The 90712-nt window shown below is 72.7% G+C and carries 84 protein-coding genes, 1 tRNA gene and 1 riboswitch; of the genes, 42 read left to right on the forward strand and 43 right to left on the reverse strand.

Features of this window, described 5'->3' with window-relative positions; all coding sequences use genetic code 11:
- Nucleotides 1–175: 175 nt before the first annotated feature.
- Nucleotides 176–1729, forward strand: coding sequence for a glycosyltransferase family 87 protein (locus tag ACFVU3_RS32460; RefSeq protein ID WP_390071911.1), 1554 nt, complete (start codon nt 176–178; stop codon nt 1727–1729).
- Between the two features lie 34 nt (nt 1730–1763).
- Here ACFVU3_RS32460 and ACFVU3_RS32465 read toward each other — a convergent pair whose 3' ends face one another.
- The 3 genes from ACFVU3_RS32465 to ACFVU3_RS32475 all read right to left on the reverse strand — a co-directional run bounded on the left by ACFVU3_RS32465 (nt 1764) and on the right by ACFVU3_RS32475 (nt 4441).
- On the reverse strand, nt 1764–2795 hold the full coding sequence (locus ACFVU3_RS32465; RefSeq protein ID WP_390071912.1) for an alanine racemase: 1032 nt from the start codon (nt 2793–2795) through the stop codon (nt 1764–1766).
- Between the two features lie 96 nt (nt 2796–2891).
- Entirely contained in the window at nt 2892–4010 is a 1119-nt protein-coding gene (locus ACFVU3_RS32470; RefSeq protein ID WP_390071914.1) for a lipid II:glycine glycyltransferase FemX, read from the reverse strand.
- A 122-nt stretch (nt 4011–4132) separates the two neighbouring features.
- The gene (locus tag ACFVU3_RS32475; protein WP_390071916.1) at nt 4133–4441 is read right to left on the reverse strand and encodes a hypothetical protein; all 309 of its coding nucleotides are present in this window, start codon (nt 4439–4441) and stop codon (nt 4133–4135) included.
- 297 nt (nt 4442–4738) lie between these two features.
- Here ACFVU3_RS32475 and rpsF point away from each other — a divergent pair, with 297 nt between their 5' ends.
- The 4 genes from rpsF to rplI all read left to right on the forward strand — a co-directional run bounded on the left by rpsF (nt 4739) and on the right by rplI (nt 6482).
- Nucleotides 4739–5029 (forward strand): 30S ribosomal protein S6, encoded by a 291-nt coding sequence (rpsF, locus tag ACFVU3_RS32480; RefSeq protein WP_004950685.1) that lies wholly within the window; start codon nt 4739–4741, stop codon nt 5027–5029.
- Between the two features lie 72 nt (nt 5030–5101).
- Complete coding sequence (locus ACFVU3_RS32485) at nt 5102–5701, forward strand: single-stranded DNA-binding protein (RefSeq protein ID WP_390071918.1); 600 nt, start codon at nt 5102–5104, stop codon at nt 5699–5701.
- Between the two features lie 79 nt (nt 5702–5780).
- On the forward strand, nt 5781–6017 hold the full coding sequence (gene rpsR / locus ACFVU3_RS32490; protein ID WP_005315025.1) for a 30S ribosomal protein S18: 237 nt from the start codon (nt 5781–5783) through the stop codon (nt 6015–6017).
- 18 nt (nt 6018–6035) lie between these two features.
- Complete coding sequence (gene rplI, locus ACFVU3_RS32495; RefSeq protein WP_030493790.1) at nt 6036–6482, forward strand: 50S ribosomal protein L9; 447 nt, start codon at nt 6036–6038, stop codon at nt 6480–6482.
- A gap of 199 nt (nt 6483–6681) precedes the next feature.
- On the opposite strand, the gene ACFVU3_RS32500 is transcribed toward rplI, so the two are convergent.
- Nucleotides 6682–8019 carry an MATE family efflux transporter gene (locus tag ACFVU3_RS32500; protein ID WP_390071920.1) on the reverse strand — a complete coding sequence of 446 codons (1338 nt, stop codon included), beginning with the start codon at nt 8017–8019 and terminating at the stop codon, nt 6682–6684.
- Nucleotides 8020–8460: 441 nt separating this feature from the next.
- On the opposite strand from ACFVU3_RS32500, the gene dnaB reads away from it, so the two are divergent.
- The gene (dnaB, locus tag ACFVU3_RS32505; RefSeq protein ID WP_383814552.1) at nt 8461–9960 is read left to right on the forward strand and encodes a replicative DNA helicase; all 1500 of its coding nucleotides are present in this window, start codon (nt 8461–8463) and stop codon (nt 9958–9960) included.
- Between the two features lie 36 nt (nt 9961–9996).
- Nucleotides 9997–11379, forward strand: a complete 1383-nt coding sequence (locus ACFVU3_RS32510; RefSeq protein ID WP_390071922.1) for a serine hydrolase domain-containing protein — start codon at nt 9997–9999, stop codon at nt 11377–11379.
- A gap of 125 nt (nt 11380–11504) precedes the next feature.
- Here the strand turns inward: ACFVU3_RS32510 and ACFVU3_RS32515 are convergent, their stop codons facing one another.
- From ACFVU3_RS32515 to ACFVU3_RS32525, 3 genes are all read right to left on the reverse strand, one after another.
- Entirely contained in the window at nt 11505–11957 is a 453-nt protein-coding gene (locus tag ACFVU3_RS32515) for a GNAT family N-acetyltransferase (RefSeq protein WP_390071924.1), read from the reverse strand.
- Between the two features lie 43 nt (nt 11958–12000).
- Nucleotides 12001–12459: a MarR family winged helix-turn-helix transcriptional regulator gene (locus ACFVU3_RS32520; protein WP_390071926.1), complete on the reverse strand. Its 459-nt coding sequence runs from the start codon at nt 12457–12459 to the stop codon at nt 12001–12003.
- A gap of 190 nt (nt 12460–12649) precedes the next feature.
- Nucleotides 12650–13513: a GNAT family N-acetyltransferase gene (locus ACFVU3_RS32525; RefSeq protein ID WP_390071929.1), complete on the reverse strand. Its 864-nt coding sequence runs from the start codon at nt 13511–13513 to the stop codon at nt 12650–12652.
- A 327-nt stretch (nt 13514–13840) separates the two neighbouring features.
- Between ACFVU3_RS32525 and ACFVU3_RS32530 the strand changes: the two genes are divergently transcribed.
- The gene (locus tag ACFVU3_RS32530) at nt 13841–15073 is read left to right on the forward strand and encodes a globin domain-containing protein (protein ID WP_390071931.1); all 1233 of its coding nucleotides are present in this window, start codon (nt 13841–13843) and stop codon (nt 15071–15073) included.
- On the opposite strand, the gene ACFVU3_RS32535 is transcribed toward ACFVU3_RS32530, so the two are convergent.
- The 5 genes from ACFVU3_RS32535 to ACFVU3_RS32555 all read right to left on the reverse strand — a co-directional run bounded on the left by ACFVU3_RS32535 (nt 15005) and on the right by ACFVU3_RS32555 (nt 18705).
- A complete protein-coding gene (locus tag ACFVU3_RS32535; RefSeq protein ID WP_390071932.1) occupies nt 15005–15484 on the reverse strand; it encodes an NUDIX domain-containing protein in 480 nt (159 codons plus the stop codon). The two genes, ACFVU3_RS32530 and ACFVU3_RS32535, sit on opposite strands and share 69 nt — an antisense overlap.
- Nucleotides 15485–15519: 35 nt before the next feature.
- Nucleotides 15520–16416, reverse strand: a complete 897-nt coding sequence (locus ACFVU3_RS32540; protein WP_390071934.1) for a LysR family transcriptional regulator — start codon at nt 16414–16416, stop codon at nt 15520–15522.
- 194 nt (nt 16417–16610) lie between these two features.
- On the reverse strand, nt 16611–17771 hold the full coding sequence (locus tag ACFVU3_RS32545; protein WP_390071936.1) for a cystathionine gamma-lyase: 1161 nt from the start codon (nt 17769–17771) through the stop codon (nt 16611–16613).
- Between the two features lie 4 nt (nt 17772–17775).
- Nucleotides 17776–18318 (reverse strand): low molecular weight protein-tyrosine-phosphatase, encoded by a 543-nt coding sequence (locus tag ACFVU3_RS32550; RefSeq protein ID WP_390071938.1) that lies wholly within the window; start codon nt 18316–18318, stop codon nt 17776–17778.
- Between the two features lie 9 nt (nt 18319–18327).
- Complete coding sequence (locus ACFVU3_RS32555; protein WP_390071940.1) at nt 18328–18705, reverse strand: phage holin family protein; 378 nt, start codon at nt 18703–18705, stop codon at nt 18328–18330.
- 50 nt (nt 18706–18755) lie between these two features.
- Between ACFVU3_RS32555 and ACFVU3_RS32560 the strand changes: the two genes are divergently transcribed.
- From ACFVU3_RS32560 to ACFVU3_RS32575, 4 genes are all read left to right on the forward strand, one after another.
- Nucleotides 18756–19073: a cupin domain-containing protein gene (locus ACFVU3_RS32560; RefSeq protein ID WP_031003164.1), complete on the forward strand. Its 318-nt coding sequence runs from the start codon at nt 18756–18758 to the stop codon at nt 19071–19073.
- Between the two features lie 305 nt (nt 19074–19378).
- Nucleotides 19379–19597, forward strand: a complete 219-nt coding sequence (locus ACFVU3_RS32565) for a DUF5326 family protein (protein ID WP_390071942.1) — start codon at nt 19379–19381, stop codon at nt 19595–19597.
- A gap of 287 nt (nt 19598–19884) precedes the next feature.
- On the forward strand, nt 19885–20649 hold the full coding sequence (locus ACFVU3_RS32570) for an IclR family transcriptional regulator (RefSeq protein ID WP_390071944.1): 765 nt from the start codon (nt 19885–19887) through the stop codon (nt 20647–20649).
- 138 nt (nt 20650–20787) lie between these two features.
- Entirely contained in the window at nt 20788–21228 is a 441-nt protein-coding gene (locus ACFVU3_RS32575) for an SsgA family sporulation/cell division regulator (RefSeq protein ID WP_030493805.1), read from the forward strand.
- A 100-nt stretch (nt 21229–21328) separates the two neighbouring features.
- Here ACFVU3_RS32575 and ACFVU3_RS32580 read toward each other — a convergent pair whose 3' ends face one another.
- Entirely contained in the window at nt 21329–22774 is a 1446-nt protein-coding gene (locus ACFVU3_RS32580; RefSeq protein ID WP_390071946.1) for a YibE/F family protein, read from the reverse strand.
- 38 nt (nt 22775–22812) lie between these two features.
- Nucleotides 22813–22951, forward strand: a riboswitch (TPP riboswitch).
- Between ACFVU3_RS32580 and thiC the strand changes: the two genes are divergently transcribed.
- Nucleotides 22946–24733 carry a phosphomethylpyrimidine synthase ThiC gene (gene thiC, locus ACFVU3_RS32585; RefSeq protein ID WP_390071947.1) on the forward strand — a complete coding sequence of 596 codons (1788 nt, stop codon included), beginning with the start codon at nt 22946–22948 and terminating at the stop codon, nt 24731–24733. It overlaps the preceding riboswitch by 6 nt.
- 63 nt (nt 24734–24796) lie before the next feature.
- Here thiC and ACFVU3_RS32590 read toward each other — a convergent pair whose 3' ends face one another.
- The 3 genes from ACFVU3_RS32590 to ACFVU3_RS32600 form a co-directional block, all read right to left on the reverse strand.
- On the reverse strand, nt 24797–25420 hold the full coding sequence (locus ACFVU3_RS32590; protein ID WP_390071949.1) for a hypothetical protein: 624 nt from the start codon (nt 25418–25420) through the stop codon (nt 24797–24799).
- A 161-nt stretch (nt 25421–25581) separates the two neighbouring features.
- Entirely contained in the window at nt 25582–27120 is a 1539-nt protein-coding gene (locus tag ACFVU3_RS32595) for a metallophosphoesterase (protein ID WP_390071951.1), read from the reverse strand.
- 317 nt (nt 27121–27437) lie between these two features.
- Nucleotides 27438–28544, reverse strand: a complete 1107-nt coding sequence (locus tag ACFVU3_RS32600) for a LacI family DNA-binding transcriptional regulator (protein ID WP_390071952.1) — start codon at nt 28542–28544, stop codon at nt 27438–27440.
- A gap of 392 nt (nt 28545–28936) precedes the next feature.
- Between ACFVU3_RS32600 and hisC the strand changes: the two genes are divergently transcribed.
- A complete protein-coding gene (gene hisC / locus ACFVU3_RS32605; protein ID WP_390071954.1) occupies nt 28937–30034 on the forward strand; it encodes a histidinol-phosphate transaminase in 1098 nt (365 codons plus the stop codon).
- A gap of 4 nt (nt 30035–30038) precedes the next feature.
- Here hisC and ACFVU3_RS32610 read toward each other — a convergent pair whose 3' ends face one another.
- Nucleotides 30039–30413, reverse strand: a complete 375-nt coding sequence (locus tag ACFVU3_RS32610; RefSeq protein ID WP_390071956.1) for a cyclophilin-like fold protein — start codon at nt 30411–30413, stop codon at nt 30039–30041.
- Nucleotides 30414–30616: 203 nt separating this feature from the next.
- On the opposite strand from ACFVU3_RS32610, the gene ACFVU3_RS32615 reads away from it, so the two are divergent.
- From ACFVU3_RS32615 to ACFVU3_RS32630, 4 genes are read left to right on the forward strand one after another with little or no spacing between them, the layout of a single operon-like run.
- A complete protein-coding gene (locus ACFVU3_RS32615; RefSeq protein WP_390071958.1) occupies nt 30617–32134 on the forward strand; it encodes a cytochrome ubiquinol oxidase subunit I in 1518 nt (505 codons plus the stop codon).
- 18 nt (nt 32135–32152) lie between these two features.
- Nucleotides 32153–33154, forward strand: a complete 1002-nt coding sequence (gene cydB, locus ACFVU3_RS32620; RefSeq protein WP_390071960.1) for a cytochrome d ubiquinol oxidase subunit II — start codon at nt 32153–32155, stop codon at nt 33152–33154.
- 57 nt (nt 33155–33211) lie between these two features.
- Complete coding sequence (gene cydD / locus ACFVU3_RS32625) at nt 33212–36769, forward strand: thiol reductant ABC exporter subunit CydD (protein ID WP_390071962.1); 3558 nt, start codon at nt 33212–33214, stop codon at nt 36767–36769.
- Nucleotides 36770–36783: 14 nt separating this feature from the next.
- Nucleotides 36784–38496, forward strand: a complete 1713-nt coding sequence (locus ACFVU3_RS32630; protein WP_390071964.1) for a GAF domain-containing sensor histidine kinase — start codon at nt 36784–36786, stop codon at nt 38494–38496.
- 132 nt (nt 38497–38628) lie between these two features.
- Here the strand turns inward: ACFVU3_RS32630 and ACFVU3_RS32635 are convergent, their stop codons facing one another.
- The 3 genes from ACFVU3_RS32635 to ACFVU3_RS32645 all read right to left on the reverse strand — a co-directional run bounded on the left by ACFVU3_RS32635 (nt 38629) and on the right by ACFVU3_RS32645 (nt 41331).
- Nucleotides 38629–39504, reverse strand: a complete 876-nt coding sequence (locus ACFVU3_RS32635) for a Cof-type HAD-IIB family hydrolase (protein WP_390071965.1) — start codon at nt 39502–39504, stop codon at nt 38629–38631.
- Between the two features lie 235 nt (nt 39505–39739).
- The gene (locus tag ACFVU3_RS32640) at nt 39740–40573 is read right to left on the reverse strand and encodes an SGNH/GDSL hydrolase family protein (protein ID WP_390071967.1); all 834 of its coding nucleotides are present in this window, start codon (nt 40571–40573) and stop codon (nt 39740–39742) included.
- Complete coding sequence (locus ACFVU3_RS32645) at nt 40570–41331, reverse strand: hypothetical protein (RefSeq protein WP_390071968.1); 762 nt, start codon at nt 41329–41331, stop codon at nt 40570–40572. The genes ACFVU3_RS32640 and ACFVU3_RS32645 overlap by 4 nt, the downstream gene beginning before the upstream one ends.
- Before the next feature lie 50 nt (nt 41332–41381).
- Between ACFVU3_RS32645 and ACFVU3_RS32650 the strand changes: the two genes are divergently transcribed.
- The 3 genes from ACFVU3_RS32650 to ACFVU3_RS32660 all read left to right on the forward strand — a co-directional run bounded on the left by ACFVU3_RS32650 (nt 41382) and on the right by ACFVU3_RS32660 (nt 44407).
- Nucleotides 41382–41969 (forward strand): MarR family winged helix-turn-helix transcriptional regulator, encoded by a 588-nt coding sequence (locus ACFVU3_RS32650; RefSeq protein WP_390071970.1) that lies wholly within the window; start codon nt 41382–41384, stop codon nt 41967–41969.
- Between the two features lie 49 nt (nt 41970–42018).
- On the forward strand, nt 42019–42921 hold the full coding sequence (locus tag ACFVU3_RS32655) for an LLM class flavin-dependent oxidoreductase (protein ID WP_390071972.1): 903 nt from the start codon (nt 42019–42021) through the stop codon (nt 42919–42921).
- Between the two features lie 136 nt (nt 42922–43057).
- Nucleotides 43058–44407 carry a hypothetical protein gene (locus ACFVU3_RS32660; RefSeq protein WP_390071974.1) on the forward strand — a complete coding sequence of 450 codons (1350 nt, stop codon included), beginning with the start codon at nt 43058–43060 and terminating at the stop codon, nt 44405–44407.
- 31 nt (nt 44408–44438) lie between these two features.
- Here the strand turns inward: ACFVU3_RS32660 and ACFVU3_RS32665 are convergent, their stop codons facing one another.
- The 5 genes from ACFVU3_RS32665 to ACFVU3_RS32685 all read right to left on the reverse strand — a co-directional run bounded on the left by ACFVU3_RS32665 (nt 44439) and on the right by ACFVU3_RS32685 (nt 49323).
- Nucleotides 44439–44891: a hypothetical protein gene (locus ACFVU3_RS32665; protein ID WP_390071976.1), complete on the reverse strand. Its 453-nt coding sequence runs from the start codon at nt 44889–44891 to the stop codon at nt 44439–44441.
- Nucleotides 44892–44941: 50 nt separating this feature from the next.
- Entirely contained in the window at nt 44942–45484 is a 543-nt protein-coding gene (locus ACFVU3_RS32670; RefSeq protein WP_390071977.1) for an RNA 2'-phosphotransferase, read from the reverse strand.
- Between the two features lie 96 nt (nt 45485–45580).
- Nucleotides 45581–46504: a MerR family transcriptional regulator gene (locus ACFVU3_RS32675; protein WP_390071979.1), complete on the reverse strand. Its 924-nt coding sequence runs from the start codon at nt 46502–46504 to the stop codon at nt 45581–45583.
- Nucleotides 46505–46678: 174 nt separating this feature from the next.
- Complete coding sequence (locus ACFVU3_RS32680) at nt 46679–48478, reverse strand: SDR family oxidoreductase (RefSeq protein WP_390071981.1); 1800 nt, start codon at nt 48476–48478, stop codon at nt 46679–46681.
- Nucleotides 48478–49323 (reverse strand): M24 family metallopeptidase, encoded by an 846-nt coding sequence (locus ACFVU3_RS32685; RefSeq protein ID WP_390071983.1) that lies wholly within the window; start codon nt 49321–49323, stop codon nt 48478–48480. Before ACFVU3_RS32685 ends, ACFVU3_RS32680 begins: the two co-directional genes overlap by 1 nt.
- A 250-nt stretch (nt 49324–49573) precedes the next feature.
- Between ACFVU3_RS32685 and ACFVU3_RS32690 the strand changes: the two genes are divergently transcribed.
- From ACFVU3_RS32690 to ACFVU3_RS32705, 4 genes are read left to right on the forward strand one after another with little or no spacing between them, the layout of a single operon-like run.
- Nucleotides 49574–50539, forward strand: coding sequence for an ABC transporter ATP-binding protein (locus tag ACFVU3_RS32690; RefSeq protein WP_390072045.1), 966 nt, complete (start codon nt 49574–49576; stop codon nt 50537–50539).
- Entirely contained in the window at nt 50536–51438 is a 903-nt protein-coding gene (locus ACFVU3_RS32695; RefSeq protein ID WP_390071985.1) for an ABC transporter permease, read from the forward strand. Before ACFVU3_RS32690 ends, ACFVU3_RS32695 begins: the two co-directional genes overlap by 4 nt.
- On the forward strand, nt 51435–52346 hold the full coding sequence (locus tag ACFVU3_RS32700) for an ABC transporter ATP-binding protein (RefSeq protein WP_390071986.1): 912 nt from the start codon (nt 51435–51437) through the stop codon (nt 52344–52346). Before ACFVU3_RS32695 ends, ACFVU3_RS32700 begins: the two co-directional genes overlap by 4 nt.
- 16 nt (nt 52347–52362) lie before the next feature.
- Nucleotides 52363–53082, forward strand: a complete 720-nt coding sequence (locus ACFVU3_RS32705; protein WP_390071988.1) for an ABC transporter permease — start codon at nt 52363–52365, stop codon at nt 53080–53082.
- A 19-nt stretch (nt 53083–53101) separates the two neighbouring features.
- On the opposite strand, the gene ACFVU3_RS32710 is transcribed toward ACFVU3_RS32705, so the two are convergent.
- A complete protein-coding gene (locus tag ACFVU3_RS32710; RefSeq protein WP_390071990.1) occupies nt 53102–54373 on the reverse strand; it encodes a CynX/NimT family MFS transporter in 1272 nt (423 codons plus the stop codon).
- The gene (locus tag ACFVU3_RS32715; RefSeq protein WP_390071991.1) at nt 54370–55113 is read right to left on the reverse strand and encodes a FadR/GntR family transcriptional regulator; all 744 of its coding nucleotides are present in this window, start codon (nt 55111–55113) and stop codon (nt 54370–54372) included. The genes ACFVU3_RS32710 and ACFVU3_RS32715 overlap by 4 nt, the downstream gene beginning before the upstream one ends.
- A 158-nt stretch (nt 55114–55271) precedes the next feature.
- On the opposite strand from ACFVU3_RS32715, the gene lpdA reads away from it, so the two are divergent.
- Together lpdA and ACFVU3_RS32725 are read left to right on the forward strand one after the other, a co-directional pair.
- The gene (lpdA, locus tag ACFVU3_RS32720; protein WP_390071993.1) at nt 55272–56675 is read left to right on the forward strand and encodes a dihydrolipoyl dehydrogenase; all 1404 of its coding nucleotides are present in this window, start codon (nt 55272–55274) and stop codon (nt 56673–56675) included.
- A 72-nt stretch (nt 56676–56747) separates the two neighbouring features.
- Nucleotides 56748–57419 (forward strand): rhomboid-like protein, encoded by a 672-nt coding sequence (locus ACFVU3_RS32725; protein ID WP_390071995.1) that lies wholly within the window; start codon nt 56748–56750, stop codon nt 57417–57419.
- A 133-nt stretch (nt 57420–57552) separates the two neighbouring features.
- Here ACFVU3_RS32725 and ACFVU3_RS32730 read toward each other — a convergent pair whose 3' ends face one another.
- The 9 genes from ACFVU3_RS32730 to ACFVU3_RS32770 all read right to left on the reverse strand — a co-directional run bounded on the left by ACFVU3_RS32730 (nt 57553) and on the right by ACFVU3_RS32770 (nt 67343).
- Nucleotides 57553–58359, reverse strand: a complete 807-nt coding sequence (locus ACFVU3_RS32730) for an HAD family hydrolase (protein ID WP_390071996.1) — start codon at nt 58357–58359, stop codon at nt 57553–57555.
- A complete protein-coding gene (gene serS / locus ACFVU3_RS32735; protein ID WP_390071998.1) occupies nt 58356–59645 on the reverse strand; it encodes a serine--tRNA ligase in 1290 nt (429 codons plus the stop codon). Before serS ends, ACFVU3_RS32730 begins: the two co-directional genes overlap by 4 nt.
- Before the next feature lie 466 nt (nt 59646–60111).
- Nucleotides 60112–61047, reverse strand: a complete 936-nt coding sequence (gene pheA / locus ACFVU3_RS32740; protein ID WP_376597886.1) for a prephenate dehydratase — start codon at nt 61045–61047, stop codon at nt 60112–60114.
- Nucleotides 61048–61137: 90 nt separating this feature from the next.
- Nucleotides 61138–62457 carry an iron uptake transporter deferrochelatase/peroxidase subunit gene (gene efeB, locus ACFVU3_RS32745; protein WP_390072000.1) on the reverse strand — a complete coding sequence of 440 codons (1320 nt, stop codon included), beginning with the start codon at nt 62455–62457 and terminating at the stop codon, nt 61138–61140.
- On the reverse strand, nt 62458–64413 hold the full coding sequence (locus ACFVU3_RS32750; RefSeq protein ID WP_390072002.1) for a copper resistance CopC/CopD family protein: 1956 nt from the start codon (nt 64411–64413) through the stop codon (nt 62458–62460). It lies immediately after the preceding gene.
- Nucleotides 64414–64434: 21 nt separating this feature from the next.
- Complete coding sequence (locus ACFVU3_RS32755; RefSeq protein WP_390072004.1) at nt 64435–64887, reverse strand: copper chaperone PCu(A)C; 453 nt, start codon at nt 64885–64887, stop codon at nt 64435–64437.
- Complete coding sequence (locus ACFVU3_RS32760; protein ID WP_390072006.1) at nt 64884–65615, reverse strand: SCO family protein; 732 nt, start codon at nt 65613–65615, stop codon at nt 64884–64886. The genes ACFVU3_RS32755 and ACFVU3_RS32760 overlap by 4 nt, the downstream gene beginning before the upstream one ends.
- A gap of 45 nt (nt 65616–65660) precedes the next feature.
- Complete coding sequence (locus ACFVU3_RS32765; RefSeq protein WP_390072008.1) at nt 65661–66416, reverse strand: YcnI family protein; 756 nt, start codon at nt 66414–66416, stop codon at nt 65661–65663.
- Nucleotides 66417–66563: 147 nt separating this feature from the next.
- Entirely contained in the window at nt 66564–67343 is a 780-nt protein-coding gene (locus ACFVU3_RS32770; protein ID WP_390072009.1) for a hypothetical protein, read from the reverse strand.
- A 204-nt stretch (nt 67344–67547) separates the two neighbouring features.
- Between ACFVU3_RS32770 and ACFVU3_RS32775 the strand changes: the two genes are divergently transcribed.
- A complete protein-coding gene (locus ACFVU3_RS32775) occupies nt 67548–67997 on the forward strand; it encodes an ATP-binding protein (RefSeq protein WP_390072010.1) in 450 nt (149 codons plus the stop codon).
- Nucleotides 67998–68055: 58 nt separating this feature from the next.
- On the opposite strand, the gene ACFVU3_RS32780 is transcribed toward ACFVU3_RS32775, so the two are convergent.
- The gene (locus ACFVU3_RS32780) at nt 68056–69513 is read right to left on the reverse strand and encodes an aminopeptidase P family protein (RefSeq protein WP_390072011.1); all 1458 of its coding nucleotides are present in this window, start codon (nt 69511–69513) and stop codon (nt 68056–68058) included.
- A gap of 104 nt (nt 69514–69617) precedes the next feature.
- Complete coding sequence (locus tag ACFVU3_RS32785) at nt 69618–71099, reverse strand: PP2C family protein-serine/threonine phosphatase (protein ID WP_390072012.1); 1482 nt, start codon at nt 71097–71099, stop codon at nt 69618–69620.
- A gap of 493 nt (nt 71100–71592) precedes the next feature.
- On the opposite strand from ACFVU3_RS32785, the gene ACFVU3_RS32790 reads away from it, so the two are divergent.
- The gene (locus tag ACFVU3_RS32790) at nt 71593–72387 is read left to right on the forward strand and encodes a bifunctional DNA primase/polymerase (RefSeq protein WP_390072014.1); all 795 of its coding nucleotides are present in this window, start codon (nt 71593–71595) and stop codon (nt 72385–72387) included.
- Between the two features lie 204 nt (nt 72388–72591).
- Nucleotides 72592–73326, forward strand: a complete 735-nt coding sequence (locus tag ACFVU3_RS32795; RefSeq protein ID WP_390072016.1) for a hypothetical protein — start codon at nt 72592–72594, stop codon at nt 73324–73326.
- 219 nt (nt 73327–73545) lie between these two features.
- Here ACFVU3_RS32795 and ACFVU3_RS32800 read toward each other — a convergent pair whose 3' ends face one another.
- The 3 genes from ACFVU3_RS32800 to ACFVU3_RS32810 form a co-directional block, all read right to left on the reverse strand.
- The gene (locus tag ACFVU3_RS32800; protein ID WP_390072017.1) at nt 73546–74523 is read right to left on the reverse strand and encodes a DUF5926 family protein; all 978 of its coding nucleotides are present in this window, start codon (nt 74521–74523) and stop codon (nt 73546–73548) included.
- Nucleotides 74524–74859: 336 nt separating this feature from the next.
- On the reverse strand, nt 74860–75465 hold the full coding sequence (locus ACFVU3_RS32805) for an ATP-binding protein (RefSeq protein WP_390072019.1): 606 nt from the start codon (nt 75463–75465) through the stop codon (nt 74860–74862).
- Nucleotides 75466–75542: 77 nt separating this feature from the next.
- Nucleotides 75543–76382, reverse strand: coding sequence for a glycerophosphodiester phosphodiesterase (locus tag ACFVU3_RS32810; RefSeq protein WP_390072021.1), 840 nt, complete (start codon nt 76380–76382; stop codon nt 75543–75545).
- A 192-nt stretch (nt 76383–76574) separates the two neighbouring features.
- Between ACFVU3_RS32810 and ACFVU3_RS32815 the strand changes: the two genes are divergently transcribed.
- Nucleotides 76575–78023: a S1C family serine protease gene (locus tag ACFVU3_RS32815; RefSeq protein ID WP_390072022.1), complete on the forward strand. Its 1449-nt coding sequence runs from the start codon at nt 76575–76577 to the stop codon at nt 78021–78023.
- A gap of 152 nt (nt 78024–78175) precedes the next feature.
- On the opposite strand, the gene ACFVU3_RS32820 is transcribed toward ACFVU3_RS32815, so the two are convergent.
- Nucleotides 78176–79024, reverse strand: coding sequence for an MHYT domain-containing protein (locus ACFVU3_RS32820; RefSeq protein ID WP_390072023.1), 849 nt, complete (start codon nt 79022–79024; stop codon nt 78176–78178).
- 207 nt (nt 79025–79231) lie between these two features.
- Between ACFVU3_RS32820 and ACFVU3_RS32825 the strand changes: the two genes are divergently transcribed.
- The 11 genes from ACFVU3_RS32825 (at nt 79232) to ACFVU3_RS32875 (ending at nt 88908) form a co-directional block, all read left to right on the forward strand.
- A tRNA-Ser gene (locus ACFVU3_RS32825) sits at nt 79232–79318 on the forward strand.
- A gap of 107 nt (nt 79319–79425) precedes the next feature.
- Entirely contained in the window at nt 79426–79824 is a 399-nt protein-coding gene (locus ACFVU3_RS32830) for a hypothetical protein (RefSeq protein WP_390072025.1), read from the forward strand.
- A 149-nt stretch (nt 79825–79973) separates the two neighbouring features.
- Nucleotides 79974–80507 carry an O-acetyl-ADP-ribose deacetylase gene (locus ACFVU3_RS32835; RefSeq protein ID WP_390072027.1) on the forward strand — a complete coding sequence of 178 codons (534 nt, stop codon included), beginning with the start codon at nt 79974–79976 and terminating at the stop codon, nt 80505–80507.
- Between the two features lie 387 nt (nt 80508–80894).
- The gene (locus tag ACFVU3_RS32840) at nt 80895–81200 is read left to right on the forward strand and encodes a hypothetical protein (protein ID WP_390072029.1); all 306 of its coding nucleotides are present in this window, start codon (nt 80895–80897) and stop codon (nt 81198–81200) included.
- 280 nt (nt 81201–81480) lie between these two features.
- Nucleotides 81481–82647 carry an acyl-CoA dehydrogenase family protein gene (locus tag ACFVU3_RS32845; RefSeq protein WP_390072031.1) on the forward strand — a complete coding sequence of 389 codons (1167 nt, stop codon included), beginning with the start codon at nt 81481–81483 and terminating at the stop codon, nt 82645–82647.
- Nucleotides 82644–83582, forward strand: coding sequence for a bifunctional MaoC family dehydratase N-terminal/OB-fold nucleic acid binding domain-containing protein (locus ACFVU3_RS32850; RefSeq protein ID WP_390072033.1), 939 nt, complete (start codon nt 82644–82646; stop codon nt 83580–83582). The genes ACFVU3_RS32845 and ACFVU3_RS32850 overlap by 4 nt, the downstream gene beginning before the upstream one ends.
- Before the next feature lies 1 nt (nt 83583).
- A complete protein-coding gene (locus tag ACFVU3_RS32855) occupies nt 83584–84618 on the forward strand; it encodes an acyl-CoA dehydrogenase family protein (protein WP_390072035.1) in 1035 nt (344 codons plus the stop codon).
- Between the two features lie 68 nt (nt 84619–84686).
- A complete protein-coding gene (locus ACFVU3_RS32860) occupies nt 84687–85085 on the forward strand; it encodes a MaoC/PaaZ C-terminal domain-containing protein (protein ID WP_390072047.1) in 399 nt (132 codons plus the stop codon).
- Nucleotides 85082–86248, forward strand: coding sequence for a lipid-transfer protein (locus ACFVU3_RS32865; protein ID WP_390072037.1), 1167 nt, complete (start codon nt 85082–85084; stop codon nt 86246–86248). Before ACFVU3_RS32860 ends, ACFVU3_RS32865 begins: the two co-directional genes overlap by 4 nt.
- Before the next feature lie 233 nt (nt 86249–86481).
- Complete coding sequence (locus tag ACFVU3_RS32870) at nt 86482–87093, forward strand: SigE family RNA polymerase sigma factor (RefSeq protein ID WP_390072039.1); 612 nt, start codon at nt 86482–86484, stop codon at nt 87091–87093.
- Nucleotides 87094–87255: 162 nt separating this feature from the next.
- Nucleotides 87256–88908 (forward strand): long-chain fatty acid--CoA ligase, encoded by a 1653-nt coding sequence (locus ACFVU3_RS32875; RefSeq protein ID WP_390072041.1) that lies wholly within the window; start codon nt 87256–87258, stop codon nt 88906–88908.
- A gap of 72 nt (nt 88909–88980) precedes the next feature.
- Here the strand turns inward: ACFVU3_RS32875 and ACFVU3_RS32880 are convergent.
- On the reverse strand, nt 88981–90712 hold a 1732-nt coding region (locus ACFVU3_RS32880), incomplete at its 5' end, for a response regulator transcription factor (protein WP_390072043.1).

The following is a 90712-nucleotide window of genomic DNA, read 5'->3' on the forward strand; positions in this document are numbered from 1 at the left end:
CGGACCTTTGGGGCGACGACCTTCTGGTCCCGGGGGGGGGGCGGGGGGCGCCCGGGGGCGCCGTCGGGGTTCCCCGCGGCGTCTTTGTTTTTTCCCCTACACCCCGCCCCCCCCGCCACCGGTTTCGGTCCCGGCCACGGCCGGATTCCCAGGGGCGTACGGCAGGATGTCCCCCATGCCGAGCCTGAAGAAGACGAGCGGACCCCTGGACGGGCCCGCGGCGCCGGACGGAGCGCGCGAGGACACGCCCCCGACCGTCGCCCCCACCCGGCGCGACGAGGTGGCCGCCGCGGGCAGCGAACTCATCGGCGGCCGCTACGGGCGCCGCGCCCTGCCGGGCAGCGGGCCCGCGGGCGGGCAGTTCACGCCGGTGCGCGTGATCGGCCTGGTGGCCATCGGCATGTTCGCCCTCGGCATGGTGCAGAAGCTGCCCTGCTACAACTGGGCCTGGTTCCGCGGCACCACCTCCCAGTACACCCACGCCTGCTACTCGGACATCCCGCACCTGTTCGCAGGACGCGGCTTCGCCGAGGGGCTCGTGCCCTACTTCGACCGGCTGCCCGGCGACATACCGTTCCTGGAGTACCCCGTCCTGACGGGGCTCTTCATGGAGGTCGCCGCCTGGCTGACCCCCGGCGGCGAGCTCCAGGCCCAGGAGAAGGCGTACTGGCTGGTCAACTCCGGCCTGCTGATGGCCTGCGCGGCCGTCCTCGCCGTCTGTGTGGCCCGGACGCACCGCCGGCGCCCCTGGGACGGCCTGCTGGTCGCCCTGGCGCCCTCCGTGGCGCTCACGGCCACGATCAACTGGGACCTGCTGGCGGTGGCCCTCACCGCCGCCTCGATCCTCATGTGGTCCCGCTCCCGGCCGCTCGCGGCCGGCGTCCTGCTCGGCCTCGCCGTCGCCGCCAAGTTCTACCCGCTGCTGCTCCTGTGGCCCCTGCTGCTGCTCTGCGTGCGGGCCGGACGGCTCCGGGCCTTCGGCACCGCGCTGCTCGGCGCGGCGGGCTCCTGGCTCGTGGTGAACCTGCCGGTGATGCTCCTCGCGCCCGAGGGGTGGAAGCAGTTCTACCTCTTCAGCCGCGACCGGAACGTCGACTTCGGCTCCGTCTGGCTGCTCGTCAGCCAGCGCGGCGGCACGGCCATCCCGCCCGAGCGGGCCAACCTGTACGCGCTGCTGCTCCTGGCGCTCGCCGCCGGCGGCCTCGCGTGGCTGGCCTGCGCCGCTCCCCGCCGGCCCCGGCTGGCCCAGCTGGCGTTCCTGATGGTCGCGGCGTTCGTGCTCACCAACAAGGTCTACTCGCCGCAGTACGTGCTGTGGCTGGTGCCGCTCGCCGCGCTCGCCCGGCCGCGCTGGCGCGACTTCCTCGTCTGGCAGTCCTGCGAGGTCCTGTACTTCCTCGGGGTCTGGATGTACCTCGCGTTCACCGGCAGCGGCAGCAAGCAGGGGCTGCCGCTCGACGGCTACCACTTCGCGGTCGTGCTGCACCTGCTGGGCACGCTGTACCTGTGCGCCATGGTCGTACGGGACATCCTGGCGCCCGAGAAGGACCCCGTCCGGCGCGACGGCTCCGACGACCCCTCGGGAGGTGTCCTGGACGGCGCCCCGGACGTCTTCGTCGTGGGCAGGGCCGCCCACCCGGCCCGGCACGCGGCCCCCGCGCCGGAGACGGGCGGACAGGAGCTCCTCGTGACATGGGGAACCCCCGGGGCCGAGGGCTCCCGGGGGTGACCGCAGGGCGCGACCGTACGGCCGGCCGGGGGGCTCAGCGCTCCACGAGCCGGTCGTACTGCGTCGTGGTGTGGCGCAGGTGCGCCACCAGCTCGTCGCCGACCTGAGGCTCCTGCGCGTCGGCCGGCACGAAGAGGATCGACACCTGCATGTGCGGCGGCTCGGCGAACCAGCGCTGCTTGCCCGCCCAGACGAACGGCGAAAGGTTCCGGTTCACCGTGGCCAGACCGGCCCGGGCCACGCCCTTGGCGCGCGGCATCACGCCGTGCATCGCCTTCGGGGCCTCCAGGCCGACGCCGTGCGAGGTGCCGCCGGCGACCACGACCAGCCAGCCGTCCGAGGCGGCCTTCTGCTGCCGGTAGCCGAAGCGGTCGCCCTTGGCGACCCGGGTGACGTCCAGGACCGAACCGCGGTACTCGGTGGCCTCGTGGTCGCCCAGCCAGAGCCGGGTGCCGATCCGGGCGCGGAAGCGGGTCTGCGGGAACTGCTGCTGGAGCCGGGCCTGCTCCTCGGCCCGCAGGTGGCTCACGAACATGGTGTGCAGCGGCAGCCGGGCGGCGCGCAGCCGGTCCATCCAGGCGATGACCTCCTCGACGGCGTCCGTGCCGTCCGGGCGGTCGAGCGGCAGGTGCAGGGCGAAGCCCTCCAGGCGCACGTCCTCGATCGCGGAGGCGAGCAGCGCGAGCTCCTCCTCACGGACGCCGTGCCGCTTCATCGAGCTCATGACCTCGATGACGACGCGGGCGCCGACCAGGGCGTGCACGCCGTCCACGGAGGAGACGGAGCGGATCACCCGGTCGGGCAGCGGCACGGGCTCCTCGCCGCGCCGGAACGGCGTGAGGACCAGCAGGTCGCCGCCGAACCAGTCCTTGATCTTCGCGGCCTCGTACGTGGTCCCCACCGCGAGCATGTCGGCGCCGAAACGGGCCGTCTCCTCGGCGAGCCGCTCGTGCCCGAAGCCGTAGCCGTTGCCCTTGCAGACCGGGATCAGACCGGGGAACTGGTCGATCACGGTCTTCTGGTGCGCCCGCCAGCGAGCGGTGTCGACGTAGAGGGAGAGCGCCATGGCCGGCCCGGAACCTTTCTGATGGCTGCGGTGGAGAGTCGGAGATGTGTACGAAACCCGCGGACTTACGAGGGTACGCAAGCCCCGCGGGGAGCGTCAGCGGCGCGACATGTAGATGTCGAGCGCCTTGTGCAGGAGCTTGTTCAGCGGGAAGTCCCATTCGCCGACGTACTCCACGGCCTCGCCGCCGGTGCCGACCTTGAACTGGATCAGGCCGAAGAGGTGGTCGGTCTCGTCGAGGGAGTCCGAGATGCCGCGCAGGTCGTAGACGGTCGCGCCCATGGCGTACGCGTCGCGAAGCATCCGCCACTGCATGGCGTTGGACGGGCGGACCTCGCGGCCGATGTTGTCGGAGGCGCCGTACGAGTACCAGACATGGCCGCCGACGACGAGCATCGTCGCCGCGGAGAGGTTCACGCCGTTGTGGCGGGCGAAGTAGAGGCGCATCCGGTTGGGGTCCTCGTTGTTGAGGACGTTCCACATGCGCTGGAAGTACGAGAGCGGGCGCGGCCGGAACTTGTCGCGCACCGCGGTGATCTCGTACAGGCGCTGCCACTCGGCGAGGTCCTCGTAACCGCCCTGGACGACCTCGACGCCGGCCTTCTCGGCCTTCTTGATGTTGCGGCGCCACAGCTGGTTGAAGCCCTTGAGGACGTCGTCGAGGGAACGGTTGGCCAGCGGGACCTGGAAGACGTAACGGGGCTGCACGTCGCCGAAGCCGGCGCCGCCGTCCTCGGCCTGCTGCCAGCCCATCCGGCGCAGCCGGTCGGCGACCTCGAAGGCGCGCGGCTCGACGTGCGTGGCCTGGACGTCCTTGAGGCGCTTGACGTCCGGGTCCTGGATGCCGGACTTGATCGCGGCCGCGTCCCAGCGGCGGATGACGACCGGCGGACCCATCTTCACGGAGAAGGCGCCCTGCTGCTTGAGGTGGGCCAGCATGGGCTGGAGCCACTCGTCGAGGTTGGGGGCGTGCCAGTTGATGACCGGGCCCTCGGGGAGGTAGGCCAGGTAGCGCTTGAGCTTGGGGAGCTGCCGGTAGAGCACCAGGCCGACGCCGACGAGCTCGCCGCCCTTGTCGAACCAGCCGAGGCTCTCCGAGCGCCACTCGGTCTTCACGTCCGCCCACGCCGGGACCTGGCAGTGGCTCGCGCCGGGCAGAGTCTGGATGTACGCCAGATGCTGCTCTCGGCTGATGGTCCTCAGGGTCAGGCTCATGCGGGGCGCTCCTCGGCAGGTGTGTCCCCATCGGTCAGGGGCTCCGGCTCTCGCGCCGAAGCCTACTGCGACCGGGGAGCGCCCCGGTGGGCCGCGTGGGCCCTGACGTGCCCGGCGTCGGCTCAGACGCCGCCGAAGAGCCCTCCGTGGGCCATGCCGAGGTAGAAGCCGACGGCGGCGGCGCCGAGGCCGATGATCAGGAAGAAGCGTTCGCGGGTGGTGACGGAGATGAACTGTCCGTAGGCCCCGGTCAGGATGCCGATCAGGCCCGACCATGAGCTGAGCAGGTGCAGGCTGTGGAACTGCGCCGTCACGAAGGACAGGATGCCGAGCACCAGGGTCACCGCGAGCAGCGTGTCCTGGAGCGGGTGCGGCTTGCCGTCCGTGGCGAAGAGGGAGTGGCCGGGGTCGGGTCGCATTGCCTGTGCCATGGGGCACCTCCTGGCGTGCCGAGCGGAGGGCGGCGCATCCTAGCGCCGCCGACGTCCGATGTGTACAGATTGCGTCCCCTCCCCGCCGGATTTCAACCGCAAGGCGATGTGCAGGTACTCTGTACGGTCTGCGCCGGTGTCTGCCCTGGTCCTGCCAGGACTGGTTCTCCAGGACCACCGACACACCCCGCTCGTCGGGGCACGTTGTCAGTGGCCGCCGATACCGTCGCTCACGCATCACGACCCTCCTGCCACGGAACGACCGTGGCCGCTGAGTCCAAAGGAGGTGGGTTCCACATGCGTCACTACGAGGTGATGGTCATCCTCGACCCCGATCTCGAGGAGCGCGCTGTCTCCCCGCTGATCGAGAACTTCCTCTCCGTCGTCCGTGAGGGCAACGGAAAGGTCGAGAAGGTCGACACCTGGGGCCGTCGTCGTCTCGCCTACGAGATCAAGAAGAAGCCCGAGGGCATCTACTCGGTCATCGACCTGCAGGCCGAGCCTGCGGTCGTCAAGGAGCTCGACCGCCAGATGAACCTGAACGAGTCGGTCCTCCGGACCAAGGTCCTCCGTCCCGAGACCCACTGAGCTTCCGCTCAGAGGTAATCGGGTCCGAGTAGCAGCAAGCAGCCAGAAGCAATCCCGCCGAGAGGTTCACCCATGGCAGGCGAGACCGTCATCACGGTCGTCGGCAATCTCGTCGACGACCCCGAGCTGCGCTTCACCCCGTCCGGTGCGGCGGTCGCGAAGTTCCGCGTCGCGTCCACTCCCCGCACCTTCGACCGTCAGACCAACGAGTGGAAGGACGGCGAGAGCCTGTTCCTGACCTGCTCGGTCTGGCGTCAGGCGGCGGAGAACGTCGCCGAGTCCCTTCAGCGCGGCATGCGCGTCGTCGTGCAGGGCCGGCTCAAGCAGCGGTCCTACGAGGACAACCAGGGCGTCAAGCGCACGGTCTTCGAGCTGGACGTCGAGGAAGTCGGTCCCAGCCTGCGCAACGCCACGGCCAAGGTCACCAAGACCACCGGCCGCGGTGGTCAGGGTGGCGGCGGCGGCTTCGGCGGCGGCGGTGGCCAGCAGGGTGGCGGCGGTGGCTGGGGTGGAAACTCCGGCGGCGGCGGCCAGCAGGGCGGCGGCGGTGCTCCCGCCGACGACCCGTGGGCCACTGGCGGCTCGTCCTCCGGCGGCGGCCAGCAGGCCGGCGGCGGTGGCGGCTGGGGTGGAAACTCCGGCGGCGGCTACTCGGACGAGCCCCCCTTCTAGGGAGTCCCTTCCGGTTTCCGGAAGAGACCCCTGGGGGCAGCTCGTACCCCACACTTCTTGATCACACAGGAGAAACACCATGGCGAAGCCGCCTGTGCGCAAGCCTAAGAAGAAGGTCTGCGCGTTCTGCAAGGACAAGACCGCGTACGTGGACTACAAGGACACGAACATGCTGCGGAAGTTCATTTCCGACCGCGGCAAGATCCGTGCCCGCCGCGTGACCGGCAACTGCACGCAGCACCAGCGTGACGTCGCCACGGCCGTCAAGAACAGCCGTGAGATGGCGCTGCTGCCCTACACGTCCACCGCGCGATAAGGGAAGGGTGACCGAAAAATGAAGATCATCCTCACCCAGGAAGTCTCCGGCCTCGGTGCGGCCGGCGACGTCGTCGAGGTCAAGGACGGCTACGCTCGCAACTACCTGGTCCCGCGTGGTTTCGCGATCCGCTGGACCAAGGGTGGCGAGAAGGACGTGGCGCAGATCCGCCGCGCCCGCAAGATCCACGAGATCGCGACCATCGAGCAGGCCAACGAGGTCAAGGCCAAGCTCGAGGGCACGAAGGTGCGCCTGGCCGTTCGCTCCGGCGACGCCGGCCGTCTCTTCGGCTCCGTGACCCCGGCCGACGTCGCCACGGCGATCAAGTCCGCCGGTGGCCCCGAGGTCGACAAGCGTCGCGTCGAGCTCGGTTCGCCGATCAAGACCCTGGGCTCGCACCAGGTGCTCGTGCGTCTGCACCCCGAGGTCGCCGCGAAGCTCGGCATCGAGGTCGTTGCCGCGTAACGCTGCGCTCAGCAGTTCTGCGCTTCGGTGCAGAAGGAAGGGCCGCACTCCTCACGGAGTGCGGCCCTTCCGCTGTTTCACGTGAAACATGCGCTTGTGGCTGTTTGCGCTGTTTGCGCTGTTTGCGCTGTTTGTGCTGTTCGGGCTGTTCGGGCTGTTCGGGCTGTTCAGGCTGTTTCACGTGAAACAGGCGTCCAGGTCAGCGGGTGGCGCCCGTGACGATCCAGCGGCCGGAGCGCATCCGGAACCAGAGCGTGCCCAACCGGACCACCATCATCAGCGTCATCGCCCACCAGAGCGCGGTCAGGCCGCCTCCGAACACCGGCACGAGCAGGGCGACGGGAGCGAAGGCCGCCAGCGTGAGCAGCATCGCCCAGGCGAGGTAGGGGCCGTCACCCGCGCCCATCAGGACGCCGTCGAGGACGAAGACCACTCCGGAGATCGGCTGGGAGAGCGCCACGACGAGCAGGGCCGGAAGCAGTGTGGACTGGACGGCGGGGTCATCGGTGAAGAGCGGGATGAAGAGCGGGCGGGCCACCACGAGCAGCAGTCCGAGGACCACGCCGGAGACCACGCCCCACAGGACCATCCGACGGCAGACCTGGCGGGCGCCGTCCGCGTCGTCGGCGCCGAGGTAGCGCCCGATGATGGCCTGGCCGGCGATGGCGATGGCGTCCAGGGCGAAGGCCATCAGGTTCCAGAGGGAGATGATGATCTGGTGGGCGGCGACCTCGGTGTCGCCCAGGCGGGCGGCTACGGCAGTGGCGATCATCAGGACGGCGCGCAGCGAGAGCGTACGGACCAGCAGTGGGACGCCCGCCTGGGCGGAGGCACGGATGCCGGCCGCGTCGGGCCGGAGCGAGGCGCCGTTGCGCCGCGCGCCCCGGACGACCACGACGAGGTACGCGACGGCCATGCCGACCTGGGCGATGACGGTGCCCCAGGCTGAGCCCGCGATGCCGAGTCCGGCGCCGTAGACCAGGCCGACATTGAGGGCGCCGTTGACCGCGAAGCCGCCGATGGCCACGTAGAGCGGGGTCCGGGTGTCCTGGAGTCCGCGCAGGACACCGGTGGCCGCCAGGACGATCAGCATCGCGGGGATGCCCAGAATCGAGATCCTCAGATACGTGGTCGCGTAAGGGGCGGCGGTGTCGGAGGCGCCGAAGACCTGGACCAGCCAGGGGGCCGTGGGGAGGGTGACCGCGACGACGGCGAGGCCGAGGAGGAGGGCCAGCCAGATGCCGTCGATGCCCTGTCGGAGGGCGGCGGGCAGATCGCCGGCGCCGACCCGCCGGGCGACGGCGGCCGTCGTGGCGTAGGCGAGGAAGACGAAGACGCTGACGGCGGTGGAGAGCAGGGCACCGGCGATGGCGAGGCCCGCGAGCTGGGGGGTGCCGAGGTGTCCCACGATGGCGCTGTCCACCATCAGGAAGAGCGGTTCGGCGACGAGGGCGCCGAAGGCCGGCAGGGCGAGCGAGAGGATCTCGCGGTCGTGTCGGCGCAGTGCGGCCTTGGAGCTCGTGGGGGCCTGGGTCATGGGGTCAATCTAATCGTCCACAGGTAAGTGATGCAATGCATCTGTGATCCTTACTTTTGAGGGGAGCGGGGCTTCGGGTGTGGGCTGTTTGTTCTGATCGTGGCCCTGGGGGAAAAGTTTTTCTCCCCCACAGCCCGTGGATGGAGAAGTCCCAGGTCAGGGCCATAGGAAGGTGGGAGCTATGAGTTTGTCCACATGGCTGTCCCCCGGTCCGTGCACAGGATCCGGCAGCTTATCCACAGCATCGGGGCCTTCACCCACAGAGCCTGTGGATAACCAGATTGGCTGATGCCCCTCGCGGGCCTACCGTGGACCGGCGCCCGACGCGCCAGAAGCGGACGCAAAGCCACTCTTTGATCAAGGCCGTGGCGTAAGAAGGAGTGGCACGGCGAGGTCCGCGGAGCGGACGGGAAGAGGTGGCGGGTGAGCGTTCCCGAGCCCATGGACGACCCCTGGGCGGACGGTGGACCGAGCGACCGGCTGCCCGTCCGCACGCGTGGTGAAGGGCGCGGCGAAGGTCGTGGTGAAGGCCGCGGCGAGGGCCGCGGGCGCGGCCGGGGTCGCGACGAGCAGCACGAGCGCGGCAGCGACGGTCCCTGGGACGGCGGACTCTCCGGCTTCGAGCGGGTCCCTCCGCAGGACCTCGACGCCGAACAGTCCGTGCTCGGCGGCATGCTGCTCTCCAAGGACGCCATCGCCGACGTCGTCGAGATCATCAAGGGCCACGACTTCTACAAGCCCGCGCACGAGACCGTCTTCGGCGCGATCCTCGACCTCTACGCCAAGGGCGAGCCCGCCGACCCCATCACGGTCGGCGCCGAACTCACCAAGCGCGGCGAGATCAACCGCGTCGGCGGCGCCTCCTACCTGCACACCCTCGTCCAGTCGGTCCCGACCGCGGCGAACGCCTCGTACTACGCGGAGATCGTCCACGAGCGGGCCGTGCTGCGCCGCCTCGTCGAGGCCGGCACCAAGATCACGCAGATGGGATACGCGGCCGACGGCGACGTCGACGAGATCGTGAACTCCGCCCAGGCGGAGATCTACAAGGTCACCGAGCAGCGGACCACCGAGGACTACCTGCCGCTCGGCGACATCATGGAGGGCGCGCTCGACGAGATCGAGGCGATCGGCTCCCGCAGCGGCGAGATGACCGGTGTGCCCACCGGCTTCAGCGACCTCGACTCGCTCACCAACGGACTCCACCCCGGCCAGATGATCATCATCGCGGCCCGTCCCGCCATGGGTAAGTCGACGCTCGCCCTGGACTTCGCCCGGGCCGCTTCGATCAAGCACAACCTGCCCAGCGTCATCTTCTCCCTCGAAATGGGCCGCAACGAGATCGCGATGCGACTGCTCTCGGCCGAGGCCAGGGTCGCCCTGCACCACATGCGTTCCGGCACCATGACCGACGAGGACTGGACCCGGCTGGCCCGCCGCATGCCGGACGTCTCCCAGGCCCCGCTCTACATCGACGACTCCCCGAACCTGTCGATGATGGAGATCCGCGCCAAGTGCCGTCGGCTCAAGCAGCGCAACGGCCTCAAGCTCGTCATCATCGACTACCTCCAGCTGATGCAGTCCGGCGGCTCCAAGCGGCAGGAGAGCCGCCAGCAGGAGGTCTCCGACATGTCGCGAAACCTCAAGCTCCTCGCCAAGGAGCTGGAACTCCCGGTGATCGCGCTCTCCCAGCTGAACCGTGGACCCGAGCAGCGCACCGACAAGAAGCCGATGGTCTCCGACCTCCGTGAGTCCGGCTCCATCGAGCAGGACGCCGACATGGTCATCCTGCTCCACCGCGAGGACGCCTACGAGAAGGAGTCCCCGCGGGCCGGCGAGGCCGACATCATCGTCGGCAAGCACCGTAACGGCCCGACGGCCACCATCACCGTCGCCTTCCAGGGCCACTACTCGCGCTTCGTGGACATGGCACAAACCTGATCGTGCCCGGGCGGGCCGGCGCGGCATGATCGCCCCATGACCTCTGCCTTCGAAGCCCTGCTGCCCACCACCGAACGTTCTCTGCTGCACCGCGTGGCCCGCGCCCAGAGCGAGGGCCGCGCGCCCTCGTTCGTGGGGGCCGTCGCACGTGGGGGAGCGATGGTCTGGAGCGGTTCCCGCAGCTGCGTCGACGGTCACGCCCCTGACGCCGACACGCAGTACCGGATCGGTTCGATCACCAAGGTGTTCACCGCCGTCCTCGTCCTGCGGCTGCGGGACGAGGGGCTGATCGGTCTCGACGACCCGCTGGAGAAGCACCTGCCCGGCACCGGGGTGGGCGAGGTGACCGTCGCCCAGCTGCTCGGCCACACCGCGGGACTTGCCGCGGAGACCCCCTCGCCCTGGTGGGAGCGGACGCCCGGGGCGTCTCGGCCCGAGCTCTCGGACGTACTGGGGGAGACGCCGGCGCTCCACCCGACGGGCCGCGGCTTCCACTACTCCAACCCGGGCTACACCCTGCTCGGCGCGCTGGTCGAGGCCGTGCGCGGGGTCTCCTGGGAGGAGGCGCTGCGGACCGAGATCCTGGAGCCCCTGGGCATGGACCGGACGACGGGGGAGCCGGTCGCCCCGCACGCCGGGGGCTGGGCGGTGCACCCCTGGGCGGACGTCATGCTGCCCGAGCCCTCCGAGGACCTCGGAGTGATGGCTCCCGCCGGGCAGCTGTGGTCGACGGCCGCCGACCTCTGCCGCTTCGGACTCTTCCTGGCGGAGGGCGACGACCGCGTGCTGAGCGCCTCCACCGTCGCCGAGATGCGCGTCCCTGCCGCTCCGCCGGCCCCCGGTGACGTGCAGATGGGGTACGGCCTCGGGGTCCAGCTCGCCCACGGGGAGAGCGGCACGCTCATCGGTCACGGCGGCTCGCTGCCGGGCTTCGTCGCCGGTCTGTGGGTGGACGTCGAGGAGGGCCTGGTCGGCGTGGCCCTCGCCAACGCGACGAGCGGGCCGCAGCCCGGGGTGGTCGCCGCGGAGCTCGTACGGATCGTGGCGGAGGCCGAGCCGCGCCTCCCCGAGCCGTGGCGGCCTCTGCCCGCGTCCGAGGTCGATCAGGAGCTTCTGGCCCTGACCGGTCCCTGGTTTTGGGGGACGTACTCCTACTGCCTGCGGCTCGGCGCGGAGCGCGGTGTCGTGCTGGAGCCGCTGCGGGGCGCCGGCCGCCGTGCCAGGTTCCGGGCGCTGCCCGAGGGCGGCTGGATCGGCCTGGACGGGTACTACGCGGGGGAGACGCTCCGGGTGGTGCGGCGCCCCGACGGCAGCGTCAGCCACCTCGACCTGGCCTCGTTCGTCTTCACCCGGGAGCCGTACGAGCCCGGGGACGCGGTCCCGGGCGGGGTGGACGAGAAGGGCTGGCGCGGGCTCTGATCCCGTCCCGACGGCGTGACGTCCCGACGGCGTGACGCGCCACCCGGCACGAACGCCCGTGTTTCACGTGAAACATGGGCGTTCCCCGTCGGACCGGTCAGCGATCAGGGGGCGGGAGTCAGTCGTCAGAGGGCCCGCTTGAATCCCACATGGCTCGCCTCGAAGCCGAGCCGCTCGTAGAACCGGTGGGCGTCGGTGCGGGTGACGTCCGAGGTCAGCTGGACCAGCACGCACTCCAGACGCCGGGACTCCTCGACGGCCCACTCGATGAGCAGCGTCCCCAGACCGCTGCCGCGTTCCTCGGAGTGGATCCGTACCCCCTCGATGATCGAGCGGGTGGCGCCGCGCCGGGAGAGTCCGGGGACGATCGTCAGCTGGAGGGTGCCGACGACCTTCCCGCCGCGGACGGCGACGACGAGGTGCTGGTTGGGGTCGTCCGCGAGCCGGGCGAAGGCGGTGAGGTACGGCGCCGGGTCGTCCGGGGACTCCCGCTGGGCGCCGAGGGGGTCGTCGGCGAGCATCGCGACGATCGCGGGCACGTCCTCCGCGGTGGCGGGACGGATCTCAAGATCGCTCATGCCCGCAGCGTACGACCCGCGGGCGCGCCCGCGGGCCCGCCCGTCATACGACCGCGGTCTCGCCTTCGAGGACCTGGACCAGCGGGGCCAGCTCCGGGTTCTTCGCCGCCTCGTCCAGGGCCTCGCGCAGGGCGCGGTCGTTGGTGGGGCGGGCTTCCGTGAGGAGCTTCTGGCCGGCCTCGGTGACGTCGGTGTAGATGCCCCGCCGGTCGGTCGCGCAGAGATAGCGGGTGAGCAGACCCCGGTCCTCCAGGCGCGTGACCAGCCGGGTGGTGGCGCTCTGGCTGAGGACCACCGCGTCGGCGACCTGCTTCATCTGGAGGTGTCCGCCGGGGCCGTCGTGCTGGCGGCTGAGGACGTCGAGGAGCGAGTACTCGCGGGCGCTCAGACCGTGCCCGGACTCCAGCGCGCGCTCGACGTGGGACTCGATGCGGCCGTGCAGCAGAGAGAGGGCGCACCAGCGCTGTGCCAGCCCGGTGAGAGCGGGGTCCGTCGCGGTCATGGTCTCTCCTCGTCCCTCTCCTCGCCGATGGCGTTGCTCCGGATCCAGGGTAGTGGATGGGCGCAATAGTGCGCGTGTGCAAGTATTGCGGCGTTTGTTGCGCCTGAGGCGTCGCGCTGCGGTGGGAAGTTCACCGGAATGCTCCGGGCTTCCGCCGCGGCGGTCCGCCCCCAGCGGGATCGGTCGGGTCTCAGCCGGCCGCGACGGTCAGTGGGGCGAAGCGGCGGTCGGCGTCGCCGGGGAGGCCGGGCGTGGAGCGGACCATCATGGCGTTGGTGATGACCGGGTCCAGGCCGTTCTCCTTGAGCCAGTCGAGCAGCTCGGTGTGCCGGAGGTCGACGTCCGTGCGCAGCGGCCGGTCCGTGGCGGCCGCCAGCGAGGCCACCAGCGCCTGGGCGGTGGCGGTGTCACGGGCGATCAGCGGGCCGACGACATGGGTGTCCATGTTGGGCCAGGCCGCGGCGAAGCCGATGATCGCGCCGTCCTCGACGGCGACCCGCAGGTGGTCGGCGAAGGCCGGGAGCCGGGTGATGAGCGGGGTGCGGTCGAGGCCGAAGATCTCCTCGTCGAGGCGGAGGATCTCCTGGAGGTCCTCGGCAGTGGCCGGGCGGACCGGGACGCGCGGGGCGGGCACGGCGGCGGAGAAGTGGCCCTTCAGCATCTCGGAGCGGCCGACCTCGGTGAAGCCGAGCCCCTCGTAGAGCGGCTGCCCGTTCGCGGTGGCGTAGAGCGTCAGCGGGGTCTCGCCCGCCTCCGCCAGCACGTACCGCATCAGCCGGCGCCCGACACCCCGGCGGGCGTAGCGCTCGGCGACGAGCACCATGCCGATGGCCGCGAGCTCGGGGCCGTACGAGGTGACCACACAGGCGGCGAGCAGCCCGTCACCGGCGGGGTCGTCGATGCCGTATCCGGTGCCCGCGGTGAGGAGTAGGCCCCACTTGTGCTCCTCGCGGAGCCAGCCGCGGTTCTCGGAGAGGTCGGCGCAGGCCAGGAGGTCGGCAGGACCGAGGCGCCGGACGGGAAGTTGTGCGAGGTCTGTGGGGGAGATCGGCATGACGGCCAGGCTCTCCGACGGGGTGATCTTCCGTCCAGAGGTTTTCAGGTGATGTTTCACGTGAAACGTGGCCCCCGCGGATCCCTCGCACGTTCCCCGCATGTCCCCTGCACGCCCTCTGCGGACTTCTTGCGCGGGAGGGGGCAGGTGCGCTGCGGGAGTGGTGGGCCACCGAGCCACCGGCGGCCGGCGGGTGCCGCGCGCCGAAAGAGTGGAGCCTAGTCCGCAACTCGGCCCTTTGGCCCGAGAACGACGCTTTCCGCCCGAAGCCCTTCCGGCGGCGGCCATGCTGCGAGCACGGAAGCCCGGCTGCGTGAGGCGAGGCACATGATGGATGGTCCGACCAGCACGACCGACGGGACGGGGGCCCGAATAGCGGAGCCCTCCCCCGATGCGGTGCTCGTCCGCCGCACCCTGGAGGAGATCGCCCCGGTCGCCGACAAGGTGACCTCGTACTTCTACGCGCTGCTCTTCGTGCGGAACCCGGCCCTACGCGACCTCTTCCCGGCCGCGATGGACGCCCAGCGGGACCGTCTGCTCAAGGCCCTGCTCACCGTCGCCGAGCGGATGGACGACAGTGCGTTCCTCGGCGAGTACCTGGGTCATCTCGGGCGCGGCCACCGCAAGTACGGCGTCGAGGCGGCCCACTACCCGGCGGTCGGCGAGGCCCTGATCGGCGCGCTGGTCCGGTACGCGGAGCGGAGCTGGGACGCGGAGACCGAGGCGGCCTGGGTCCGGGCGTACACGGCGATCTCGCAGATCATGATCGACGCGGCCTGCGAGGACGAGGCGCGGGCGCCCGCCTGGTGGCAGGCGGAGGTGGTCTCGCACGATCTGCGGACCCCCGACATCGCCGTGCTCACCCTGCGACCGGACGCGCCCTACCCGTTCCTCGCCGGGCAGTACACGACGCTGGAGACCCCCTGGTGGCCGCGGATCTGGCGGCACTACTCCTTCGCCTCGGCGCCCCGCCCGGACGGGTTGCTCACCCTGCACGTCAAGTCCGTCCCGGCCGGGTGGGTCTCCCAGGCGCTGGTCCACCGGGCGCGGCCCGGGGACGTGCTCCGGCTGGGCCCGCCGGCCGGCTCGATGACGGTCGACCACGCCACGGACACCGGGCTGCTCTGTCTGGGCGGCGGGACCGGCATCGCGCCGATCAAGGCGCTGGTGGAGGACGTCGCCGAGCACGGCGACCGGAGGCAGGTCGACGTGTTCTACGGCGCCCGCAGGGGCCACGACCTCTACGACATGGACACCCTGCTGCGGCTCCAGAAGACCTTTCCGTGGCTCGCGGTCCACCCCGTCACCGAGGCGCAGTGCCCGCTGACGGAGGCGGTCCGGGAGGCGGGCCCCTGGACGGAACGGGACGCCTACCTCTCGGGCCCGCTCGGCATGGTCCGGCAGGGCATCGACGTGCTGCGCGGCTCGGGGGTCCCCACCGAGCGGATCCGTCACGACTTCCCGACGGAGCTCGCCGCGGTGGGGGCCGGGTCAGCCGAGGTCGGGCGCGTGCATCGCGCGGACGCCCTCGATGTTCCCGTCGAGGTAGTGGCGCAGTGAGAGCGGCACCAGGTGGACGGCGGCGATCCCGACACGGCTGAAGGGCACCCGGACGATCTCGTACTCGCCGACGGGTTCGTCGATCTCGGGGCCGTGCCGCAGTCCGAGGTCCATCGACTCCAGGCGGCAGACGAAGAAGTGCTGGACCTTCACGCCGGAGACCCCGCCGTCGACGATGTGCTCGACGGTGTCGACGAAACAGGGGACCACATCGACGATCTTGGCGCCGAGTTCCTCGTGCACCTCGCGGTGGAGGGCCTCGACGACGGTGGAGTCGGAGGGCTCGACGCCGCCACCGGGCGTGAGCCAGTACGGATCCACCCCCGGTTTGGTGCGCTTGATGAGGATGAGGTCGTCTCCGTCGAGCAGGATGGCGCGTGCGGTGCGCTTGACCACGGGGCGTTCGGTCATGGGAAGAAAATGGCCCGTTCTCGCCGGGCTGAAACTCACCACTCCCCCGCGGCCCGCACCAGTTCCTCGTGGGCGCGCGCGATGTGGGTCAGGGCGAGGGTTCCCGTCCGGGCCACCAGGAAGTAGGTGCGCAGCGGTGGCACGGGGGGTTCGAGCAGCGCCACGAGCCGTCCCCGCTCCAGCGCCTCCTCGCAGAGGTAGCGGGGCAGCACGGCGAGTCCGGCTCCCGCGGCCGCGGCCTCCCGGACGGCCCGCAGGTCGGGGGCGATGACGGTGGCGGCCGCGGCCGGTTCGGTCTCGAAGACGGCGGCCCAGTAGCGGGTGGCGAAGGGCAGCGACTCGTGCACCTCGACCACGGGAAGCTGCTCCAGGACGACCGCGCCGGTGGAGAGCAGCACCTCGGGGGAGAGCCTCGCGGCCCAGCGCGGGGCGGCGACCAGGACGAGTTCCTCGTCGCAGAGCGCGGTGGCGGTGAGCAGCCCGCCGCGCGGCCGGGCGGTGGCGAGGGCCAGGTCGTGGTGGCCGGCGGCGAGCCCGTCGAGCAGTTCCTCCGTGTTGCCGACGAAGGAGGCGCGCAGGGCGAGGCCCTGGGCGGCGAGCGGGGCGAGCGCGGGCAGGACGCGCAGGGAGGTGAACTCCGGGGGGCCGGCGACGTGGAGGGTGCGGACCCCGCGCTCGGCGTCGAGCCCGGTCTCCGCGATCTCGACCAGGGCGTCCAGGTGCGGGGCGGCGCGGTGGGCGAGTTCGTCACCGATGCTGGTCGGGGTGACCCCGCGGGCCTGCCGCAGGAAGAGCGGCCGGCCGAGCTGCCGTTCCAGGGTGCGGATCTGGCTGGTGACGGCGGGCTGGGAGAGACCGAGGAGCGCGGCGGCGCGGGTGAAGGAACCGGCCCGGTGCACCGCGACGAACGTGCGCAGCAGGGCCAGATCCATGTACGCCCCTCCCCGGCCGGCCGTCCGTCATCGCAGGATCGTCCCACTATAAATATGTCGATAGGTCGCTGTCGCTACCGTGATTGGACACTGACGCACAGTCAACTAGCCTTGTCCGAGTGGGTTCCGCGTGAGGACCGGGGGCGTTCCGAGCCACGAGGGGGGAGGCTCGGAGCGCCCCGGTCCGAGCCCCGTCAGCCTGCCTTGCGCGCGGCGTCGAGCGCCCGCAGCACGTCGGCGATCAGGTCCTCCGGGTCCTCGGCGCCGACCGAGAAGCGGATGAAGCCCTCGGCGACGGCGTCCCCGCCCCAGCGTCCGCGCCGCTCGGCCGAGGAGCGCACCCCGCCGAAGCTGGTGGCGTCGTCGACCAGGCGCAGTTCGTCCAGGAAGCGTTCGGCGCGGGCGCGGTCGGCGAGCTCGAAGGAGATCACCGAGCCGAAGCGGCGCATCTGCCGGGCGGCGACCGCGTGCGAGGGGTCGTCCGGGAGTCCGGGGTGGCGCAGCCCGGTCACGTCGGGGTGGTCGGCCAGGACCCGGGCGAGCTCCAGGGCGGTGGCGCACTGGCGGTCGATCCGCAGCTGGAGCGTGGCCAGCGAACGGTGGGCGAGCCATGCCTCCATGGGGCCGGGGATGGCGCCGACGATCTTGCGCCAGCGCCGTACCTCCGCGGCCCGCCGCGGGTCGCGGCAGCTGACGTGGCCGAGCAGGATGTCGCCGTGGCCGGTCATGCCCTTGGTGTCGCTGGCGACCGAGAAGTCCGCGCCGAGTTCCAGCGGCCGCTGGCCGAGCGGGGTGGCGAGGGTGTTGTCGACGGCGACGAGCGCCCCGCCGGCGTGCGCCGCCTCCACCAGCCGGCGGATGTCGCAGACGTCGAGCCCCGGGTTGGACGGAGTCTCGATCCACAGCAGCCGGGCGCCGTCGAGGACGTCGAGCTGGGCGTCGCCGCCGGTGGGCGCGGTGCGCACCTCGATCCCGTACGCGCGCAGCTGTTCGTGGAGGAGCGGCAGGGCCTGGTAGCCGTCGGCCGGCAGGACGACGGCGTCGCCGGTGGAGAGCTGCGAGAGCAGCACGGCGGAGATGGCGGCCATGCCGGAGGCGAAGACCACGGTCTCGACGCCGGACGCGCCGGGCGCCTCCAGGGTGCCGATGGCCCGTTCCAGATGGGTCCAGGTCGGGTTCTCGTCACGGCCGTAGGTGTAGGGGCCGGTGGGCTCGCCCGGGAGGTGGAAGTGGGCGGCGAACACCGGTCCGGGCAGGGTCGGCTCGTGCTTGACGGGCTCGGGCAGTCCGGCCCGCACGGCGAGGGTCCCGTCGCCGGGGCCTTCGCCGTGGTGGTGCTGTTCCTGGGGGCTCACGGGTTCACGGGGTCCTTTCCTCGATCTCGTCCCCCCGATGTTCCTCCGGGAGCGGCTCCCGGGGGCCGCTCCGGAGTCCTTCCCGGACCGCGGCGAGGAGTCCCTCGCTCGCGGCCTCGGTCATCTCCAGGCATTCCTCGAAGCCCTCCGGCCCTCCGTAGTAAGGGTCGGGGACGTCGAGCGCGTCCCCGGCGGAGGGGTCGTACGAGCGGAGCAGCCGGATCTTCGACGCCTCGTCGGGGGTGCGGGCGAGGCGGCGGAGTTCCCGGACGTGGCCCTCGTCGAGCGCGACGACCAGATCGAGGGCCGGGAACCAGGAGGCGCGGAACTGCCGGGCGGTGTGGCCGGAGGTGTAGCCGTGCTCCTCCAGGACGGCCACGGTGCGCGGATCCGCCCCGTCGCCCTCGTGCCAGCCGCCGGTGCCCGCGCTGTCCACCTCGACCGCACCGCCGAGGCCGGCCTCCTCCACGCGCGCGCGGAAGACGTGCTCGGCCAACGGGGAGCGGCAGATGTTGCCGGTGCAGACGAAGCAGACGCGGTAGGCCATGGCGATCCCTCAGTCCCCGTCGGGGAGCACCACGTTGAGCGCCCACGAGACGACGGAGATGATCAGGCCGCCGAGGACGGCGGTCCAGAAGCCCTCCACGTGGAAGCTGAGGTCGAACTGGTCGGCCAGCCACGACGTGAGGAGCAGCATCAGGGCGTTGACCACCAGGGTGATCAGCCCGAGGGTCAGGATGAAGAGGGGCAGCGTCAGGAGCTTCACGATCGGCTTGACGAGGACGTTGACGAGGCCGAAGACGAGGGCGACGAGGAGCAGGGTGACGATCTTCTTGCCCGTGCTCTCACCGGTCAGGGTGATGTCCTGGAGGAGCCAGATGGCGACCGCCAGGGCGCCCGCGTTGGCGAGTGTCTTGACTACGAAATTCTTCATGTGTCTGATCGTGGCAGACACGATCGGGCCAAGGGCAGGGGCGAACGGCAGTGAAGGCATTCCGGCTGGACGATCTGGAGGCGGAGCGCCTCGCCAACCAGGGGGCGTACCTCCAGTTCCTGCGCGAACGGAACATGTCGGTGGGGCTGTACGCGCTCGACGCGGGCGAGTTGGACCCGCAGTCGCCGCACGGCCAGGACGAGGTGTACTTCGTGGTGTCCGGCCGGGCGGCCATCACCGTCGGGGACGAGACGACGCAGGTGGCCCGGGGCAGCGTGGTCTACGTGCCGGCCGGGGTGCCGCACCGCTTCCACCACATCAGCGAGGACCTGCGCGTCCTGGTGGTCTTCTCGCCGCCGGAGGCGTGAGCGGAGACGTGAGCGGAGACGTGACCGGGGGCGGGATCGAACGGGGCCGGGGATCGAGCCGGGCCGGGGAGTGAACAGGGCCGGGCGTGAACAGGACTGGGGAGTGAACAGGGCCGGGGGGTGAACGGAAGCGGGCCGGGCGGACGACGCCGGGTTCCTCGGGGCTGAACCCCTGGTTCCCCTAGGGGGTGGATCAGGGGAGAGCCCGGGCCCCGGAAGTCCCTGCGGCGCGGGTCCGCCGCCTAGCCTTGAGGTGTCCGGGACGGAGGGTTCCGGGCGGAGCTTCGAGAGCGAGGGAGAGAACCATGGCCGTACAGGAGATTCTCGCGGGACTGCCGTGGTGGGTGAAGTGGATCGCGATACCCGCCCTGGTCCTGCTTGTCTTCGGCGGATTCATCACCAGCGTCCTCACCTTCGTGATCAGTCTGCTGTTCAAGGTGCTGCTGTTCGTCGCACTCGTGGCCGGACTCATCTACGCCGTACGGAAGTTCGGCTCCCCGTCGAAGTCGGACCGCGACTGGTAGCACAAGCTACTCATCGGTATTCAGCGACTGCCGGGCGTTAGCCCGGCAGGGGGAACGCGCTGGTGGAAACAGGGTGGGGGGCGAGGACGAGCCACTACAGTGGCAGAACTCCGCCGAGTCGGGGACTACGGGCGTAGATCTCCGGCAGACCAGCGGTTTCCCGCTCGTCCCTGAGGGGTCCGGTCCATCGGACCCCATCGGTGTCCCAGGCCCGGCGGGTGCGCGGGGGCGGCCCCCGCGAACGGGTGCAGTGCATCCGTTGTCACGCCTGGGGGTGACCTTTGGCCATGGCTACGCAGACAGCTGCGCCGACCCTGATCGGCTCGGTGCAGCGGGCGCTGAGACTTCTGGAGGCCGTGGCCTCCCACGCGGACGGTGCCCCCGCCAAGCAGCTCGCCCGGGAGACGGGCCTTCCGCTGCCCACGACGTACCACCTTCTCCGCACCCTGACGCACGAGGGCTATCTGCTCCGCGACAAGGGTGCGTTCTATCTGGGCGAGGCGGCCGCCCGGTTGGCCGGCGGCGGGGCTGTGCAGAATCGTCGCACCAAGATCGAGGACTCCCTCGCCCACTGGCGGGACGAGATCGGCGTACCGGTCTACTTCGCGCTCTACCACGACGGCGAGATCGAACTCGTCTCCGTCGCGGACACCCCCAGCTCCCCCGCGGTCGAGGAATGGGCCGACTTCCGGGAGACAGGTCACGCGCACGCGATCGGGCAATGTCTGCTCAGCCAACTCGATCCGCAAACTCGTCAAGACCACCTCGATCGGCACCCGGTGGAAGCCATCACTCCGTACACGGTGCGTAATCGGCGGATACTTTTGGAGCGTTTGGGCGGTTTGGGGCGAATGGAGCCCCTGGTGGAGCGTCAGGAATATGCGCTCGGCACGGTTTGTGCGGCCATCCCCATCACCGCGGGCTCCGTGGCGGCCACTCTGGCCATTTCCCTCCCGCTTCACCAGGAAGAACGGTTGCTCCCAGCAGTCGAGCGGCTACGTACGGAGATCGGAAGCCTCTTCAGTTCGCTCGCCTTCTCTATCAGTATCTGAAAAATCACTCCTTGTGATCCGCTAGCGCGTACAGCACGATTGCGTCAAGAGGGCCACGGGGGATCATTCCTGGCCGTTTCGGTCACAGCTTTCAGCAGCTGTGTTTACACAACTGCTCCATCTACTGCGGGGTACATGATGCGAGAGTCGGTTCAGGCCGAGGTCCTGATGAGCTTCCTCGTCTCGGAGGAGCTCTCCTTCAAGATCCCTGTCGAACTGCGATACGAGACCCGGGATCCCTACGCGGTGCGGATGACCTTCCACCTTCCCGGAGACGCGCCTGTGACCTGGGCGTTCGGCAGGGAGCTGCTCCTCGACGGGATCAACCGCCCGAGCGGCGACGGCGATGTCCACATCGCCCCGACCGACCCCGAGGGCCTGTCGGACGTCTCCATCCGTCTCCAGGTGGGCGGTGACCGCGCCCTCTTCCGCGCCAGCGCCCCGCCGCTCGTCGCCTTCCTCGACCGCACGGACAAGCTCGTCCCGCTCGGTCAGGAACAGACACTGGGCGACTTCGAGGACAGCCTGGAGGCCGCGCTCGGCCGGATCCTCGCCGAGGAGAGCGCCGGCCCCGCCTGACCGGTGCCCTCCGTACGCCGGCCACCGGCGCCCCGCGCCGTACGACCGCCGACCGCCGACCGCCGACCGGCGTCCGACCCGTACGGCCGCCGCGCGCCCGTCACTTCGCGCGGCGCCGCCGTCCGCCGCGGCCCGGAGTCCGGCCGCCGGCCTCCGCCGACGGGCGGTCGGCCGACACCACCAGCGCCGCGAGCGCGGTCGTGACCGGCACCGAGGCGACCAGGCCGATCGACCCGACCAGGGTCCGGACGATCTCCTCCGCCACCAGCTCGCTGTTGGCCACCGTCCCCATGCTGCTCTGCGCGATGGTGAAGAGCAGGAGCAGCGGGAGCGCGGCACCGGCATAGGCCAGGACCAGCGTGTTGACCACCGAGGCGATGTGGTCGCGGCCGATGCGGATGCCGGCCCGGTAGAGCGCGCGCGGACCCATGGCCGGGTCGGCCTGGTGCAGTTCCCAGACCACGGAGGTCTGGGTGACGGTCACGTCGTCCAGGACACCGAGCGAACCGATGATCACACCGGCGAGCAGCAGGCCGGACATGTCGATCTCCGGGTAGAGGCCGTGGATGAGCCCGGTGTAGTCGTCGGTGTTGCCGCTGAGCGAGGCCCAGCCGATGAAGAAGGACCCGAGCAGACCGATCAGCAGCAGCGAGATCAGCGTGCCCAGGACGGCGACCGAGGTGCGGGCCGAGAGCCCGTGGCACATGTAGAGCGCGAGAAGCATGATCGCGCTCGATCCGACCACCGCCACGACCAGCGGGTTCGACCCCTCCAGGATCGCGGGCAGGATGAAGAGCGTCAGCACCAGGAAGCTCACCGCGAGCGCGATCAGTGCCATCACGCCCCGCATCCGCCCGACGAGCACCACCACGAGCGCGAAGATGCCGGCGAGCACCGCCATCGGCACCTTGCGGTTCACGTCCGTGACCGAATACTGCAGGTCCTTCGGGGCGTCGGGCGCGTAGGCGACCACCACGCCCTGGCCCTCGTCCAGTTGGCGCGGGGCGTCCGGCTGCACGATCTCGGTGAACTGCCGGCCCTTGTCGGGACCGCTCGTGACCTCGATCGTCGCCTTCTCGCACTGCCCCTGCTGCCCGTTGACCGCCTCGCGGCCCTGCGGGGTGGAGGTGTCTCCGGTCGGCGGCACCTGTGCCGCGTTCACGTCCTCGCAGTCCACCTGCTCGACCGCGACGACCTTGCCCTGCTCGGTCTGCCGGTCGAAGCCGACCCCGGTCCGCTCGTGCGCGGGCGTGCCGCCCGGCCAGAGCACCACGAGACCGACGACCACGGCGGTGGCGAAGGGGATGAGGACGGCCGCGATGACCCGGCGCAGATGGCGGGAGACGGGTGCGGCGGGCCCGTGACTGTGGCTGTGACCGTGCCCGTGGCCGGGGCCGTGCCCCGGATCGTGGCCGTGGCCGGAGCCGTGACCAGCGCCGTGGCCGGAGCCGTGCCCGTGCTCGTGGCCGTGCTCGTGGCCGTGCGGATCGGGGGTCTGCTGCGAGGAAGTCACCGACCGATCATCGCAAGAACGGCGGGGGCCCACTGTTCAGCACGCCCGGGAGGGCGCTAGCGTGGTGACACCTTTGCACACGCGGGAGCTCGGAGCACCGGGCTGAGAGGGCGCTGATCACCGTACGCGGACACGTACGGGAGGAGGCTGCGCCGACCGCCGAACCTGTTACCGGGTAATGCCGGCGTAGGGAGATTCGGTCTCATGACCATTCAGGATGCACGCACGCCTGCCTCCGACCAGAAGGACCCGAACGGCGAGCGCACGCCGGGCTGGCACAAGGGGTACGTCGAGGGCTCCCGCCCCGACATCCGGGTGCCGGTGCGTCAGGTGCACCTCACCAACGGCAAGGACGTCACGCTGTACGACACGTCCGGTCCGTACACCGACCCCGCCGTCGACACCGACGTCCGCCGGGGCCTCCTCCCGCTGCGCGAGAACTGGATCATCGCGCGCGGCGACACCGAGGAGTACGCGGGCCGCCCGGTCCGTCCCGAGGACGACGGCATCAAGCACACCTCGCCGCGCGGCGGCGGGCTCAAGAACCTCGACGCGGTCTTCCCCGGCCGCCCGCGGCTGCCCCGCCGGGGCCGCGACGGACAGGCCGTGACCCAGCTCGCGTACGCCCGCCGGGGCGAGATCACCCCGGAGATGGAGTACGTGGCGATCCGGGAGAACGTCTCCCCCGAGGTCGTCCGCGAGGAGATCGCGGCGGGCCGCGCCGTGCTGCCGGCCAACGTCAACCACCCGGAGATCGAGCCGATGATCATTGGCAAGCGGTTCCTGGTGAAGGTCAACGCCAACATCGGCAACTCCGCGGTGACCTCCTCCATCGAGGAGGAGGTGGAGAAGATGACCTGGGCGACCCGCTGGGGCGCCGACACGGTCATGGACCTGTCCACCGGCCGCAACATCCACACCACCCGCGAGTGGGTGCTGCGCAACTCCCCCGTGCCCATCGGCACCGTCCCGCTCTACCAGGCGCTGGAGAAGGTCGACGGCCGCGCCGAGGACCTGACCTGGGAGATCTACAAGGACACGGTCATCGAGCAGGCCGAGCAGGGCGTGGACTACATGACCGTGCACGCCGGCGTGCTCCTGCCGTACGTGCCGCTCACCGCGCGCCGCAAGACCGGCATCGTCTCGCGCGGCGGCTCGATCATGGCCGCCTGGTGTCTCGCGCACCACAAGGAGAACTTCCTCTACACGAACTTCGAGGAGCTCTGCGAGATCCTCGCCGCGTACGACGTCACGTACTCGCTCGGCGACGGCCTGCGCCCCGGCTCGATCGCGGACGCCAACGACGCGGCGCAGTTCGCGGAGCTGAAGACGCTCGGCGAGCTCAACACGATCGCCAAGCGCCACAACGTGCAGACGATGATCGAGGGCCCGGGCCACGTCCCGATGCACAAGATCAAGGAGAACATCGACCTCCAGCAGGAGATCTGCGAAGAGGCGCCGTTCTACACGCTCGGCCCGCTGACCACGGACGTCGCGCCCGCCTACGACCACATCACCTCCGGCATCGGCGCCGCGATGATCGCCTGGTGGGGCACGGCGATGCTCTGCTACGTGACGCCCAAGGAGCACCTCGGCCTGCCGAACCGCGACGACGTGAAGACCGGCGTCATCACGTACAAGATCGCGGCGCACGCGGCGGACCTGGCCAAGGGGCACCCGGGCGCCCAGGAGTGGGACGACGCCCTCTCCGACGCGCGCTTCGAGTTCCGCTGGGAGGACCAGTTCAACCTGGCCCTCGACCCGGACACCGCCCGCGAGTTCCACGACGAGACGCTTCCCGCGGAGCCCGCGAAGACCGCCCACTTCTGCTCGATGTGCGGCCCGAAGTTCTGCTCGATGAAGATCTCCCAGGACATCCGCCGCGAGCACGGTGGAGACCTGAAGAAGGAGGAGATCGAGGCCGGCATGGCCGAGAAGTCGGCGGAGTTCGCCGCCTCCGGCAACCGCGTCTACCTGCCGCTGGCCGAGTAGCGGTCGGCCGTACGAGACCCACCCCGGCCCGCGGTCCACGGGGGGATCGCGGGCCGGGGTGCGTCAGGGGTCCCGGGGCGGTGGGGCGGTGGCGGTGAGGGCGGCCTGGAGGAAGGGGACGACGCCGCGTTCCAGGAGGGCGTGGCGCCAGGCGGCGCGGGCACGGGTGAGTTCGTCGTCGGGGGCCTCGGTCTCGGCGGGGCTGTTGCGCAGGGCGGTGACGAGGAGTCCGGCGCCCGCGCAGAGGAGGCCGGCGGCGGCGAGGGCGCCGAAGACCAGACCCGCGGTGAGCAGGGTGGTGCCGAGCGCCGCGTCCGGGGCGAGCAGGTGGACCACGGCCCCGACCAGGAGGAAGATCGCGGCGGCGGTGCCGGCGAGGACCGGGACGAGGACGGTGAGGACCGCGACGGCGCCGGGCGACTCGTCGGGACCGGGGGTCCGCGGGCGGTTGGACGCGGCGCGGTGCTCTTCGCGCACCTTGACGAAGTGCTCGTACTCGCTCGCCGCCGCCGCGGTGATCAGCGCTGTCGCGTTCAGCGCCATCACCCGGAGCTGGGCGGCCGTCAGCCGGGCGCCCGTTCCGGCGAGTTCCGGCCGTTCCGGCGCGGTGCGCAGTGCGTCGTCGAGGATCCGCTCGTACTCGGCGCGGTCCTCGGTCAGCAGGTGCGGAGCCACGTTCATGTGCATCCCCCGATGCTCGGTGGGCCGGGACCGGCCGTGGAGAACGGCGGTCCGGGCGGAAGCGGAGGAGAGCCTGCCTACCTAGGGAGACCGATGGTAGGGCCGTGACCGGGCGCGCTGACAGGGGGTTTCCGGAAATCGCCTGCCCCGGATGCGCTGGGTGAGAGTCAGTCCCCCAGCGGGAGTCGGACCACCAGCAGCTTTCCGGCCATGGTGACGCCGCCGTCCATGGCGATGGCGAGCCCGTCGGCGTAGACGTGCGGGCCGTCGACGGCCGGACGGGAGTCCTCCTCGCCGTCCTCCGTGCCGACCTGGCCGAGGAGGTACGGGATCGGGCTGTGTCCGTGCACGACCCGCGAGCCGCCGTAGGTGCCGAGCAGCTCCTGGACGGCCTGCGGGCCCGCCTCGTCGCGGAAGGCGAAGCGCTTGGTGAACTTCCGGAAGAGGTCCCAGACCTCGTCGGCGTCGTTGCGCCGGATGGTCTCGTGGACGGTCTCGTTGACGTCCTCGATGGTCTGGCCGTAGTCGAGGTACGCGGTGGTGTCCGAGTGCAGCAGCAGGTGGTCGTCCTCGAGGACGACGGCGTCGAGCCGGGACATCCACTGGAGGTGGACGTCCTGGAGGCGGTCCATGTCGTGCTTCTGCCCGCCGTTGAGCAGCCAGGCCGCCTGGAAGGTGGCGGTGCCGGCCCCGGAGTTGACGGGGGTGTCGCCGAAGCGCTTGGCGCCGATGAGGAGCAGCTCGTGGTTGCCCATGAGGGCCTTGCAGTAGCCGCCGGCGGCGGCTGCCTCGGCGGAGAGCCGCATGACGAGGTCGATGACGCCGATGCCGTCGGGGCCCCGGTCGGTGAAGTCGCCGAGGAACCACAGCCGGGCGTTGCCCGCGGCCCAGCCGCCGTTCTCGTCGACGAGGCCCTGCGCGCGCAGGGCGGCGACGAGCTCGTCGAGATAGCCGTGGACGTCGCCGACGACGTAGAGCGGGCCCGGGCCGTCGCCGGTGGGGGCGGGCGCCGGTGCGGCGGCCGGGGCGACGGGGACCTGGAGGGTGTCGCCGCGCTGGATGACCGGGAGGTCGCGCTCGGTGGGGGTGTAGCCCTCCGGGAAGTCGCCGGGGTAGCCGCCGGGCATGCGGTCGGCGGGGGCGGTCGGGGCGGCGTGGTCGGCGTGGCCCGCGGGGGCGGGCTGGCCTGTGGGAGCGGTCTGGCCCGTGGGGCCGGTGAGACCGATGTGGGTCACGGTGACGCCGGAGAGCGGCGCGGCGGTGACGGCCGGCGGTGCCGCGGCCGGTTCCGGGTACGGGGTGGGCTCCGGGTACGCGGCGGGCTCGGGGCGCGGGGCCGGCTCGGGGTACGCGGCCTCCGGGCGCGGGGCCGCTTCGGGGCGCGAGGCCGTCGCTTCGGGACGAGGGAGCTGTTCCGGGTACGCGGCGGACGCGGGGTGCGGGGCCGCTTCGGGGCGCGCGGGCGCCTCCGGGCGCGCGGCGGTTTCCTGGCGCGGGGCCGGGGCCGGGGCCTGCGCGGGGGCGGGGAAGCCGACCGGTTCCGGGAACGCGGCCGGGCGGGTGCCCAGATGGAGCGTGGGATCGGCGGGCGCGGCGGGAGGCTCCGCCGCGTGGCCCTGTACGGGTACGCGGGCGTACGGCGGTACGCGGAAGTCACGCAATGTCGCCGTGCGCTCCACGGGATCCTGCCCGGCCCCCTGAGTCATCGACCCCTCCACCACCGTCGCGATGCCCTGCACATCGCGGACCGGCCTGGTCGGGGTGGTCCGCGGTGTCGTGCGCCCATCATAGGAATGAGGGTCCGCCTGTGTGACGCACCAGGGGTGGTGAATCCGGGTTCGCTCCGGGTTCACCGGTTGTTTCGCCCGAATTGAGAAGGTCCAGTCCAGGGTCGGGTCCGGCGGGGTGGCCGGTTTCGCCGTCTCCGCCCACGGGCAGAGGGCGGGACGGCGGTTCGTTCGCGGTCGTTCTGTTGTCGTGCGTCCGGCCGTTCCTTCGGCGCGGCCGGGGTCCGGCGGGCGGGTCAGTCCTTCGCGGGTGAGCGCGGCGGACTGACGGTCGTCCGCGGCGAGCGGCGCTGCGAGGAGGTGCGGACGATGAGTTCGGTCGGTATCACCTGCTCGACCGGACCGTCGCTCTCGATCCCCTCGATGGCGTCGATGAGGAGCTGGACGACGGCGGTGCCGATGCGGCGCGGTTTGAGCGAGAGCGTGGTGACGGGCGGTTCGGTGGTGGCGTAGACGGTGGACTCGCTGCAGCACACGATCAGCAGGTCGTCGGGGACGCGCAGACCGTAGCGGCGGGCGGCGGCGAGGAGATCGGTGCCGTTGGGGTCGAAGAGGCCGTAGACGGCGTCGGGACGGTCGGGGCGGGCGAGCAGCCGGTCGGCCGCGACGGCGCCCGCGCACGGGTCGTGCGCCGGGTATGCCTCGTAGACGGGGTCCTGTCCGACCCGCTCGCACCAGTTGAGGTACGCGGTGGTGGAGAGGCGGGTGTAGGTGTCGGTGGTCGTGCCGGTGAGGAGGCCGATGCGGCGGGCGCCGGCGTCGGCGAGGTGGTCGAGGAGGTCGAGGACGGCGGCCTCGTGGTCGTTGTCGACCCAGGCGGTCACCGGGAGCGTGCCGGCGGGGCGTCCGTCGGAGACGACGGGGAGGCCCTGGCGGACGAGCTCGGTGACGACCGGGTCGTGGTCGGAGGGGTCGATGACGACGGTGCCGTCGAGGGCGACGTTCGACCAGACGTCATGGCGTGAGGTCGCGGGGAGGATGACGAGGGCGTAGCCGCGGGCGAGCGCGGCCGATGTGGCGGCCCTGGCCATCTCCGCGAAGTAGGCGAACTCCGTGAAGGTGAAAGGTTCATCCCCGTACGTGGTCACGGTCAGGCCGATGAGTCCGGACTTGCCGGTGCGGAGCGTGCGCGCCGCCGCCGAGGGGCGGTAGCCCAGCCGGTCGGCGACCTCGCGGACGTGCCGGCGGGTGGCGTCCGGGAGTCGGCCCTTGCCGTTGAGCGCGTCGGAGACAGTCGTGATGGAGACCCCGGCGGCGGCGGCCACGTCCCGGATGCCTGCCCGGCCCTGTCGGCTTCCCCGGGTCTGTGCCCGGCTCACCTGGTGCTTCCCTGCTGCTGTCATGGCGAGCCGATAGTAGGGCGATGAGGGGTGGGTGGGACGGCCGCATATGCAGACGTTGACAGGCACGTTTCTGCATGATCGATTGGCGTCAAGAGCGTGGAAATCAAAGGTAGTTGAGGTGTTTTCCATGCGACTTGATGTCGTCGGGCGGGATGGGCCTGGCGTGGGGGCGAGGTCTCGAAGAGGTCTCAACTCACCTCTACGGGGGATGCGCGCCACGGCGCTCGCCACCGGCGCGCGCCACCCGGCCGCGCGCCCCCTCGGTCGGGGAGGGCCGCGGGGCGGGTTTTCCACAGCGTTGCAGGGCTGTTGTCCACAGCCCATTCGCAGCGGGCGGGAATCCTCATAAGGTGAGAAGCATTGGCGGTACGGACGGTCGAGGAGGCCACACTGTGAGCGAGACCAGCGGGACGAGCGCGTCCACCCCGAAGCTGCGCGCCGAGCTGGACGGCGTGCCCACCTACAAGCCGGGCAAGCCGGCCGCCGCGGGCGGCCCGGTGGCCTTCAAGCTGTCCTCCAACGAGAACCCGTACCCGCCGCTGCCGGGGGTCATGGAGAGCGCGCTGGCCGCCGCCGCGAACTTCAACCGGTACCCGGACATGGCCTGCACGGAGCTCTCGGCGGAGCTGGCCGACCGCTTCGGCGTCCCGGTCTCCCACATCGCCACCGGCACCGGCTCGGTGGGCGTCGCCCAGTCGCTGCTCCAGGCGACCTCGGGCCCGGGCGACGAGGTGATCTACGCCTGGCGCTCCTTCGAGGCGTACCCGATCATCACGCAGATCAGCGGCGCCACCTCGGTGCAGGTGCCGCTCACCGCCGACGAGACGCACGACCTCGACGCCATGGCCGAGGCGATCACCGAGCGGACCCGGCTGATCTTCGTCTGCAACCCCAACAACCCGACGGGCACCGCGGTGCGCCGCGCCGAGCTGGAGCGCTTCCTGGACCGGGTGCCCTCCGACGTCCTGGTGGTGATCGACGAGGCGTACAAGGAGTTCGTCCGCGACACCGACATCCCGGACGGCGTCGAGCTCTACCGCGACCGGCCGAACGTGGCGGTGCTGCGCACCTTCTCCAAGGCGTACGGCCTGGCGGGGCTGCGGGTCGGCTTCGCGATCGCCCACGAGCCGGTGGCGGCGGCGCTGCGCAAGACGGCGGTGCCGTTCGGCGTGAGCCAGGTGGCGCAGGACGCGGCGGTGGCCTCGCTGCGCGCCGAGGACGAGCTGCTCGGGCGGGTCGGCTCGCTGGTGGCGGAGCGCGCGCGGGTCCACGCGGGGCTCGTGGCCCAGGGCTGGACCGTGCCGGACGCCCAGGCGAACTTCGTCTGGCTGCGGCTCGGCGAGCGGACCGTGGACTTCGCGGCGGAGTGCGAGCGGCACGGCGTGGTGGTGCGGCCGTTCGCGGGGGAAGGCGTGCGCGTCACGATCGGCGAGACCGAGGCGAACGACCTGTTCCTGAAGGTGGCGGAGAGCTTCCGCCAGGGCGCCTGACGGTTCAGGCGAGTTCGACGCGGATCGGGTCGCCGTCGCGGACGGTGGCCAGGATCCGCGGGTTGTCGTCGAGCGAGCCCAGCAGGTTGCAGGGGCTCGCCAGGCGGCACTCCCCGCCCCGGGAGATCGGGGTGGGTCCGTAGGGGAGGGCGAGGGCGTCGCCGTCGGTCCAGAAGGCCACCGTGCCGGGGTCGACGACCTGGCGAGCCCCGTCCTCGCGCGGCACGGAGACCGGCGTGTCGAAGTAGACCTCCTCGCCCCAGGTGCGGGCGGTGGAGACGATCGGCAGAGCCCCCGCGAGCGCCGTGCTCGTGGGGGTCTCGTCGAGGGTGGCCGTGGTGTGTCCGGCCGGCCAGGTGAGGCGTATCCGTAGGGTCATGGCCCGGATTCAACAATATGTTGAAGGCCCTGGGAAGGTGTGACCTTCGGTACAGCCCCCCGCCCTCCAGTACGGATTTCGTATGAGTCATAATGCTTGTGAATGTGAACGCGTTCACAAGCGTGTCCCCGTTCATCCCGTAATAGGGGGGATCAAAGGGGCAAACTGCCGATGTGACCACGGCGATGTAAGGAGAAGCCGACGTGGACCTCGCTTTGGCGCCCGAGACTCTGGCGCGCTGGCAGTTCGGTATCACCACCGTCTACCACTTTCTCTTCGTTCCACTGACGATCTCCCTCGCGGCGCTCACCGCCGGTCTTCAGACCGCGTGGGTCCGGACCGAGAAGGAGAAGTACCTCAAGGCGACGAAGTTCTGGGGGAAGCTCTTCCTCATCAACATCGCGATGGGTGTGGTCACCGGCATCGTGCAGGAGTTCCAGTTCGGCATGAACTGGTCGGACTACTCCCGCTTCGTCGGCGACATCTTCGGCGCCCCGCTGGCCTTCGAGGCGCTGATCGCCTTCTTCTTCGAATCCACCTTCATCGGGCTGTGGATCTTCGGCTGGGACAAGCTGCCGAAGAAGATCCACCTCGCCTGCATCTGGATGGTCTCGATCGGCACCATCCTCTCCGCGTACTTCATCCTGGCCGCCAACTCCTGGATGCAGCACCCGGTCGGCTACCGCATCAACGAGGACCGCGGCCAGGGCGCCCGCGCCGAGCTCACCGACTTCTGGGCGGTGCTCACCCAGAACACCGCGGTGACCCAGTTCTTCCACACCATGACGGCCGCCTTCCTCGTCGGCGGCGCCTTCATGGTCGGCATCTCCGCCTTCCACCTGGCGCGCAAGCGGCACGTCCCGGTGATGCGGACCTCGCTGCGGCTCGGCCTGATCACCCTGATCATCGCCGGCCTCGGCACCGCCATCAGCGGGGACATGCTCGGCAAGGTCATGTTCAAGCAGCAGCCGATGAAGATGGCCGCCGCCGAGGCGCTGTGGGACGGCGAGGCGCCCGCACCCTTCTCGATCTTCGCGATCGGCGACGTGGACAAGGGCCACAACGAGGTCGCCATCGAGATCCCCGGAATACTGTCCTACCTCGCCAACGGCGACTTCCACTCGTACGTCCCCGGCATCAACGACGTCAACAAGGCCGAGCAGGAGAAGTTCGGGCCCGGCGACTACCGGCCCAACATCCCCGTCGCCTACTGGGGCTTCCGCTGGATGATCGGCTTCGGCATGGCGTCGCTTGCCATCGGCGTCCTCGGGCTCTGGCTGACCCGCAAGAAGTTCCTCATCGCCCCCGGACTGAGGACCGGTGAGGACGAGGTGCCGAACCTCGTCCTCTTCAAGAACAAGGCGCTCAGCCCGAAGCTCGGCAAGTGGTACTGGATCGTCGCCCTCTGGACCATGGCCTTCCCGCTGATCGCCAACTCCTGGGGCTGGATCTTCACCGAGATGGGCCGTCAGCCCTGGGTGGTCTACGGCGTGATGAAGACCAGCTCCGCGGTCTCCCCCGGCGTCTCGCAGGGCGAGGTGCTCACCTCGATGATCGTCTTCACCACGCTCTACGCGATCCTCGCCGTCGTCGAGGTCAAGCTCCTCGTGAAGTACGTGAAGGCCGGCCCGCCCGAACTCACCGAGAACGACCTCAACCCGCCCACCAGGATCGGCGGGGACACCCGTGACCCCGACCGGCCCATGGCCTTCTCGTACTGAGGCTCAGGAGATCGAGGCATGGAACTCCACGACGTCTGGTTCGTACTCATCGCCGTCCTCTGGACCGGCTACTTCTTCCTGGAGGGTTTCGACTTCGGGGTCGGCATCCTCACCAAGCTGCTCGCCCGGAACCGGCCCGAGAAGCGGGTCCTCATCAACACCATCGGACCCGTCTGGGACGGCAACGAGGTGTGGCTGCTGACCGCCGGCGGCGCGACCTTCGCCGCCTTCCCCGAGTGGTACGCGACGCTCTTCTCCGGTTTCTACCTGCCGCTGCTGATCATCCTGGTCTGCCTCATCGTCCGCGGTGTCGCCTTCGAGTACCGGGCGAAGCGGCCCGAGGAGAACTGGCAGCGCAACTGGGAGCAGGCGATCTTCTGGACCTCGCTCATCCCCGCCTTCCTGTGGGGCGTGGCCTTCGGCAACATCGTCCGGGGCGTGAAGATCGACCAGAACATGGAGTACGTCGGCACCTTCTGGGACCTGCTCAACCCGTACGCGCTCCTCGGCGGACTCGTCACGCTCACCCTCTTCACCTTCCACGGCACGGTCTTCGTGGCGCTGAAGACGGTCGGTGACATCCGGGTCCGGGCGCGGGCGCTCGCGGTCAGGCTGGGGCTCGTCACGGCGGTGCTCGCGCTCGCCTTCCTGATCTGGACCCAGGTCGACACGGGGGACAGCTGGAGCCTCGCGGCGCTGGTGATCGCGGCGGTCTCGCTGGTCGGCGCGGTCGGTGCCATCAAGGCGGGGCGCGAGGGCTGGTCGTTCGCGCTCTCGGGGGTGACGATCGCCGCCGCGGTCGCGATGCTGTTCCTGGCGCTCTTCCCGGACGTCATGCCGTCGTCGCTCGACCCCGCATGGAGCCTGACGGTGACCAACGCGTCGTCGAGCCCGTACACGCTCAAGATCATGACCTGGTGCGCGGCCATCGCCACGCCGCTGGTCCTGCTCTACCAGGGCTGGACCTACTGGGTGTTCCGCAAGCGGATCGGCACCCAGCACATCGCCGACGCCCACTAGGGCACGCCGCCCGGGTCCGCGAGGGCCCGGGCGCTCATTCAGAGGGGCATGTTTCACGTGAAACCGATCGACCCGCGTCTGCTCCGGTACGCCCGGGCGACCCGCTTCTTCCTCGTCGCGGTCGTCGTGCTCGGCCTGGTCGGGGCGGCGCTGGTCATCGCCCAGGCGATGCTCATCGCCGAGGTCGTGGTGGGGGCCTTCCAGAAGGGCCTCTCGGTTTCCGGTCTGACCACTCCCCTGCTGCTGCTCGCCGGGGTCGCGGTGGCGCGGGGGCTCGTCTCCTGGCTGACCGAACTCGCCGCCCACCGGGCGAGCGCGGCGGTCAAGTCCGAACTCCGCGGCCGGCTCCTCGAACGGGCCACCGCCCTCGGCCCCGGCTGGCTCGGCGGGCAGCGCACCGGCTCGCTCATCGCGCTCGCCACCCGGGGCGTGGACGCGCTCGACGACTACTTCGCCCGCTACCTGCCCCAGCTCGGCCTCGCCGTCGTCGTCCCCCTCGCGGTCCTCGCCCGGATCGTCACCGAGGACTGGGTCTCGGCCGCGATCATCGTCGTCACCCTGCCGCTCATCCCGGTCTTCATGATCCTGATCGGCTGGTACACCCAGGCCCGGATGGACCGGCAGTGGAAGCTGCTCTCCCGGCTCTCCGGCCACTTCCTCGACGTCGTCGCCGGACTGCCCACCCTCAAGGTCTTCGGCCGGGCCAAGGCCCAGGCCGCCTCGATCCGCGGCGTCACCGCCGACTACCGGCGGGCGACGATGCGCACCCTGCGCATCGCCTTCCTGTCCTCCTTCGCCCTGGAGCTGCTGTCCACGCTGTCGGTGGCGCTCGTCGCCGTCACCATCGGCATGCGACTCGTCCACGGCACCCTCGACCTCTACACCGGGCTCGTCATCCTCGTCCTCGCCCCCGAGGCGTACCTGCCGCTGCGCCAGGTCGGCGCGCAGTTCCACGCGGCGGCGGAGGGGCTCGCGGCGGCCGAGGAGATCTTCGAGGTCCTGGAGACCCCGGTGCGCGGCGGCGGTACGCGGGTGGTTCCGGCCGGGACGCGCCTGGAGCTGGACCGGGTGACGGTCCGCCATCCGGGGCGGGCCGAACCCTCGCTGGACGCGGCGAGCCTCACCGTCGAGCCGGGGGAGACGGTGGCCCTGGTCGGGCCGAGCGGGGTCGGCAAGTCCACCCTGCTCGACGTCGTCCTCGGCTTCACGGAGCCGGAGGAGGGCGGAACCGTACGGGTCGGGGGCGTGGACCTGGCGGAGCTGGACCTGGAGGCATGGCGGTCGCGGATCGCGTGGGTGCCGCAGCGCCCGTACCTCTTCGCCGGGACCGTCGCCGAGAACGTACGGCTCGCCCGGCCGGAGGCGAGCGACGAGGAGTTGCGGCGGGCGCTGCGGGACGCCGGGGCGGACTCCTTCGTGGACGGGCTGCCCGAGGGCGCCGGCACCGTGCTCGGCGAGGACGGGGCCGGGCTGTCGGCCGGTCAGCGGCAGCGGCTCGCGCTGGCGCGGGCCTTCCTCGCGGACCGGCCGCTGCTGCTGCTCGACGAGCCGACGGCGGCGCTGGACGGGGAGACCGAGGCCGGCATCGTCGACGCGGTGCGGCGGCTCGCCGTGGGGCGGACGGTGCTGCTGGTCGTGCACCGGCCGGCGCTGCTGGCCGTCGCCGACCGGGTCGTCGCGCTGGGCGGCCCCGCGCAGGCCGGGGACTCCGGCACCGCCGCGGCCGCGGACGCGGTCGTGGGCGGCGGGTCCCCCAGGACGGCGTCCCCGGCCGTCGCCCCGCGGGACGCGTACGCGCCGGCGGAGGCGCCCGCCGAGGCGTCCGGTGTCCTCGCCCGGGTGCGTGCGACGGCAGCGGAGCTGCGGGGCCGCATGGGGCTCGCGCTGCTGCTCGGGAGCCTGGCGCTCGGATCGGCCGTGGGCCTCATGGCCGTGTCCGGGTGGCTGATCTCGCGCGCCTCGGAACAGCCGCCCGTACTGCACCTGATGGTCGCGGTGACCGCCACCCGGGCCTTCGGCATCGGGCGGGCCGTCTTCCGGTACGCCGAGCGGCTCGTCTCGCACGACGCCGTGCTGCGGACGCTCGCCGAACTCCGGGTCTCCGTCTACGTCCGGCTGGAGCGGATCGCCCCCGCGGGGCTGCGCCGCACCCGGCGCGGCGACCTGCTCGCCCGGCTCGTCCACGACGTCGACGCCCTCCAGGACTACTGGCTGCGCTGGCTGCTCCCGGTCGGAGCCGCGCTCGTCGTGGGCCTCGGTTCGGTCGGCTTCACCGCCTGGCTGCTGCCCGAGGCGGGCGCCGTGCTCGCGGTGGGCCTCCTCGTGGCGGGCGTCCTCGTCCCGCCGCTGGGCGCGGCGCTGGCCCGGCGGGCCGAGCGGCGGCTCGCCCCGGCGCGCGGCGCGCTCGCGACGGCCGTGGCCGATCCGCTGCGCGGCTGCGCCGAACTGACGGTGGCCGGGGTGCTGCGGGACCGGCTCGGCCGGGCCCGGGCCGTCGACCGCACGCTCACCGGCATCGCCTCCCGGCAGTCGGCCGCGGCCGCGCTGGGCGCCGGGCTCTCCGCCGTGGTCTGCGGACTGACGGTGGTGGCCGCCGCCTTCGTCGGCGTGCAGGCCGTCCGCGACGGGCGGCTCGACGGGGTCGCCCTCGCGGTCGTCGTCCTCATCCCGCTCGCCGCCTTCGAGGCCGTGACCGGCCTGCCGTCGGCCGTCCAGTACCGGCAGCGGGTCAAGCACAGCGCCGAGCGGGTCTTCGAGGTGCTGGACGCGCCCGTCCCCGTCCACGAGCCGGCGGTGCCCGCCGCTCCCCCGGCCGGGCCGTTCCCGCTCGAACTGGCGGGGCTCTCGGCCCGGTACGCCGGGCAGGACCGGCCCGCTCTCGACGGCTTCGCGCTGACCCTGGACGCCGGGCGGCGGGTCGCCGTCGTCGGTGCGTCGGGCTCCGGCAAGACGACGCTCGCCCAGGTGCTGCTGCGGTTCCTGGACGGGGAGTCCGGCACGTACCGGATCGGCGGGGTGCCCGCCGGGGAGCTCGACGGCGACGACGTACGGCGCTTCGTCGGGCTGTGCGCGCAGGACGCGCACCTCTTCGACAGCTCCGTGCGGGAGAACCTGCGGCTCGCCCGGACGGACGCGAGCGACGAGGAGCTGCGGGAGGCGCTGCGCCGGGCCCGGCTCGCCGACTGGGTGGACGGCCTGCCCGACGGGCTCGACACCCTCGTGGGCGAGCACGGTTCGAAGCTCTCCGGCGGTCAGCGGCAGCGGCTCGCGCTGGCCCGCGCCCTCCTCGCCGACTTCCCCGTCCTCGTCCTCGACGAGCCGGCCGAGCACCTGGACCTGGCCACCGCCGACGCGCTCACCGACGACCTGCTGCGCGCCACCGAGGGCCGGACCACCGTCCTCATCACCCACCGGCTGCGCGGGCTCGACGCGGTCGACGAGGTGGTGGTCCTGGACGGCGGCCGGACCGTGCAGCGCGGACCGTACGCCGAGCTCGCCGCCGAGGACGGGCCGTTGCGGCGGATGCTGGAGCAGGAGCGGGCGGCCGACCTCCTTCTCGACGGCGTCGCGGCCGCGGGGACCGGCCGTCCGACTTTTCTCGCCAAATCGGACTAACTAGGCTCAGGGTCATGACCGCCGCCACGCCCGATTCCCCGGACCCCCTGGTCGCCGCCACCGAGGCCACCCGCAGCCTCCAGGGGCTGTCCACGGAGCTGACCGCCCGCGTGCCGCAGCTGCTCGAAGCGATGCGGTCGGTGGGCACCGGACTCGAACTCCACACCACCCTCGACCGGATCTGCGAGACGGCGGCGGAGCTGGCCGACGCCCGCTACGCGGCCATCGGCGTCGTCGACGAGGAGGGCAAGGGGCTCTCGGACTTCGTCACGTACGGCGTCGGCGACGACATCGCCCGGCGCATCGGGCACCGTCCCGACGGGCACGCCGGGCTGCTCGGCGCGCTCATCCGCGACCCGCGGACGATCCGGCTCGCCGACCTGTCCGCCGACCCGCGGTCGGCCGGCTTCCCGCCCGGCCACCCGGTCATGCGGACCTTCCTCGGCGTCCCCATCCGCGTCCAGGGCGAGATCTTCGGCAATCTGTACCTCGCGGAGAAGCGGGGCGGCGAGGAGTTCAACGACTACGACGAGCACATGGTCCGGGTCCTCGCCACCGAGGCCGGGATCGCCATCGGCAACGCCCGCCTCTACGAGGCCGCGCGCCAGCGCGAGCGGTGGATCGACGGCTCGGTCGCCGTGACCACCGCGCTGCTCTCCGGCGGCGACGCCGACGACGCCCTCGCCGTCGTCGCCGAACAGGCCCGGCGGCTCGCCGACGCGGACGCCGGGATCGTGCTGCTGCCGGCCGAGGAGGGCGGCCTGGAGATCGTCGCCGTCTCCTCGCCCCGCCCCACCAAGTCCCTCGGCATGGTGATCCCGCCGGAGAGCCAGGTCGTGGAGCTGCTCCTGGAGGGCGAGGCGGTCTTCGTCCAGGACGCCTCCAGCGACCCGCGCATGATCAGCCGGCTGACCTCGCCGTACGGTCCGAGCATGCTGCTGCCGCTGCAGAGCGGCGGCCGGGTGCTCGGCGCGCTCGCGATGCCCCGCGCCCGGGGCGCCCGCCCGTTTTCGGAGGCGGAGCGGACCCTCGCCACCCAGTTCGCCTCGCAGGCCGCGCTCGCGCTGATGATGGCCGAGGCGCAGCGCGACCGGGAGCGGCTCGCCGTCTTCGAGGACCGCGACCGGATCGCCCGCGACCTGCACGACCTCGTCATCCAGCGGCTCTTCGCCACCGGGATGATGCTGGAGAGCGCCCAGCGCAAGGCGGTCGTGCCGGCCGTCCAGGAGGGCGTCGGCAAGGCCGTGGACGAACTGGACGTGACCATCCAGGAGATCCGTACGGCGATCTTCGCGCTCCAGCAGGGTCCGGCGGAGGCGCCGTCGGGGCTGCGCACCCGGGTGCTGCGGGAGATCAACATGGCGGCGGTGCCGCTGGGCTTCAAGCCCGCGCACCGCTTCCTCGGCGCGATCGACGCCACCGTCGGCGAGCTGACGGGCAAGAACCTGATCGCCGCGCTCCGTGAGGCGCTCTCCAACGCCTTCCGGCACGCCGGGGCGCACCGGATCGAGGTCGTCGTCGACGCGACGGTGACCCTGCCGGACGGCTCGCCGGGGGTGCGGCTCACGGTCGCGGACGACGGCGTCGGCATGCCGGAGGGCGGCCGGCGCAGCGGTCTGCGCAACCTCGCCCGGCGCGCCGAGTCCCTGGGCGGCGCGAGCTGGTGCGGTCCGGGACTCGCCGAGGACGGCTCCGGCACGTCGGTGGTGTGGGAGGCGCCGCTCTAGGCCGCGTCTTCCGGACCGGGCCGGGTGGGGGAGCGGGGGTGCCGGGCGACGTGAGCCCGGCACGGTCCGGACGCGCCCGGCACGGTCTCGGAGAGGCGGCCCAGGTCCTCTCCGGAGCGTCCCGCGCGGTCTTCAGCGGGGCTCCTCCAGGGCCGGGCGGGCGGCGAGGGCTTCGGCGACGAGCTGTTCGACGACGACGGCGACGCCGTCCTCGTTGTTGCCGACGGTGCGGCCCGAGGCGGCGGCGATCACGTCCGGGTGGGCGTTGCCCATCGCGTACGAGCGGCCCGCCCAGCTCAGCATCTCGATGTCGTTCGGCATGTCGCCGAAGGCCGCCACCTCGTCCGCCGTGATGCCGCGCTGCGCGCAGCAGAGGGCGAGCGTCGACGCCTTGGAGACGCCGAGGCCGCTGATCTCGATGAGCGCGGTGGGGCTGGAGCGGGTGAACGAGGCCAGGTCGCCGGCGGCCTCCCGGGCCGTCGCGAGGAAGACGTCGGGGTCGAGCTCCGGGTGCTGGGCCAGCAGCTTCAGCACCGGGGCGGAGGCGCCCGGCGCCTCCTCGTAGAGCAGCTTCTCGGCGGTGGCGACGGTGGCGCCGGGGTCGAGGAAGAAGGGCGGGTACTGCGGCTCGTAGTGGATCCCGGTGGTCAGCTCGACGGCGAAGCTGGTGCCGGGGGCGGCCTCCCGCAGGGTCCGTACGACGTCGAGGGCGACGGGCCGGTCCAGCGGGCGGACCTCCAGGAAGGTGCCGCCGGCGTGCAGGTCCACGACGGCCGCGCCGTTGGCGCAGATGGCGAGGCCGTGGCCGTGGACGTGGTCGCTGACCACGTCCATCCAGCGGGCCGGGCGGCCGGTGACGAAGAAGACCTCGATCCCCGCCCGCTCGGCCGCGGCGAGGGCGGCGACGGTGCGCTCGGAGACGGACTTGTCGTCGCGCAGGAGGGTGCCGTCGAGGTCGGTGGCGATGAGCCGGACGGCGGGTCGGGAGGAGGGCCGGGGAGAGGTCACCTCCCCATGGTGCCGCACCGGACGCACGGGCGTGCGGGTCCCCGCACATTTGAGTGCGGTACGGGGTGAGGGGGCGGACGGGGGGTGCGGTGGGGCGCGTGGCGGGGTCGGGCGGGGCGTCCGGTGGGGGTGGCGGGGCATCCGGTGGGGCGCCCGGTGGGGCCGGCGGGGCGTCCGGTGGGGCCGGTGGGGCGTCCGGTGGGGACGGCGGGGCGGGCCCGGCGAGGTCCGCGGGTCACGTCGCGAGGGCGTGGACGAGCGTGACGAGGACGGCTCGCTGGCCGGCCGGGGAGAGGTGCACGCCGTCGTCCGTGTGCAGGTCGGGGCCGTCCGGGCGGGGGCGGGTGGCGCTCCGGGTGTCGACGGCGGTGCCGGGGAGGGTCAGGACGAGGTCGGCGACGGCGTCGACGTCCTCGCGCGACCAGCCGATGCCGGCCCGCCGGAAGTGCGGATACGCCTCGGCCCGCGCGTGGTCCATGGCGCTCGGCGTGAGCCAGGTCCACTGTTCCGGACCGGTGAGGCCGGAGGACTCCCGCAGGGCGCGCAGGTTCCGCTCGGTCTCCGCCCGGCCGACGAGGAGGACGCCGTCCGGGGTCAGCGGGGTACGGGCGAGCCGCTGGGCGTCGTTGGCGCCGAGCATGCACAGCACCCGGTCGGGGCGGAGGAAGCCGAGCCGCGGGAGGTGGGTGAGGGCCTGGGAGGTGGTGAGGCCGGAGACGGAGAGGTCGAGGAGGGCGACCGACGGGGGGAGGAGGTGGCGCAGGACCGCCCGCCAGGAGAGGCGGTCGGCGGTGGTGCTCTCGCCGAGGACGGCGATCCGCTCGCCGGGGCGGAACGGGAGCCGGGCGACGAGGGCGGCGAACTCCGGGTCGCCGAGGAGCTCGTCGGCGGTGCGCCGGGCCTCCTCGTCGAGGCCGTGGAGCAGAGCGCGGTAGGCGGCGGGGTCGAGGCCGAAGAGGCCGGCGAGGGTGGGTTCGGAGAGGTCGCCGAGGTAGCGGAGGTTCTTCTCCGGCTGCTGGAAGCGGACCAGCTTGGCGGTGAGCGCGGTGTCGTTCGCGGCGTGCGTCATGCGGAGGTCTCCTCGTGGCGCGCGGCGCGGGCGCGGACGCGCGGGTCGGAACGGTGGCGCGGCAGCAGGAATCCGGCCGCGATCAGCCACAGCAGGCCGCCGAAGCGCGCGATCGGGAGCAGGACGGCGGCGCCGTCGAACAGCAGGGCGAGGGTGGAGAGTTCGGCGACCGCCGCGAGGACGAGGCCGCCGAGGGCGAGCCCGCGGGGCAGCAGTCCGGCGAGGAGTCCGGGGACGGCGACGCCGGCGACGAGCAGACCGAGCGCCACCACGTGGCCGGGGCCGCCGGTCGCGAAGGCCAGCGACTGGAGGGCGCGGATCACGCCGGCCTGGTCGAGGACCTCGGGGCGGGAGAGGGTCCAGCTCAGCAGGGCGGACAGGCCGAGGAAGCCCGAGGCGAGCAGGCCGCCGGCGAGCGCGATGGTCGCGCCGGGGGCGCGGACGCCGAGCCGGTGGAGGCGGGCGGAGGCGGTGGCGGCGTAGATCGCGAGCGGTACGGAGGCCCCGAACTGGAGCGTCGCCGCGACGCGGACGGCGTCCGTGTGGTCGCGGAAGTACGCGGCGATCCCGTCGGTCGCGTCGGCGCCGCCGAAGGGCGAGGGGAAGGTGTTGCCGCCCGCGAGGAGGATGCCCGCGACGAGCGAGGCGACGAAGAGGGCGGTGAAGACGAGGGCGAGCGGTCCGAGCGGGGGCCCGCCCTGGGCCTCGTGGCGCTGAGCGGTCTGGTTCTGGACGGCCATGGTCGTTTCCGTTCCCATTAGAGAATGGTTCACATTGGAGAATCATTCTTTTCGAGTACGATAACTCCGTGAGCAGCCACGGGCAACAACCAGACGAAGAGCGCACGCCGGACGCGGGACACGGCCCGTCCGGCGGGGGGCCGCCGGTACCGCGCGGTGCCGCGTTCCTCCTCGCCCAGCTCGGGGCGCACGCGGCGGGACGGTTCGGCGAGCGCGTCGGCGGGCTCGGCCTCAACCCCCCGGACGTCGGCCTGCTGCGGATGATCGCGACCGAGCCCGGCCGCAGCCAGCGCTCGCTCGCCGCCGACCTGGGCGTGGTGCCCAGCCGGGTCGTCGCCCTCATCGACAACCTGGAGCGGAAGGGCCTGGTGGAGCGCCGACGCAGCACCGAGGACCGCCGCAACTACGAGCTGTACGTCTCCGAGGCCGGCCGTCATGCCCTCGCCGGGGTCCGCGAGGTGGCCGCCGCCCACGAGGACGACCTCCTGGCCGCGCTGGACGGGGCGGAACGGGGGCTGCTCGCGGAGCTCCTCGGCCGGGTCGCCGCCCAGCAGGGCCTCACCCCGGGCGTCCACCCCGGGTACCGCACCCTCGCGAAGCGGGCGGGGCGGCGGGAGGGGGAGAACGCGCAGGAGCAGGAGGCGGAGCAGGGGTAGGCCGGGCGTCCGGGAAGGCGTCCGGGCGGGGCCGACGTACGCTCGGGGCATGAGCCTGCGCCTGAGCACCGTGATCCTTCCTGTCGAACGCTGGCACGAGGGCGGCCGCGCCACGTGGCAGCGCGCCGAGGAACTCGGCTTCCACACCGCGTACACCTACGACCACCTGTCCTGGCGCACCTTCCGGGACGGCCCGTGGTTCGGCGCCCTGCCCACCCTGACCGCCGCCGCGACCGCCACGGACCGGCTCCGCCTGGGCACCCTCGTCACCTCGCCGAACTTCCGGCACCCGGTGACGCTCGCCAAGGAGCTGATCTCGCTCGACGACGTCTCCGGCGGCCGGGTCACCCTCGGCATCGGCGCCGGCGGCAACGGCTTCGACGCCACCGCGCTCGGTCAGGAGCCCTGGACGCCGAAGGAACGGGCCGACCGTTTCGCGGAGTTCGTCCCGCTCCTCGACCGGCTGCTCACCGAGGACGCGGTGACGGAGAGCGGCACGTTCTACTCGGCCGACGAGGCCCGCAACATCCCCGGCTGCGTGCAGCGCCCCCGGCTGCCCTTCGCGGTGGCGGCGACCGGCCCGCGCGGCATGCGCCTCGCCGCCCGGCACGGGCAGGCGTGGGTGACCACCGGCGACCCCAAGCTGTACGAGGAGGGCACGGCGGCCCAGTCCGTGGAGGCCCTGCGCGGCCAGATCGAGCGGCTCGGCAAGGCGTGCGCGGAGATCGGCCGGGATGTGGCCGAGCTGGACAAGGTCCTGCTCACCAGCTTCACCCCGGAGAAGAACACGGTGCTCGACTCCCTGGAGCGCTTCGTGGACTTCGCCGGGACCCACCGCGACCTCGGATTCACCGAGATCGTCATCCACTGGCCGATCCAGGACTCGGTCTTCGCCGCCGACCGGGCCGTCTTCGAGACCATCGCCACGGAGGCCCTCGGCCGCCTCGGCTGAGCCCGGGGAGGTCCACGGCCGCCCCGGCCGGCGGCGCGGAGGGCCTCGACCGTCTCCACCGATCGCGCGGTCCCGCCGCGGGCGATCGCGCGGTCCCGCCGCGGGCGCCCGGCGGGGCCTCGCGCATACTCCTGCCATGCCCGCGACCCCGGCCCCGACAACGAGCCCCCTGCCGCCGGGCCCGCCGGCCGACGGCGTGCCCGGCTGGGGGCGCGTCGGCGCGGCCGCCTGGTCGGCAGCGGGCCCCGGCCGGTGGGCGCGGCCGCTCTGGACCTTCCTGGCGCTCCTGGTGACGGTGGGCGCGGCGGTCGTCACGGAGCCGGTGCCGCTGTGCGCCGACGCGGCCCCGTGCGGCCCGGAGTGGATCGACGCGGCGCAGACGGGCCTGGCGATCGGCCTGTTGTGCTGGAACGCCCGGCTCCCCGAGCTCACCCTCCTCGTCGCACCGGTGCTCGCCGGCCTGGTGGCGGCCGAGCAGTTCCCCGCCCCCGGGGCCGCGTCCCGGGCGGCGAACCTGGCGGTGCTCGCCGCCCTCGGCCTGGGCTGGGCCGCCGCCCGCGAACGCGTGGCGGCCCGCCGCCGGCAGCGCCTCGTCTTCGAACGGGCCTCCGGCGCGGTCCTCCGCACCCTCGACACCACCGGATTCCCGCGGCGCGGGAAGTGGCCGCTGATCGCCGGGACGACCCTGTGCGCGGTGGCCCTCGGCGCGACCCTCATGGGCCAGCGCGGCGTGCACGCCGACGAGGACCGGGCCGCCCGGGCGACGCGCGTCGAGGCGGAGGTCACGAGCCGCGCGGACGACTCGGTACGGCTCCGCGCCCCGGACGGGCGCCGGCTCGTCGTCGCCTCCGCCTATCCCGAGGACCACCGTCTCGGCGCCACCGTCACGGTGCTGGAGGACGGCTCGTGGTGCCGGCTCGCCGCCGAACCGTACGACGCCTTCGGCCCGCAGCTGCTCGCCCTGGTCACCGGGGTCCCGGGCATCTTCCTGGCGGCCTGGGGACTTCGGACCCTCCGTCGTTCCGCGGCACTGCGACGGGCAGGGCTACCGGCTCTGCGCGTGCGGGCGGCGATGGACGGCCAGGGCATGCTCCGGATCCACGGCCCCGACGCCACCGGGACGAGGAAGCCGCTGTTCGTCATCGACCTGGCCTCGGCCGACCGGCCCGACGACGAGGAGCGCAGCGGTGCCGAGGACGACGCCCCCGTCGCCGGGGCTGTCGACAGGGACGACGGCAGAGACTCCGGCAGGGACGACGACGGGGCTGTCGACGGGGACGACGACAGGGACGACGACGGGGACGACGACGGTGGGGCGGGCTTCCGCCCCCGCGCCGTCATGAGCCTCCGTGACGCGGTCCTGATCGGTGCTCCCTACGAGGACGCGGAACTGGCCCTCGTACCGGCTCCCGACCAGGGGCATCCCCACCCGATCGTCCTCTTCGCCACCGCCCGCCTCGTCTGGGGCGAGGGACGGTCCGGCTGATGTCGCGGGGGCGGGCCTCCGGGGCGTCCCGTCAGCGGAAGCGGCTGCTCAGCCACGGGGTGAGCGCCATCATCGGGATGAGCTCCTTGTAGGTCTCGCCGCCGGGCACGGGGACGATCAGCCACTGCCCGGGCGGGAAGAACCGTCCCTTCACGTGCGCCAGGCCGGTGTGGACCGCCCGCACGAAGCCCGGGACGGCGTCCCTCGGCACATCGGCGAACTCGACGCCGTCCACCGTGATCCTGGCGTCGTCCTCGGGATAGAGCCGCAGGGAGAGGGAGGGGGAGCCGCCGAGCTCGATGTACGCCTCGTGCGGCAGCGAGCCGTCCTCGTCGAGCACGCCGAAGGCGCCGGAGGAGGTGCGACGGGAGGTCTGGTCCGCGCCGATGTCGTCGGTGACGGTGATCTCCAGGCGGAACTCCTCGGCGAGCGCGCGGACGGCGGTCACGGCTGCCTGGGTGCTGGGGAGGTGCGGGTGGGTCATGACCCGATCATGCCTCAGCCGTCCGGGGTGCTCGGGGCGGTCGTCCGTCCTCAACCGGGGAAGCGGATGTACTCGGCCGGCACGGCCCCGGTCAGCCAGACGCCGTTGGCGCTGACCCGGAACTCGTGCCCCGCCCGGTGCATCGCGCCTGCGTCCACGCTCAGCACCACCGGCCGGCCGCGTCTCGCCCCGACCCGGGTGGCCGTCTCGCGATCGGGGGAGAGGTGCACGTCGTGGCGGGCCATGGGCCGCAGCCCCTCCGTCCGGATCGCGGGAAGCCGGTCGGCGACCGTACCGTGGTAGAGGTACGCGGGCGGTTCGGCGGGCGGCAGGCCGAGGTCGACGCCGATCGTGTGGCCCTGGCTGGCCCGGATCCGGGTGCCCTCGACGGCGAACCGCTTCTTGTCGTTGGTCGCGACCACGTGGTCCAGCTCCGCGCGGCTGATCGGGAAGCCGTGGCCGGCCGCGGCGGTGAGCAGCGCGTCGATCTCGGTCCAGCCGTGCGCGTCGAGGACCAGCCCGATCCGCTCGGGCTGATGCCGGAGATGCTTCGACAGGTACTTCGAGACCTTCACCGTGCGACGTTCGTCCATCGTTCTTCCCCGTCCATGTTTGATCCACAACCAAAGTGGTTTATCCACAGGTCAGTTGACGATTCTGTGGACAACTCCCCTGAAGAATCAAATGGTTTATTGAACTGTGGGGGAATTGACGGCATTTACCGTCAATGAGTCCAATGTCCTCTTGTTCACCTCGCGTTCGGCAGCCGCCGTCACGAAGGCCGCGACGCTCTCCACGCCAACGAGCGCCTGGACGGCCCTGATCGTCCCGGCCGGTATCTGCACGGGACGCGGCTCGTCGTCCCGCAGGAGCGGGGCGTCGGGCGAGAGGTGGATCTGGAGATGACGGGTCGCCAGGATCCGCATGGCCCTGGCCAGTTCGGCGTCCACCGTCTGCTGGGCGAGCGGCCGCAGCCGCCGCACCATCGTCGCCGCCTCGGCCGCGTCGGAGTCCGTCGGCGGCCGGTGCTCCAGATAGCGCGCGAAGACGTGCTCCGTGGTGAACTCCAGGAAACGGCCCGCGATGTGCTCGACCTGCTCCCGAAGTTCCCTCAGGTGCCCGGTGATCGCCGACAGGGGAACCCCCGCCGCGTGCAACTCCACCGCCACCGCCAGCTCTTGGGGGCTCGGGACCAGGTACTCCTCGCCGTCGCGGCCGGGGATCCGTTCGAGGACACCGAGCTCGACCGCCTCCCGGACCGCCTCCTCGTCGGGGGTGCCGCCGAAGCGGGCGTCCAGCTCCGCGCGGGTGATCCGGGCCGCCTCCTCGTCCGTCCACGGCCCCTGGACCTCCGCGACCAGCCCGAGCACCCCGCCCAGCCCCCGGCCGGTGTCCCACGCGTCGAGCAGCTCCTTGATCGAGGCCAGCGTGTAGCCCCGGTCCAGCAGGTCCGCGATCTGGCGCAGCCGGGCCAGATGGCTGTCCCCGTACACGTTGGACCTTCCCCGCCGCTCCGGGCGGGGCAACAGGCCGCGGTCCTGGTAGGCGCGGATGGTCCGCACCGTGGCCCCGCTGTGATGGGCGAGATCCTCGATCCGGTACTCCGGTCGCACTGCTGACTGCTCGGACAAACCCGCTCCCACCGACCGATCGCTGCACCCCGCGCGGGGCCCGTTCTGCGAGGGATCGTACGACCGCCCGCCCGCCCCGTCCCCCGGGCGGACGGTCCGCCCCCGCGCCCGCCCCGCCCGGGAGGACGCCCCCGGTCCCCCTGGCCCCCGGCCCCGCTACGCCGGCGGCTGCCAGCGGGCGAGGGCGCGCAGGGCCCCCGGGGCCAGCCGGGAGAGGGCGTGGGCGCCCCGCGCCTCCGGGGTGACCGGCACGACCGCCCGGTCGTGCAGCACCGCCCCGAGGATCGCGTCCGCGACCTTCTCCGGCGGGTAGTTGCGCAGTCCGTACAGCCGGGACGCCTTCCGCTGCCGCCGCTTCTCCTCCGCCGCGTCCGTGACCCCGGCGAAGCGGGCGGTCGCCGTGATGTTGGTGTTCACGATGCCGGGGCAGATCGTGCTCACCCCGATGGACTGCCCGGCCAGTTCGGCCCGGAGGCACTCGCTCAGCATCAGCACCGCCGCCTTCGAGGTGCTGTACGCGGGCAGCGCCCGCGAGGGCTGGAAGGCCGCCGCCGAGGCGGTGTTGACGATGTGACCGCCCTGACCGCGGGCCGCCATCTGCGCCCCGAACACCCGGCAACCGTGGATCACGCCCCACAGGTTGACGTCCAGGACCCGCTTCCACTCCTCGCTGGTGGTCTCGAAGAAGGAGCCGGTCAGGCCGATGCCCGCGTTGTTGACGAGGACGTCGACGATCCCGTACTCGGCGGCGACCTTGGCCGCCAGCTTCTCCATCGCCTGCTCGTCGGCGACGTCCACCGTCTCGCCCCAGGCGTCCGGGGCGCCGATCAGGCGGGCCATCTCCGCGGTGCGGGCCGCGCCCTCGGCGTCCCGGTCCACCGCGACGACCCGGGCCCCGGCCTCCGCGAAGGCGAAGGCGGTGGCCCGCCCGATGCCGCTGGCCGCACCGGTGACCAGCACCAGCTGTCCGCCGAAGCGCTCCGCGTACTCCGGCCGCACCCCGCTCTTCGCCGTCGTCTCCGCCACCGGGCGGGGGGCCCGCGTCTCCGGCTCCTCGTGGGCGCGGACGAAGTCCGTGATCCACGCGGCCAGCTGGTCGGGGCGGGTGCGCGGCACCCAGTGCTTCGCCGGCAGGGTGCGCCGGGTCAGCTCCGGCACCCAGGTCCCCAGGTCGTCGTAGAGCCGCTCGGAGAGGAAGGCGTCCCCGGTCGGGGTGATCAGCTGCACGGGCGCGTGCGCGAAGGCGTCGGGGCGGGGCCGGGAGAGACGGGCCCGGACGTTGTCCCGGTAGAGCCAGGCGCCGTTGGCCGCGTCGCCGGGCAGCGACGGCGTCGGGTACTCGCCCGCCGGTATCTTCTCCACCCGCTCCAGCAGCTTCGGCCAGCGCTTGCCGAGCGGGCCGCGCCAGGCCAGCTCCGGCAGGACCGGGGTGTGCAGCATGTACACGTACCAGGACTTGGCGCCCTGGCCGAGGAGCTGTCCGACCCGCCGGGGGGTGGGGCGGGTCATCCGGCTCTTGATCCAGTGCCCGAAGTGGTCGAGCGACGGACCGGACATGGAGGTGAAGGAGGCGATCCGGCCCTCGGTGCGCGGCACGGTCACGAACTCCCACGACTGCACCGAACCCCAGTCGTGCCCGACGAGGTGGACCGGCCGGTCCGGGCTGACCGCGTCGGCGACGGCCAGGAAGTCGTCGGTCAGCTTCTCCAGGGTGAATCCGCCCCGCAGCGGTGCCGGCGCCGTCGAGCGGCCGTGGCCCCGCACGTCGTACAGCACGACGTGGAACTCCTCGGCGAGCCGCACCGCGACCTCGGACCAGACCTCCTTCGAGTCCGGGTAGCCGTGCACGAGCAGTACCGTCGGCCGGTCGGCGTCGCCGAGCTCGGCGACGCACAGCTCGATCCCGCCCGTCCGGACCCGGCGCTCCCGCGCCGCCTTGAGTCCCGCGCCCGCCATCAGACCGCTCCTTCGTTCCACCGCCGCACGTGCGGCAGGTCGTCGTCCAGCCAGAACGCGCTCTGCTCGGGGTCCCGGGAGTCGGTGACGACCAGGATCTCCTCGAACTTCGCGCCCGTCCCCCGGAATCCGAGGTGCGGCTCGACCGCCCAGAGCCCCGGAGTGGGCGGGTGGTCGGAGAACTTGTACGGGGACCAGAGCGGCGACCAGCCGTCCCGGTGTCCGTGCACGGCGTCGCTCACCAGGCCCTTGAGGGACTGGGCCCCGAAGCCGAACAGGGTGGGCGCGAACCGCCGCTCCTTCACCCGGTCGATCTTGTGGGCGATCACGCCGAAGGGATAGGCCCGGTGCCGGTTGGCGTACCCCTGGCGGACCATGAGCCGGTTCACGTCCTCGTATATCTCGCGCAGGCTGCGCCGCTCGCGCACCTCGCGCAGGATCAGCTCGCGGTGGTCGCGCAGATCGGCGAGCAGCCGGTCGTGCAGCGGGTTGAGCCCGAGGCAGCCGCTGTAGCCGATGTCCGCCGTGTACCCCTGGTACACGGGCGCCATGTCGAGGATGAAGGGCATCCCCGCCTCCAGGCGCCGGTCGGTGGGGAAGAACTGGAGCGGGATCTTGAAGTCGACGAAGGCGGTGCGGTCGCCGAACCAGGCGAAGGGCCGGTGGAACCAGTCCTTCACCCCGCGCTCGTACAGCCACTCGCGCTGCATCCGCGCCGCCTCGCGCTCGGTCACGCCCGGCTTGAGCTGGGCCGCGACCGCTTCCGCGCAGGCGTAGGAGAGCCGCTGTACTTCCCTGAACCCCCGCAGGTCCGCGGTCAGTTCGCTTGCCACTGCTGAGGTCATGCCACCCGCCCGTCCGGTGTGAGCGTCCGGTCGCCCTACGCGTCCGTAACTTGACACCGATGAATGTGACAATGCCCGGAGGCTACGTCAAGGGGTGTGCACGACCGCCTGTGGAAAACTCCCGCTCCGGAACCCCGGACGACTTTCGTCGCGACCTTCCCTCAGGGTTCGTACTCCCTAAGTCGGAGAGCGATCGATCCGTAGGGCTGACGACCCCTGTGGCATTCGCCACTACCTTCGAACCGTGACTGTGATCGCCACCGAAAGCCTCAGCAAGCGGTTCCCCCGGGTGACCGCTCTCGACCGGCTCTCCCTGGACATCGGGCCCGGTGTGACCGGACTGGTGGGTGCCAACGGAGCCGGCAAGTCCACGATGATCAAGATCCTCCTCGGACTCTCCCCCGCCACGGAGGGCCGCGCGGAGGTCCTGGGCCTCGACGTCTCGAAGCACGGCTCCGAGATCCGCGAGCGCGTCGGGTACATGCCCGAGCACGACTGCCTCCCGCCGGACGTCTCGGCCACCGAGTTCGTCGTCCACATGGCGCGGATGTCCGGCCTGCCGCCGACCGCCGCCCGCGAGCGGACCGCCGACACCCTGCGTCACGTCGGCCTGTACGAGGAGCGCTACCGCCCCATCGGCGGCTACTCGACCGGCATGAAGCAGCGGGTGAAGCTGGCCCAGGCCCTGGTCCACGACCCCAGGCTGGTCCTCCTCGACGAGCCGACCAACGGCCTCGACCCGGTCGGCCGGGACGAGATGCTCGGCCTCATCCGCCGCGTCTGGACCGACTTCGGCATCTCCGTGCTCGTCACCTCCCACCTCCTCGGCGAGCTGGAGCGGACCTGCGACCACGTCGTCGTCATCGACGGCGGCAAGCTGCTGCGGTCCAGCTCCACCAGCGACTTCACCCGCACCACCACGACCCTCGCGGTCGAGGTCACCGACTCGGACGCCCACCCGGACGGCACCGGCGCGCTCCGCGCCGCCCTCGCCGCCGCCGGCGTCACCCTCCACGAAGGCGTCGAGGAGGGCCTGCCCGGCGCCGGTCACATCCTGCTCCTGGAGGCCGCGGGCGAGGAGACGTACGACCTGGTGCGCGACACCGTCGCCGGCCTCGGCCTCGGCCTGGTCCGCATGGAGCAGCGCCGCCACCACATCGCCGAGGTCTTCCGCCCCGAGACCGCCGCGCAGCACGAGGAGGTCAAGGCCCGATGAGCACTCCCGCCCCCGAGGCCGCCCCCGACACCACCCGGATCCACAACATCGGATACCGGTCCTACGACGGCCCCCGGCTCGGCCGCTCCTACGCCCGCCGCTCGCTCTTCTCGCAGTCCCTGCGGGGGGCGTACGGTCTGGGCCGCAGCGCCAAGTCGAAGGTGCTGCCGATGCTGCTCTTCGCCGTGATGTGCGTGCCGGCGCTGATCATCGTCGCGATCGCGGTGTACACCAAGGCCGACAAGCTCTTCGTGGAGTACACCCAGTACGCGGTGCTCCTCCAGCTCGTCATCGCCGTCTACCTGGCCTCCCAGGCGCCCCAGTCGGTCTCCCGCGACCTGAGGTTCCGGACGGTGCCGCTGTACTTCTCCCGCCCCATCGAGCGGGTCGACTACGTGCTCGCCAAGTTCGGGGCGATGGCCTCGGCGCTCTTCGTCCTCACCGCCACCCCGCTGCTGATCCTGTGGATCGGCTCGATGCTGGCCAAGATGGACTTCGCCGAGCAGGCCAAGCTGTTCGGCCAGGGCCTCGTCTCCGTCGCGGTCCTCTCGGTGCTCTTCGGAGGCATCGGCCTGGTCATGGCCGCGCTCACCCCGCGCCGTGGCTTCGGCGTCGCCGCCGTGATCGCCGTCCTCACCATCTCCTACGGCGCGGTCTCCACCCTCCAGGGCATCTCCTACGCCACGGAGAACACCGACGCCATCGCCTGGCTCGGCCTCTTCTCCCCCCTCACCCTCGTCATCGGCCTGCAGAACGCCTTCCTCGGCGCCCCCGCCTCCTTCCCCGGCGAGGTGCCGGTCGGGGCCGGAACCGGCGTCGTCTACCTGCTGGTCGTCCTCGGCCTCATCGCGGGCTGCTACGGCATCCTGATGCGCCGCTACCGAAAGGTCGGACTGTGAGCACCTTGCACATCGACCACGTCTCGCGCTGGTTCGGCAACGTCGTCGCCGTCAACGACGTCACGATGTCGATCGGCCCCGGCGTGACCGGCCTCCTCGGCCCCAACGGCGCCGGCAAGTCCACCCTCATCAACATGATGGGCGGCTTCCTCGACCCCTCCACGGGCAGCGTGACCCTCGACGGCGAACCCGTCTGGCGCAACGAGTCGGTCTACCGCTCCATCGGCGTCGTCCCCGAGCGCGAGGCGATGTACGACTTCCTCACCGGCCGTGAGTTCGTCGTGGCCAACGCGGAGCTCCAGGGCCTCGGCGCCGCGGAGGCCCAGCGGGCCCTCGCGACCGTGGAGATGGAGTACGCGCAGGACCGGAAGATCGCCACGTACAGCAAGGGCATGAGGCAGCGCGTGAAGATGGCCTCGGCCCTCGTCCACGAGCCGTCCGTGCTCCTGCTCGACGAGCCGTTCAACGGCATGGACCCGCGCCAGCGCATGCAGCTCATGGAGCTGCTGCGCCGGATGGGCGCCGAGGGCCGCACGGTGCTGTTCTCCTCGCACATCCTGGAGGAGGTCGAGCAGCTCGCCTCCCACATCGAGGTGATCGTCGCCGGCCGGCACGCCGCCTCCGGCGACTTCCGCCGGATCCGCCGCCTGATGACCGACCGGCCGCACCGCTACATGGTCCGTTCCAGCGACGACCGGGCACTGGCCGCCGCGCTGATCGCCGACCCGTCGACGGCCGGCATCGAGGTCGACGCGGTGGAGGGCGGACTGCGGATCCAGGCCGTGGACTTCGGACGGTTCACCGAACTGCTGCCGAAGGTCGCGCGCGAGCGGGGCATCCGGCTGCTGACGGTCTCGCCGTCCGACGAGTCCCTCGAATCCGTCTTCTCGTATCTCGTCGCGGCCTGAAAGGAGCACGACCCCGATGTACGACCCCACGGTCGCCCGGCTCACCTACCGGGCCCTCCTCGGCCGCCGCCGGGCGGCGATCCTCTTCCTCCTGCCCGGGCTGCTCCTGCTCATCGCCACGGCCGTCCGCGTCATCAACGGCGCGGACGACCAGGTCGCGGCCGACCTCCTCGGCGGCTTCGCGCTCGCCACGATGGTGCCGCTGATCGGTGTCATCGCCGGCACGGGCGCGATCGGCCCGGAGATCGACGACGGCTCCATCGTCTACCTGCTCTCCAAGCCGGTGAAGCGGACGACGATCATCACCACCAAGCTGATCGTGGCCATCGCCGTGACCATGGCCTTCTCGGCCGTGCCCACGCTGATCGCCGGCTTCATCCTGAACGGGAACGGACAGCAGGTCGCCGTGGCCTACATGGTCGCCGCGCTCGTCGCCTCCATCGCCTACAGCGCGCTCTTCCTGCTGCTCGGCACGGTCAGCCGGCACGCCGTGGTGATCGGCCTCGTCTACGCCCTGGTCTGGGAGGCCCTGTTCGGCTCCCTGATCGCCGGCGCCCGCACCCTCAGCGTGCAGCAGTGGGCGCTCGCCCTCGCCGAGAAGGTCACCGGCGAGGGGCTGATCACCTCGGACGTGGCGCTGCCGACGGCGTCGGTGCTCCTGGTCGTCGTCACCCTCGGCGCCACCTGGTTCGCCGGCCACAAGCTGCGCACGCTGACGCTGGCCGGCGAGGAGTAGAACCGGTCCGGACGAAGCGTCAGACGGTACGGTCGCGGGCGGCGAGCAGGCCGACGCCCGCGGCCGCCGCGCAGACGGCGAGCACCAGCGAGATCGGCAGCGTCCAGGAACCGGTCGCCTGGTGCAGGGCCCCGGCCGCGAGCGGACCCGCGGCGGCCATCAGATAGCCCACCGTCTGGGACATCCCCGAGAGCCGGGCGGCCGTCGGGGCGTCCTTGGTCCGCAGCACGATCAGGGTCAGGGCGAGCCCCAGGGCCCCGCCCTGGCCGACGCCGAGGACCGCCGACCAGAGCCAGGCGCCCTCCGCCGGGGCGACGAGCAGCCCCGCGTAGCCGGCCGCGACCATCGTCGTCACCAGCACCACCAGCGGCCGCTGGCCGCGCATCCGGCCCGCGAGCAGCGGCACCGCGAAGGCCCCGGCGATCTGGATCAGGTTGTTGAAGGCGAAGACCACACCGGCCTCGGAGCGGCTCATCCCGTGGTCGGTGAAGATCGTCGGCATCCAGGCGATCAGCACGTACGACCACAGCGACTGCAGGCCCATGAAGAGGGTCACCTGCCAGGCGAGGGGCGAGCGCCACACCCGCACCGGAGCGGCGCCGGCGGCCGGTACGGCCCGTACCTCGTGGCCGGTACGGCCCCGGGCGATCAGCACCTGCGGCAGCCAGGCCGCCGCCGCCACGACGGCGAGCAGCGACCAGAAGCCGAGGGAGCCCTGCCAGCCGCCGCCGAGCGCCTCCTCCAGCGGCACGGCCGCCGCCGCGGCGACCGTCGCGCCGGCGACCATCGCGCCCGTGTAGACGGAGGTCATGGCGGCGGCCCGGTCCGGGAAGTCCCGCTTGATCAGACCCGGCATCAGCACGTTGAGCAGGGCGATGGCGGTGCCGACGAGGACGCCGCCGCCGTACAGCGCGGCCACCGACGGCAGCAGCCGCACCAGGATGCCGGCGGCGAGCAGCAGGAGCGCGGCGAGGACGGTCCGCTCGGCGCCGAAGCGGCGCCCCAGCCAGGGCGCGACCAGCGCGCCGAGGCCCAGGAAGAGCACCGGGATCGAGGTGATGAGCGACCCGGCGGTCGAGGAGAGCCCGAAGCTCCCGGCCATCTCACCGACCAGCGGGGCCACGCTCGCGAGCGCGACCCGCATGTTGAGCGAGGCCAGCACGATCCCGGCGAGCAGCAGCACCGGATGGGCGAGCAGCGCCCGCCGCGCGGCCGCGCCCGCGGACGAGGGCCGTACGTCGGCCTCGGCGTCGACCAGCACGCGCGCGGGGCCCGTTTCCGTCCCCCTCACGCGCGTGCCCCGTTCTCCGGGCCGGCGGCCGTCTCCCGTGCCCCGTTCTCCGGGCCGGCGGCCGTCTCCTCCATGAGCGCCGCCACCGTCTCGGCCGGGATCCGCAGCAGCTCGCGCGCCTGGCGCTCGGCCGCGTCCGCGTCGCCCGACTCGACGGCGGCGACCAGCGCCTCGTGGGCGTCGATGTCGACCGGCGGCATCGCGCGGTCGCCGAGCGCCTCGACCAGGACCTCGTGGACCTGGGTGGAGAAGAAGCGGTAGACCTCGATGAAGGCCGCGTTGTGGGTGGCGGCGACCACCGCGAGGTGGAAGGCGAGGTCCGCGTCGGCGTCCCGGTCGCCCTCCTCGCGCAGGGTGGTCAGGGCGGCCCGCAGCCGCAGCAGGTCGTGGGTGTCCCGCCGCTCCGCCGCGAGCCGGGCCGCCTCCGCCTCCAGGGCGGTCCGCAGCTCCAGGACGTCACGGGCGCCCGCGTGCCGGACCCCGCGCAGGACGGCGGCCGGGTCGGCGGTGGAGCGGACGAAGGTGCCGTTGCCCTGCCGGGACTCCAGGAGCCCGGAGTGGACCAGGACCCGGACGGCCTCGCGGACGGTGTTGCGGCCGACGCCGAGCTGCTGGGCCAGCTCGTGCTCGGTCGGGATGCGGTCACCGACGGACCACTCGCCCTCGGCGAGCTGGGCCCGCAGCTGCTCCACCGCGGAGTCCACCAGCGAGGTGCGCCCCGCCGCTCTCAGTGCCGCCATCCGCTTCGTCCCTCCATAACACCTGATTCACCCGGTTGCCCAGTCATCCTACAAGTAATCCACAGGAGTGCTCACGGTCACCGGGGCACCGCCCGGCGACCGGACTACTGTGGGCTCGTACGTGCACCGAACACCCTCATCACCTTCGGGAGTCAGTCATGTCAGACCGCTTCGACGTCGTCGTACTCGGAGCTGGCCCCGGCGGCTACGTCGCCGCCATCCGCGCCGCCCAGCTGGGCAAGCGGGTCGCGGTCGTCGAGGAGAAGTACTGGGGCGGTGTCTGCCTGAACGTCGGCTGCATCCCCACCAAGGCGCTGCTCCGCAACGCCGAACTGGCGCACATCTTCAACCACGAGGCCAAGACCTTCGGCATCAAGGTCGACGGCACGGTGACCTTCGACTACGGCGACGCCTACCGCCGCAGCCGCACGGTCGCGGACGGCCGCGTCAAGGGCGTCCACTTCCTGATGAAGAAGAACGGCATCACGGAGTTCGACGGCCGGGGCACCTTCCTCGACGCGAACACCCTCCAGGTGGCGAAGGCCGACGGCACGACGCAGACGATCACCTTCGACAACTGCATCATCGCCACCGGCGCCACCCCGCGCCTGCTGCCCGGCACCGCCCTCAGCGACCGCGTCGTCTCGTACGAGCAGCAGATCCTCGCCGAGGACGCCCCGAAGTCGATCGTCATCGCCGGCGCCGGCGCCATCGGCATCGAGTTCGCGTACGTGCTGAACAACTACGGCACCAAGGTCACCATCGTCGAGTTCCTCGACCGGATGGCCCCGCTGGAGGACGAGGAGGTCTCGAAGGAGCTGGCGAAGCAGTACCGCAAGCTCGGCATCGACGTCCTCACCTCGACCCGCGTCGAGGCCATCGACGAGTCCGGCCCGCAGGTCCGCGTCACCGTCACCGGCAAGGACGGCGCGAGCAAGGTGCTGGAGGCCGACAAGGTCCTCCAGGCCATCGGCTTCGCCCCGAACGTCTCCGGCTACGGCCTGGAGAACACCGGCGTCGCCCTCACCGAGCGCGGTGCCATCGACGTCGACGGCCGCTGCCGCACCTCCGTGCCGAACATCTACGCCATCGGTGACGTCACCGCCAAGCTGATGCTCGCGCACACCGCCGAGGCCATGGGCGTCATCGCCGCCGAGACCATCGCGGACGCCGAGACCATGGAGCTCGACTACGTCATGATCCCGCGCGCCACCTACTGCCAGCCGCAGATCGCCAGCTTCGGCTACACCGAGGCGCAGGCCCGCGAGAAGGGCTACGACGTCAAGGTCGCCAAGTTCCCCTTCATGGCGAACGGCAAGGCGCACGGCCTCGGCGACTCCACCGGCTTCGTCAAGATCGTCGCCGACGCGAAGTACGGCGAGATCATCGGCGCCCACCTGATCGGCCCCGACGTCACCGAGCTGCTGCCCGAGCTGACCCTGGCGCAGCAGTGGGACCTCACCGTCCACGAGGTCGCGCGGAACGTCCACGCCCACCCGACGCTGGGCGAGGCCGTCAAGGAGGCCGTCCACGGCATCGCCGGCCACATGATCAACTTCTGAGACCCGGTCGTTCCCCGAGGCCCCGCCCGGCCTCACGGGTCTTCCACGGCTTCAGGTGATAGGCACTGAGAAGTGCCGAGCGAAACCTTCCCGGGTGGCGAACCGTCCCGACCGATCAGGTCGTGGGCGCGTTCGTCACCCGGCACGCATCTCTGGCTCGCGGTCATCGCGGTCACCAGCCTCACCCTCGCGCTGTCCCCGGCCGGTCTGGACGCGTACTTCCTCCACCGGAACAGCAGCAACCTCCACCAGCTCGCCCACCACCCGGTCCGCGCGCTGCTCGGCAGCGCGTTCTGGATCCAGAACCCGGCGGACCTGCTGCTGTACGCGGTGCTCCTCGAGGTCCTGCACGCCCCCGTGGAGCGCTGGCTGGGCACGGCCAAGTGGCTGTTCACCGTCGCCACCGCGCACATCGTCGCGACCCTCGTCAGCCAGCAGGTCGTCCTCCTGGCGATCCGCGACCACCACGTGCCGCGGAGCATGGCGCACGTCGTCGACATCGGCGTCAGCTACGGCCTCGCCGCCTCGGCCGGAATCCTGGCCTACCGGATCGCCCGGCCCTGGCGCCTGCCCTACCTGGCAGGCGTGGTGGCCTTCTTCCTTGTCCCGCTGCTCACGAACCGTACGTACACCGACCTCGGGCACGCCCTGTCGCTGGCGGTCGGCCTGGCCTGCTACCCGCTCACCCGGCATCCCGCGCACGGAAAACCGTTCGCACCCGAACGGGGGCCCGGAGCACACTAGTTGTGCGGGGGACACGGGGGATCCCCCGGTGGCGGCCGCTTCGAGCGCGCGGACCCATGGTCCGCGCGGGCCGCGACCGACGAAGGCCCGCTCCCAGGGGGAGCGGGCCTTCGCACGGAATCTCCCGGACGGGTCAGCCCGCCAGCAGGCGCTCCAGGACGACCGCGATGCCGTCCTCCTCGTTGGAGGCGGTCACCTCGTCCGCGACCGCCCGCAGTTCCGCGTGCGCGTTGCCCATCGCGACCCCGCGCGCGGCCCAGCCGAACATCGGGATGTCGTTGGGCATGTCGCCGAAGGCGATCGTGTCCGCCGCCTTCATCCCGAGCCGGCGCGCCGCCAGTGAGAGGCCGGTGGCCTTGCTCAGACCGAGCGGCAGGATCTCCACGATCCCCGGGCCCGCCATCACCACGTCGACCAGCCCGCCGACGGTGGCGCGCGCGACGGACGTCAGCTCGTCGTCGGTCATCACCGGGTGCTGGACGTAGAGCTTGGTGAGCGGCGCCGCCCACAGCTCGGCCGGGTCCTCGTACGGCACGTACGGCAGCGGGCCCTCCTGCGCCCGGTAGCCGGGGCCCATCAGGACCTCGCCCTCCAGGCCGTCGCGGCTCGCGGCCAGCGCCAGCGGGCCGACCTCCGCCTCGATCTTGGAGAGGGCGAGCCCGGCGAGCTGCCGGTCCAGGGTCAGCGAGGTCAGCAGCCGGTGCTCGCCGGCGTGGTAGACCTGCGCGCCCTGGCCGCACACCGCGATCCCCTCGTAGCCGAGGTCGTCGAGGATGTGCCGGGTCCAGGGCACGGCCCGGCCGGTCACGACGATGTGCGCGGCGCCCGCCGCCGTCACCGCGGCGAGTGCCTCCCGGGTGCGGGCCGAGACGGACTCGTCGGCCCGCAGCAGCGTGCCGTCGAGGTCCGTCGCGACCAGGCGGTAGGGGAAGGCGCTCACTTGGCGATCGGCTCCAGGACCTCGCGCCCGCCCAGGTACGGCCGGAGGACCTCCGGGACGCGCACCGAACCGTCGGCGAGCTGGTGGTTCTCCAGGATGGCGACGATGGTGCGCGGAACCGCGCACAGCGTGCCGTTCAGCGTGGCGAGCGGCTGGACGGTCTTCTTGCCGCCCTGCTCCTCGCGCATGCGGACCGAGAGGCGGCGGGCCTGGAAGCCGTCGCAGTTGGAGGCCGAGGTCAGCTCGCGGTACTTGCCCTGGGTGGGGATCCACGCCTCGCAGTCGAACTTGCGGGAGGCCGAGGAGCCGAGGTCGCCGGTGGCGACGTCGATCACCTGGAAGGGAAGCTCCAGGGAGGTGAGCCACTGCTTCTCCCAGTCCAGGAGCCGCTTGTGCTCGTTCTCCGCGTCCTCGGGCGCGACGTACGAGAACATCTCGACCTTGTCGAACTGGTGGACGCGGAAGATGCCGCGGGTGTCCTTGCCGTACGTGCCGGCCTCGCGGCGGAAGCAGGGCGAGAAGCCCGCGTACCGCAGCGGCAGCTTGTCGGCGTCGATGATCTCGTCCATGTGGTACGCGGCGAGCGGGACCTCGGAGGTGCCGACCAGGTAGTAGTCGTCCTTCTCCAGGTGGTACACGTTCTCCGCGGCCTGGCCGAGGAAGCCGGTGCCCTCCATGGCGCGCGGGCGGACCAGCGCGGGGGTGAGCATCGGGATGAAGCCGGCCTCGGTGGCCTGCGCGATGGCCGCGTTGACCAGGGCGAGCTCCAGGAGGGCGCCGACGCCGGTCAGGTAGTAGAAGCGCGAGCCGGAGACCTTGGCGCCCCGCTCGACGTCGATGGCGCCGAGCGCCTCGCCCAGCTCCAGGTGGTCCTTGGGCTCGAAGCCCTCGGCCGCGAAGTCGCGGATGGTGCCGTGCGTCTCCAGGACGACGAAGTCCTCCTCGCCGCCGACCGGCACGTCCTGGTGGACGATGTTGCCGAGCCGGAGGAGGAGCGCACGGGCCGTCTCGTCGGCCTCGTTCTGCTCGGCCTCGGCGGCCTTGACGTCGGTCTTGAGCTGCTCGGCCCGCTGGAGGAGCTCGGCGCGCTCCTCCGGGGTGGCCTTGGGGATCAGCTTTCCGAGCGACTTCTGCTCGGAACGGAGCTCGTCGAAGCGGACGCCGGACGACCTGCGCCGCTCATCGGCGGAGAGCAGGGCGTCGACGAGGCCGACGTCCTCTCCACGGGCGCGCTGGGAGGCGCGAACACGGTCGGGGTCCTCACGGAGCAGGCGAAGGTCAATCACCCCACCAGGCTACCGGTGTGCGCTCGCGCGACCCCACCGGATATGCGGGCGCGTGCGGGTATGCCCGAATTGAGGTTCTTGTTGGGGTCCTGGGAATTCCACGGAATCGAGTTATCCACAGGGTGTGCGGAAGTTCTGTGGATTCCGGGCTCCCCGCCTCCGAATTGCGTGATCAAACCCCATTCGCGCACTCATTTCGAGGGGAATCCCTCGCTCCGGAGGGTGAGTGTCGCGGGGTCGCTCTGACGCGGGGCCCTGTGGGCCCTGTGGATGGAGGGCATGCGCGCGAGGAGTGACGGGGGTGATTTGTCGACCTTGTCGGCGGCGGGTGTCGACTTGTCCCCAGCTTCCGCCGAGGACCTGTGGATAACCGTGGGGAGAAACTGAAAAGTATGCAGGTAGGACTATTGATGCCTGCCTGTGGACGACCGGACGCACGAGGTGCGCCGGTCGGTCAGTATCGCGGTCAGGCCCTGCCGTCCTGGGCCCTCGCCAGCCAGTCGGAGGCAGCCGTGAACTCTTCGTCCGAGGTCCCCCGCCGCAGCGGCCTGACGTCCGCACGGGACGCGCCCGCCCGCGGATACGAGCCGAGGAAGCGCACCTGCGGACAGATCCGCTTCAGACCCATCAGCGCCTCGCCGACCCGGCGGTCCGAAACATGGCCCTCGGCGTCCACGGCGAAGCAGTAGTTGCCGATCCCCGCCCCCGTCGGCCGGGACTGGATCAGCATCAGGTTCACCCCCCGCACCGCGAACTCCTGGAGGAGTTCCAGAAGGGCACCCGGATGATCGTCACCCAGCCACAGCACCACCGAGGTCTTGTCCGCGCCGGTCGGCGCCGCCGGCCGGGCCGGCCGGCCCACCAGCACGAACCGCGTCTCCGCGTTCTCCGCGTCGTGGATCTCCTTGACCAGTGCCTCCAGGCCGTACGTGGCCGCCGCGAACTCGCCGGCGAAGGCCGCGTCGAAGCGCCCCTCCTGGACCAGCCGGGCCCCGTCCGCGTTCGAAGCGGCCGATTCCCACACCGCCTCCGGCAGATGCTTGCGCAGCCAGTTGCGCACCTGCGGCTGGGCCACCGGGTGGCCCGTCACCGTCTTGACGTCCGACAGCGAGGTCCCGGGGCGCACGAGCAGGGCGAAGGCGATCGGCAGCAGCACCTCGCGGTAGATCATCAGCGGCTCGCCCGAGGCCAGCTCGTCGAGGGTCGCCGTCACGCCGCCCTCCACCGAGTTCTCGATCGGCACGAGCGCGGCGGCCGCCTCCCCGTTCCGTACGGCGTCGAGCGCGGCCGGGACGGAGACCATGGGGACGAGCTCCCGCGTGGCCGCCTCGGGCAGGCTCCGCAGCGCGGCCTCCGTGAAGGTGCCTTCGGGGCCGAGGTAGGTGTACCGGGTGGCGGACATACCGTCACCCTAATGCGCCCCGGCGCCCGGGCCCGTCCCGTCTCAGCCCTCAAACAGGCGGCGGCCCGGGCCCCGGCCCCGCGGCGGCCCTCAGCCCTCCAGCAGCCGCCGGCCGACGTACTCGCCCTCGTCGGCCCCGCCCGGCACCGCGAAGAGCCCGCTCGACTCGTGCCGGATGAACGGGGACAGCGCGTCGCCCCGGTCGAGCTTGCGCTGCACCGGCACGAAGCCGCGCAGCGGATCGGCCTGCCAGCAGACGAAGAGGAGCCCCGCGTCCGGGGTGCCGTCCGCGCCGATCCCGTCGTGGAAGGAGAAGGGCCGGCGCAGCATCGCCGCACCGCCGTTCTGTTCGGGGGCGGAGATCCGGGCGTGGGCGTTGTCGGCGACGGCGAGCTTCCCGTCCGGACCCCTCTTGTTCAGGTCCAGCGGGGTGGTCTCCGAGCCGCCCGACAGCGGCGCCCCGTCCGCCTTGCGGCGGCCGATGACCCGCTCCTGGGCATCCCGCGGCAGCCCCTCCCAGTCGTCCAGGAGCATCCGGATCCGGCGCACGACCGCGTACGAGCCGCCCGCCATCCAGTCCTGGGCGCCGGTCGCTCCGGCGGGGACGAAGATCCGCCGGTCGAAGTCGGAGTCGGCGGGCTTCGGGTTGTTGGTCCCGTCGACCTGGCCCATCAGGTTCCGGGCCGTCATCGGCCGGGCGGTCGCCCCGGCCGAACGGTTGAAGCCGTTCATCTGCCAGCGCACCCGGGCCGCGTCCCCGGCGTCCTTCTGGAGCGCGCGCAGCGCGTGGAAGGCGACCAGGGCGTCGTCCGCCCCGATCTGCACCCACAGATCGCCCTCCGAGCGCTTCGGGTCGACCGCGTCGGAGGAGAAGGCGGGCAGCGGGTCGAGCTGCGTCGGGCGGCGGGCGGTCAGCCCGGTCCGGTCGAAGAAGGTCCGCCCGAAGCCGAAGGTGACGGTGAGGGAGGACGGGCCCGCGTCCAGCGCGATCCCGGTGTCCCCCGACGGGGCCTCCCCGGCCATCAGCGTCCGCGCCGTCGCCGACCAGCGGCGCAGCAGCGCGGCGGCCTCCTTGCGGCCGGCGCCCGGCGCGAGGTCGAAGGCGACGAGATGGCCGCGCGACTGGAGCGGGGTGGTGATGCCGGGCTGATGTTTCCCGTGAAACATCACCTCGGTGGCCCCGACCGAGGTGAGGGCCCGGGAGCCGCCGGCCCCGGGAGCGGAGCCGTCCTCGGAGACGGCCGCCGCGATCCCGGCACCGCCGGCGGCGCCGATCACGAGGCCGGCCGCACCCGCCGCGCCGACGGTGCCGAGCAGCCGGCGCCGGGAGATGTCGAGGTGGCCGCCGTCGGACGCGGAGGCGGAGGCGTTGTCGGGCGCGGGGCCGGTCACGGGGTTGCTCACGGGCATTCAGCCGATCTTGACGTTCTTCTCGATGGTGGTCTGGTCGATCTCGGAGGTACGGACCGTCACCTGGATCCGCCATTCGCCGGGCAGCGGGAGCTGCACGCCGCTCGCGCTCCAGTGACCGGTCTGGATCCGGTCAGGGGCGACGGGCAGCGGGCCGACGCCCTTCTCCTCCAGGGTGAGGTTCACCTTGATCTCGGGGACGTCCAGCGGCTTGCCGTTGGGGCGCTCCACGAAGAGGTGCAGGGCGTTGGCGCCGGTGCGGCCGGGGTCGAGGCTGAGCCGGACGACGCCCTTGCCGTCCACGCCGCCGGTGTCGAAGGGGAGCCGGATGTCCACCGGACGGTCGGGCACCGCGGCCGAGCCGGCCGTCGTCCCGCCGGTGCGGCCGGCCTCCTCCTCGGTGCGGCCGGGCTCGGTGGAGGTGAGGACGGTGGTCACGGCGAGCAGGACGACGGCCACGGCGGCCTCGGTCAGCACCGAGCGGCGCAGCCCGGTCCGCTCGGGGTCCGCGTCACGCGCCTTCTTCCTCCGCGCGGTGGCCACGGCGGCGCGCTGCCGGGCGAGCTGAGCTGCCCGCTCGGCGTCCGGCGCCTGCTCCGGCGCCTCCTCGGGGGCCTGCTCCTCAGGCTCCTCTTCGCCGGAGTCCGGGTCCGTCTCCGTGTCGGCTTCCGGGGTGGGAGCCGTGTCCGGCGCGTCCCCCGGTCCGGCGGTCCGTTCCGCGAGGCGCTGGGTCCAGCGGCGGGATATCCAGGCGATGCCGACGAGCACGCCCATCAGGCCGATCTTGACCAGGAGCAGCTGCCCGTACCGGGTGCCGGTGAGGGCGGACCAGGAGCCGACCTGGCGCCAGGACTGATAGAGGCCGGTGGCCACCAGGACGGCGACCGAGACGAAGGCGACGCGGGAGAAGCGCTCGACCGCCGCGCGCTCCACCGAGGGCGCCCGGTAGAGGGCGACCAGCAGGGTGGTGAGCCCGCCGAGCCAGGCGGCGACCGCGAGCAGGTGCAGGACGTCGACGGGCATGGCGACGCCCGGCTGGATGCCGGTGGAGGCGTGCTCGGCCAGCGCCCAGGTGCCGGCGATGCCCGCGGCGACCACGGTGCCGCCGAGGCCCAGGCCGAAGGCGAGGTCCTTGCGCTCCTTCGGGTCGGTGCGCCGGGCGTACGCGCCGAAGAGGACGGCGACGAAGAGCGCGGCCGCCCCGAGCAGGAGCAGCCGGGAGGAGAGCGCGGCCCCGGTCTTGGTCTGGAGCACGGCCTGGAGCCCGGCCAGGTCGAAGACGTCGGCGAGCTTGCCGGAACCGGTGTACGGGCCGCGCAGCAGCAGCATGACCAGGGTGGCGCCGGTGAGGGTGAGCCAGCCCCGTACGACGGTCTGCTGCACGGGCCGGACGCCCGCCCCGCGCGGCCAGCACAGCAGCACGAAGGCGCCGCCGCCGACGAGGACGGCGAAGCCCGCGTACGACAGATAGCGCGCGATCCCGTAGAGGGCGCCGACGATCCCCCCGCCCGCCGCCTGCGCGGGCAGGGCGACCGAGGTGGCGGAGGGGGCGCCGATGGAGAAGGTGAAGGCCCCGGCGATGGGGTGGCTGTCGGCGGAGACGGTCTGCCAGGCGACGGTGTAGGTGCCGTCCGGCAGACCGGCCCGCAGGGCCACGCCGTACTTGACGACGGCGCCGCTGCACAGGTCGATGATCTCGCCTGTGTCGGCGCGCCGGCCCGAGGGGTCGAGGACCCGGATCGAGTCGGGACTCATCGCGACCTGTTCCGAGAAGGTGAGGCCGACCTCCTCGGGGGCGGTGGCGACCACCGCCCCGTCCTTCGGGTCGCTCCCGGTCAGGGCCGCGTGCGCGGAGGCGGGGGCGGCGCCGGCGAGGAGCACGCCCAGGAGCGCGGCCGCGAGAACGAGCAGCCGGGCCAGGGCGGTGCCGAGGCGCGGGGCGGTGGGTGTCGTCACTGTGTCACTCCGTCAACGAGCTCAGTGCTGCTGCGGGTTGTGGTTGGCGGCCTCGACCGGGACCTCGACCGTGATCGGGTCGGCCTTCTCGAAGTGCAGCTCGACGCTGACCTTCTCGCCCTGCTTCGGCTGCGACTTCAGTTCCATGAACATGAGGTGGTTGCCGCCCCGGGCCAGCTTCAGCTCCCCGTTGGCGGGGATGTCGAAGGCCGTCACCGCCTGCATCTTCTGGTTCTTCGTCTCGTGCATGGTGACGTCGTCCGAGAGCGGGCTGGTGACCGAGGTCAGCTTGTCGGCGGTGTCCCCGGTGTTCTCGATGGTGAGGAACCCGCCGGCCATGTCCATCACGGGCTGGGGCATGTAGGCGCCGCTGACCTTCAGCTGGGGCTTCCCGCCGTCGGACGAGCACCCGGTGAGCGCGAGGGCGGCGGCGAGGGCCACGGCGGCGGACAGGGCGGTGGTGCGGCGGGTCACGGGTTCTCCCCCTTGATGATCTTCGGCAGGTCCTTGGCGTAGTCGTCGACGGTGGTGTCCTCCCCGTACAGGACGTAGCCCTGGTCGGTGGTGGGGGAGAACGCGACGACCTGGGCGCCGTGCATGGAGACGACGGTGCCGTCCTTCTCCTTCTTCGGCGGGTCGATGCCGATGCCGATCGAGCGGGCGCCCGCCTGGATCTTGGAGAAGTCGCCGGTGAGACCGGTGAAGGTCGCGTCGCCGGCCGCGGGCAGCCACTTGGCCAGCGAGGCCGCGGTGTCCCGCTCCGGGTCGGTGGTGACGAAGACGACCTGGAGCTTCTCCTGGTCGGCCTTGGGGAGCTGCTTCTTGGCGATGGCGATGTTGCTCATCGTCAGCGGGCACACGTCGGGGCAGTGGGTGTAGCCGAAGTAGATGAGCGTCGGCTTGCCCTTGGTGCGCTCGCGCAGGTCGTACGTCTCGCCCTTGGTGTCGGTGAGGACGAGGTCGGGCTTGGTGAACGGGCGGTCGAGGACGGTGGCCGCCTGGGCCTTCTCCGTGGTGCCCTCGAGCTGCACGACGCCGGACGAGGTGTCCTTGGTGTCGTCGCCGCCGAGGCCGACCGCGGCGGTGATGCCGAGGGCGGCGACGATCGCGACGGCGGCGACGATCAGCGGGGTGCGCCGCCCGGGGCGGCCGGTGGTGCCGTCCCCGTCGCGCTGCGACGGGGACGTCTTCTCAGTGGACATGCGATGACTGTCTTTCGGAGTGCTGGGCGTGCTGGGCGGGTGCCGTCAGGCCGAGCGACGGCGTCCGGCGAGGACACCGAAGGCGATGCCGGCGGCGCCGACGAGGATGCCGACGACGCCGAGGACGCGGGCCGTGGTGTCGGTGGAGGAGGCCGAGGCGGTCTCCTTGCCGGAGTGGTCGCCGGCCTTCTCCTCGTGGCCGGCCTTCGCGTCGGCGGAGGCGGAGGGCGCGGCGGAGGTGGCGGCGCCGCCGCCGTGGTGGTCCTCGCCGGCGGCCGAGAGCTTCAGGACGGGGGCCGGGTTCTGCGGCTCCTCGGAGCCCTTCTGCTCCTCGATCCAGCGCACGACCTCGTCGTTGTCGTAGGTCTGGATCGCCTTGAGGACGAGCTGGTCGGTGTCCTCCGGCAGCTGGCCGAGGGAGAGCGGGAACTGCTGGAACTGGCCGGGGCCGATCTTCGAGCCGTCCGCGGTCCAGGTGACCTTGGAGACGGCCTCGTTGATCTGCTTGCCGTGCAGGGTCAGCGGCTTGTCCAGCTTGGCCTTGGTGACCACGGCCTTCCAGCCCGGCACCGGCTGCGGCATGACGGAGGCGAGCGGGTGGTCGAGCGGGAAGTTGACCTCCAGCTTCACGGTGGAGGCGTTGTCGCGCTCGTTCGGGACCTTGATGTTCACGGTCGCGTAGCCGCCCTGGGCGGCCTCGCCCTGGGGCTGCACGCTGACGTGCGCGAAGGCCGTGCCCGAGAGCAGGACGACGGAGGCGGCGGCGGTGCCGGCGGCGAGGGCGACGCGGGACAGGTTCATGGAAGACACTCCGGCTCGGTGAGGGGGCCCGCGGAGGGGACCCCGGAGGAGGGAAGGCGGTCCGGTCCGGCACACCGGGGCCACGGACGGAGCCGGGCGGGTGGGTGCGGACGGGCGCGGCCCCGCTCCCTCGTGGAGCGGACCGCGTCAGGCTGCGAGGACGCAGGCGGCGGCCGGCGGGCCGCGGCGGATCACCGTGTGCTGGAGTGCCCCGGCCGCCGGTGGCGGCGCGGGGTCGAGGGCGGTACGGAGCCGGCCGCGCGGACCGGCCGGGGCCAGCGTCGCCAGGCCGGCGAGCAGGGCCCGTACGAGCCGGAGAGCGGCGCGCAGCGAGCGCACCAGTGTGCTCTCGGCCAGCTCGGCGGCGCCCTGCTCGGAGAGTTCGACGAGCCGGACCAGGGCGAGGTCGCCCCGGCGCAGCAGCCAGCCGGCCACCAGGGCGGCGAGCAGGTGCCCGAGGAGCATCGGCAGGCTCGGCAGGAGCGCGCCGGCGGGTGCCGTGCCGGCCGTGTGCATGCCCGCGTGGGCCTGCGCGGCGGCCGGGTCGATCCCGGCCCGGTCGAGGATCCCGGCGGCGTCGCCGGGGGTGAGGGAGGCGGCGCCCGCCCCGCAGACGAGCTTGGCCGCCATCCGTACCAGCGAGTCGTCGGCCTGGGCGCTCAGGGCGAGCTGCCGCTGGCCGAGGCCGAAGAGCAGATGGAGTCCGAGCTGTCCGCCGGCGAGGGTGGCGACGACGAAGCCCAGGGAGCGCTCGCGCCCGGTGAGCAGGACCGTGACCCCGAAGACGCCGAGGAATCCGGCGAGGAGGGTCCACAGGGCGATGCCCGCACAGGCGGCGAGGGCGTGTCCCAGCGCGGACAGCACGACGCAGACCGCGGTGAACACCGCGGCCCTCAGCAGCCGTGGAGCGAGCGCGGGGGCAGACATGGCGGCCCCATCATCGCACCAGCGCACCCGCCTCCACGCGGCAGGTCCGCAAGGTCGTTCTTGGGGGTGTTCGGGAGGACATACACCGCCGCCGGGAGCGGTCATATCCGCCGAACGGGCGCTCCTGACCGGTTCGGGTGCTTACGGACCGCTGTCTCCGGCAATAGCTAGGGGTATGTCGAGCCGCTGCCGGGAGGCTGGAGCATGAGCATCTGGTGGTCACTCCATCTGCGGCGCGAGGCCGCGAGCGTGCCGCTCGCCCGGCGCCTGTTCCTCGGCACCATGGAGACGGCCGGGGTCGATCCCGACGTGTCCTACGAGCTGTCGGTGGCCCTGACCGAGGCGTGTGCCAACGCGGTCGAGCACGGGGGCGGCGCCGCCGCGGGCCGCGGCTCGGAGGCGTACCGGGTGACGGCCTTCCTCGACGGCGAGACCTGCCGGATCGAGGTCGCCGACGCGGGTCCCGGCTTCGCCGAGGTGCGGACCGCCCCGGCCCCGGCGGCCGGTCCGGACGCCGAGCACGGGCGCGGGCTCCGGCTGATCGAGGAGCTCTCCGACCACGTCCACTTCGGCCGCTCGGGCCGCGGCGGCGCGGTGGTCAGCTTCGACAAGATCCTCAAGTGGAAGGACAGCCCTTCCCTCCTGATGGCCTGAGACGCGCGGAGGGCCCCCGCCGGGATTCCGGCGGGGGCCCTCGTCACGGCGTGCGGGGTCAGCCCTTCAGGGCGGCCATCCACGCCTCGACCTCGTCGGAGCGGCGCGGCAGCTGGTCCGAGAGGTTCCGGTTGCCGTCCTCGGTGACCAGGATGTCGTCCTCGATCCGGACGCCGATGCCGCGGTACTCCTCCGGCACGGTCAGGTCGTCGGCCTGGAAGTAGAGCCCGGGCTCGACGGTCAGGCACATGCCCGGCTCCAGCGTGGTGTCGACGTACGCCTCGGTGCGCGCGGCGGCGCAGTCGTGGACGTCCATGCCGAGCATGTGGCCGGTGCCGTGCAGGGTCCAGCGGCGCTGGAGGCCCAGCTCCAGGACGCGCTCGACCGGGCCCTCGACGAGGCCCCACTCGACGAGCTTCTCGGCGAGCACGCGCTGGGCGGCGTCGTGGAAGTCGCGGTAGGCGGCGCCGGGCTTCACCGCGGCGATGCCGGCCTCCTGCGCCTCGTACACGGCGTCGTAGATCTTGCGCTGGACGTCCGTGTACCGGCCGTTGATCGGCAGGGTGCGGGTGACGTCGGCGGTGTACAGCTCGGTGGTCTCGACGCCGGCGTCGAGGAGGAGCAGGTCGCCGGAGCGCACGGCGCCGTCGTTGCGGACCCAGTGGAGGGTGCAGGCGTGCGGGCCGGCGGCGCAGATGGAGCCGTAGCCGACGTCGTTGCCCTCGACGCGGGCGCGGAGGAAGAAGGTGCCCTCGATGTAGCGCTCGCTGGTGGCCTCGGCCTTGTCGAGGACCTTCACGACGTCCTCGAAGCCGCGGGCGGTGGAGGCGCATGCCTTCTCCAGCTCGGCGATCTCGAAGGAGTCCTTGACGAGGCGGGCCTCGGAGAGGAAGACCCGCAGCTCCTCGTCGCGCTCGGCGGTCACCTTGTCGGTGAGGGCGGCCTCGATGCCGGCGTCGTGGCCGCGCACGGCGCGGACCGGGCCGGTGGCCTCCTTGAGGGCGGCGGTGAGCTCGCGCACGTCCTTCGCCGGGATGCCGAGCAGCTGCTCCGCCTCGGCGAGGGAGTGGCGGCGGCCGACCCACAGCTCGCCCATGCCGTCGAGCCAGAACTCGCCGTTCTCACGGTTCGAGCGCGGCAGCAGGTAGATCGTGGCCTCGTGGCCGGCCGCGGCCGGCTCCAGGACCAGGACGCCGTCGTGGGTCTGGTCGCCGGTGAGGTACGCGTACTCGGTGGCGGCGCGGAAGCTGTACTCGGTGTCGTTCGACCGGGTCTTCAGGTTGCCGGCCGGGATCACCAGGCGCTCGCCCGGGAAGCGGGCGGAGAGCGCGGCCCGGCGCGCGGCGGTCATGGCCGCCTGCGGGATCGGCGCGAGCCCGGTCAGCTCCGTGTCGGCCCAGCCGGACTTCATGCTCTCGGCGAGCTCGTCGGAGACGCCCGGGTACAGGCCGTTCTTCCGCTGCTTGATCGGCTCTTCGGCCTCGTCCGGGGTCTCCGGAGTGAGCTCATCGGCCACGGGTCTGCCTCCTCTTGGTACGACACTGAACCCCCTCCATCGTACGGTCGTACGGAAGGGGGCCCAGGGCCGGAAGACCTGTTACCGCGCGGTCACCGCCGGGATCAGTCGAAGCGGGCGGCGAGCAGCACCACGTCCTCGCCCTCCACCGCGGGGTCGAGCCCGTCCGGGAGCACGGTCCGCAGCACGTGGTCGGCGATCGCTCCCGGATCGTCCCGGTCCGCGCGGGGCACGCTCGCGGCGGCCGCGTGGAGCCGGGCGAAGGCCCGGTCGATGGGGTCGCCGGTACGCCGCAGCAGCCCGTCCGTGTAGAGCAGCACCGTTTCTCCAGGCGCGGGCGACAGCTCCACGCTGGGCGCCTCCCAGCAGGAGAGCATCCCGAGCGGGGCGGAGAGCGAAGTCTCCACGTACGCGGTGCGGCGCTCGCCGACGAGGAGCGGCGGCGCGTGGCCGGCGCCGGCGAGGACGAGCCGGCGCCGGGCGGGTTCGGCGTAGGCGAAGAGGGCGGTGGCCGAGCGGGCCGGCTCGGTGAGCCGGAGCAGCAGCTCCAGGTCGGAGAGGACGGCGACCGGGTCCTCGCCCTCCATCACCGCGTACGCCCGCAGCGAGGCGCGCAGCCGGCCCATGGCGGCCAGCGCGCTCGGCCCGGTGCCGGAGACGGAGCCGACGGCGAGGCCGAGGGCGCCGTCGGGCAGCGGCAGCGCGTCGTACCAGTCGCCACCGCCGCGGGGGCCGGTGCGGTGGCGGGCGGCGAGCCGGACCCCGGGGACACGGGGGAGCCGGCTCGGGAGCAGCTCCTCGGCGACGGTGGAGACCTGGACGCGGGCGCGCTCGACCTGGAGGAGGCGGGCGAGGTGCTCGGTGGCGAAGCGGCCGTAGAGGCCGATGAGGTGGCGCCGGCGTTCGTCGGGGGCGGCCGGCTCGTCGTAGAGCCAGACGGCGGCGCCGATCCGGCCGGCCTCCTCGGTGGCGAGGGGCAGGGCGTAGCTGGCGGCGTAGCCGAGGCGGGCGGCGACCTCGCGGTGGCGGGGGTCGAGGCCCTCCTCGGTGCGCACGTCGTGGATGGCGATGGGCTCCGGGACGCGGCCCGGGTCGGACGGGTCGGGGAGCCCGTCGAGGAGCCGGCCGTAGCTGGTGGCGCCGCGGGGGACGGTCTCGATGGTGCCGAGGTCGGCGTGGGCGAGGCCGAGGCCGATGGTGGCGGTGGGGCCGAGGCCGTCGGCGGGTTCGAGGACGGCCATGCCGCGCCGGGCGCCCACGAGGGCGGCTCCGGCGCCGAGCAGTTCGTGGAGGGCGTCGTCGAGGGTGGCGGTCCTGATCAGCCGCTCGGTGAGTTCGTGGAGGGTGGTGAGGTCGGAGACCCAGCCGGCGAGGCGGTCCGTGATGAGGGCGCCGGGCGCGGGGGCCGCGTCGGCCGGTGCCGCGGCGGCGGGGACGCCCGCGAGGGGCGCCTTAGTGTGCGGTGGAGCGGGAACCGTGGAGTCGATTCCGGCCACTTTCGCAAGGTGCTTCGGCAGCTGTGGGGAGCTCATCTCGGTCGGCTTTCCGACCGGTGCGTTTGACGCCATGGCATCGCAAACCCCCATGTCATTGGGCACCGCTCGATGTCTCCACATGTACACGCACCCGAGGAGCGATGTCCAGCATTGTCCCCGTGGGACTTGTGGTGTCCGGGCGGGGTTCCGGGAGGTCGTGCGCAGGGGTTGAAGTGGGCTGGAAGTTGGCTGAAAATTGCCCTCGGTGTGCACCATTTGCGGTCGACTGGCGTCGTTTGAAAGCGCGTCATTCTGAGCGTGTGGGGTACGTAATCGATGACAGGCAGGGGCAGTTGACAGCGCCCCGGGATCGAGAAGCGGAACCCCGGCGTCGTACGTGCCGCAGGCCGCGGCCCGTCCCCGCGTGGCGGGGATCGTGTTCTGAACCGGCTTCGACCTGACTGTGACCCGGCCCCGTTCCGGCCGGCCCCGCCCCCGAGCGGGGCGACGCACCGCCGACGCTGTACGCGCTGATACGCACGGTGAAGAGATCTGCACATGGTGTGATGTGGATTCGGCGTTCAACGGAAAGGAACGAGCGCTCATGCGCGAGATCCTCGGAAGGCGACGCAGGGCCCGGTTCCGGCGCAAGGCGAGGGCCGCACGGCAGGACGCGGCGGTCACCTTCGCGGTCCGGTGGGATTGGCCGATCCTGCCGGGCGTGGGACTCGAGGAGCCCGCCCGTACGACGACGACCTCCGGCGCGGCCGAGCGGCCCGGGGGCACGACCCGGACCGGCTGGGTCCGGCCCGGCTGGGCCCGCAGCGGTGCGACCCGGGCGGGCGGTACGCCCCGGCCCGGCGGCGACGGACCGGTGTGCGCCTGCCCCGACCCGGGCTGCGTGGTCCCCGGCGCCCACCCCTTCGACCCCGGGCTGCTCGCCGCCACCACCGACGAGCGGATGATCCGCTGGTGGTGGACCCGGCGCCCGGACGCCCCGATCGTGCTCGCCACCGGCGGCCGCGCCCCCTGCGCGGTGAGCCTCCCGGCCCTCGCGGGCGCCCGCGCCCTGCGGGCCCTCGACGCGGCCGGCATGCGCTTCGGCCCGGTGGTGGCGACGCCGACCCGCTGGTCGATCCTGGTCGCCCCGTACGGCCTCGAACGGCTCGGTGAACTGCTGTACGCGAAGGACAGCGTGCCCAGTTCGCTGCGCTTCCATGGAGAGGGCGGCTATCTGTTGCTGCCTCCGTCCACGGCGGGCACCGGGCAGGTCCGCTGGGAGCGGGCTCCGCTCGCGGGATCCGGGCGGCCGTGGCTGCCGGACGTCGAGGCGGTGGTGGACGCCCTCGTGGAGGCGAGCACCGCCACACCGGGCGGCGGGAGCCGGCTCGCGTACTGAGCGACCGGGCGGCGGGGTCCACGCGCGCGTGCCGGGTGACCCCGGCACCCGCCGCCGTTCACCCGAACGGGTGTGTCCTGGGCCGACGCGTACGGGAATCGGGCGCGCGGCCCGGCGGGTGCCCGCCCGGCGCCGATAGGTTCGCCCCACCGTCCGTGATCGTTCCCGTCCGGGACCGTTCCCCGAACAGAGCAGGTGGGTCGCATGAGTCGGCTGAGCCCGGCGCAACTCCGCATGGCCGGCCTCGGCACCGCCGTCGCGATCGCCGTCCTCGTCCCCCTCGCCGCGAAGGCCGGACAGCCGGACGACGCGTCACCGCCACCGGTGGCGGCCCCCGCGGACGCGAAGCCGGGCGGGTCCTCCGGAGCCGCCGCGGGCGGGACGGGCGGGGCGGGCGACGGCCGGCTCGCCGGGGAGCTGATCGGAGACCTGGGGCTCGGCCGGGAGACCCGTACCGCCGAGGACGCGCGGCGCCCGGCGGGGAGGACGGCGACGCCCGCACCGCCCTCGGCGTCCGCCCCGGCACCCGCACCGGCGTCCTCGCCGGGGCCGGAGCGTCGTACCGGCGCGTCCGCCGGGGCGCCCGAGCGGCTCAGCCGCTGCGGTCCCGAACTCGCCTCGCCCAAGGGCGTCGAGGCGCAGACCTGCGTCCTGTCCGAGGGTCCGGACGTCTGGGCGCGCACGTACTACCGCAACGCCACCGGCCACGAGATCGACGCGATTCTGACCCTCATGGCACCCGGCGGACGGACCGTCCAGGTGCGCTGCGCGGTCCCGGCGCGGGACGAGCCGGGCACCTGTGACACCCCGAGGGAGCCGGGTACGGGAACGGCCCGCGCGCATGGGGCGGTGGCGGAATTCGCGGGAAGGGACGAGGGCGGCGCCGCGCCGCTGCTGCTCCGGTCCGGCAGCAACACGGCCGACGAGCAAGCGAGTTGAGAGAACGCCCCGGCGCGACGGCGGGGGCGGACATGGAAACGCCCGGTCGCTGGCGACGGGGGATGCACCAGCGACCGGGCTTCCAGAACGGTAACAAGAGATCTGCTGTTCGCAAATTCGATCTCGGTTATTCGGACAGGGATTTACCGCTCCGTAGGTTCCGCTGTGGCGGAAGTCACCGACTGGTCGGTCTGTCAGTCACCGATACCACCTGGGGTATCAGCTGAGAGTCACCTGACGGTTCGTGAGGCCGCCGCGCGCCCGGCGCTCCTCGGCGGTCAGCGGGGTGTCCACGGCGAGCGCCTCGGCCAGCCGCTCGGCGAACTCGGCGGCCGGCTTCTCGCACTGCTCGGCGGTCATCGCCGACGGCAGGTCCCACACCGGCACCATCAGGCCGTGGGCGCGGAAGGAGCCGACGAGACGGGTGTCCGGGCCGAGCGACGTGGTGCCGGCGGCCTGGAGGCGGGCGAGCGCGTCGAGGAGCTTCTCCTCGGGGTGCGGCATGACCCAGCGCAGGTGGTTCTTGTCCGGGGTCTCGCACCAGTAGGAGGCGTCGACCGAGGCCAGCTTCACCGTGGGGATGGCGGCGGCGTTGGCCCGCTCCAGGGAGGCGGCGACCTCGGGGTCGGCGCCGTCCGCCGACTGCGGGATCCAGAACTCGAAGCCGGTGTGGACCTCCGGCGCGAACGGGGCGTCCGTGTCGAGCAGGTCCTGGAGGCGCGGGCCCTCGGGCTCGACGCGGCGCGGCGGCACCGGGTTGCCGGGCTCGGTCTCCAGCGCGCGCTGGAGCGTGTCGGCGAGGTCGCGGGACAGGTCGCCGGAGGTGCCGTCGTTCTGCAGGGCGAGCAGGACGGAGCCGTCGTCGCGGCGGAGCGCGGGCCAGGCCATCGGCAGGACCGTCGCGAGCGTCACCGACGGCACGCCCTCGGGCAGACCGCCCTTGAGGGTGAGGGGCACGGTGGCGGCGGGCACCAGCTCGCGCAGCGCGACCAGGTCGCACTCGCCGGGCAGGCCCTCGAAGGGGCGCTGGACGTGCTCGGTCGCGGCGTGCGCGGCGGTCCGGCCGTGGCACGCCTTGTAGCGGCGGCCCGAACCGCACGGGCACGGCTCGCGCGCGCCGACGACCGGGATCTCCCCGTTCGTGACCTGTGCCTGGCCGCTCTTGCCGGCCTTCGTCTGGGGGCGCTTCTTGGCCATGGTGTGGCTTTCTCCCGATCGCGATGCTGTGTCGGGCGCGAGCCTAGCCGCACGGACGCCCCCGGAGGCTCAGCCGTGCCAGGACCGCGGGACGGCGCGGCCCCGCCCCTCCGCCACATGCCCGGAACGGGACGGCCACATGTCCGGAACGGGACGGCCACGATGGCCGGGACGCCCGCCGGGCGGGTACGGACGGCCGGGACCCGTCGGGTACGGCACCGCCGGGACCTGCCGCCGCTCGTGTACGGCTCCGGCCGCGCGGCGACCGGGCGCGTACGGGCCCCGCTGGTGCGGGTGTCCGCGTGGGGTCCGGGCCGGCGGTCGCGGGGGGTGTCGTCAGTCCAGGTCGTCGTAGGCGTCGAGGAGGTCGAGGCCGGAGCCGCCGGCGCCGACCCGGGCCGCGAAGTCCTCGCGGCGGTGGCCCTCCGTGACGATCACCCAGACGGTGACCTCGCCCGTCGCGCTGTCGCGCACGCCCCAGTCCTGGGCCAGGGCGCCGATGATGTTGAGCCCGCGTCCGCCGCGTGCCGTGACCGAGGGCGTCGACGGGACGGGTCTCGTGGGACCGCCTCCGTCCGTCACCTCGACCGTCAGCCCGCCCGACGGATCCAGCCGCCAGGCCGCCAGCACATCGCCCTCTCCCCGGTCGCCCCTGCCCAGCGGCCTGCCGTGCCGACAGGCGTTGCTGAGCAGTTCGGACAGGATCAGGACCGCGTCGTCGACGACCGATTCCGACACCCCGCCGCGGTACAGCTCGTCCCGCATCCGGTGTCGTGCTTCCCCCACGCCCGCAGGGCCATGGGGTACGGCCATGCTCGACGACGTGGGCACCTTCTGTGCCACCACCAACGCCACCCCCGAGACCTCCTTCGCCCCACGCCACCGTGTGGATGCCCCGGCGACCGCGACCGGAAACCGCCTGTTCCGGGTGGGGTGGAGCACAAGTGACGATCGCGTACGCGCCGAACGCGCCGGTGCACACCCCGGGGCGGCACCCGCCGCCCCGCCGGGGCCGTGACTCAGGCGCGCCCGAGGTGCGCGAGAACGTGCTTGGGGCGGTTGGTGATGATCGCGTCGACCCCGAGCCGCAGGCACAGCTCGACGTCCTCCGGGTCGTCCACCGTCCAGACGTGGACCTGGTGACCGGCCTTCTGCAGGCGGAGGATGACGGCCGGATGGTGCCGGACGATCCGGATGGACGGCCCCGCCACGCGCGCGCCCGCGGGCAGGCGCCCGTCGCGCAGGCGGGGGGTGACGAACTGGGTGAGGGAGACGGTCGGGAGGGTCGGCGCGGCGGCGGCGATCCGGTGCAGGGAGCGGGCCGAGAAGCTCATGACCCGTACCGGGGACTCCTCGGGCGCCTCGGGCGCGTCGAGGCCGAAACGCTTCAGGAGCGCGAGGAGCCGGTCCTCGACCTGGCCCGCCCAGCGGGTGGGGTGCTTGGTCTCGATGGCGAGCTCGACCCGCCGCCCGGCGTCGGAGACCAGCTCCAGGAGCCGTTCCAGGGTCAGGACCGAGGTGTACTCGGGGTCGCCCCAGTCGGGGGTCTCGCCGGGGACACCGGACTCCTGGTCCTCCTTGAACGCCTTCCAGGCGCCGAAGTCGAGGGCCGCGAGGTCGGCGAGTTCGAGCGTCGAGACGGCGCCGCGGCCGTTCGAGGTACGGTCGACACGGCGGTCGTGGACGCAGACCAGGTGTCCGTCGGCCGTGAGCCGTACGTCGCACTCCAGGGCGTCGGCGCCGTCCTCGATGGCCTTCACATAGGCGGCCAGGGTGTGTTCCGGCGCGTCCTCCGAGGCCCCTCGGTGGGCGACGACCTGGACGGGGCCGGGGTGCGGTTGCTGCCGTGCGTGGGTCACCGCGTCATGGTGCCATTGGCGGGGCGGCCCAGGCACGCGAGACCTGTCCGTTCTGCCCGATATAAAGGATGAGGTGCGGACGCACAGCTCCGCCTTACCGTGGTCTGACGTCACGTGGGAAAAGCTGGGCCCAGCACCCTGGAGCGACCGTCACCGTCACCGTCCCCGCGCCGTGAACGAGGAGAGCGAGCTGTGAGCACCGAGAACGAGGGCACCGAGGTTCCGGCGGACCCGACTGCCCCGTCCGCCCCCGCCACGCCTCCCGTCCCCGCCGCCCCGCCCGCCGCCCCTCCGGCCGGGCAGGCGCCGCCGCAGGCCGCTCAGCCGCAGCAGCATCCGGTGGCGCAGCAGCATCCGGTGGCGCCCGCGGCGGACGAGCCGACCCGGATCCAGCCGCCGGTCCCGCCCGTACTCCCGGCGTACACGGCCGCTGCCGGGGGCGGCTCCTGGCCGCCGGCGCCGCCGGCCGTACCGGCATGGGGCGAGCCCGTCCCGGCGCCGCCCGCCGAGCACGCCGCCCCGCGCAAGCGCTCCGGCGGGCTCGTCGCCGCGGTCCTGGTGGCGGCGCTCGTCGCCGGCGGCATCGGCGGTGGCATCGGCTACTGGGCCGCCCAGCGCGAGGACAACGGCCCGGCGTCGACGACGGTCTCCTCGGGCGAGGCCCCGGCCTCCTTCAAGAGAGAGCCGGGCACGGTCGCGGCGGTCGCCGCGAAGGCGCTGCCGAGCGTGGTCACCATCCAGGCGAAGTCCGGTGACACCCAGGGCGACGGCGGCACCGGCACCGGGTTCGTCTACGACCAGGAAGGCCACATCGTCACCAACAACCACGTGGTGGCGTCGGCGGCCGAGGGCGGCACGCTCTCCGCGACCTTCTCGGACGGCAGGACGTACGACGCGGAGGTCGTCGGCCGGGCCGAGGGCTACGACGTGGCCGTGCTCAAGCTGAAGGAGGCCCCGAAGGGGCTGAAGCCGCTGCCGCTCGGCGACTCGGACAAGGTGGCGGTCGGCGACTCGACGATCGCGATCGGCGCGCCCTTCGGCCTTTCCAACACGGTGACGACCGGCATCATCAGCGCCAAGAACCGTCCGGTGGCCTCGGGCGACGGCGGCGGCAGCAACTCGTACATGAGCGCCCTCCAGACGGACGCGTCGATCAACCCGGGCAACTCGGGCGGCCCGCTGCTGGACGCGAGCGGCGCGGTGATCGGCATCAACTCGGCGATCCAGTCCACCGGCGGCGGCTTCGGGCAGTCGCAGGCGGGCTCGATCGGTCTCGGCTTCGCGATCCCGGTCAACCAGGCGAAGGCGGTGGCCGAGCAGCTGATCAAGACCGGCAAGCCGGTCTACCCGGTGATCGGCGCGACCGTGAACATGAACGACAAGGGCGAGGGCGCGAGGATCGCCGAGCAGGGCGCCGGCGGCACGGCGTCGGTGACGCCGAACGGGCCGGCGGCCAAGGCGGGCCTGCGGGCCGGCGATGTGATCACGGCCTTCGGGGACCACCCGATCGACAGCGGCCCGTCCCTCATCAGCGAGATCTGGACCCACAAGCCGGGCGACCCGGTGAAGATCACCTACGAGCGGGACGGCAAGTCGGCGACGACGACGGTCGTGCTCGGCGAGCGCACCGGCGACAGCTGACCCACGCGCGCGGGGCACGGACGGGACACGTGGAAGGGCGCCGGGGGATCCCCCGGCGCCCTTCCACGCGTCCGCCGCGGTCCGCCTTGGTCCGCCGTAGTCCGCCGTGGTCCGCACTCGTCCGCGCCCGGTCCTGCCGCGCGGGACGGGATCTAGCGCTCCCGCCCCGGGTTCCCGCTCGCGACGCCCCAGTTGTTGTCGGCGTTCAGGCTGACGTGGATGTCGCCGACGTCGATGCGCGGGGCCGGGCGGACGGCGGGCTCGTCGTCGCCCATGATGAGCATCGGGTCGAGCATCACGACGGCCGCCGCGACCACCAGGAAGATGAGCGGGCCGACGAGCAGCGGCAGGACGTCGAGGGCGGAGGAGCCCTCGCCGGCGGTGACGTGGGCGTCGTGCGCGACCCGCACGCCGACGGCGGCCATGCCCGTGTAGTGCATGCCGGTCACGGCGATGCCCATGACGACGCTCGCGCCCAGGCTGGCGAGGAAGCCGCGGACGGAGACGGCGGCCCAGAGGGCGGCGGTCGCGGCGACCACGGCGATGAGCACGGAGAGGGCGACGACGCCGGGCGCGTACGTCACGGAACCGTTCATGCGCATGGCGGCCATGCCCAGGTAGTGCATGCCCGCGACGCCGAGCCCGGTGAAGACGCCGGCGGCGAGCAGCGGCACCGGCCGCGCCCCCCGGTAGCCGACGGTGAAGACGCCGGCGCCGACGACGAGCACGGCGACGAGCAGGCTGAGGAAGGTCAGCGTGCCGTCGTACGAGATCGCGGTCTCGCCCACCTGGAAGCCGAGCATCGCGATGAAGTGCATGGTCCAGATCCCGCACCCGATCGACGCGGCCCCGAGGGCCAGCCAGCCGGGTTTGCGGGTCCGCCCGGTCGCGAGCGACCGCACGGTGCAGCGCAGCCCCAGCGCGCTGCCCAGGCAGGCCATCACATAGCCCACGATGGGCGTGACCATGCCATAGCTGAACCCGTCGATCGTGCCCTGCACCGTGCGGACCTCTGTTCTTCTCAGGAAACGTGGAGATGTGGTGAAGGGGACTCTAACCCGGTGATCCCGGCGATCTTCAGGCACCCGTGGCATTCCGGGCGCACCGCCCAGGTCTCCGCGAATCACCCTCCCCGTCCCGCCGCCCGCCACCCCCTCTCCCCACCCGGTACGCTGTAGCCCGCTCCGCCCCAAGCGGTCGGGAGCGACGGTGGGTTGCCCGAGCGGCCTAAGGGAACGGTCTTGAAAACCGTCGAGGCAGCGATGTCTCCGTGGGTTCAAATCCCACACCCACCGCGGTGTGCGAGAGCCTCCGGCCGGCGAGACCGGACGGGGGCTCTCGTCCGTTCCGGGGCGGGGCGGGGCGGGGCGGGGCGGGGAGCGGCGGGGAGGGGTGCGGGTCCGTGGAGCGAGCGGCGTTCGTCAGGTTCCAGGGGGTCGTCCGGCATCCGCGCGGGCACTTCCCCGGTGTCTTCGTCCTCGCCAACGAGCTGGCGGCGCGGGGCAGGCTGAGCGAGGAGCAGTACCGCTTCTGGCGGGCCTCCAACGACTGGTACGACGCCCACTACCCGAATCCGACCCACGTCGACCCCTCCGTGTACGACCCGGCCGTGCACCCCGGCGCGGTGGCCTGGTTCAAGGCGTCCGCCGACGAGCTCATCGCGCGCGTGGACGGCTATCTGGAGCTGCTCGCCGCCCATGGCGTCGAGTGCCGGCGCCTGGAGTCCTCGGACCCCGGCCGGATCCTCTACGAGGACGCCTACCAGGTGGTCGTGGCCGCGGAGGGGTCTCCGGGCGCGTAGCTCCTCTCCGGGACCGTCCGGGGCGGGGGAGCGGACGCGCGCACCCCCGGTCCACCCGCCCCGGACGGACCGGGGGCGGACGCGTCCGCGTGCCCCGGTGACTCCGTGGCGGGAGGATGGCCGGGAACCGTGGGACGGAGGAGAGTGGCGTGGTCAGGATCGTGCTCGTCCAGGGGGACATCACCGCGGAGGCGGTGGACGCGGTCGTCAACGCGGCGAACTCCTCCCTGCTCGGGGGTGGCGGGGTCGACGGGGCCATCCACCGGAAGGGCGGTCCGGAGATCCTCGCCGCCTGCCAGGACCTCCGCCGCTCGCACTACGGCAAGGGGCTGCCGACCGGGCGGGCGGTGGCGACCACGGCCGGGCGGCTGCCGGCGCGGCACGTGATCCACACGGTGGGGCCGGTCTGGTCGGCGGACGAGGACCGTTCCGCGCTGCTGGCCTCCTGCTACCGGGAGTCCCTCCGGGTGGCCGACGCGCTGGGGGACCGCACGGTCGCCTTCCCGGCGGTCTCCACGGGCGTCTACGGCTGGCCGATCGACGACGGCGCGCGGATCGCGGTCGAGGCGGTCCGGCGGGCCGCCTCGGAGGGGACGGAGGTCGAGGAGGTGCGGTTCGTGCTCTTCGACGCGCCCGCGTACGCCGCCTTCGAGGCCGCGGTCGCAGCCGAGGGCCAGGGCTAGGACGTCTTTTCCCCTCTCCCACTCCCGTTCGAGGCGGGGTGGGTGGCCGGCGTCGTTCCGGGTCCGGTTCGCCGGGGGTTCTGGCGGAACGCTTCCTCGCATGCGGCGTAACGGATCCGGGGTGTTTCACCGGCGGCGCCCGCCGTGAGCTGGGGGTTTCTCGGGGACGAAGGGTTTATCGGCTTGTCCTCACGCTTGCGGGGGAATCAGCCGCTCCGGGGTGGTTCGCCGGGGATTCGGTGGGCAACTCTGGAGTCGCGACGTCGAGCAGAGAACGACCGGGGCGGTCGGCCAACTTCCCTGGTCAGGGCCGGAGTTCACGGCCTTCCTTCAGAGATCGATCATTCCGTGCACAGCAGACTGGCTTCAGTTCCCGGAGGAACAGACATGGCAAGCATCCGTACCGCCCGCATCGTCGCCGCCGTCGCCGCCCTGCCGCTCGCCGCCGCCCTCTTCGGCGGAGTGGCGCAGGCCGACAACGGCGGCTTCGCGGACGACGGATCGAACACGAGCGTCGCCTCCATCATCGGCAGCGGCGTGGGTGGCGACAACAACGGCAACTCGACCACCACGCAGCAGGTGGCGACCGGCTCCGGTGCCTCCAACCAGAACAACACGGCGAGCGTGAACGGCTCGGCCTTCACCCACATCGCCCAGTCGAACAACGTCGTCAACTTCCACCCGTGGTGGTGACGACCCCACGGGGCCGGCCCGAGGGGGCGTGACCGCGGTGTGAACGGCGGCCTGTGCGGCGGTGCTTCGGCACCGGCGCGCAGGCCGCCTCGGCGTTCCCGCGAGGCGCTCCCTCTGTTCCGCCCCCCTGTCCCGCCCCCATCGCTCCCCTGTCCCGTCCCCGTCCCTCCCCCGGTCCCGTCCCCGTCCCTCCCCCGGTCCCGGCTCCCGTGTCCTTGACAGGGCGACTGTATCTGACGGACAGTCAGAAACCTTCGTCGTCCCCCCGGGAGGCCGTCCCGTGCACCTCGCCCCGACCGAGCGGCAGCTGCGGCTGCGCGCCGAACTCCGCGCGTACTTCCGCGAGACGATGCCCGACGGGCCGCCCCCGGCGGCCGACGGCGCCGCGCAGCGCCGACTGCTGCGGCGGATCGGCGCCGACGGACTCCTCGGGCTCGGCTGGCCGGAGGAGTACGGCGGCCAGGGCCGCGGCCCCGACGAGCAGTTCGTCTTCTTCGACGAGGCGTACCGGGCCGGTGCCCCCGTCTCGATGGTCACCCTCAACACCGTCGGCCCCACGCTCATGCGGTACGGCACCGAGCAGCAGAAGGCCGCGTTCCTGCCCCGGATCCTGCGCGGCGAGTGCGTCTTCGCGATCGGCTACAGCGAGCCCGAGGCGGGGACGGACCTGGCGTCGCTCCGTACCCGCGCGGTGCGCGACGGCGATTCCTGGGTCGTCGACGGGCAGAAGGTCTTCACCTCCAACGCGCAGAACGCCGACTGGATCTGGCTCGCCTGCCGCACCGACCCCGACGCGCCCCCGCACCGGGGCATCTCGATCCTCCTCGTCCCCACCGGGGCGCCGGGCTTCTCCTGGACGCCGATCGAGACCGTCGGCGGGCTCACCACGACCGCGACCTACTACGACGGGATCCGGGTGCCGGCCGGGAACCTGGTCGGCGAGGAGAACGGCGGCTGGGGGCTCATCACCGAGCAGCTCAACCACGAGCGCGTCGCCCTGGCCGCGATCGGCATGCAGGCGGAGGACTTCTTCGCCGCCGTCCTCGACAGCGCCCGTACACCCGATCGGGTGACCGGTCGGCGCCGGATCGACGAGCCGTGGGTGCGGATCCGGGCCGCCGAGGCGCATGCCCGGCTGGCCGCGACACGCCTGCTGAACTGGCGTCTCGTGGGGGACGTGGGGGCCGGCCGGCTGACCCCTGGCGACGCCAGCGGCGTGAAGTTCGCGGGAACCGAATCGGCGGTGGAGGTGTACCGGATATGTCAGGAGATCGCGGGTGACGCGGGGACGGTGCGAGCGGGATCGCCGGGGGAGCGGGACGGCGGCGAGCTGGAGCGCATGAACCGCGCCGCCCAGATCAACACCTTCGGGGGAGGGGTGAGCGAGGTGCAGCGGGAGATCGTCGCGCGGGCACGGCTCGGCATGCGGGGAAGGGGACGGCGATGAGCGGGGAGGGGCAGGAGGGGCTGTTCGAGCGGCTGAAGGCGTACGAGGGGCGGCCGGCGGCCGTCGGCGGGCACGGCAAGGACACGGTGAACCTGCCGATGATCCGGCACTGGTGCGAGGCCATGGGGGACGCGCACCCGGCGTACCGGGGACCGGACGCGGTGGCGCCGCCGACGATGCTCCAGGCGTGGACGATGGGCGGCCTCTCCGGGCACGAGGACCGCTCGGAGGCGTACGGGGAGCTGCTCGCCCTCCTCGACGGGGCCGGGTACACGGCGGTGGTCGCCACCGACTGCGAGCAGGAGTACCTGCGTCCGCTCCGGCCCGGTGACGAGGTCACCTTCGACGCCGTCGTCGAGTCCGTCTCGCCGCTCAAGACCACCAAGCTGGGGACCGGCCACTTCGTGACCACGCGGATGGACGTGCGGGCGGGCGGCGAGCTCGCCGGCACCCACCGCTTCCGGATCCTCAAGTACGCGCCCGCCCCGCGTCCGGCGAAGCCCCCGGAGCGGCCCCGGCGGCCCCGCCCGGTGATCAACCGGGACAACGCCGGGTTCTGGGAGGGCGTGGCCGCCCACCGGCTGCTGATCCAGCGGTGCACGGCCTGCGGGGCCCTCCGCTTCCCCTGGCTGCCGGGGTGCAACGACTGCGGGGCGCCGGAGTGGGAGACCGTCGCGGCGAGCGGCGAGGGCACGGTCTTCTCGTACGTGGTCATGCACCACCCGCCCTTCCCGGCCTTCGACCCGCCCTACGCGGTCGGGCTGATCGAACTGGCCGAGGGCGTCCGGATCATCGGCAACGTGGTGGGGGTGCCGTACGACAAGGTCCGGATCGGGATGCCGGTCCGGCTGGAGTTCCAGCGCGTCGACGAGGAGCTCGAGCTGCCCGTCTTCCGCGCCGTGGACGACCGGGACCTCGCGGAAGGGGAGCGCTGACATGGACTTCACGCCCACCGAGGAGCAGGAGGCCGCGCGGGAGCTGGCCGCCCGGATCCTCGGCGACCTCTCCACGCACGAGCGGCTCGCCGCCACCGGCGGCGCCACGGACGCCGAGCTGTGGAAGGCGCTGTGCGCGGCCGGGCTCCCCGCCGCCGTCGAGGAGATCGGGCTGCTCGGCCTCGTCCTCCTGCTGGAGGAGCAGGGCCGGGTGACGGCCCAGGTCCCGCTGGCCGCGACCGGGGTGTACGGGATCCTCGCCGTCGCCCGGCACGGCACCGGGGAGCAGCGCGCCCGCCTCCTGCCGGGGCTGCGCGACGGGACGGCCGTCGCGACCGGGGCCTTCCCGGCGACCGGCGCGGTCACGGCGCGGCAGGGGCGGCTCACGGGGACCGTCGCCTGGGTGCCGTGGCTGCGGGACGCGGCCTTCGTCCTCGTGCCGGACGCGGACCGTGCCCTGTGGCTGGTGCGGACCGAGGACGCCGTGACCGAGCCCGTCGAGCTGACCGCGCCCTGGTCGGCGGGGCGGCTGGTGCTCGACGGGACGCCCGCCGAGCGGCTCGGGGACCGGCCGGGGGCGGGCCCGTACGAGGACGTGCTCGCCGCCGCCCGTACCGCCTTCGCCGGGCTCCAGGCGGGCGTCTGCGCCGGGTCGCTGGCCCGGGCCGTCGCCTACACCTCGGTGCGGGAGCAGTTCGGGCGGCCGCTGGCCACCCGGCAGGCGGTGCAACTGCGTGCCGCCGACGCCCACATGGACACCGAGTCCATCCGGGTCACCGCCTATGAGGCGGCCTGGCGGTCCGACGCGGGGCTCGACCGCGCGGGGGCCGCGCTGACCGCCGCCTGGTGGGCGTCCGAGGCGGGGAAGCGGGTGGTGCACAGCGGCCAGCACCTCCACGGCGGCCTGGGCGCCGACCTCGACCACCCCGTCCACCGGCACTTCCTGTGGGGCCGGCAGCTCGACGCCTACCTGGGCGCCGGGACCGAACTCCTCGCCGAGCTCGGCGACCTGCTCGCGAAGGGGGACCCGTCGTGACGGAGACCGGGAAGGACGCCGCGAGGACGGGCGCGGTGACGGAGGGCGGGGGTCCGGTGGCGGGCGCCGTGCGGGCCGGGGACGTGCTGGCTCCGCTGGAGATCCCGGTGACCCGCACGCTCGTCGTGGCCGGGGCCGTCGCCTCCCGCGACTACCAGGACGTCCACCACGACGCCGAGGCCGCCCGCGCGAAGGGCTCCCCGGACGTCTTCATGAACATCCTCACCACCAATGGCCTCGTCGGCCGGTACGTCACCGACCGCTTCGGCCCCCGCGCGGTGCTCCGCAAGGTCGCCATCCGCCTCGGCGCCCCCAACTATCCCGGCGACACGATGACGTTGACCGGCACCGTCGCCGAGGTGACGGACGGCCCCGACGGCACCGTCACCGCCCTCGTCCGCGTCGCCGGGGCCAACGGTCTCGGCCACCACGTCACCGGCACGGTCACCGTGGAGGTGCCCCGATGAGCCTGCGTCACCCCGACCTCCTCGGCGGCCGGGCCGCCGTCGCCGGCATCGGCGCGACCGCCTTCTCCAAGGACTCCGGCCGCAGCGAACTCTCCCTCGCCGTCGAGGCGGTGCGGGCCGCGCTGGACGACGCCGGGCTCGCCCCGGGGGACGTGGACGGGCTCGTCACCTTCACCATGGACACCAACCCCGAGATCACCGTCGCCCAGGCGGCCGGCATCGGTGAGCTCTCCTTCTTCTCGCGCGTCCACTACGGCGGCGGTGCCGCCTGCGCCACCGTCCAGCAGGCGGCGCTCGCCGTCGCGGCCGGCGTCGCCGAGGTCGTCGTCTGCTACCGGGCCTTCAACGAGCGGTCGGGGCGCCGCTTCGGCTCCGGCGTGCAGCAGCGCGAGCCGTCCGCCGAAGGGGCCGCGCTCGGCTGGCAGCTGCCCTTCGGGTTGCTGACCCCCGCCTCCTGGGTCGCCATGGCCGCCCAGCGCTACCTGCACACCTACGGGCTCACCCCGGAGGTCTTCGGGCACGTCGCCGTCACCGACCGCCGGTACGCGGCGACCAACCCCGCCGCCCACTTCCACGGCAGGCCGATCACCCTGGCCGACCACGCGGCCTCCCGCTGGATCGCGGAGCCGCTCCGCCTCCTCGACTGCTGCCAGGAGACCGACGGCGGCCAGGCGATCGTCGTCACCACCCCGGAGCGCGCCCGTGACCTGCGGCACGCGCCCGCTGTCGTCCTCGCCGCCGCGCAGGGTGCCGGCCGCAAGCAGGAGGCCATGACCAGCTTCTACCGGGACGGGCTGACGGGGCTGCCCGAGATGGGGGTCGTGGCCCGCCAGCTGTGGCGGACCTCGGGGCTCCGGCCGTCCGACATCGACGTGGGCATCCTCTACGACCACTTCACCCCGTTCGTGCTCATGCAGCTGGAGGAGTTCGGCTTCTGCGGTCCGGGGGAGGGCGGGGACTTCGTCGCGGCGGACGCGCTGCCGGTCAACACCCACGGCGGCCAGCTCGGGGAGGCGTACCTCCACGGCATGAACGGCATCGCGGAGGCGGTGCGGCAGCTGCGGGGCACCTCGGTGAACCAGATACCCGGCGCGGCCCGGGTGCTGGTCACGGCCGGGACGGGCGTGCCGACCTCGGGCCTGCTCCTGGGCGCGGATGACTGACGGCGGCCGGAGGGGGAGACGGAGGCCGGACGGGGAGACGGAGGCCGGACGGGGAGACGGAGGCCGGAGGGGGAAACGGAGGTCGCGGTTCCTCGGGGAGACCCTGACCCGGGGGTGAGAGCGGCTCCACCCAGAGGAGGTGAGGGCACCCCGACGACTCCGACCTGAGGGGGAGCCCGGTTCGGGACCTGGGGCCGATCCGTCCGGTACCCCTCCGCTCCTAGCGTGGAGCCATGACTCCGCCACCCACTGGCCCCGTCTGCGCCGGCGCCTCGACGGTCACCACCCGGACCGTACAGCGCACGGCCCCGCGCACCTCTCCGCGCCAGGGCCCGCGCCCGTTCGCGTACCCCTCGTTCTCCTCGTTCGTGAGGCAGCGGGGGCCGCTGCTGCTGCGCACCGCCCGCTCGCTGACCGCGAACCCGAGCGACGCCGAGGACCTGCTCCAGACCGCGCTCACCAAGACCTTCGTGGCCTGGGAGCGGATCGAGGACCACCGGGCCCTCGACGGGTACGTGCGCCGGGCGCTGGTGAACACCCGCACCTCGCAGTGGCGCAAGCGGAAGGTCGAGGAGTTCGTCTGCGACGAGCTGCCCGAGCCCGCGGGGCTGCCCGAGCCCGACCCGGCCGAGCGGCAGGTGCTGCACGACGCCATGTGGCGCGCCGTGATGAAGCTCCCGGAGCGGCAGCGGCAGATGGTCGTCCTGCGGTACTACGAGGACCTCAGCGAGGCCCAGACGGCCGAGGCGCTCGGGGTCTCCGTGGGCACGGTGAAGAGCGCGGTCTCGCGTGCGCTGGGCCGTCTCCGGGAGGACCCGGAGCTCACCGAGGGGGTCGCCGCCTGAGCCGCGGCCCCCGCCGCGGCGCCCGGCCGTTCGGGCCGTTCGTTGACATCCGCCAGTGATCACTGGCAATTTCGATACTCCCGGGTAGTGACATACCGCGCGGTACGTGCGCAGAATCTGCACATCCTTACTGCCACGTAGCGCCCACCGGGAGGACGCCCCGTGTACAGCACCATGCAGGACGTACAGCTCACCATCAGCCGGATCCTCGAGCACGGCCGACGGATCCACGGCGGTTCCACCGTCACGACCTGGACCGGTGAGCCCGAGCCGCAGCGCCGCACCTTCGCCGAGGTCGGCGACCGCGCCGCCCAGCTCGCCAACGCACTCCGCGACGAGCTGGGCGTCCAGCCGGGCGAGGCCACGGCGACGCTCATGTGGAACAACGCGGAGCACGTCGAGGCGTACTTCGCGCTGCCGTCCATGGGCGCCGTCCTGCACACCCTCAACCTGCGGCTTCCCCCCGAGCAGCTGGTTTTCATCGTCAACCACGCCGCCGACCGGGTCGTCCTCGTCAACGGTTCGCTGCTCCCCCTCCTCGCGCCGCTCCTGCCGCACCTGCCGACGGTCGAGCACGTGGTTGTCGCCGGCCCCGGCGACCGTTCCCTCCTGGAGGGCGTCGCTCCGCGCGTCCACGAGTACGAGGAGCTGATCGCCGGCCGTCCGACCACGTACGCCTGGCCGGATCTGGACGAGCGCACGGCCGCCGCCATGTGCTACACCTCCGGCACGACCGGCGACCCCAAGGGCGTCGTCTACTCCCACCGCTCGATCTACCTGCACTCGATGCAGGTGAACATGGCCGAGTCGATGGGCCTCACCGACCGCGACACGACCCTGGTCGTCGTCCCGCAGTTCCACGTCAACGCCTGGGGCCTGCCGCACGCCACCTTCATGACCGGCATCAACATGCTCATGCCGGATCGTTTCCTCCAGCCGGCCCCGCTCGCCGAGATGATCGAGCGCGAGAAGCCGACCCACGCCGCCGCCGTCCCCACCATCTGGCAGGGCCTGCTCGCCGAGGTCACCGCCAAGCCGCGCGACCTCTCCTCCATGCGGCAGGTCACCATCGGCGGCGCCGCCTGCCCGCCCTCCCTCATGGAGGCGTACGACAAGCTCGGCGTCCGCCTCTGCCAGGCGTGGGGCATGACGGAGACCTCCCCGCTCGGCACGATGGCGCACCCGCCGGCCGGGCTGACCGCGGAGGAGGAGTGGCCGTACCGCGTCACGCAGGGCCGGTTCCCGGCCGGCGTCGAGGGCCGGCTCGTCGGCCCCGGCGGCGAGCACCTGCCCTGGGACGGCGAGTCCGCCGGTGAGCTGGAGGTCCGCGGCACCTGGATCGCGGGCGCGTACTTCGGCGGCATCGGCGCCGACCCGCTCCGCCCCGAGGACAAGTTCAGCGAGGACGGCTGGCTGAAGACCGGCGACGTCGGCGTGATCAGCCCCGACGGCTTCCTCACCCTCACCGACCGGGCCAAGGACGTCATCAAGTCCGGCGGCGAGTGGATCTCCAGCGTCGAGCTGGAGAACGCGATCATGGCCCACCCGTCCGTTGCCGAGGCCGCCGTCGTCGCCGTCCCGGACGAGAAGTGGGGCGAGCGCCCGCTCGCGACCGTCGTCCTCAAGGAGGGCGCCGAGGCCGACTACGCCACCCTGCGGGACTTCCTCGCCGGCGAGGGCGGCATCGCCAAGTGGCAGCTGCCGGAGCGCTGGGCGATCGTGCCCGCGGTCCCGAAGACCAGCGTCGGCAAGTTCGACAAGAAGGTGATCCGCAAGCAGTACGCGGAGGGCGAGCTGGACGTCACCACGATCTGAACCCGTCCCTGACGGGTGCCGCACGACGACGGGGGAGGGCTTCGCGCCCTCCCCCGTCGTCGTGCGGCCGGCTCAGTTGGTGCCGATCTTCGCCAGCAGGTCGACGATCCTGGCCTGCACCTCGGCGCTGTTGGAGCGCTCGGCCAGATAGAGGACCGTCTCGCCGGAGGAGAGCTCCGGCAGCTTCTCGTCGTCGAGGCCGGCCGAGGTGTAGACGACCAGCGGCGTGCGGTTGAGCTGCCCGTTGGCCCGCAGCCAGTCGATGATCCCGGCCCGCCGGCGGCGCACCTGCATGAGGTCCATGACCACCAGGTTCGGCCGGATCTCACCGGCCAGCGCCACCGCCTCGGTGTCCGTGGCCGCCCGCTCCACCCGCATCCCGCGCCGCTCCAGGGTGGCGGCGAGCGCGTCGGCGATGTGCTCGTTCTCCTCGATGACCAGCACCCGCGAGGGGTGCTGCTCGCTGTCGCGCGGCGCGAGCGCCTTGAGCAGGACGGCGGGATCGGCGCCGTACGCCTCCTCCCGGCCCGCCTGTCCGAGTCCGGCCGCGAGCAGCACCGGCACCTCGGCGGCGACGGCCGCCTGGCGCAGCGACTGGAGCGCGGTCCGGGTGATCGGCCCGGTCAGCGGGTCGACGAAGAGCGCGGCCGGGAAGGCGGCGATCTGCGCGTCGACCTCCTCGCGGGAGTGCACGATCACCGGCCGGTAGCCGCGGTCGCTCAGCGCCTGCTGGGTGGCCACGTCCGGCGCGGGCCAGACGAGCAGCCGGCGCGGGTTGTCGAGCGGCTCCGGAGGCAGTTCGTCGTCGACGGGGAGCGGGGTGGGCCGGTTGACGACCTCGACCGCGCCCCCGGGACCGTCGAGCGGCTCGGGCCCCTCGGCGGACCCCTCGGCGGGCGCCCCTATCGCGTAGGCGCGCCCGCGCCCCTCGGACGCGGCGGGCATCGCGGGCGCCACGGGCACGGGCGGGGACGCCGGTACGGGCGGGGCGGCGGCAGCGGCCGGAAGCGGCGCGGGGCCGGAGGCCGGGGCCGGCGGATCGAGCTCCGGCGGCGTCGCGAGCTTGCGGCGCCGGCCCGAACCGCTGGAGGGCGCGGCGACGGGCGTCCCGGCCTGCGCCGGAGGCGCGAAGGGCACCCCCTGGCCGAGCGTCCGCACGCTGAACGCCCGCCCCTGCGTGGAGTCCTTCGGCAGCGGGGCCGGCGCCGGAGCGGCGGCGGGAGCCGCGGCCGGGAGCGCGCCGGGCACCGGCGTCACGGCCGGTGCGGGGGCCGGTGCCGGGGTCGGCATCGGCAGTTCGGGGGGCAGAGGTACGGAACCGGTGCCGGTGCCGTTCGCGGGCGTCGCCGTCGGGGCGGCCGGAGCCGGGGGCGCCGGCGGTACGACCGCGGGGGCGGCGACCGGCGCGAGACCGGTGGCCGGGACCGGGGTGGCCGCCGGGACCGGGACGGCCGCCGGGACCGCGGGCGCGGCCGGAAGGGGGTGCGGCTGCGGCGGGGTGTGGCCGGGGACGGCGGGCACGTCCCGCACGGCCTCGTGACCGTGCTCATGCTCGTGACCGGGGCCGGGGCCGTGCTCGTGACCGGCGTCGTGATCGGGCCCGGTCCGGAGGCCGTCGTCCTCGCGGATCCCGTTCTCGTGCCCGGACCCGGCCTCGTCCGCCACGGACTCCGGGGCCTCGCGGTCCGCGTCGGCCGGCGGCAGCGCGAACGGCGTCCGCGGTCCGGCCTCGGCGGCGGCGGCCCGCTCCTGCGCGGCGGCGAGCGCGCGCCGCCGGCGCCCGGTCGGCCGCTCGCCCCCGGCG

The sequence above is a fragment of the Streptomyces sp. NPDC058052 genome (assembly GCF_042885515.1).
GTDB lineage: Bacteria > Actinomycetota > Actinomycetes > Streptomycetales > Streptomycetaceae > Streptomyces.

Excerpts from the sequence above, each read along its gene's own strand:
- ACFVU3_RS32460 (WP_390071911.1), top strand. The coding sequence starts at position 176 with ATGCCGAGCCTGAAGAAGACGAGCGGACCCCTGGACGGGCCCGCGGCG.
- ACFVU3_RS32465 (WP_390071912.1), bottom strand. The coding sequence starts at position 2,795 with ATGGCGCTCTCCCTCTACGTCGACACCGCTCGCTGGCGGGCGCACCAG.
- ACFVU3_RS32470 (WP_390071914.1), bottom strand. The coding sequence starts at position 4,010 with ATGAGCCTGACCCTGAGGACCATCAGCCGAGAGCAGCATCTGGCGTAC.
- ACFVU3_RS32475 (WP_390071916.1), bottom strand. The coding sequence starts at position 4,441 with ATGGCACAGGCAATGCGACCCGACCCCGGCCACTCCCTCTTCGCCACG.
- rpsF (WP_004950685.1), top strand. The coding sequence starts at position 4,739 with ATGCGTCACTACGAGGTGATGGTCATCCTCGACCCCGATCTCGAGGAG.
- ACFVU3_RS32485 (WP_390071918.1), top strand. The coding sequence starts at position 5,102 with ATGGCAGGCGAGACCGTCATCACGGTCGTCGGCAATCTCGTCGACGAC.
- rpsR (WP_005315025.1), top strand. The coding sequence starts at position 5,781 with ATGGCGAAGCCGCCTGTGCGCAAGCCTAAGAAGAAGGTCTGCGCGTTC.
- rplI (WP_030493790.1), top strand. The coding sequence starts at position 6,036 with ATGAAGATCATCCTCACCCAGGAAGTCTCCGGCCTCGGTGCGGCCGGC.
- ACFVU3_RS32500 (WP_390071920.1), bottom strand. The coding sequence starts at position 8,019 with ATGACCCAGGCCCCCACGAGCTCCAAGGCCGCACTGCGCCGACACGAC.
- dnaB (WP_383814552.1), top strand. The coding sequence starts at position 8,461 with ATGGACGACCCCTGGGCGGACGGTGGACCGAGCGACCGGCTGCCCGTC.
- ACFVU3_RS32510 (WP_390071922.1), top strand. The coding sequence starts at position 9,997 with ATGACCTCTGCCTTCGAAGCCCTGCTGCCCACCACCGAACGTTCTCTG.
- ACFVU3_RS32515 (WP_390071924.1), bottom strand. The coding sequence starts at position 11,957 with ATGAGCGATCTTGAGATCCGTCCCGCCACCGCGGAGGACGTGCCCGCG.
- ACFVU3_RS32520 (WP_390071926.1), bottom strand. The coding sequence starts at position 12,459 with ATGACCGCGACGGACCCCGCTCTCACCGGGCTGGCACAGCGCTGGTGC.
- ACFVU3_RS32525 (WP_390071929.1), bottom strand. The coding sequence starts at position 13,513 with ATGCCGATCTCCCCCACAGACCTCGCACAACTTCCCGTCCGGCGCCTC.
- ACFVU3_RS32530 (WP_390071931.1), top strand. The coding sequence starts at position 13,841 with ATGATGGATGGTCCGACCAGCACGACCGACGGGACGGGGGCCCGAATA.
- ACFVU3_RS32535 (WP_390071932.1), bottom strand. The coding sequence starts at position 15,484 with ATGACCGAACGCCCCGTGGTCAAGCGCACCGCACGCGCCATCCTGCTC.
- ACFVU3_RS32540 (WP_390071934.1), bottom strand. The coding sequence starts at position 16,416 with ATGGATCTGGCCCTGCTGCGCACGTTCGTCGCGGTGCACCGGGCCGGT.
- ACFVU3_RS32550 (WP_390071938.1), bottom strand. The coding sequence starts at position 18,318 with ATGGCCTACCGCGTCTGCTTCGTCTGCACCGGCAACATCTGCCGCTCC.
- ACFVU3_RS32555 (WP_390071940.1), bottom strand. The coding sequence starts at position 18,705 with ATGAAGAATTTCGTAGTCAAGACACTCGCCAACGCGGGCGCCCTGGCG.
- ACFVU3_RS32565 (WP_390071942.1), top strand. The coding sequence starts at position 19,379 with ATGGCCGTACAGGAGATTCTCGCGGGACTGCCGTGGTGGGTGAAGTGG.
- ACFVU3_RS32570 (WP_390071944.1), top strand. The coding sequence starts at position 19,885 with ATGGCTACGCAGACAGCTGCGCCGACCCTGATCGGCTCGGTGCAGCGG.
- ACFVU3_RS32575 (WP_030493805.1), top strand. The coding sequence starts at position 20,788 with ATGCGAGAGTCGGTTCAGGCCGAGGTCCTGATGAGCTTCCTCGTCTCG.
- thiC (WP_390071947.1), top strand. The coding sequence starts at position 22,946 with ATGACCATTCAGGATGCACGCACGCCTGCCTCCGACCAGAAGGACCCG.
- ACFVU3_RS32590 (WP_390071949.1), bottom strand. The coding sequence starts at position 25,420 with ATGCACATGAACGTGGCTCCGCACCTGCTGACCGAGGACCGCGCCGAG.
- ACFVU3_RS32595 (WP_390071951.1), bottom strand. The coding sequence starts at position 27,120 with ATGACTCAGGGGGCCGGGCAGGATCCCGTGGAGCGCACGGCGACATTG.
- ACFVU3_RS32600 (WP_390071952.1), bottom strand. The coding sequence starts at position 28,544 with ATGACAGCAGCAGGGAAGCACCAGGTGAGCCGGGCACAGACCCGGGGA.
- ACFVU3_RS32610 (WP_390071956.1), bottom strand. The coding sequence starts at position 30,413 with ATGACCCTACGGATACGCCTCACCTGGCCGGCCGGACACACCACGGCC.
- cydB (WP_390071960.1), top strand. The coding sequence starts at position 32,153 with ATGGAACTCCACGACGTCTGGTTCGTACTCATCGCCGTCCTCTGGACC.
- ACFVU3_RS32630 (WP_390071964.1), top strand. The coding sequence starts at position 36,784 with ATGACCGCCGCCACGCCCGATTCCCCGGACCCCCTGGTCGCCGCCACC.
- ACFVU3_RS32640 (WP_390071967.1), bottom strand. The coding sequence starts at position 40,573 with ATGACGCACGCCGCGAACGACACCGCGCTCACCGCCAAGCTGGTCCGC.
- ACFVU3_RS32645 (WP_390071968.1), bottom strand. The coding sequence starts at position 41,331 with ATGGGAACGGAAACGACCATGGCCGTCCAGAACCAGACCGCTCAGCGC.
- ACFVU3_RS32655 (WP_390071972.1), top strand. The coding sequence starts at position 42,019 with ATGAGCCTGCGCCTGAGCACCGTGATCCTTCCTGTCGAACGCTGGCAC.
- ACFVU3_RS32660 (WP_390071974.1), top strand. The coding sequence starts at position 43,058 with ATGCCCGCGACCCCGGCCCCGACAACGAGCCCCCTGCCGCCGGGCCCG.
- ACFVU3_RS32665 (WP_390071976.1), bottom strand. The coding sequence starts at position 44,891 with ATGACCCACCCGCACCTCCCCAGCACCCAGGCAGCCGTGACCGCCGTC.
- ACFVU3_RS32670 (WP_390071977.1), bottom strand. The coding sequence starts at position 45,484 with ATGGACGAACGTCGCACGGTGAAGGTCTCGAAGTACCTGTCGAAGCAT.
- ACFVU3_RS32680 (WP_390071981.1), bottom strand. The coding sequence starts at position 48,478 with ATGGCGGGCGCGGGACTCAAGGCGGCGCGGGAGCGCCGGGTCCGGACG.
- ACFVU3_RS32685 (WP_390071983.1), bottom strand. The coding sequence starts at position 49,323 with ATGACCTCAGCAGTGGCAAGCGAACTGACCGCGGACCTGCGGGGGTTC.
- ACFVU3_RS32695 (WP_390071985.1), top strand. The coding sequence starts at position 50,536 with ATGAGCACTCCCGCCCCCGAGGCCGCCCCCGACACCACCCGGATCCAC.
- ACFVU3_RS32705 (WP_390071988.1), top strand. The coding sequence starts at position 52,363 with ATGTACGACCCCACGGTCGCCCGGCTCACCTACCGGGCCCTCCTCGGC.
- ACFVU3_RS32715 (WP_390071991.1), bottom strand. The coding sequence starts at position 55,113 with ATGGCGGCACTGAGAGCGGCGGGGCGCACCTCGCTGGTGGACTCCGCG.
- lpdA (WP_390071993.1), top strand. The coding sequence starts at position 55,272 with ATGTCAGACCGCTTCGACGTCGTCGTACTCGGAGCTGGCCCCGGCGGC.
- pheA (WP_376597886.1), bottom strand. The coding sequence starts at position 61,047 with ATGTCCGCCACCCGGTACACCTACCTCGGCCCCGAAGGCACCTTCACG.
- efeB (WP_390072000.1), bottom strand. The coding sequence starts at position 62,457 with ATGCCCGTGAGCAACCCCGTGACCGGCCCCGCGCCCGACAACGCCTCC.
- ACFVU3_RS32760 (WP_390072006.1), bottom strand. The coding sequence starts at position 65,615 with ATGTCCACTGAGAAGACGTCCCCGTCGCAGCGCGACGGGGACGGCACC.
- ACFVU3_RS32765 (WP_390072008.1), bottom strand. The coding sequence starts at position 66,416 with ATGAACCTGTCCCGCGTCGCCCTCGCCGCCGGCACCGCCGCCGCCTCC.
- ACFVU3_RS32770 (WP_390072009.1), bottom strand. The coding sequence starts at position 67,343 with ATGTCTGCCCCCGCGCTCGCTCCACGGCTGCTGAGGGCCGCGGTGTTC.
- ACFVU3_RS32775 (WP_390072010.1), top strand. The coding sequence starts at position 67,548 with ATGAGCATCTGGTGGTCACTCCATCTGCGGCGCGAGGCCGCGAGCGTG.
- ACFVU3_RS32785 (WP_390072012.1), bottom strand. The coding sequence starts at position 71,099 with ATGGGGGTTTGCGATGCCATGGCGTCAAACGCACCGGTCGGAAAGCCG.
- ACFVU3_RS32790 (WP_390072014.1), top strand. The coding sequence starts at position 71,593 with ATGCGCGAGATCCTCGGAAGGCGACGCAGGGCCCGGTTCCGGCGCAAG.
- ACFVU3_RS32795 (WP_390072016.1), top strand. The coding sequence starts at position 72,592 with ATGAGTCGGCTGAGCCCGGCGCAACTCCGCATGGCCGGCCTCGGCACC.
- ACFVU3_RS32800 (WP_390072017.1), bottom strand. The coding sequence starts at position 74,523 with ATGGCCAAGAAGCGCCCCCAGACGAAGGCCGGCAAGAGCGGCCAGGCA.
- ACFVU3_RS32840 (WP_390072029.1), top strand. The coding sequence starts at position 80,895 with ATGGCAAGCATCCGTACCGCCCGCATCGTCGCCGCCGTCGCCGCCCTG.
- ACFVU3_RS32850 (WP_390072033.1), top strand. The coding sequence starts at position 82,644 with ATGAGCGGGGAGGGGCAGGAGGGGCTGTTCGAGCGGCTGAAGGCGTAC.
- ACFVU3_RS32855 (WP_390072035.1), top strand. The coding sequence starts at position 83,584 with ATGGACTTCACGCCCACCGAGGAGCAGGAGGCCGCGCGGGAGCTGGCC.
- ACFVU3_RS32865 (WP_390072037.1), top strand. The coding sequence starts at position 85,082 with ATGAGCCTGCGTCACCCCGACCTCCTCGGCGGCCGGGCCGCCGTCGCC.
- ACFVU3_RS32870 (WP_390072039.1), top strand. The coding sequence starts at position 86,482 with ATGACTCCGCCACCCACTGGCCCCGTCTGCGCCGGCGCCTCGACGGTC.